Source organism: Vibrio sp. 10N, assembly GCF_036245475.1.
Taxonomy (GTDB): Bacteria; Pseudomonadota; Gammaproteobacteria; order Enterobacterales; family Vibrionaceae; genus Vibrio.
In genome coordinates this window covers 2,244,207-2,358,725 of the sequence record NZ_BTPM01000001.1, presented here as the reverse complement: position 1 = coordinate 2,358,725, position 114,519 = coordinate 2,244,207, and the positions used below count along the sequence as shown (strand labels likewise).

General features: G+C 46.7%; 114 protein-coding genes, 2 pseudogenes, 1 riboswitch and 1 other annotated feature (2 of these 118 running past the window's edge). Of the genes and pseudogenes, 82 read left to right on the top strand and 34 right to left on the bottom strand.

Annotated features, from left to right (window positions below):
- Positions 1 to 268, bottom strand: partial view of a methyl-accepting chemotaxis protein gene (locus AAA946_RS10975; protein WP_338164892.1) — the 5' portion only. Its footprint begins 1,724 nt before the window's first position; the window shows 268 of its 1,992 coding nt (coding positions 1-268); it begins with the start codon at positions 266 to 268; the stop codon falls past the left edge of the window.
- Positions 269 to 653: 385 nt separating this feature from the next.
- On the opposite strand from AAA946_RS10975, the gene hinT reads away from it, so the two are divergent.
- The 7 genes from hinT to AAA946_RS10940 all read left to right on the top strand — a co-directional run bounded on the left by hinT (position 654) and on the right by AAA946_RS10940 (position 6,735).
- On the top strand, positions 654 to 1,004 hold the full coding sequence (gene hinT, locus AAA946_RS10970) for a purine nucleoside phosphoramidase (protein WP_338164891.1): 351 nt from the start codon (positions 654 to 656) through the stop codon (positions 1,002 to 1,004).
- Between the two features lie 64 nt (positions 1,005 to 1,068).
- Positions 1,069 to 2,508: a COG3014 family protein gene (locus AAA946_RS10965; protein WP_445206076.1), complete on the top strand. Its 1,440-nt coding sequence runs from the start codon at positions 1,069 to 1,071 to the stop codon at positions 2,506 to 2,508.
- A complete protein-coding gene (locus AAA946_RS10960; protein WP_338164890.1) occupies positions 2,508 to 2,900 on the top strand; it encodes a YcfL family protein in 393 nt (130 codons plus the stop codon). Before AAA946_RS10965 ends, AAA946_RS10960 begins: the two co-directional genes overlap by 1 nt.
- A gap of 41 nt (positions 2,901 to 2,941) precedes the next feature.
- Positions 2,942 to 3,532, top strand: a complete 591-nt coding sequence (gene lpoB, locus AAA946_RS10955; RefSeq protein ID WP_042476725.1) for a penicillin-binding protein activator LpoB — start codon at positions 2,942 to 2,944, stop codon at positions 3,530 to 3,532.
- A 21-nt stretch (positions 3,533 to 3,553) separates the two neighbouring features.
- On the top strand, positions 3,554 to 4,396 hold the full coding sequence (locus tag AAA946_RS10950; RefSeq protein ID WP_338164889.1) for a phosphotransferase: 843 nt from the start codon (positions 3,554 to 3,556) through the stop codon (positions 4,394 to 4,396).
- 116 nt (positions 4,397 to 4,512) lie between these two features.
- Entirely contained in the window at positions 4,513 to 5,052 is a 540-nt protein-coding gene (gene ycfP, locus AAA946_RS10945) for an alpha/beta hydrolase YcfP (protein ID WP_338164888.1), read from the top strand.
- 393 nt (positions 5,053 to 5,445) lie between these two features.
- Positions 5,446 to 6,735, top strand: a complete 1,290-nt coding sequence (locus tag AAA946_RS10940; RefSeq protein WP_338164887.1) for an NAD(P)/FAD-dependent oxidoreductase — start codon at positions 5,446 to 5,448, stop codon at positions 6,733 to 6,735.
- An 82-nt stretch (positions 6,736 to 6,817) separates the two neighbouring features.
- Here the strand turns inward: AAA946_RS10940 and AAA946_RS10935 are convergent, their stop codons facing one another.
- On the bottom strand, positions 6,818 to 7,630 hold the full coding sequence (locus tag AAA946_RS10935; protein WP_338164886.1) for a DUF2989 domain-containing protein: 813 nt from the start codon (positions 7,628 to 7,630) through the stop codon (positions 6,818 to 6,820).
- Between the two features lie 141 nt (positions 7,631 to 7,771).
- Between AAA946_RS10935 and AAA946_RS10930 the strand changes: the two genes are divergently transcribed.
- Positions 7,772 to 8,053, top strand: a complete 282-nt coding sequence (locus AAA946_RS10930; protein WP_338164885.1) for a YeaC family protein — start codon at positions 7,772 to 7,774, stop codon at positions 8,051 to 8,053.
- A gap of 74 nt (positions 8,054 to 8,127) precedes the next feature.
- Here the strand turns inward: AAA946_RS10930 and AAA946_RS10925 are convergent, their stop codons facing one another.
- Together AAA946_RS10925 and rne are read right to left on the bottom strand one after the other, a co-directional pair.
- On the bottom strand, positions 8,128 to 9,687 hold the full coding sequence (locus AAA946_RS10925) for a SulP family inorganic anion transporter (RefSeq protein WP_338164884.1): 1,560 nt from the start codon (positions 9,685 to 9,687) through the stop codon (positions 8,128 to 8,130).
- Between the two features lie 383 nt (positions 9,688 to 10,070).
- Positions 10,071 to 13,019, bottom strand: a complete 2,949-nt coding sequence (rne, locus tag AAA946_RS10920; RefSeq protein ID WP_338164883.1) for a ribonuclease E — start codon at positions 13,017 to 13,019, stop codon at positions 10,071 to 10,073.
- A gap of 615 nt (positions 13,020 to 13,634) precedes the next feature.
- Here rne and rluC point away from each other — a divergent pair.
- Positions 13,635 to 14,582 (top strand): 23S rRNA pseudouridine(955/2504/2580) synthase RluC, encoded by a 948-nt coding sequence (rluC, locus tag AAA946_RS10915; protein ID WP_338164882.1) that lies wholly within the window; start codon positions 13,635 to 13,637, stop codon positions 14,580 to 14,582.
- A gap of 62 nt (positions 14,583 to 14,644) precedes the next feature.
- Here the strand turns inward: rluC and AAA946_RS10910 are convergent, their stop codons facing one another.
- A complete protein-coding gene (locus AAA946_RS10910; protein ID WP_338164881.1) occupies positions 14,645 to 15,229 on the bottom strand; it encodes a Maf family protein in 585 nt (194 codons plus the stop codon).
- A gap of 135 nt (positions 15,230 to 15,364) precedes the next feature.
- Between AAA946_RS10910 and yceD the strand changes: the two genes are divergently transcribed.
- From yceD to ptsG, 14 genes are all read left to right on the top strand, one after another.
- Complete coding sequence (gene yceD, locus AAA946_RS10905; protein WP_112460434.1) at positions 15,365 to 15,892, top strand: 23S rRNA accumulation protein YceD; 528 nt, start codon at positions 15,365 to 15,367, stop codon at positions 15,890 to 15,892.
- Positions 15,893 to 15,936: 44 nt separating this feature from the next.
- The gene (rpmF, locus tag AAA946_RS10900; RefSeq protein WP_031493499.1) at positions 15,937 to 16,107 is read left to right on the top strand and encodes a 50S ribosomal protein L32; all 171 of its coding nucleotides are present in this window, start codon (positions 15,937 to 15,939) and stop codon (positions 16,105 to 16,107) included.
- A 9-nt stretch (positions 16,108 to 16,116) separates the two neighbouring features.
- A complete protein-coding gene (plsX, locus tag AAA946_RS10895; protein ID WP_338164880.1) occupies positions 16,117 to 17,142 on the top strand; it encodes a phosphate acyltransferase PlsX in 1,026 nt (341 codons plus the stop codon).
- Between the two features lie 5 nt (positions 17,143 to 17,147).
- Positions 17,148 to 18,098, top strand: a complete 951-nt coding sequence (locus AAA946_RS10890; RefSeq protein ID WP_112478343.1) for a beta-ketoacyl-ACP synthase III — start codon at positions 17,148 to 17,150, stop codon at positions 18,096 to 18,098.
- Between the two features lie 57 nt (positions 18,099 to 18,155).
- Positions 18,156 to 19,079 carry an ACP S-malonyltransferase gene (fabD, locus tag AAA946_RS10885; RefSeq protein WP_338164879.1) on the top strand — a complete coding sequence of 308 codons (924 nt, stop codon included), beginning with the start codon at positions 18,156 to 18,158 and terminating at the stop codon, positions 19,077 to 19,079.
- A gap of 17 nt (positions 19,080 to 19,096) precedes the next feature.
- Complete coding sequence (fabG, locus tag AAA946_RS10880; RefSeq protein ID WP_338165821.1) at positions 19,097 to 19,831, top strand: 3-oxoacyl-ACP reductase FabG; 735 nt, start codon at positions 19,097 to 19,099, stop codon at positions 19,829 to 19,831.
- Positions 19,832 to 19,993: 162 nt separating this feature from the next.
- On the top strand, positions 19,994 to 20,227 hold the full coding sequence (gene acpP / locus AAA946_RS10875; RefSeq protein WP_004406112.1) for an acyl carrier protein: 234 nt from the start codon (positions 19,994 to 19,996) through the stop codon (positions 20,225 to 20,227).
- Between the two features lie 96 nt (positions 20,228 to 20,323).
- A complete protein-coding gene (gene fabF, locus AAA946_RS10870) occupies positions 20,324 to 21,565 on the top strand; it encodes a beta-ketoacyl-ACP synthase II (protein ID WP_112460437.1) in 1,242 nt (413 codons plus the stop codon).
- A gap of 83 nt (positions 21,566 to 21,648) precedes the next feature.
- Positions 21,649 to 22,455: an aminodeoxychorismate lyase gene (gene pabC / locus AAA946_RS10865; RefSeq protein ID WP_338164878.1), complete on the top strand. Its 807-nt coding sequence runs from the start codon at positions 21,649 to 21,651 to the stop codon at positions 22,453 to 22,455.
- Positions 22,449 to 23,465: an endolytic transglycosylase MltG gene (gene mltG / locus AAA946_RS10860; RefSeq protein ID WP_338164877.1), complete on the top strand. Its 1,017-nt coding sequence runs from the start codon at positions 22,449 to 22,451 to the stop codon at positions 23,463 to 23,465. Before pabC ends, mltG begins: the two co-directional genes overlap by 7 nt.
- A complete protein-coding gene (gene tmk / locus AAA946_RS10855) occupies positions 23,462 to 24,094 on the top strand; it encodes a dTMP kinase (protein WP_338164876.1) in 633 nt (210 codons plus the stop codon). Before mltG ends, tmk begins: the two co-directional genes overlap by 4 nt.
- Positions 24,095 to 24,102: 8 nt before the next feature.
- Positions 24,103 to 25,065 carry a DNA polymerase III subunit delta' gene (gene holB, locus AAA946_RS10850; RefSeq protein WP_338164875.1) on the top strand — a complete coding sequence of 321 codons (963 nt, stop codon included), beginning with the start codon at positions 24,103 to 24,105 and terminating at the stop codon, positions 25,063 to 25,065.
- A 109-nt stretch (positions 25,066 to 25,174) separates the two neighbouring features.
- Positions 25,175 to 25,942, top strand: coding sequence for a TatD family hydrolase (locus AAA946_RS10845; RefSeq protein WP_338164874.1), 768 nt, complete (start codon positions 25,175 to 25,177; stop codon positions 25,940 to 25,942).
- A 455-nt stretch (positions 25,943 to 26,397) separates the two neighbouring features.
- Positions 26,398 to 27,831 (top strand): PTS glucose transporter subunit IIBC, encoded by a 1,434-nt coding sequence (ptsG, locus tag AAA946_RS10840; protein ID WP_338164873.1) that lies wholly within the window; start codon positions 26,398 to 26,400, stop codon positions 27,829 to 27,831.
- A gap of 93 nt (positions 27,832 to 27,924) precedes the next feature.
- Here the strand turns inward: ptsG and AAA946_RS10835 are convergent, their stop codons facing one another.
- The 4 genes from AAA946_RS10835 to AAA946_RS10820 form a co-directional block, all read right to left on the bottom strand.
- Positions 27,925 to 28,476, bottom strand: a complete 552-nt coding sequence (locus tag AAA946_RS10835; protein ID WP_338164872.1) for a GNAT family N-acetyltransferase — start codon at positions 28,474 to 28,476, stop codon at positions 27,925 to 27,927.
- A gap of 119 nt (positions 28,477 to 28,595) precedes the next feature.
- A complete protein-coding gene (locus tag AAA946_RS10830; protein ID WP_338164871.1) occupies positions 28,596 to 29,414 on the bottom strand; it encodes a peptidoglycan binding protein CsiV in 819 nt (272 codons plus the stop codon).
- Between the two features lie 126 nt (positions 29,415 to 29,540).
- The gene (gene mfd, locus AAA946_RS10825; protein ID WP_338164870.1) at positions 29,541 to 32,996 is read right to left on the bottom strand and encodes a transcription-repair coupling factor; all 3,456 of its coding nucleotides are present in this window, start codon (positions 32,994 to 32,996) and stop codon (positions 29,541 to 29,543) included.
- Positions 32,997 to 33,002: 6 nt separating this feature from the next.
- Positions 33,003 to 33,572 carry a PilZ domain-containing protein gene (locus AAA946_RS10820; protein WP_338164869.1) on the bottom strand — a complete coding sequence of 190 codons (570 nt, stop codon included), beginning with the start codon at positions 33,570 to 33,572 and terminating at the stop codon, positions 33,003 to 33,005.
- A 176-nt stretch (positions 33,573 to 33,748) separates the two neighbouring features.
- On the opposite strand from AAA946_RS10820, the gene lolC reads away from it, so the two are divergent.
- From lolC to AAA946_RS10800, 4 genes and pseudogenes are all read left to right on the top strand, one after another.
- Positions 33,749 to 34,957 carry a lipoprotein-releasing ABC transporter permease subunit LolC gene (gene lolC, locus AAA946_RS10815; RefSeq protein WP_338164868.1) on the top strand — a complete coding sequence of 403 codons (1,209 nt, stop codon included), beginning with the start codon at positions 33,749 to 33,751 and terminating at the stop codon, positions 34,955 to 34,957.
- Entirely contained in the window at positions 34,950 to 35,645 is a 696-nt protein-coding gene (gene lolD, locus AAA946_RS10810; RefSeq protein ID WP_338164867.1) for a lipoprotein-releasing ABC transporter ATP-binding protein LolD, read from the top strand. Before lolC ends, lolD begins: the two co-directional genes overlap by 8 nt.
- Positions 35,646 to 35,658: 13 nt before the next feature.
- On the top strand, positions 35,659 to 36,897 hold the full coding sequence (gene lolE, locus AAA946_RS10805; protein ID WP_338164866.1) for a lipoprotein-releasing ABC transporter permease subunit LolE: 1,239 nt from the start codon (positions 35,659 to 35,661) through the stop codon (positions 36,895 to 36,897).
- A 149-nt stretch (positions 36,898 to 37,046) separates the two neighbouring features.
- A pseudogene (locus AAA946_RS10800) lies at positions 37,047 to 38,479 on the top strand (IS1182 family transposase).
- Between the two features lie 62 nt (positions 38,480 to 38,541).
- On the opposite strand, the gene AAA946_RS10795 reads toward AAA946_RS10800, so the two are convergent.
- Both AAA946_RS10795 and AAA946_RS10790 read right to left on the bottom strand, forming a co-directional pair.
- The gene (locus AAA946_RS10795) at positions 38,542 to 39,735 is read right to left on the bottom strand and encodes an ISL3 family transposase (protein ID WP_338164865.1); all 1,194 of its coding nucleotides are present in this window, start codon (positions 39,733 to 39,735) and stop codon (positions 38,542 to 38,544) included.
- Positions 39,736 to 39,972: 237 nt separating this feature from the next.
- On the bottom strand, positions 39,973 to 40,482 hold the full coding sequence (locus AAA946_RS10790; protein WP_338164864.1) for a DUF2062 domain-containing protein: 510 nt from the start codon (positions 40,480 to 40,482) through the stop codon (positions 39,973 to 39,975).
- Between the two features lie 8 nt (positions 40,483 to 40,490).
- Between AAA946_RS10790 and AAA946_RS10785 the strand changes: the two genes are divergently transcribed.
- Genes AAA946_RS10785 through kdsB form a run of 5 tightly spaced genes read left to right on the top strand, consistent with a single transcriptional unit; the run spans position 40,491 to position 46,496 of the window.
- Entirely contained in the window at positions 40,491 to 42,782 is a 2,292-nt protein-coding gene (locus tag AAA946_RS10785) for a DNA internalization-related competence protein ComEC/Rec2 (protein ID WP_338164863.1), read from the top strand.
- 30 nt (positions 42,783 to 42,812) lie between these two features.
- Positions 42,813 to 44,564, top strand: a complete 1,752-nt coding sequence (gene msbA, locus AAA946_RS10780; protein WP_338164862.1) for a lipid A ABC transporter ATP-binding protein/permease MsbA — start codon at positions 42,813 to 42,815, stop codon at positions 44,562 to 44,564.
- Positions 44,564 to 45,577: a tetraacyldisaccharide 4'-kinase gene (gene lpxK / locus AAA946_RS10775; RefSeq protein ID WP_338164861.1), complete on the top strand. Its 1,014-nt coding sequence runs from the start codon at positions 44,564 to 44,566 to the stop codon at positions 45,575 to 45,577. Before msbA ends, lpxK begins: the two co-directional genes overlap by 1 nt.
- A complete protein-coding gene (locus AAA946_RS10770; RefSeq protein ID WP_006075338.1) occupies positions 45,567 to 45,746 on the top strand; it encodes a Trm112 family protein in 180 nt (59 codons plus the stop codon). Before lpxK ends, AAA946_RS10770 begins: the two co-directional genes overlap by 11 nt.
- Positions 45,747 to 46,496 (top strand): 3-deoxy-manno-octulosonate cytidylyltransferase, encoded by a 750-nt coding sequence (kdsB, locus tag AAA946_RS10765; protein ID WP_338164860.1) that lies wholly within the window; start codon positions 45,747 to 45,749, stop codon positions 46,494 to 46,496.
- 61 nt (positions 46,497 to 46,557) lie between these two features.
- Here kdsB and AAA946_RS10760 read toward each other — a convergent pair whose 3' ends face one another.
- Complete coding sequence (locus tag AAA946_RS10760; protein WP_338164859.1) at positions 46,558 to 47,271, bottom strand: pseudouridine synthase; 714 nt, start codon at positions 47,269 to 47,271, stop codon at positions 46,558 to 46,560.
- A 314-nt stretch (positions 47,272 to 47,585) separates the two neighbouring features.
- Here AAA946_RS10760 and AAA946_RS10755 point away from each other — a divergent pair, with 314 nt between their 5' ends.
- A complete protein-coding gene (locus AAA946_RS10755) occupies positions 47,586 to 49,808 on the top strand; it encodes an NADP-dependent isocitrate dehydrogenase (protein ID WP_338164858.1) in 2,223 nt (740 codons plus the stop codon).
- A 141-nt stretch (positions 49,809 to 49,949) separates the two neighbouring features.
- On the opposite strand, the gene AAA946_RS10750 is transcribed toward AAA946_RS10755, so the two are convergent.
- Both AAA946_RS10750 and AAA946_RS10745 read right to left on the bottom strand, forming a co-directional pair.
- Entirely contained in the window at positions 49,950 to 50,933 is a 984-nt protein-coding gene (locus AAA946_RS10750) for a phage integrase (protein ID WP_338164857.1), read from the bottom strand.
- Positions 50,930 to 51,592, bottom strand: coding sequence for a helix-turn-helix domain-containing protein (locus tag AAA946_RS10745; RefSeq protein ID WP_338164856.1), 663 nt, complete (start codon positions 51,590 to 51,592; stop codon positions 50,930 to 50,932). The genes AAA946_RS10750 and AAA946_RS10745 overlap by 4 nt, the downstream gene beginning before the upstream one ends.
- 107 nt (positions 51,593 to 51,699) lie before the next feature.
- Between AAA946_RS10745 and AAA946_RS10740 the strand changes: the two genes are divergently transcribed.
- From AAA946_RS10740 to AAA946_RS10645, 19 genes are all read left to right on the top strand, one after another.
- Positions 51,700 to 51,951 (top strand): hypothetical protein, encoded by a 252-nt coding sequence (locus AAA946_RS10740; protein ID WP_338164855.1) that lies wholly within the window; start codon positions 51,700 to 51,702, stop codon positions 51,949 to 51,951.
- 205 nt (positions 51,952 to 52,156) lie between these two features.
- On the top strand, positions 52,157 to 52,375 hold the full coding sequence (locus AAA946_RS10730; protein WP_338164853.1) for a hypothetical protein: 219 nt from the start codon (positions 52,157 to 52,159) through the stop codon (positions 52,373 to 52,375).
- Positions 52,376 to 52,378: 3 nt separating this feature from the next.
- On the top strand, positions 52,379 to 54,271 hold the full coding sequence (locus AAA946_RS10725; protein WP_338164852.1) for a replication endonuclease: 1,893 nt from the start codon (positions 52,379 to 52,381) through the stop codon (positions 54,269 to 54,271).
- Positions 54,272 to 54,344: 73 nt separating this feature from the next.
- The gene (locus AAA946_RS10720; RefSeq protein WP_338164851.1) at positions 54,345 to 54,653 is read left to right on the top strand and encodes a hypothetical protein; all 309 of its coding nucleotides are present in this window, start codon (positions 54,345 to 54,347) and stop codon (positions 54,651 to 54,653) included.
- Positions 54,646 to 55,164 (top strand): hypothetical protein, encoded by a 519-nt coding sequence (locus tag AAA946_RS10715; protein ID WP_338164850.1) that lies wholly within the window; start codon positions 54,646 to 54,648, stop codon positions 55,162 to 55,164. The genes AAA946_RS10720 and AAA946_RS10715 overlap by 8 nt, the downstream gene beginning before the upstream one ends.
- A complete protein-coding gene (locus AAA946_RS10710; protein WP_338164849.1) occupies positions 55,157 to 55,594 on the top strand; it encodes a hypothetical protein in 438 nt (145 codons plus the stop codon). Before AAA946_RS10715 ends, AAA946_RS10710 begins: the two co-directional genes overlap by 8 nt.
- Complete coding sequence (locus AAA946_RS10705; protein ID WP_338163415.1) at positions 55,569 to 56,318, top strand: hypothetical protein; 750 nt, start codon at positions 55,569 to 55,571, stop codon at positions 56,316 to 56,318. The genes AAA946_RS10710 and AAA946_RS10705 overlap by 26 nt, the downstream gene beginning before the upstream one ends.
- A gap of 125 nt (positions 56,319 to 56,443) precedes the next feature.
- Positions 56,444 to 56,572: a hypothetical protein gene (locus AAA946_RS10700; RefSeq protein ID WP_275426429.1), complete on the top strand. Its 129-nt coding sequence runs from the start codon at positions 56,444 to 56,446 to the stop codon at positions 56,570 to 56,572.
- Between the two features lie 3 nt (positions 56,573 to 56,575).
- Positions 56,576 to 57,409 carry a major capsid protein P2 gene (locus AAA946_RS10695; RefSeq protein ID WP_338163416.1) on the top strand — a complete coding sequence of 278 codons (834 nt, stop codon included), beginning with the start codon at positions 56,576 to 56,578 and terminating at the stop codon, positions 57,407 to 57,409.
- A gap of 11 nt (positions 57,410 to 57,420) precedes the next feature.
- Positions 57,421 to 57,756 (top strand): hypothetical protein, encoded by a 336-nt coding sequence (locus AAA946_RS10690; protein WP_338164848.1) that lies wholly within the window; start codon positions 57,421 to 57,423, stop codon positions 57,754 to 57,756.
- Complete coding sequence (locus AAA946_RS10685) at positions 57,756 to 57,881, top strand: hypothetical protein (RefSeq protein ID WP_338164847.1); 126 nt, start codon at positions 57,756 to 57,758, stop codon at positions 57,879 to 57,881. Before AAA946_RS10690 ends, AAA946_RS10685 begins: the two co-directional genes overlap by 1 nt.
- A gap of 1 nt (position 57,882) precedes the next feature.
- Positions 57,883 to 58,074 (top strand): hypothetical protein, encoded by a 192-nt coding sequence (locus AAA946_RS10680; RefSeq protein WP_338163419.1) that lies wholly within the window; start codon positions 57,883 to 57,885, stop codon positions 58,072 to 58,074.
- Positions 58,071 to 58,445: a DNAase gene (locus AAA946_RS10675; RefSeq protein WP_338163420.1), complete on the top strand. Its 375-nt coding sequence runs from the start codon at positions 58,071 to 58,073 to the stop codon at positions 58,443 to 58,445. The genes AAA946_RS10680 and AAA946_RS10675 overlap by 4 nt, the downstream gene beginning before the upstream one ends.
- Positions 58,446 to 58,448: 3 nt before the next feature.
- Positions 58,449 to 58,967 (top strand): chemotaxis protein, encoded by a 519-nt coding sequence (locus AAA946_RS10670; RefSeq protein WP_338163421.1) that lies wholly within the window; start codon positions 58,449 to 58,451, stop codon positions 58,965 to 58,967.
- Positions 58,964 to 59,683: a hypothetical protein gene (locus AAA946_RS10665; RefSeq protein WP_338164846.1), complete on the top strand. Its 720-nt coding sequence runs from the start codon at positions 58,964 to 58,966 to the stop codon at positions 59,681 to 59,683. Before AAA946_RS10670 ends, AAA946_RS10665 begins: the two co-directional genes overlap by 4 nt.
- Positions 59,684 to 59,685: 2 nt before the next feature.
- Positions 59,686 to 60,417 (top strand): hypothetical protein, encoded by a 732-nt coding sequence (locus tag AAA946_RS10660; protein WP_338164845.1) that lies wholly within the window; start codon positions 59,686 to 59,688, stop codon positions 60,415 to 60,417.
- Positions 60,418 to 60,422: 5 nt separating this feature from the next.
- Positions 60,423 to 60,902 carry a structural protein gene (locus AAA946_RS10655; protein ID WP_420884605.1) on the top strand — a complete coding sequence of 160 codons (480 nt, stop codon included), beginning with the start codon at positions 60,423 to 60,425 and terminating at the stop codon, positions 60,900 to 60,902.
- A 97-nt stretch (positions 60,903 to 60,999) separates the two neighbouring features.
- Positions 61,000 to 61,200, top strand: coding sequence for a hypothetical protein (locus tag AAA946_RS10650; RefSeq protein ID WP_338164844.1), 201 nt, complete (start codon positions 61,000 to 61,002; stop codon positions 61,198 to 61,200).
- Entirely contained in the window at positions 61,193 to 61,351 is a 159-nt protein-coding gene (locus AAA946_RS10645; RefSeq protein WP_338164843.1) for a hypothetical protein, read from the top strand. Before AAA946_RS10650 ends, AAA946_RS10645 begins: the two co-directional genes overlap by 8 nt.
- Positions 61,352 to 61,381: 30 nt before the next feature.
- Here the strand turns inward: AAA946_RS10645 and AAA946_RS10640 are convergent, their stop codons facing one another.
- From AAA946_RS10640 to cspD, 3 genes and pseudogenes are all read right to left on the bottom strand, one after another.
- Positions 61,382 to 62,905 carry a hypothetical protein gene (locus tag AAA946_RS10640; protein ID WP_338164842.1) on the bottom strand — a complete coding sequence of 508 codons (1,524 nt, stop codon included), beginning with the start codon at positions 62,903 to 62,905 and terminating at the stop codon, positions 61,382 to 61,384.
- Between the two features lie 77 nt (positions 62,906 to 62,982).
- Positions 62,983 to 63,510: pseudogene (locus tag AAA946_RS10635) on the bottom strand (site-specific integrase); the annotation flags it as partial.
- A 205-nt stretch (positions 63,511 to 63,715) separates the two neighbouring features.
- Positions 63,716 to 63,937 (bottom strand): cold shock domain-containing protein CspD, encoded by a 222-nt coding sequence (cspD, locus tag AAA946_RS10630; protein ID WP_162631321.1) that lies wholly within the window; start codon positions 63,935 to 63,937, stop codon positions 63,716 to 63,718.
- 585 nt (positions 63,938 to 64,522) lie between these two features.
- On the opposite strand from cspD, the gene clpS reads away from it, so the two are divergent.
- Together clpS and clpA are read left to right on the top strand one after the other, a co-directional pair.
- Positions 64,523 to 64,843, top strand: a complete 321-nt coding sequence (gene clpS, locus AAA946_RS10625; RefSeq protein ID WP_338164841.1) for an ATP-dependent Clp protease adapter ClpS — start codon at positions 64,523 to 64,525, stop codon at positions 64,841 to 64,843.
- A 41-nt stretch (positions 64,844 to 64,884) separates the two neighbouring features.
- The gene (gene clpA, locus AAA946_RS10620) at positions 64,885 to 67,167 is read left to right on the top strand and encodes an ATP-dependent Clp protease ATP-binding subunit ClpA (protein ID WP_338164840.1); all 2,283 of its coding nucleotides are present in this window, start codon (positions 64,885 to 64,887) and stop codon (positions 67,165 to 67,167) included.
- Positions 67,168 to 67,290: 123 nt separating this feature from the next.
- Here the strand turns inward: clpA and infA are convergent, their stop codons facing one another.
- The 3 genes from infA to aat all read right to left on the bottom strand — a co-directional run bounded on the left by infA (position 67,291) and on the right by aat (position 69,014).
- Positions 67,291 to 67,509, bottom strand: coding sequence for a translation initiation factor IF-1 (infA, locus tag AAA946_RS10615; protein WP_001040192.1), 219 nt, complete (start codon positions 67,507 to 67,509; stop codon positions 67,291 to 67,293).
- 81 nt (positions 67,510 to 67,590) lie between these two features.
- Positions 67,591 to 68,289, bottom strand: a complete 699-nt coding sequence (locus tag AAA946_RS10610) for an arginyltransferase (RefSeq protein WP_338164839.1) — start codon at positions 68,287 to 68,289, stop codon at positions 67,591 to 67,593.
- Positions 68,289 to 69,014, bottom strand: a complete 726-nt coding sequence (aat, locus tag AAA946_RS10605) for a leucyl/phenylalanyl-tRNA--protein transferase (protein WP_338164838.1) — start codon at positions 69,012 to 69,014, stop codon at positions 68,289 to 68,291. The genes AAA946_RS10610 and aat overlap by 1 nt, the downstream gene beginning before the upstream one ends.
- A 193-nt stretch (positions 69,015 to 69,207) precedes the next feature.
- Here aat and aroA point away from each other — a divergent pair, with 193 nt between their 5' ends.
- Positions 69,208 to 70,488 (top strand): 3-phosphoshikimate 1-carboxyvinyltransferase, encoded by a 1,281-nt coding sequence (gene aroA / locus AAA946_RS10600; protein ID WP_338164837.1) that lies wholly within the window; start codon positions 69,208 to 69,210, stop codon positions 70,486 to 70,488.
- A 55-nt stretch (positions 70,489 to 70,543) separates the two neighbouring features.
- Here the strand turns inward: aroA and AAA946_RS10595 are convergent, their stop codons facing one another.
- Complete coding sequence (locus tag AAA946_RS10595) at positions 70,544 to 70,789, bottom strand: YciN family protein (RefSeq protein ID WP_338164836.1); 246 nt, start codon at positions 70,787 to 70,789, stop codon at positions 70,544 to 70,546.
- Positions 70,790 to 71,122: 333 nt separating this feature from the next.
- Here AAA946_RS10595 and topA point away from each other — a divergent pair, with 333 nt between their 5' ends.
- A complete protein-coding gene (topA, locus tag AAA946_RS10590) occupies positions 71,123 to 73,759 on the top strand; it encodes a type I DNA topoisomerase (RefSeq protein ID WP_338164835.1) in 2,637 nt (878 codons plus the stop codon).
- A 158-nt stretch (positions 73,760 to 73,917) separates the two neighbouring features.
- On the opposite strand, the gene AAA946_RS10585 is transcribed toward topA, so the two are convergent.
- Complete coding sequence (locus tag AAA946_RS10585; RefSeq protein ID WP_197059232.1) at positions 73,918 to 74,085, bottom strand: hypothetical protein; 168 nt, start codon at positions 74,083 to 74,085, stop codon at positions 73,918 to 73,920.
- A 402-nt stretch (positions 74,086 to 74,487) separates the two neighbouring features.
- On the opposite strand from AAA946_RS10585, the gene htpX reads away from it, so the two are divergent.
- From htpX to AAA946_RS10540, 9 genes are all read left to right on the top strand, one after another.
- Positions 74,488 to 75,363 carry a protease HtpX gene (gene htpX / locus AAA946_RS10580; RefSeq protein ID WP_112477852.1) on the top strand — a complete coding sequence of 292 codons (876 nt, stop codon included), beginning with the start codon at positions 74,488 to 74,490 and terminating at the stop codon, positions 75,361 to 75,363.
- Positions 75,364 to 75,549: 186 nt separating this feature from the next.
- On the top strand, positions 75,550 to 75,969 hold the full coding sequence (locus tag AAA946_RS10575) for a nuclear transport factor 2 family protein (RefSeq protein ID WP_042501824.1): 420 nt from the start codon (positions 75,550 to 75,552) through the stop codon (positions 75,967 to 75,969).
- Between the two features lie 4 nt (positions 75,970 to 75,973).
- Positions 75,974 to 76,699, top strand: a complete 726-nt coding sequence (locus AAA946_RS10570) for an SDR family NAD(P)-dependent oxidoreductase (RefSeq protein ID WP_338164834.1) — start codon at positions 75,974 to 75,976, stop codon at positions 76,697 to 76,699.
- A 21-nt stretch (positions 76,700 to 76,720) separates the two neighbouring features.
- Positions 76,721 to 78,019, top strand: a complete 1,299-nt coding sequence (locus AAA946_RS10565) for an NAD(P)/FAD-dependent oxidoreductase (protein WP_338164833.1) — start codon at positions 76,721 to 76,723, stop codon at positions 78,017 to 78,019.
- Entirely contained in the window at positions 78,019 to 78,792 is a 774-nt protein-coding gene (locus AAA946_RS10560) for a DUF1365 domain-containing protein (RefSeq protein WP_338164832.1), read from the top strand. The genes AAA946_RS10565 and AAA946_RS10560 overlap by 1 nt, the downstream gene beginning before the upstream one ends.
- A gap of 11 nt (positions 78,793 to 78,803) precedes the next feature.
- A complete protein-coding gene (locus tag AAA946_RS10555) occupies positions 78,804 to 80,060 on the top strand; it encodes a cyclopropane-fatty-acyl-phospholipid synthase family protein (RefSeq protein WP_338164831.1) in 1,257 nt (418 codons plus the stop codon).
- 26 nt (positions 80,061 to 80,086) lie between these two features.
- A complete protein-coding gene (locus tag AAA946_RS10550; RefSeq protein ID WP_338164830.1) occupies positions 80,087 to 80,602 on the top strand; it encodes a DUF2878 domain-containing protein in 516 nt (171 codons plus the stop codon).
- Positions 80,592 to 81,143 carry a chalcone isomerase family protein gene (locus AAA946_RS10545; RefSeq protein WP_338164829.1) on the top strand — a complete coding sequence of 184 codons (552 nt, stop codon included), beginning with the start codon at positions 80,592 to 80,594 and terminating at the stop codon, positions 81,141 to 81,143. The genes AAA946_RS10550 and AAA946_RS10545 overlap by 11 nt, the downstream gene beginning before the upstream one ends.
- Positions 81,144 to 81,155: 12 nt before the next feature.
- Positions 81,156 to 81,692 (top strand): DUF3833 domain-containing protein, encoded by a 537-nt coding sequence (locus tag AAA946_RS10540; protein WP_338164828.1) that lies wholly within the window; start codon positions 81,156 to 81,158, stop codon positions 81,690 to 81,692.
- Between the two features lie 132 nt (positions 81,693 to 81,824).
- Here the strand turns inward: AAA946_RS10540 and purB are convergent, their stop codons facing one another.
- From purB to mnmA, 3 genes are all read right to left on the bottom strand, one after another.
- The gene (gene purB, locus AAA946_RS10535; protein ID WP_338164827.1) at positions 81,825 to 83,195 is read right to left on the bottom strand and encodes an adenylosuccinate lyase; all 1,371 of its coding nucleotides are present in this window, start codon (positions 83,193 to 83,195) and stop codon (positions 81,825 to 81,827) included.
- Positions 83,196 to 83,381: 186 nt separating this feature from the next.
- Entirely contained in the window at positions 83,382 to 83,999 is a 618-nt protein-coding gene (gene hflD / locus AAA946_RS10530) for a high frequency lysogenization protein HflD (protein WP_338164826.1), read from the bottom strand.
- 35 nt (positions 84,000 to 84,034) lie between these two features.
- Positions 84,035 to 85,144 (bottom strand): tRNA 2-thiouridine(34) synthase MnmA, encoded by a 1,110-nt coding sequence (gene mnmA, locus AAA946_RS10525; RefSeq protein WP_338164825.1) that lies wholly within the window; start codon positions 85,142 to 85,144, stop codon positions 84,035 to 84,037.
- A gap of 250 nt (positions 85,145 to 85,394) precedes the next feature.
- Between mnmA and AAA946_RS10520 the strand changes: the two genes are divergently transcribed.
- Complete coding sequence (locus tag AAA946_RS10520; RefSeq protein WP_338164824.1) at positions 85,395 to 86,699, top strand: inosine/guanosine kinase; 1,305 nt, start codon at positions 85,395 to 85,397, stop codon at positions 86,697 to 86,699.
- Between the two features lie 51 nt (positions 86,700 to 86,750).
- On the opposite strand, the gene AAA946_RS10515 is transcribed toward AAA946_RS10520, so the two are convergent.
- Positions 86,751 to 87,158, bottom strand: coding sequence for an H-NS family histone-like protein (locus AAA946_RS10515; protein WP_338164823.1), 408 nt, complete (start codon positions 87,156 to 87,158; stop codon positions 86,751 to 86,753).
- A gap of 564 nt (positions 87,159 to 87,722) precedes the next feature.
- Positions 87,723 to 87,906, top strand: a riboswitch (Lysine riboswitch).
- A gap of 119 nt (positions 87,907 to 88,025) precedes the next feature.
- Between AAA946_RS10515 and AAA946_RS10510 the strand changes: the two genes are divergently transcribed.
- The 9 genes from AAA946_RS10510 (at position 88,026) to hisIE (ending at position 97,226) form a co-directional block, all read left to right on the top strand.
- Positions 88,026 to 89,627, top strand: coding sequence for a Na+/H+ antiporter NhaC family protein (locus tag AAA946_RS10510; protein WP_338164822.1), 1,602 nt, complete (start codon positions 88,026 to 88,028; stop codon positions 89,625 to 89,627).
- A 231-nt stretch (positions 89,628 to 89,858) separates the two neighbouring features.
- Positions 89,859 to 89,995 (top strand) — a sequence feature (His leader region).
- A 41-nt stretch (positions 89,996 to 90,036) separates the two neighbouring features.
- Positions 90,037 to 90,933 (top strand): ATP phosphoribosyltransferase, encoded by an 897-nt coding sequence (gene hisG / locus AAA946_RS10505; protein ID WP_112477863.1) that lies wholly within the window; start codon positions 90,037 to 90,039, stop codon positions 90,931 to 90,933.
- A gap of 3 nt (positions 90,934 to 90,936) precedes the next feature.
- Complete coding sequence (hisD, locus tag AAA946_RS10500; protein WP_338164821.1) at positions 90,937 to 92,235, top strand: histidinol dehydrogenase; 1,299 nt, start codon at positions 90,937 to 90,939, stop codon at positions 92,233 to 92,235.
- Between the two features lie 15 nt (positions 92,236 to 92,250).
- Positions 92,251 to 93,303, top strand: a complete 1,053-nt coding sequence (hisC, locus tag AAA946_RS10495) for a histidinol-phosphate transaminase (RefSeq protein ID WP_338165820.1) — start codon at positions 92,251 to 92,253, stop codon at positions 93,301 to 93,303.
- 31 nt (positions 93,304 to 93,334) lie between these two features.
- Positions 93,335 to 94,408 carry a bifunctional histidinol-phosphatase/imidazoleglycerol-phosphate dehydratase HisB gene (gene hisB, locus AAA946_RS10490; RefSeq protein WP_338164820.1) on the top strand — a complete coding sequence of 358 codons (1,074 nt, stop codon included), beginning with the start codon at positions 93,335 to 93,337 and terminating at the stop codon, positions 94,406 to 94,408.
- Entirely contained in the window at positions 94,408 to 95,025 is a 618-nt protein-coding gene (gene hisH / locus AAA946_RS10485) for an imidazole glycerol phosphate synthase subunit HisH (RefSeq protein ID WP_338164819.1), read from the top strand. The genes hisB and hisH overlap by 1 nt, the downstream gene beginning before the upstream one ends.
- An 85-nt stretch (positions 95,026 to 95,110) precedes the next feature.
- Entirely contained in the window at positions 95,111 to 95,848 is a 738-nt protein-coding gene (gene hisA, locus AAA946_RS10480) for a 1-(5-phosphoribosyl)-5-[(5-phosphoribosylamino)methylideneamino]imidazole-4-carboxamide isomerase (protein ID WP_112460470.1), read from the top strand.
- The gene (gene hisF, locus AAA946_RS10475; RefSeq protein ID WP_338164818.1) at positions 95,830 to 96,603 is read left to right on the top strand and encodes an imidazole glycerol phosphate synthase subunit HisF; all 774 of its coding nucleotides are present in this window, start codon (positions 95,830 to 95,832) and stop codon (positions 96,601 to 96,603) included. Before hisA ends, hisF begins: the two co-directional genes overlap by 19 nt.
- Complete coding sequence (gene hisIE / locus AAA946_RS10470) at positions 96,600 to 97,226, top strand: bifunctional phosphoribosyl-AMP cyclohydrolase/phosphoribosyl-ATP diphosphatase HisIE (RefSeq protein ID WP_338164817.1); 627 nt, start codon at positions 96,600 to 96,602, stop codon at positions 97,224 to 97,226. The genes hisF and hisIE overlap by 4 nt, the downstream gene beginning before the upstream one ends.
- A gap of 61 nt (positions 97,227 to 97,287) precedes the next feature.
- Here hisIE and AAA946_RS10465 read toward each other — a convergent pair whose 3' ends face one another.
- The 4 genes from AAA946_RS10465 to AAA946_RS10450 all read right to left on the bottom strand — a co-directional run bounded on the left by AAA946_RS10465 (position 97,288) and on the right by AAA946_RS10450 (position 100,888).
- On the bottom strand, positions 97,288 to 98,064 hold the full coding sequence (locus tag AAA946_RS10465; RefSeq protein WP_338164816.1) for a hypothetical protein: 777 nt from the start codon (positions 98,062 to 98,064) through the stop codon (positions 97,288 to 97,290).
- A 154-nt stretch (positions 98,065 to 98,218) separates the two neighbouring features.
- Entirely contained in the window at positions 98,219 to 98,314 is a 96-nt protein-coding gene (locus AAA946_RS10460) for a MetS family NSS transporter small subunit (RefSeq protein ID WP_338164815.1), read from the bottom strand.
- Positions 98,315 to 98,332: 18 nt separating this feature from the next.
- A complete protein-coding gene (locus AAA946_RS10455; protein ID WP_338164814.1) occupies positions 98,333 to 99,814 on the bottom strand; it encodes a sodium-dependent transporter in 1,482 nt (493 codons plus the stop codon).
- 471 nt (positions 99,815 to 100,285) lie between these two features.
- Positions 100,286 to 100,888: an outer membrane protein gene (locus tag AAA946_RS10450; protein ID WP_338164813.1), complete on the bottom strand. Its 603-nt coding sequence runs from the start codon at positions 100,886 to 100,888 to the stop codon at positions 100,286 to 100,288.
- Positions 100,889 to 101,012: 124 nt separating this feature from the next.
- On the opposite strand from AAA946_RS10450, the gene cydH reads away from it, so the two are divergent.
- The 4 genes from cydH (at position 101,013) to AAA946_RS10435 (ending at position 104,869) form a co-directional block, all read left to right on the top strand.
- On the top strand, positions 101,013 to 101,138 hold the full coding sequence (cydH, locus tag AAA946_RS24160) for a cytochrome bd-I oxidase subunit CydH (protein WP_445206075.1): 126 nt from the start codon (positions 101,013 to 101,015) through the stop codon (positions 101,136 to 101,138).
- An 8-nt stretch (positions 101,139 to 101,146) separates the two neighbouring features.
- Positions 101,147 to 102,334, top strand: a complete 1,188-nt coding sequence (locus tag AAA946_RS10445) for a patatin-like phospholipase family protein (RefSeq protein WP_338164812.1) — start codon at positions 101,147 to 101,149, stop codon at positions 102,332 to 102,334.
- Positions 102,335 to 102,594: 260 nt separating this feature from the next.
- Positions 102,595 to 103,812: a sugar metabolism global transcriptional regulator Mlc gene (gene mlc / locus AAA946_RS10440; protein WP_338164811.1), complete on the top strand. Its 1,218-nt coding sequence runs from the start codon at positions 102,595 to 102,597 to the stop codon at positions 103,810 to 103,812.
- Between the two features lie 118 nt (positions 103,813 to 103,930).
- Positions 103,931 to 104,869, top strand: coding sequence for a chemotaxis protein CheV (locus AAA946_RS10435; RefSeq protein ID WP_338164810.1), 939 nt, complete (start codon positions 103,931 to 103,933; stop codon positions 104,867 to 104,869).
- Between the two features lie 303 nt (positions 104,870 to 105,172).
- Here AAA946_RS10435 and AAA946_RS10430 read toward each other — a convergent pair whose 3' ends face one another.
- From AAA946_RS10430 to imuA, 3 genes are read right to left on the bottom strand one after another with little or no spacing between them, the layout of a single operon-like run.
- A complete protein-coding gene (locus AAA946_RS10430) occupies positions 105,173 to 108,250 on the bottom strand; it encodes an error-prone DNA polymerase (protein WP_338164809.1) in 3,078 nt (1,025 codons plus the stop codon).
- Positions 108,251 to 108,282: 32 nt separating this feature from the next.
- Positions 108,283 to 109,725, bottom strand: coding sequence for a Y-family DNA polymerase (locus AAA946_RS10425; protein ID WP_338165819.1), 1,443 nt, complete (start codon positions 109,723 to 109,725; stop codon positions 108,283 to 108,285).
- A 6-nt stretch (positions 109,726 to 109,731) separates the two neighbouring features.
- A complete protein-coding gene (gene imuA / locus AAA946_RS10420; RefSeq protein ID WP_338164808.1) occupies positions 109,732 to 110,427 on the bottom strand; it encodes a translesion DNA synthesis-associated protein ImuA in 696 nt (231 codons plus the stop codon).
- Positions 110,428 to 110,678: 251 nt separating this feature from the next.
- Between imuA and AAA946_RS10415 the strand changes: the two genes are divergently transcribed.
- On the top strand, positions 110,679 to 111,824 hold the full coding sequence (locus AAA946_RS10415) for a patatin-like phospholipase family protein (RefSeq protein WP_338164807.1): 1,146 nt from the start codon (positions 110,679 to 110,681) through the stop codon (positions 111,822 to 111,824).
- Positions 111,825 to 112,049: 225 nt separating this feature from the next.
- Positions 112,050 to 113,444, top strand: a complete 1,395-nt coding sequence (glpT, locus tag AAA946_RS10410; protein ID WP_338164806.1) for a glycerol-3-phosphate transporter — start codon at positions 112,050 to 112,052, stop codon at positions 113,442 to 113,444.
- Positions 113,445 to 113,658: 214 nt separating this feature from the next.
- Here glpT and AAA946_RS10405 read toward each other — a convergent pair whose 3' ends face one another.
- Complete coding sequence (locus AAA946_RS10405) at positions 113,659 to 114,402, bottom strand: YciK family oxidoreductase (protein WP_338164805.1); 744 nt, start codon at positions 114,400 to 114,402, stop codon at positions 113,659 to 113,661.
- A gap of 85 nt (positions 114,403 to 114,487) precedes the next feature.
- Between AAA946_RS10405 and sohB the strand changes: the two genes are divergently transcribed.
- Positions 114,488 to 114,519, top strand: the 5' end (the start) of a protein-coding gene (sohB, locus tag AAA946_RS10400) for a protease SohB (RefSeq protein WP_338164804.1). Its footprint extends 1,030 nt past the window's final position; 32 of the gene's 1,062 nt are visible here — the first part of the coding sequence; its start codon is at positions 114,488 to 114,490; its stop codon lies beyond the right edge, outside the window.

Here is a 114,519-nt window from a genome sequence, read left to right as displayed (position 1 = left end):
GCATCGATACCGTAAACTCATCACGGCGGATGGTCATGCGCTCTTCGTTCTGCGTGGTGAGAAAGTCTTTGAATGACTTATCAGCGGATAACAGCTGCACACTGGTTTGGTTGGACATGGACACCAGAGGCAACGATGTGTTCGAAACGGAACCAAAGTTTTGGTGAATCTGATTCATGCCGTTAAGCATGATGGCGATAGTGATGACGAATAGTACGACGATCAGCGTAAAGCCGGCATACATTCTTCTGATAACAGAACCCTGCATTTATCTCTCCCTATAAACTGCAGCAATACAAAAACGATACAAAAGTAGTCTGGACGTTTGCCACCAACCTGTCGCACAATCTGCGTGCGAACGAAATATCAGCTGGTGTTATGTCTCTTTATCGTTAGAAATAGCAAAAACTGAAATATATCTAATAAACAGTGCTACGTTTTATGACGCACTCATCAAAAACACAACAAAAGTGATAGTTTTGTGAAGAAGTGTTAGCTCTGTCTGTGAGAGAGAGAGTCGACACGTTGAAGAATTGAACAATAATAAAAACAAGTAGCTAGTAGGGTTTGCTTTCAATTGTGATCCCCATGCCCATGGTGCATACTTTCTTAGTAACCCACACACGTATCCTATTTGGTAATTGGAGAGCTTCATGGCTGAAGAAACCATTTTTAGCAAAATCATTCGTAAAGAAATTCCTGCCGATGTGCTGTATCAAGACGACTTGGTGACAGCGTTTCGCGATATTAATCCTCGGGCGCCAAGCCATGTGCTGATCATCCCAAATAAACTGATCCCAACGGTAAATGATGTTGAAGCCGATGATGAAGCTATGATGGGACGTATGTTTACGGTCGCAAAAAAGATTGCCCAAGAAGAGGGGATTGCTGAAGATGGCTATCGTCTCATAGTGAACTGCAACGCGTACGGCGGACAAGAGGTGTACCATATTCACATGCACCTTGTCGGTGGCCGCCCACTTGGTCCGTTATTGGTTGGCTAAGTCGGTCACTTTACTTATCAAGTCATGACTCTCCCTAGTGGCTCAGTTGCCACACGTGACAGTCATGGCTTTACAACTCAACGAGTCATGTTATTCAGAATTTATGTTAAGACGTTGCGTTAGATTTACGGCAACCGTTGCATTGAGTGCGACCTTGACCGCGTGTGCCGGGCTTACGGCCGGAAATCTTTTTAGTCACTATACTCAGCAAAATACGATTGTGTATCAATCGGTAAAGACTGGTCAGTATGATAAAGCGCTTGCGGCGCTGCCAGCCGAGCCGGTAGCCGGTGATATTTTGGATAATTTTGAACGCGGCAGAGTAGAGTTTCTTAATCGCGATTATCCGCAAAGTAAATCGGCACTTGAGTTAAGTGATAAAGCGATCCGTGTACAACAAGACAAAGCATTAATCTCGATCACTGATACTGCAACAAGTGTGGGCGCATTGGCGATTAATGACAATATCACAGAGTACGTTCCGCCTGATTATGAGTTGGGCTTTTTGCATCTTTATCTCGGGCTTAATTACGTTCAGAACAATGACCTTGAAGGGGCATTAGTTGAGGTAAGAAGGGCGAACCGAGTACAAGAGCGTGCTCGTCAAGCCAGAGAAAAAGATCTTCAATCGTCCGAAAACCAACTGAAGCAGCAAGGCCTGTCGCCAAACCTTGGTTCGGTATTATCACGCTATCCTGACGCAGGTAATAAGCTTAAAGCGATTCAAAACGGCTATTTGCTTTATCTATCAGGGCTACTGTACGAAGCATCTAATGATTTGAATGGCGCTTATATCGATTACACACGCGCTCTCGCGGTGGCTCCGGACAATGAAGCTGTGATTGATGCGGTAATTCGTGTCGCTAAGCGTTCGAGTCGTAACCAAGATTTAGCCAAATTGAAAAAGCAATACGGGGATCGCTCCGGCCCGAAGCAGGGCCAAGGACGTGTCGTCGTGTTGGAAGAGCAAGGTGTGGTCTCGGCGATGCAAGCGTGGAATCTGACTTTGCCTATCTATGACAGTCGAGGTAATACCGCCTTGTATACTGTGGCATTGCCGTATTATGTGCCAAATGTTTCGCCAAAACAGTCGCCTATCGTACTAGACGGTAAATCGATAATTGGCGATGAGTTGGTGGATGTTAACTTGATGGCGCAGCAGCAGCTGTCTGAAAATATGCCAGCTATTTTGTTGAGACAAGCGCTTCGAGTCTATGCGAAAGACCAAATCCGCAAGAGCTCCACTGGGGACGAAGATAACGTAGGTAATTTGCTATTTAATGTATGGAATACTTTAACTGAGCAACCCGATACACGCAGCTGGCAGACCTTGCCTAGCCAAGTCAACGCGGCCAGCGACATAGTGAAAGCGGGCGAGCACACACTCACCGTAGATGGTCAAGACTATACTTTTGAAGTGAGAGATCGCCAAACAGCCTTGGTTTGGATTTCGAGGCAAGGTGGCAACGCCACCATTTGGCATAAGCAACTAGGAAGATTGTAATGAAAAAGTGGTTAGTAGTAATCGGTGTACTGCTCTCAATTGTGGGCTGCGCATCCAATAAAACAGCGGGCATCAAAATTGAAGGACAGACTCAAACCGTCCTATATGGTGATGAAAAAATGGGGAATAAGTTCTCCATTGATGATATCTCTACCGTCGATACCAATGGTCATTCGAGAGCGGTTGTTAAGCTGTCCAATATGACCTCGGTCGATCAAACGATCCAATACCGTTTTTATTGGTATGACGAGCAGGGACTAGAAGTGAACACAAAACAGGCACCGTGGCGTACAGCTATTTTACGAGGTGATGAAACTATTACCCTATCTGAGGTGTCTGTTAATCCAAATGGTAAAGAATTCCGTGTGCAGGTACGCGGAGCTGATGATTAATTTCCACTGGTTGGAAACGTAAGCAAGACTAAGGAAACAAAATGAAAAAGAGTATTATTGCTTTGTTGGGTTTGGCTGTCATTTTAGGTGGCTGTTCAAATAAAGTCAGCTATGGCGATGCACAGGCAACTGAAACGACGACCATTGACTTCGGCTCTACCGACCTGCAAAAAATTGCTGGTGATATGGTTGATAGCATGTTGATGTCCGGCTCGGTTGCTGCTATCACTCGTGATAGTCGACCTATCGTGTTTGTAGAGCGCATTAAAAACAAGACCACAGAGCACATTGATACTGAGTCTATTACCGACACCATCAGCACCAAAATGCTTAACTCTGGTAAGTTCCGTTTTGTTGATATGGATCGTGTAGAGTCAGTACGTGAACAGCTTAACTTCCAAAACAACGATGAGCTGGTTAACCAAAGTACTGCCATTCAATTTGGTCAAATGGTTGGTGCTCAGTACATGCTTTACGGTAACTTGAGCAGTATCGTTAAAGAAGCGGGCAGTGACAAAGATGTGTATTACAAGATGACTATGCGTCTTATGGATCTGGAAACTGGCTTGATTGAGTGGGCTGATGAAACTGAGATCCGTAAGCAAGAGTCTCGCTCTGTACTCGGTCTTTAATGCTTGTTTGGCGACGATAAGATGCAGTCATGGAACAAGGCGCTGCAAGCAGCACCAGAACTCGCCGCCATCCCAACGTTAATTAATGAAGTGCCCCTAGGGGCACTTCCTCTTTCTGGCGGGCTCACCAATCGTTGTTGGCGGGTATTGACGCAAACGTACGGTTGGTTGGTATGGCGAGCCAATTCACCCCACTGCCAAGTGTTTGATATCGACAGGCACAATGAGGCAAATGTGCTGTTAAGTATCGATGGGCAGGTTATGGCCAATCGGCTCGTAGCGCATGATGAACATGGACTACTCGTTACTTGGTGTGAGGGAAGTTTGACGACAGACGAAGAACCTGTTGATTCGCTGCTGCATCAACTCGCGACAGTTCATGCGATTACACCTTCCTTACCCGTGCGAGAGTTTGATTTGTCTGCCAAGCTCGACCACTACTGGTTCCACATTCATGATAACGTCTTAAAAAAGCGTTATAAGTCTTTGTACGAAACCTATCGTGAGCCCCCAAAGCTGAACCATGAAGACAAGGTATTGTGCCATTTCGATTTTGGCCGTCACAATATCGTCAAGTCAGCGGGTAAGTTTGCGGTGATTGATTGGGAATACGCAGCGATGGCGACGCCAGCTTTAGATTTGGTGCTGACATTGGATATGTTAGGCGCTGATCATGAGGAAGGGCTAGATGTCTATCAGCAGTATGCGCCTGTTGAAAACAAGGAGTCTTTTCTTGTCGATATGCGCCGTTGGCAGCCGCACACCGAGATTATGGCGATGCTGTGGTACGTGCTGGCCGCTGAGCATTGGCAAGACTCGGCATTTTTGACCTCAGCGGAGCAAATTTATCAGCGAAATTGTTGATTAGATCACTGTTTATCAGTTCCGTCATTGGAAAAAGCGTTTAACCCCTTTGAAGTTATGGCTTTCATGTTAGATTTAAGGAAAGCGTACCATTATAGGAATGATCGAGAGGTACTATGATTATCTATCTTCACGGCTTTGACTCAACAAGCCCAGGCAACCATGAAAAGGTGCTTCAGTTGCAATTCATCGACGAAGACATTCGCTTCGTCAACTACAGCACGCTTCATCCTAAGCACGATATGCAGTACCTTCTGAAAGAAGTGAATAAACTGGTTCAGGAGTCTTCTGATACTAAACCATTGATTTGCGGTGTCGGCCTAGGAGGTTACTGGTCTGAGCGTATTGGTTTTTTGTGTGGCATTAAACAGGTGATCTTCAATCCGAATCTGCACCCAGAGGACAATATGCAGGGGCGTATCGATCGCCCTGAAGAATACGAAGATATTGCGACTAAGTGTGTGGAGAAGTTCCGTACTAAGAATGCGAAACAATGTATGGTTGTCCTGTCTCGTGAAGATGAGGTCCGTGACAATCAACAAACTGCCGACGCTTTGAGTGCGTACTATGATGTGGTTTGGGACGAGACGCAAACTCATAAGTTCAAGAAGATCTCTCAACACTTACAAGCGATGAAAGCATTTAAAGATGCATGATATCTAACTGATATCCAAGCTTTAAAGGTGAGAACGGCCCTCAACGTAGGGCCGTTTTTTTATATGGCAATAAATTGTTGTTTAAATCACCATTTAATTTATTCAGTAAAAATAATCCCACGGAATAGTTGCGGTCATTGATTTGCTCTATATAATAAAACCGCTCTACAAAATTTGATAAATATCAAAAAAAATTGAGAGCAAGAAGATAACTTGCCGAAAAGGGGCAAAATTAGACGATTTTGTGCCGAAATGTGAAGTGAAACGGGATCTGTAACGCGTTAGGGGCACTCTGTATTCGAGCGAGTTGACGCAGAATGACAAGAATTTTTGTGCTTGGACTTTGTCGGGGCATGTTCAATTTTTAAACTTTCACTTTTTAGGAGAGCTATTGTGACTAATATTGTCGTAGTAGGTGGTGGCGCAGGCGGATTAGAGCTTGCAACCAAATTAGGCCGTACACTGGGACGTAAAGGGCGCGCCAATATTACCCTAGTCGATCGTAAAGCCAGCCATTTATGGAAACCTTTGCTGCATGAGGTAGCGACAGGTTCACTGGATGAGGGCGTGGATGCATTGAGCTACCGAGCGCATGCTAAAAACCATCATTTCGATTTCCAGATGGGCAGTCTGCAAGAGATCGATCGTGAAAATAAGCACATCACGTTAAGTGAGCTTAAGGACGAGCAGGGCGAGTTGCTGATGCCGAGCCGCAATATCGATTATGACATTCTTGTGTTAGCAATCGGCTCGACGTCGAATGACTTCAACACACCAGGTGTGCGCGACAACTGTATCTTCCTAGATAGCCCTGAGCAGGCGCATCGATTCCGTACTGAGATGAACAATGAGTTCTTGAAGTTACACGCGAAAAACGGTCAAGGCACGGTCGACATCGCCATTGTAGGTGCCGGTGCGACAGGTGTTGAGCTTTCTGCTGAGCTTCATAATGCAGTGAAAGAGCTACGTACTTATGGCTTTGGTGATTTGGACTCGAGCAAGCTGAATGTAAACCTGGTCGAAGCAGGTGAGCGTATTTTGCCAGCACTACCGCCACGTATCTCCAGTGCAGCGCATTCTGAGTTGACTAAACTCGGCGTGACAGTACGTACCGCGACTATGGTGACGCAAGCGGACTCAACCGGTTTAACGACTAAAGATGGTGAACACATTCCAGCACAAATTATGGTGTGGGCTGCGGGTATCAAAGCACCGGACTTCATGAAAGACATTGCCGGCCTTGAAACTAACCGCATTAACCAGCTTGTGGTAAAAGACACACTGCAAACCACACGTGACGATGACATCTTCGTCATTGGTGATCTTGCTCAGTGCACGCAAGCGGATGGCAAATTTGTACCGCCTCGCGCTCAAGCTGCTCACCAGATGGCGAGCCGCGCTTTTGGCAATATTGTCGCTAAACTGAATAGCCGTGAACTGAAACCGTACGTTTACAACGATCATGGCTCTCTAGTGTCGCTGAGCCGCTTCTCTACGGTAGGTAGCTTGATGGGTAACCTGACGAAGGGCTCGATGATGGTTGAGGGCAGAATCGCACGTGTTGTGTATATTTCGTTGTACCGCATGCACCAAATGGCGCTGCATGGCATGTTAAAGACCGGTTTGATGATGTTAGTCGGCCGTATTAACCGCGTGCTGCGTCCGAATCTTAAGCTTCACTAATCCTGATTTGACTGGATGAATTAAAGCCCCAACCAAGGAAACTTGGCTGGGGCTTTTTAGTATCGAGAGTTAAGATCTGAGACTACAAGGCGAGAGCTGCTGAATAGTCGCCGCTTTTTATTGCTTTGGCGACGGTGTCGGCCTGTTTTTGTAGTCGTTGGTATGTGTCATCGCTTAGATTAAACATCAAGCGTAGCTCATTCTCAGAGGCGATTGGGATATCAAATTTAGTCGCCACCATGGCCCAAAGGTAAGATTGCTCAGGTTGATCGAGGCTTTGCGTTACGCTTGCGAGTGCTTTGATCACATCGTTATTTACACTGCTTTCCCCATTGGACAGCATCAGCGAACGATTGAGCAACTGGAAGGTCTTGGTCTTGTCGCGTGAAATGTAATAGGTTGCCAGCGCGTACTGCAGTTCAGCCGTGTCTAACTGTGGTAACCCCTCCATGGCGAGGAAACGTCGTCTTGCTGACTGATCGCCGGCCTCACTCCATAAAAAGTAGAGAGTGTCTGGGGAGGTCGTATTACTGAGCGACTGTGTGACTCGCTGTTGTTCATTAATAGCAAACATCAGCGCATCAAAGCGACGTGCTTTGAGATCGGCTTGCTCGATAGGTTGTATTTGCGAAGCAAGTTCTAAGCACTTACGGTACTCTTTGAGCAAGTAATAGTCTTTAATCGAATTGGCTTCGGTAGGGGCGCTGAGCATGTCATAGCGATGCCAAATAAGGTTGGTGCGGGGGATCCGACACTGGCCGTCAGACGTATTCATGACTGCACAGTTCAGCGCGGGCTCTTGCTCGCACAATTGGTCGGTGTTCTTGCGTGTTTCAAAGCAACCGGCCAAAAGGGACGTACTTAAAAGAACGAGCAAAATATGGGGTAAATTCATGTTACTACTTGTGATCGAATACACTGATTTATCTAGCTTAACTTGACTCAGTGTACCATCAGGTTATGGTTCGAGTAATGAATTAACCTCTCAGAACCGTAAAAATGCGGGGCTGTTATCTTTACCACAAGAAGGTTCATTATGGATGTAGAAAAATTATTAGCAGCAATGACACCAGATGTGTATGAAAGACTTCTTTACGCCACGGAAACTGGACGTTGGCCAGAGGGGAGTCGTCTGTCTGAGGAGCAGCGCTCTTCTTGTATGCAAGCGGTGATGCTGTATCAATCAAAGCACAATGTTGACCCTCAACACATGTCGGTGGCCGCAGGTGGGGACATTACTTTTAAAAGCAAAGCTGAATTGAAAAATCAGTTTGCTGACAATTCGAACGAAATTGCCCGCGTGAAAGTTGCTCAGTAACCATCACACTTGGTAATCGCAAATCACAGATAGCAAAAAGGGGTGTTACCACCCCTTCTTTTCGTACCTGCTGATTACCCAGCCAATACATCCGTTGCTACTTTGTAGCTAGGATCTTCTTTCACGTTAATCTCTACCAAGCTACCTGCTTTGTCGAGAAGTTTGCGACAGTCTGGGCTCAAGTGGCGAAGATGTAGAGTTTTGCCGACGGCGGTGTAACGCTCAGCAAGCGTTTCGATCGCTTCAATAGCTGAGTGATCGGTGACGCGTGAGTTAGCAAAATCCACAATGACATCTTGAGGATCGTTTGGTGCATCGAATAGCTCTAGGAAGTTCGCGGCAGAGCCAAAGAAAATCGGACCATTCACCATGTATTCTTTTGAGCCTTCTTCATTGATACGGCTGCTCGCATAAATGTGTTTTGCATGCTCCCAAGCAAACATAAGTGCCGAAACAACCACACCTACAGCAACGGCAACAGCAAGGTCTGTCATCACAGTAACCACCGTTACTAGAACGATAACAAAGAAGTCTTGCTTCGGTACGCGGCGTGCAAGCTTGAACGTCGCCCATTCGAAGGTGCCAATAACCACCATGAACATCACGCCAACCAGCGCGGCAAGTGGGATCATTTCAATCAATGCAGCGGCGAACAGAATGAACATCAGTAGGGCAACGGCAGCAACGATACCAGATAGACGACCACGACCACCTGAGTTAACGTTAATCATCGACTGACCGATCATCGCACAACCACCCATTGCCCCGAATACAGAACACGTGACGTTCGCTAGACCTTGGCCCACACACTCACGGTTTGATTGACCACGTGTGTTGGTCATCTCATCCAGCACGGTCAGCGTCAGTAGAGACTCGATAAGACCGATAGCAGCAAGGATGATCGCGTACGGAAGAATGATTTGTAGCGTTTCCCATGTTAGTGGTACGGCTGGGATTGAGAAGGTTGGCAGCGAACCAGCGAGCGTTGCTGCTTCGTCACCAGACATTGAGCGTAGGAAGTCGACAACGGTGCGCGTATCCAGACCTAAACCTTGTACCAGCAGAGTAACCGTCACAATCGCCACGAGAGAAGAAGGTACGGCTGTAGTGATCTTAGGTAGGAAGTGGATGATGCCCATTGTCAGTGCTACTAAGCCAAGCATTAGCAGCATTTGGTCTTGTGGTAACCACGTTAGCGCACCAGACAGGTCAGGTGCTTTAAACTGACCAAGCTGCGCAAGGAAGATGACAATTGCTAGGCCATTCACGAAACCAATCATCACTGGATGCGGCACCATGCGGATAAATTTACCCAACTTGAATAGGCCGGCACTGATTTGCAGTAAACCAGCAAGCATGATAGCAGCAAACAAGTATTGAACACCGTGAGTCGCGACTAAGCTAACCATGACCACAGCCATCGCGCCTGTTGCACCGGAAATCATACCAGGACGGCCACCAAAAATAGAGGTCACTAGGCCAACGATAAACGCAGCATAAAGGCCAACCATAGGGTCAACACCAGCTACGAAGGCAAATGCCACCGCTTCTGGTACCAGTGCAAGAGCAACTGTAAGGCCTGACAAAACGTCATTCTTTACAGAGTGTTTAGAAAACTGTGGGAATTCAAACATGAAATTAATCGTACTTATGTTGTTGGGTTAATATCCATTTCATCCAGCACACATTCGACATTTAAACTGTGTCATCTGTATTAACAGCGAGTAAAAAAGGCTAATCGAGCGTTACTGATTATGAGTATTGGCTCATAATTAAGGTGTATTGTAAATGAAACAATCAAAGTCGGGCATGCTACCTAATTGTCTCCAGAAGTTCAATATTGAAACAAATTGTTATGCCAAATACCTTAGGAATAGTTGTTAGACCACCAGACTTCTCGAGATATTTGCGGTGAGGGCTTTAGAGCGGTGAAGAGACGGCAACCATTGGGAAATAAAAAGGGCTGCCAATTGGCAGCCCTTGGTTTTCAGATTAACCGCTAATCACACCGTTGTGATCAGTAGTTTGGTTTGGTCATTGCCGCAGATGCTGAATTCGTCGCAACTTGACTACCCGCACCTTTAGGCTGGTAACGCTCGGCTTTTGCTGGCGCAGCGTTGATGATGATCTCACCTAGCTCTTGTTTACCTTCGGCTTTTGCCATTGGTGCACTAGCATGACCTTTAGCCGTTGCTTTAGCAGGAGCAGTTTCTTTAGGCTCAGGAACTTTAACTGGCGCTTCTGCAACTGGCGCAGCTTTGACTGCCGGTTCTGCAGCTACTTCAGCTTCAACAACCGGAGCTGTTTCTACTGCTTTCGGAGCTTCAGCAATGACTGGCGCTTCTACTACTGCTGTTTCAACGACAGGAGCTTCCACAACTTCAGCTACTGCAACGGGTTCTGGCGTAGCGACTGGCTCAGGCTTACGCATAACGATGACTTTCCCCATCGCCATTTCAGGCATCGCCATACCGGTTACTGCTACCGCAGGCGTTTCGATCACTTCCGCTTGTGGCTTCGCTTTTGGTTTTGGTTTCACAATACCGTAGCTTGGCATCACTTTACCCATTGCCATCTCTGGTGATGCAACACCACCTTTACGCAGGCGGAATGGGTTAGGACGACGATCACGACCGCGACGACGACGTTGACCACTTGCACGTAGGTGACGTGGTGAGCGACGGTTACGACGTTGCTTGCCTTCCTCTTTAGCACCCGCTTCAGTTGACGCTTCTGGTGTTTGCGGTTTCTCTGCTGGCACTTGAGCAGCTGCAGCAGCTTGTTGCTGTGCTTCTAACTCTTCTTGCTTCGCATTTTGGTCTTTCACGCGAACTTGTTTAGTCAGCTTGCGACGTTGACGACGCTCTTTAACTTTTGCGGTTTTTTCTTCAGAGCGTGGTGCTTTTTTCTCTGCTTGAACATCCGCAGCAATTTGCTTGCCTTGCTCTTCTACCTTCGACTTGTTAGCTGCTTCGTCGCGTTTCTTATTACGACGGTCTTGCTGCTTGTTACGACGGTTTTGAGGTTTGCGTGGCTCTTGAGCGTTGCTTTGCGTCTCTTTCTCTTCTTCGCGGTCACGGTTAGGTTTGTTACGACGATTTTTGTTGCGATCGTTGTCACGAGTCTCTTTGTTGTTGCGACGACGCTGATCGTTGTTGCGGTTACGGCGCGAACGATTGTGGCGATTCTTGTTTTCTTCTTTCTTCTCTGGCTCTTTCTTTTCAGGCTCTGGTGAAGCGAATAGTGAGCTAATTGCAGAAAGAATACGTGAGAACAGACCTGGTTTTTCAACCTTTGGCTCAGCTGCTGGTTTCTTCTTCTCCGGTGCTTTTGGCGCTGGTGTTGGCGCGCTTTGCGTTGGTGTTGCGAAACCTTGCAGTGCTGGTTGTTCAATCTTACGTGGTTTGATGTCTGACTCGCCCGCTTCTTTAGCTTCTGCTTCACGCAGTGCTTCGAGTTTCTTCGGAAGTAGGTAAGACAGAAGATCTTGCTCTTCACCTTCACGTACACGGATAACCTCAAAGTGCGGTGTTTCCATGTCTGAATCAGGTACGATAGTGATCTTCACTTCTTGAACGCGCTCGATGTGGTTAATTGAGCGGCGCTTCTCATTGAGTAGGTAAGAGGCGATAGGCACAGGCACAATCGCTAAAGCCTGCGATGTGTTGTCCTTAAGCGCTTCTTCTTCAATCAGACGCAATACAGAAAGTGCTAGAGATTCGTTGTCACGAACCACACCAGTACCGCTACAGCGAGGACAGATGTGGTGGCTAGCTTCAGCCAACGATGGGCTTAGGCGCTGGCGTGACATTTCTAGTAGACCAAAGCGAGAAATACGACCAATTTGAACGCGGGCACGATCGATACGAACAGCTTCGCGTAGGCGGTTCTCAACCTCACGTTGGTGACGTACTGGCGTCATATCGATGAAGTCGATAACAACGAGACCACCCAAGTCACGAAGGCGTAATTGACGTGCAATTTCGTCTGCCGCTTCCAAGTTGGTGTTGAGTGCTGTCTCTTCGATGTCACTACCTTTAGTCGCACGAGCTGAGTTGATATCGATTGAGGTAAGTGCCTCTGTCGGATCGATAACAATGGAACCACCAGATGGTAGGCGAACTTCACGCTGGAAAGCCGATTCGATTTGGCTCTCGATTTGGTAATGGCTAAATAGCGGTACTTCGTTGTCGTACTTTTTCACGCGGTTTACGAAGTCTGGGCGAACCAGTTGAATATGCTGGCGTGCACGTTCGTAAATCGTGTTGCTATCAATTAGGATTTCACCAATATCTCGACGTAGATAATCACGAAGCGCACGGACGATCACGTTACTTTCTTGGTGGATTAGGAACGGAGCAGGGTTTTGGTCTGCAGCGCCCTTAATGTTTTCCCAGTTGTTTAGAAGGAAGCGTAGATCCCACTCAAGCTCTTCGGCACTTTTACCAACGCCCGCAGTACGGACGATAAGGCCCATACCTTGCGGTAGCTCAAGAGTGCTAAGTGCAGCTTTTAGCTCAGTACGCTCTTCACCTTCGATGCGACGAGAAATACCGCCGGCACGTGGGTTATTAGGCATAAGAACTAAGTAACTACCTGCTAGAGAGATGTACGTTGTCAGAGCAGCACCTTTGCTGCCACGCTCTTCTTTTTCAACTTGCACGATCACTTCTTGGCCTTCGCTCAATACATCTTTGATGCTTGGGCGGCCTTGATAGGTGTAACCTTCAGGGAAGTATTCTTTGGCAATTTCTTTAAGAGGGAGGAAACCGTGGCGTTCGGCGCCGTAGTCAACGAATGCAGCCTCTAGGCTAGGCTCAACTCGAGTGATACGTCCTTTGTAGATATTTGCTTTCTTTGACTCGTGACCAGGACTTTCGATATCAAGATCGAACAGTTTTTGGCCGTCAACCAAAGCAACACGCAACTCTTCTTTTTGAGTTGCGTTGATTAACATTCTTTTCATTACAGAAATTCTCGTTGTATTTTCTTTGTTTTCATCATTGCTCTTGTCACAGGTTTCGTAACTCGCGGTGCCTGATCCCATGGCTTTATTTAATGCAGCCTCCCGGCTGGAAGGGATGCTCGTGGGCACTACAGTCATCACACAAGGCTGAGGCTGTGTGATCCGCATCTCTGGCGGTATTACTCAAACACGAGTACGTGAGTAGGTGACAAGGAAGACTTAGCTTTCAACGTCTTATGCCAGTTGCTGCGTTTCAATACTAAGCGGTCTACTCAAGATTTAGTTTCGCAAAGATATTAGCGATAAATGGTAAATCGAATCTAATTACCCATTGCAGCTGTGAACTATAGCAGCGCAACGAAATATCAGCAATCAGCTTTAGTGTAAACCACAGAAAAAAACCAAGCTTTTGTGCTGTCTGTATGGTTAATGTACTGATTTTAATAATCAAAATAACGCAGTTATGAATAAGGGGTAAGTGGTGGCTAAATTTTATCCACAACTTGTCCAGCCAACGCTCTCTCGCCAGTTTTGATGTCAGTCACAGGAATCCTTACCGAATACCGCAAAGAGAAAGCGTTCTTTTCTTCGCACTTTGGGTGTTATAATAGCGAAATGAGTGAAATTAGAACAAAAGTCCAGTTCGTCGACATTGATGACGATATGGCTGGTCAACGCATAGATAACTTCTTGCGTAACCAACTAAAGAATATCCCTAAAAGTGTTGTGTACCGCATCGTGCGCAAGGGGGAAGTGCGGGTCAATAAGAAGCGCGTTAAGGCTGAATATAAGCTGCAAGCGGGAGACTTAGTTCGTATTCCACCAGTGACATTGGAAGAGAAAGAGCAAGAAGCCCCGCTTAACACCAATCTAAATCGCGTCGCGGCACTGGAATCACAGATTATCTACGAAGATGATCATATGTTGATTCTTAATAAACCGTCAGGACTTGCGGTTCATGGCGGTAGTGGTCTCAAGTTTGGTGCGATTGAAGCGTTGCGAGCACTAAGGCCACAGGCGCGTTTTCTAGAGCTGGTTCACCGTATAGATCGAGATACATCGGGTATTTTGCTGGTTGCAAAAAAGCGTTCTGCTCTGCGTCACCTGCAAGCTCAGTTCCGAGAGAAAACGGTGCAGAAGTACTACTTCGCTCTGGTCATGGGTAAATGGAAGCCAAGTTGTAAGGTGGTCAAAGCGCCGCTGCTTAAAAACGAAGTGAACAGCATTGTGAGAGTGAACCCAAACGGTAAACCTTCGGAAACCCGATTTAAAGTTCTCGCTTCATATGAACAAGCGACCTTGATCCAGGCGAGCCCGATAACAGGTCGTACTCACCAGATACGTGTTCATACTCAGTATACTGGTCATCCTATTGCGTGGGACGACCGTTATGGTGACCGCCGTTTTGATGCGTATACGGCTAAAGTAGGTTTGGATCGTTTGTTCCTCCACGCTGCGAACATTATTTTCACCCATCCGGGTAAGGATGAGCGAATGGAAATTCACGCGGAGATGGAACCTAAGCTTCAAAAAGCACTCGATAAGCTTAAGTCGATGTCTTGAGGTTAGTGAGTTCTATTAATGAGCGAAGCCAAGTTGGCTTCGCTTTTTTAATGGGGCGTTAACTAGCTTAGAGGAGAGAGGCCGTGCTTATCGAGCATGGTCACCAAATCGATCAGAGGGAGGCCGACCAGTGTGTTTGGGTCTTTTCCCTCTAGGGCGCTGAACAGGCTAATACCAAGTCCTTCGCTTTTGAAGCTGCCGGCACAATAGTAGGGCTGCTCGAGATCAACGTAACGTTCAATCTGCGTTTGGTTCAGCACTCTAAAGGTAACATCAAAGGTGTCGACCGTGACATCACATTCGCCGGTGTTCGTATTGACGACCGCAAGACCAGTGTAGAAACGAATGGTTTTGCCACTTTGTTGACTGAGTTGGCGTATGGCCGTTTCGCGATCAAGAGGTTTGCCGATAATGTGCCCGTCAATCACACACACTTGATCGCTGCCAATAATAAGCGCATTGGTTTCGTTTTGTAGTGCGCGTGCTTTTTCCAACGCGAGGCGCTGGACCAATTGCGAGGCAGACTCGTCACAATGAGCGGTTTCGTCTGTTTGCGGAGCGATTGCCTCAAAGGAAAGGCCTAACTTCGCCAGTAGCTCGGCACGGTAAGGGGAGGTTGAGGCTAAAATGAGTCTTATGGATTTCATTTTCGGTTCAGTTTTTTTATCATAATTGCAGTTTCTAGACATATTGATAGATTCTTAATCTGTAGGCAAAAAAAGTACAACTTTTTCGCCTTTTTCTTTGACTAAATCCGTTTTGGAAGATAATATTCGCGCCCTATGCAAAAGGTAAAAATACCGCGAAGTGTTGACCCGGGTAAGACGGCACAAAAAAGACTCGACTATGATGGCATCATCCAAGTCAGCCTTTTTAAGCGTCTACACGAGTCAGTTAGTAGCGTAAAACGCGATGCTGAAGTGACATTGTCCTTTGGGCATGATGAACAGCGACTCGTTGTTATCTCTGGTAAAGCTAACATCGAAGTTGATTTGGAATGTCAGCGTTGTAATGAGATTTTCACACACTTGTGTGAAGTCCAATTCACTTATACTCCTTATTACAGTGAGAAAAGTGAAGAGGAAGCACCGGAAGATTATGATTTGGTAGATCTTAATGAGTACGGTGAGGTCGATCTCATACAATTAGTTGAAGACGAGTTCATCTTAAACCTGCCTCAAGTCGCAATGCACGATATAGCAGACTGTAGCGTTGACTCAAACAACATGGTTTTTGGAGATATTCCGGAAGAGGTTCCAGAAGAAAAGCCAAATCCATTTGATGTTTTAAAGAGCTTAAAGCGTGAGTAGCTAAAGTTACTGACGTTTAAATTACTAACATAGGAGTAGGGTCCATGGCCGTACAAAAAAGCAAGAAGTCACGTTCTATGCGTGGCATGCGTCGTTCACATGATGCGCTAACTTCAGCTGCACTATCTGTAGACGCAACTTCAGGTGAAACTCACCTACGTCACAATGTGACTGCTGACGGTTACTACCGTGGCAAAAAGGTTATCAACAAGTAAGGTTGACCTTTGCATAATATAACCGTTGCACTTGATGCAATGGGCGGGGACTTCGGTCCTTCCGTAACAGTGCCTGCCGCCGTGCAGGCACTGTCGCATTTCCCAGAGCTAAAAGTGGTGCTTGTTGGCGACGCGCCGTCAATAAACACGCAACTCAAACAGTTAGGTTACCAACGCAGCCCTCGCCTTGAGGTGATGCACAGTGACCGAGTCATTTCGAATTCCGAAAAGCCTTCCTTCGCCTTGAGAAACAGTCACGATACGTCGATGCGTATTGCCCTTGATCTGGTTGAATCAGAACACGCAGATGCGTGTGTCAGTGGCGGTAATACCGGTGCACTGATGGCATTGTCACGCTATCGCCTCAAGCTTCTTCCCGGAATTGATAGACCAGCGCTCGTTTCGGCATTACCAACAAAATCAGGCCATAAGACCTGGATGTTAGACTTAGGCGCTAATGCGTCGGTGGATGCGGATTCCTTATTTCAATTTGCCGTCATGGGCAGTGCGCTTGCTGAGCAGCATTTGGGACGCAGTCCACGTGTTGCCATTCTTAATATCGGTGCTGAAGAAATTAAAGGTAACGATCTTGTCAAACGTTGCTCAGAAATGCTGACACAATGCCCATCCATTAACTATATTGGATTCGTCGAAGGCAATGAGCTTCTGAGTGGCAGCGCAGATGTCATCGTCTGTGACGGGTTTGTGGGCAATACCACATTAAAAGCGTGTGAAGGTACAGCCCAGTTTGTTTTGGACAAACTCAAAGCTAAATTGGCCACGTCGACTCTTAAGGGGTGGCTTGCCAGATTGTTGTTTTCTGACATGTTAAGTGAAGTAAAAGCACTGAACCCCGACCAGTATAACGGGGCAAGTTTGTTAGGATTGCGCGGCATTGTCATAAAAAGCCACGGAAGCGCTGATATTTCGGCGCTTGTTAATGCGATAGGCGAAGCGGTTCACGAGGTCAAGCGCCAAGTGCCAAACCAAATTAGCGATCGTCTAGAAGCAGTGTTACTCGAGAGGCAGTATTAGTCTTCATGTATAGCAAAATTTTAGGTACGGGCAGCTACCTGCCGTCTCAGATCCGCACCAATGCCGATCTAGAGAAAATGGTAGACACGACAGATGAATGGATTGTCACTCGCACAGGTATTAAAGAACGACGCATTGCCGCCGAAGACGAAACCGTCGCGGATATGGGCTATGAAGCGTCGCTGAAAGCGATTGAAATGGCGGGTATCGATAAAAACGATATCGATCTGATTATTGTTGCAACAACGAGTAGTAGCCACGCATTTCCGTCGTCTGCGTGTCAAGTTCAGGCAAAACTTGGTATTCAAGGTTGTCCTGCATTTGATATGGCGGCAGCATGTACTGGCTTCGTCTACGCGCTGTCAGTCGCGGATCAACATATTCGCTCAGGCATGTGTAAAAACGTGTTGGTGATCGGTTCAGATTGTCTATCAAAAACTGTTGAAGAGATTGATCGCTCTACTATTATTTTGTTTGGCGATGCTGCAGGCGCTGTCGTACTTGGTGCGAGTGAAGAGCCTGGAATCATCTCGACGCATCTTTATGCGGATGGTCGATTTGGTGATTTGCTTAGCCTTGAAATGCCAGTACGTGGCGGTGAGCTGGACAAATGGCTCAACATGTCTGGTAACGAAGTATTTAAAGTAGCGGTTACTCAGTTGTCGAAGTTGGTAAAAGACACCCTTGCAGCCAATGGAATGAGCAAAGAAGATCTCGATTGGTTGGTGCCTCATCAAGCGAATTATCGCATTATCGCTGCGACAGCGAAGAAACTCGGCATGTCGATGGATCAGGTTGTACTGACACTTGACCGTCACGGCAACACGTCAGCCGCTACTGTTCCAACTGCGCTCGATGAAGCGGTTCGAGACGGTAGAATTAAGCGTGGGCAGAACCTTCTATTAGAAGCGTTTGGTGGTGGGTTTACTTGGGGTTCGGCGCTGGTTCGCTTCTAACTCCACTCATACCGAGCGATTTAAAAGTCACAGATTGCGTTGTTTAAGGAAATAACGATGAGTAATTTTGCAATCGTGTTCCCTGGTCAGGGTTCACAAACAGTTGGCATGCTAGCAGAGCTAGGTGAGCAACATGAGATCGTGAAAGCAACTTTTGCTGAAGCTTCAGAAGCACTGGGTTACGACCTTTGGGCATTGGTTCAAAACGGTCCAGCGGAAGATCTAAATCAAACACATCGCACGCAGCCTGCACTGTTAGCTTCTTCAGTAGCTATCTGGCGTGTATGGCAGGAGCAAGGTCTTGCTCAGCCAGCACTAGTAGCAGGTCACAGTCTAGGTGAGTATTCTGCACTTGTATGCGCAGGTGTGATTGACTTCAAAGAAGCGATCAAGCTTGTTGAGCTTCGTGGTCAATTGATGCAAGAAGCGGTACCTGCAGGTGTTGGTGCAATGTATGCGATCATCGGTTTAGATGACGAATCTATCGCTAAAGCGTGTGAAGAAGCAGCGCAAGGCGAAGTGGTTTCTCCTGTAAACTTCAACTCACCAGGTCAGGTCGTTATCGCGGGTAACAAAGCTGCTGTTGAGCGCGCTGGTGCATTGTGTAAAGAAGCGGGTGCGAAACGTGCACTGCCGCTACCTGTGTCGGTACCTTCTCACTGTGCGCTAATGAAACCAGCAGCTGAAAAGCTAGCAGTGGCACTAGAAGCGATTGAGTTCGCCGTACCATCTGTTCCTGTTATCAACAACGTTGATGTTGCGACAGAAACTGATCCTGCAAAAATTAAAGATGCGCTAGTACGCCAGCTACATAGCCCAGTTCGTTGGACTGAAGCTGTAGAGAAGATGAGCGAGCAAGGCGTTGAGAAACTGCTAGAGCTTGGCCCTGGTAAAGTTCTTACAGGTCTAACAAAACGTATTGTTAAGACATTAAGTGCTGCAGCGGTAAACGATGCTGCGTCACTTGAAGCTGCAAAATAAAAAGGAATCCAATAATGATGAACCTTGAAGGCAAAATTGCCTTAGTAACAGGTGCTAGCCGTGGTATCGGTCGCTCAATCGCCGAGCTACTCGTTGAGCGCGGTGCAACGGTAATTGGTACGGCTACGTCAGAGAACGGCGCAGCAGCAATCAGTGAATACCTAGGTGAGAATGGTAAAGGTCTGGCGTTGAACGTTACAGATACCGACTCAATCGAAGCAGTTCTAAAGCAAATTAACGAAGAATTTGGTGCAATCGATATTCTTGTTAACAATGCAGGTATTACTCGTGATAACCTTCTTATGCGTATGAAGGACGATGAGTGGACTGATATCATGGACACTAACCTAACGTCTATCTTCCGCCTATCAAAAGCTGTACTGCGTGGCATGATGAAGAAGCGTCAAGGCCGTATTATTAACGTCGGTTCTGTAGTAGGCACTATGGGTAATGCTGGCCAAACCAACTACGCCGCAGCAAAAGCGGGTGTCATTGGTTTTACTAAGTCTATGGCGCGTGAAGTGGCTTCTCGTGGTGTGACGGTGAACACAGTAGCCCCTGGTTTTATCGAAACAGACATGACAAAAGCACTGAATGATGAGCAACGAGCTGCTACACTAGCGAACGTGCCTGCAGGTCGTTTGGGTGACCCTCGTGAAATCGCTTCAGCTGTTGCATTTCTTGCATCGCCAGAAGCGGCATACATCACAGGTGAGACTCTTCATGTAAATGGTGGCATGTACATGGTTTGATCTGTGCAACATTTGTGCATGATTTAAGTCAAAAATGTGCTGAATTTCGGTTAAATTCGCTAAAATTGTGGTTTGACCAGCAAGGACCCCCTTGCAACTTTCAACAGTTCGAATAAACTACGGAAACATCGCATAGAGCGAAATCTGTAAAGGAAAATTAAAATGAGCAACATCGAAGAACGCGTAAAGAAAATCATTGTTGAACAGCTAGGTGTAGACGAAGCAGAAGTTAAAAACGAAGCTTCTTTCGTTGACGATCTAGGTGCTGACTCTCTAGACACAGTTGAGCTAGTAATGGCTCTAGAAGAGGAATTCGACACTGAGATTCCTGACGAAGAAGCTGAGAAGATCACTACTGTTCAAGCTGCTATCGACTACGTAAACAGCGCTCAGTAATATCTCTTTCTAGGCGGCCACCATGGCCGCCTGTGTTTTTTTAAAACGTCTTCTATCCTTTCAAAATAGAATCACAAATATCCCGGAGAAAAAATCGTGTCCAAGCGTCGTGTTGTTGTCACTGGCATGGGTATGTTGTCACCGGTAGGCAACACCGTAGAATCTTCATGGAAAGCCCTTCTTGAGGGCAAGAGTGGTATCGTAAATATTGAACATTTCGATACAACCGATTTCTCAACTCGTTTCGCAGGCTTAGTTAAAGACTTTGACGGCAGTGAGTACGTGTCTAAAAAAGATGCTAAGAAAATGGATTTGTTTATCCAGTACGGCATCGTGGCAGGTATGCACGCTCTTAAAGACTCTGGTCTAGAAGTCACACCAGAAAACCAGCACCGTATCGGTGTTGCGATTGGTTCTGGTATTGGCGGTCTTGACCTCATCGAAGCGGGACATCAAGCGTTGGTATCGAAAGGCCCTCGTCGCGTAAGTCCTTTCTTTGTTCCTTCGACTATTGTAAACATGGTTGCTGGCCAACTTTCTATTCTTGCTGGGTTACGTGGTCCTAACATCGCTATTTCAACAGCATGTACTACAGGTTTGCATAACATCGGCCATGCAGCGCGCATGATTGCATACGGCGATGCGGAAGCTATGGTTGCAGGCGGCTCTGAGAAGGCGTCTACACCACTAGGTATGGCTGGCTTTGGTGCGGCTAAGGCACTGTCAACTCGTAACGATGAGCCTCAGAAAGCATCTCGTCCGTGGGATGTGGATCGCGACGGTTTCGTACTAGGTGATGGCGCGGGCATGATCGTACTGGAAGAGTACGAGCACGCGAAAGCACGTGGTGCTAAGATCTACGCAGAGCTTGTTGGCTTTGGTATGAGCGGTGACGCTTACCACATGACCTCTCCAAGCGAAGATGGCTCTGGTGGCGCACTAGCAATGGAAGCCGCACTTCGTGATGCAGGTCTTACTGGCGAACAAATCGGTTATGTAAACGCACACGGTACATCAACACCTGCGGGTGACGTGGCTGAAATCAAAGGCATTAAACGTGCACTTGGTGAAGAAGGCTCGAAGAAAGTACTGGTATCGTCAACAAAATCAATGACAGGTCACCTTCTTGGTGCTGCGGGTTCTGCTGAGGCGATCATCACGATCATGTCTTTGGTTGACCAAATCGTGCCACCAACGATTAACCTAGATAATCCAGACCCAGAGATCGATGTGGACCTAGTCCCACATACTGCGCGCAAAGTGGAAATGGAATACGCACTGTGCAACTCGTTCGGTTTTGGCGGTACAAACGGCTCACTTATCTTTAAAAAGATGTAATATCTATTCATTGAGATAAGAGACTTGAATTTAAACGGCTTGATGCTTAGCATTGAGCCGTTTTGTTATTTTAAGGGAACAGTATGTACTGGCGAGATGGCCAACCCGTCGAAAGGATTTCGGTGAGTGACAGAAGTTTTCAATACGGTGACGGCTGCTTTACAACCATTCTAACCAAAGATGGCAAACTTCAGCTTTGGGCGCAGCACGTCAAGCGCATGGAGCACGCTCTGCGGCAATTAGCTATCGACCCTGTCGATTGGAACGCTTTGCGTGACGATATTGAAAACCGAGCGCTGCCCGATCCACAAGCAGGCATCAAGCTGCACGTCAGTCGCGGTGAAGGTGGTCGAGGGTACAGCGCGCAAGTGCATCGAGGACCTTTCGTTACGATAAGCTGTTTCGAATATCCGCAAAACTATGATGAACTTCGTGAAAATGGTATAGAAATGACAATTTCCGAAGTTAAGCTTGGTCATAGTCCAATCTTAGCGGGTTTAAAACACAATAACCGGCTTGAGCAGATCCTTGCAAAATCAGATGTTGAAAATGCCGGCTATCTTGATGGTATCGTCCTCGACTTTAAGGGTAACGTCATCGAAACTACGATGGCGAACCTGTTTTGGGTGAAAGGCAAGCAAGTGTTTACTCCCGAGCTGTCACTCGCGGGGGTTTCTGGTGTCATGCGTGAGCAAGTATTAGAACTATTGAACGCACTTGGGCAGTCCGTTACCGTCGATCACTTTACTGCTGAGACGCTCCTTGATGCCGATGAGGTTTTCGTTACCAATTGTATTCTAGGGGTTGCGCCCGTCACTAAAATTAGGGAAGTTGAGTTTTCTAAAGGCTCACTAACAAAACAGATCCAGGAGAAGTTAAGTCTGTGCTAAAGAAGTTTGTAGTATTCGTCATCTTGCTAGGTGCTATCGCCGCTGGTGGCTTTGTATATGTGAAAAATAGTGTCGCAAAATTTATCGCGCAACCACTCAACATTGAGCAGGCCGAATTAGTCACGGTTAAGCGTGGCAACAGCCTCAACACGCTCATCGCAACGTTTGTCGATAATCGATGGATAGCGCCGACGGATTTCGAGCAGCTCGTGCGCCGTTTTCATCCTGAGCTTACTCAAATTAAAGTCGGAACCTTTGAGCTCACTCCGGGGATGACATTTGAGCAGGCCATCAATGAGATCATTCACGGCAACGAATATCAACTAGCCATCACGTTTATCGAAGGCTCTACTTTTAAAGAGTGGCGTCAGCAATTTGCCACTGCGGAGCACCTTGAGCATGCAACCGAAGCCATGACGGAAGCGGAGATTGCTGCTTCTCTTGGGGTTGAACATGAACGACTTGAAGGTTTATTCCTTGCCGAAACGTATCACTATTCGGTAGGTGATAGCGATCTGGATATCTTAAAACGTGCTAACAGCAAGCTTGAAAAAATACTCAATGCGAGCTGGGAGCAGAAACAAGAGAAACTGCCGTTAAAAAATCAGTACGAAGTGCTAATTTTAGCCTCAATCATTGAAAAAGAGACCTCGGTTCCGTCTGAGCGTGAACGTGTTGCTGCGGTGTTTGTGAACCGACTCAACAAGGGTATGCGTCTGCAAACCGACCCTACCGTTATCTACGGTATGGGTGATAGATACGATGGTAACATTCGAAAGAAAGATCTTCGCGAGCGTACCCCTTATAACACTTACGTTATAAACGGTTTGCCGCCAACTCCAATTGCAATGCCAGGTAAAGCCTCTATCATGGCTGCAGTGAATCCAGAAGACAGCAACTATTTATATTTCGTTGCGAGCGGTACGGGTGGCCACGTCTTTTCTAAGAATTTGCGTGACCATAATCGAGCGGTCCAACAGTATTTAAAACAATTAAGAAGTCGAAAATGAACCAAGGTAAATTCATTGTTATCGAGGGCCTAGAGGGCGCTGGTAAAAGTTCAGCCATTAACGTTCTGCGCGAAGAACTTGAGCTAGCAGGCATACAACAGATAGAAAATACCCGAGAGCCAGGGGGAACCGTACTCGCTGAAAAAATGCGTGCCTTGGTAAAAGAAGAGCAGCCTGGCGAAGCACTCCAGGATCGTTCTGAGCTCCTATTGATGTATGCTGCGCGCATTCAGCTTGTAGAGACGGTAATCAAACCTGCTTTAGCCGAGGGAGCGTGGGTAATCGGCGATCGTCACGATCTGTCGTCGCAAGCTTATCAGGGTGGGGGCCGTGAAATTGATGCCCACATCATGTCGTCATTGAAACAGATTGCGCTGGGCAGCTTTAAGCCGGACTTCACCTTGTACTTGGACATTGAGCCACGCTTAGGTTTAGAACGTGCTCGTGGACGCGGTGAACTGGATCGAATTGAAAAAATGGATATCAGCTTTTTTGAGCGTACGCGTGAGCGATACTTAAACTTGGCGAGTGAAGACTCAAGCATTATCACCATTGACGCCAGCCAAGAGATCCAAGCAGTTCAAGCCGACATTCGTCAAGCTGTAAAAACTTGGCTAGCCCAGCAATAGGAAAAGTCATGCAAGCGTATCCATGGCATATCACGACTTGGCAGCAACTCAAGTCTAACTTGGAGCAAGATCATATCCCCGGAGCAATGCTATTGCAGGCTACGCCGGGCCTTGCTCCACAAGCTTTGATAGAGCGCTATGTAAGTGGCCTGATGTGCGAGAATGACGCATCAGAGCCCTGTGGCTTCTGTCATGCTTGCAGCTTGCTTAGTTCCGAGTCTCACCCGGACGTACACATCGTTTTACCGGAAAAAGACAAAAAGAACCTTTCGGTTGAACAGATCCGTCAGGCTAATAAGTGGGCGTTGGAGTCGTCGCAGTTTGCGGGTTATCGAGTGATTGTGATCCCTCATGCTGAACGTATGAACCTATCAGCGTCAAATGCTTTGCTAAAAACGTTGGAAGAGCCACCTAGAGCGTGTGTGTTTATTCTCTCTACAGACAATGCTCAGCGTTTGTTACCAACGATAAGAAGCCGCTGTGAAGTCTGGACGCTGCCTGCACCATCTCAGAAAAGTGCCTGTGAGTGGGTTGGTCAGCAGTTGAACAAAGACGTATCACCTCGGGTGGCTTACCTTTGTCAGAGTGAGCCTTTAGTGATGAAGGCGTTTATTGAGCAAGGGCATGAGAAAGTCTTTACCACGTTACTGGATTCATTTATCCAGTTGGCAACCAGCGCACAAGTCGATGTCTCGACGCTGTTGACGACTTTAACCAAGAGTGATGTGGCTGTGGATATCCAGCTTTCATGGCTTTGGTTAGTGTTAATGAGTGCCCAAAAGCAGGCGCTTGGCGTGGACGATGACACGACGATTTCAGAGGCAAAGCAATTAGCAGTGCATTTTGACTATCAAACCCTGTTTCAGCAAGCAGAAGCGCTAGCCGAGTTAAAACAACAGCTTTCAATGTCTAGTGGGCTGAACACGGACTTGCTGGTGACTAACTGGCTGTATAGTTTCCACTCTGCTTAACTCTCAATACGGTTTTGGTCTACTCTTGTTGGTAGGCCAAAATCGAATATCGCTTTGTATAGCCACTCATTTATCCCCTTTTTATTCTAAGTAAATCAAGTAAATTATTATGTTTGTAGATTCTCACTGCCATCTCGATAAGCTCAATTATGACGAGCTTCATGATGGCCTCCAAGATGTACTGAATAAAGCGAAAGCCGCCAATGTGGAACAGTTACTATCGGTAGGTGTTACGCTTGATTCGTTTCCTGCCATGATGGAACTTATCCAGCCTTATCCACAGATCATGGCCTCTTGTGGCGTTCATCCTCTTGATGTAGAGAGTGATTTCTCGCTCGATCAGTTTAAACGCTATGTAGCCGATGAACGCGTGGTGGCAGTCGGAGAAACGGGACTTGATTATCACTACAAGCCAGAGACCGCAGACTTACAGAAACTTCGCTTTGAGCAGCAAGTTGATGTGGCCGTGGAAGTGAACAAACCGCTGATTATACACACTCGAAACGCACGCCAAGACACGCTCGATATTCTTAAAAATGGCCGTGCTGAACGCTGCGGTGGGGTTATTCATTGCTTTACGGAAGATCTTCCTTTTGCTAAAGCAGCAATGGAGTTGGGCTTTTATATTTCCATTTCTGGCATTGTGACGTTTAGGCAGGCGAAAGAGCTCAAGGAAGTTGTCAAGCAGTTGCCGTTAGAGCGTCTATTAATAGAAACGGATTCGCCCTATTTAGCGCCAATTCCACACAGAGGAAAAGAGAACCAACCGGCTTATGTAGTGGAGGTTGCAGCCTATATTGCCCAGCTCAAAGGGGTATCATTGACTGAGGTTGCTGAAAAAACCAGCAAAAACTACCGCGATCTTTTTTTGAAGTAGGAAATAACAAATCGGATACATTTGGTCACTAAAGGCACAGATAGTGCCTTTTTTATTGAAAAAAATTGAAGAATTCAAAAAAAGTTAATGTTAACGATTTCTGTTGAGAAAAAAGAAGTGATTCTGCACAAACTGTAATTATGTTACGTAAAATAACTTAGTGGCCTATTTTATTCACCCAGTAAAATTAATTGATATAAATATAAAAACTATATATATCAATTGCTTATACCTACTGAAAACCATTACACAGGGCGATTTGAAACGTGATCCATGCAGAGTTTTGAAACTAAATTTCGTAAGTGTGTAGAAACCATGAGGGCCATCAAGATATATTTAGAGGCAGAAAATATAATTCGAATCGTGGTTACATTTTCTATGGGTGCTAACATTTAGGCTACGGGGGTGTGCCGTTAGAGCCCATAAATACTAATAACTTTATCAGGAGCATAAACATGTTTAAGAACCTTTTTGCTAACCTGCAAAAAGTTGGTAAGTCTCTGATGCTGCCAGTATCGGTACTACCAGTTGCAGGTATTCTTCTCGGGGTAGGTGCTGCCAACCTTGGCTTCATTCCAGATGTGGTTTCTAACCTTATGGAACAAGCTGGTGGTTCAGTGTTCGGCCAAATGGCGTTGCTATTCGCTGTAGGTGTAGCACTTGGCTTTACTAACAACGACGGTGTAGCTGGTCTTGCTGCTATCGTTGGTTACGGCATCATGACTGCAACGCTAAGCGTTATGGCTGGTGTTATGGGCGTTGACAAAATCGATACAGGTGTACTTGGTGGTATCCTTGTCGGTGGTGTTGCTGCATGGGCATTCAACCGTTTCTTCAAGATCCAACTTCCAGAGTATCTTGGCTTCTTCGCTGGTAAGCGTGCAGTGCCAATCATCACTGGTTTCTCTGCGATCGCTCTAGGTATCGTTCTATCTATCGTTTGGCCACCAATTGGTGCGGCAATCGGTTCATTCTCACACTGGGCTGCAGAGCAGAACCCACAACTAGCATTCGGTATCTACGGTGTTGTTGAGCGTTCTCTAATCCCATTCGGTCTACACCACGTTTGGAACGTACCATTCTTCTTCGAAGCAGGTACTTGTGTGAACGCTGCAGGCGAAACTCAAAACGGCGTACTAACTTGTTACCTAGTTGCAGACGAAGCGTCTCGTGCTGCTGGTAATGGCTTCGGTCAGCTAGCGGGTGGTTACATGTTCAAGATGTTCGGTCTACCAGCTGCTGCAATCGCTATTGCACACTGTGCTAAGCCTGAGAACCGCGCTAAAGTTATGGGTATCATGGCTTCTGCTGCTCTAACATCGTTCCTAACAGGTATCACTGAGCCAATCGAATTCTCATTCCTATTCGTAGCTCCAGTACTGTACGGAATCCACGCTCTACTAGCTGGTTCTGCATACGTTGTTGCAAACACAGTAGGCTTCGTACACGGTACATCATTCTCACACGGCCTAATCGACTTCCTAGTTCTATCTGGTAACTCTCAGAAGATCGGTCTAATGGTTGGTATCGGTCTAATCTACGCGGCTATCTACTACTTCGTATTCCGTACAGTTATCACAGCTATGGATCTTAAGACTCCAGGTCGTGAAGACGAAACTGAAGAAGCAGGTGCAGCAGTTTCTGGTAACGAAATGGCTGGTGAGCTAGTTGCAGCATTCGGCGGTAAAGCAAACATCACAGGTCTAGATGCATGTATCACACGTCTACGTGTTGCTGTAGCAGACACTGAAATCGTTGACCAAGACAAGCTTAAGCAACTTGGTGCTGCGGGTGTTGTTGTAGTATCTGGTGGTGTTCAAGCTATCTTCGGTACTAAGTCTGACAACCTGAAAACAGACATGGATGAGTGGATTCGTAACCACGGCTAATCAGCTCACTCCAAACTGAAATAAAAAAGGAAGCCTAGGCTTCCTTTTTTTTGATCTGAAATTGGTAAATGTCAAAAGTGTCGAAAGGTAAAGCTACGAATTACGCGTACTTGGTGTGAGTGAATACACCATCCCTGCTTTTGGTTGACCATTAAATATATAGCGATTCTCCGCAGTACATTCAAAAGTGGCACCTAAACGTTCCGCAAGCTGATGACTAGGGAGGTTTCTTGGGTCACAGACGATTTCTAGCCGTGTTAGAAGCAAGTGCACAAAGGCAAACTCGATAAGTGCGTCCATCGCTTCAAGCGCATAGCCTTGATGCTGAGCGACATCTTTTAGCCAGTAGCCTAAACTACCCATATTGAAGGTATGGTAAAACTCATTGAACGCAACCATGCCAAGAAACTCATTGCTATCACGAGTAAATAGTGCAAAGCCAAACGAGTTCGCTTTGACCCAATTCAGACGCGTCGCGCTGATAAAGTCTATTGCTTCACTTTCAGTGTAATCAGGGTGGCACCAGTCAATCCATTGGTGAAGTGACGGTGAGGTTTTGATGGCGTTAGCAAGCTGTGGCGCTTCTTCTGGCGTGAGCAGGCGTAAGCACAAACGTTTGGTGTAGATAGTGTAATTGATGTTCATAGCCAGAGTATAAACCGAAGTTCGACTCAGATCCCAGAGTGATGCGGCGCTTTGAATATTAACGAAGTGGAAAGCAAAAAAAGACCCGCATTGCGGGCCTTTTGATGTAAAGCGGGGGATTAATTCTCGACGCGTCTCACTTGAATAATCATGCCCATTAACGGGTGATCGAGATAATGCGTTTCACTGCTACGCATACGACGTTTTTGATCGAGGCGATAGTCTTTTAAGAACGTCAATGTTTCACGTTGAGGCTCAATGGCTTCTAGGTTACCAGCGATGACGTTACTGTCTTGTTGAGGCGCGTCTAAACCAGTTTCCGCAGTGGCATCATCTGATACGTCTACTACCGCTTCTGGTGCCTCGGTGAGTGGCGCTTCAATAATTACGTCTTTGGTGCTTGGTGATTTAAGGTCAAGCTGAGCTTCGGCGTAAAGATAGTGCTGAACGTAAATCTGCAGCTTTCCATCTAATTCATAAAGCGGCTTATCGATAGCTTGCTCTGTCACACCCTCAACTGGTGATGTTGTGTTACTTAGGCGACCTTTTTCTGTGCCATCAGAGTAGAACTCGGTAGAGTAGTCTTTACCAGCACGAAGGTGGAAGACAGGTGCAGAACCTTTGCCATTATCACCTTGGCGCCATGCTTTATGTAGTAGCACGGTATAACCGGCGTGGTTCTTAAGCTTGTTGGCTTCTTCGTTCAATTGAAAAGAGGCTGTCGGTAACACGGTGACATTTTTCGACGCACGGTAGCTGGCATCGTTAAGGGAGCCGGCGCGACTGAAATCAATTTCTGGCATCTCATTCGGCCATGATTCATTCACTTTTTCAGGATTGACGGCGCGCTTAAAAACGATCACTTCTATGTCAAATTGTCTCTGTGCCAAGCTTGGCATTGAGACCAATAGGAGTAGCAGTGGGATCAGCTTTTTCATTGTTTCTCCATTGATGGCCACTGTCGGTGAGTGGAACCCAGTATATCAATTAATACAAAGTGTTGCCGAAACAATTTGTGCCATTCATCAGCTTTATGTTTCGGCAAGCCTCAGCTTGGCTGTTACTTAGGCCGTTATTCGATTGGCCTCAAACTCGTCAAGCATGCTGTTCAAGTAATTCAAGCGTTTGCGGCGGTCGGTTAATGACTCCATAAACTTGAACTTAGTTGGCCCTTCCATCGCGAACTTAGTTGGCTGAGCTTGCAGTAGTTTAACCAAGAAGGCAGGGTTAATGTCAGCGTCTGGATAAAACTCAATATAGCCGCCTTTATCATGAGCTTCTACTTTCTTCACTTTTAGGTTACCACCACGAAGCTTCATTTTTGCGACTTCGAGTAAGTGTTTTGCTGCGTCTGGAAGTAGGCCAAAGCGATCAATGAGCTCGACTTTAAGTTCATTAAGCTCGTCGTTATGACTTACACTGGCGATGCGTTTATACATAGACAGGCGAGTATTGATGTCTGGAATGTAGTCGTCCGGCAGTAACGCAGGAATGCGCAGCTCAACTTCTGTTTGTTCACGAAGCAGGTCATCCAACGAGGGCTCTCGACCTTCTTTTAGCGCTTCCACAGCTTGCTCAAGCATTTCCATGTACAAAGAGAAGCCAACGGATTGAATTTGACCGCTTTGCTCATCACCCAGCAGTTCACCCGCTCCACGAATTTCGAGATCGTGGGTGGCCAGGGTAAAGCCTGCTCCAAGATCTTCGAGTGACGCAATGGCATCCAAACGCTTAATCGCATCCTTGGTCATGGCTTTAGGGTGCGGTGTAAGTAGGTACGCATAGGCTTGGTGGTGTGAGCGACCAACACGACCGCGAAGCTGGTGCAATTGCGCCAGACCTAAGTTGTCGGCTCTGTCCATAATAATGGTGTTGGCGGTGGGGACATCAATACCGGTTTCAATGATGGTCGTACATACCAGCAAATTGAACCGTTGGTGGTAGAAATCGTTCATCACACGCTCAAGTTCTCTTTCTCGCATTTGACCATGAGCGACGGTGACTCGCGCTTCAGGTACCAGCTTTTCAAGGTCGGCAGCGACTTTTTCAATCGTTTCGACTTGATTGTGCAGGAAGTAGACCTGACCACCACGCATGATCTCGCGCAGGATCGCTTCTCTTACCACACTGTCTTCGCTCTGGCGTACAAATGTTTTGATTGCAAGGCGTCTTGCTGGCGGTGTGGCGATGATTGATAAGTCACGCATACCACTCATGGCCATGTTTAATGTTCTTGGGATTGGTGTCGCCGTAAGCGTGAGAATGTCCACATCAGCGCGCATTGCTTTGACTTTCTCTTTTTGACGCACACCAAAGCGGTGCTCTTCATCTACGATCAGCAGACCTAAATCTTTGAATCGAATATCACTGGATAGTAGCTTATGGGTACCAACGACGATATCGACTTTGCCGTCGGCGACATCTTGTAAAATGGCTTTTTGCTCTTTTGCTGACTTAAAGCGTGACAGCACTTCTACTCGAATTGGGAGGTTGGCAAAGCGGTCGCGGAAGTTCTCAAAGTGTTGCTGGGCAAGTAGGGTGGTAGGGACTAAAACCGCCACCTGCTTGCCATTGTCAGTGGATACAAAGGCCGCTCGCATTGCGACTTCTGTTTTACCAAAACCTACATCACCACAAACGAGGCGATCCATCGCTTTCGGCTGACACATGTCAGACATGACGGCGTTGATAGCCTGAGCTTGATCGTCTGTTTCCTCAAACGGGAAACCAGCCTTGAAAGTCGCGTATTGGTCGCGGTCTAGTTTGAATTTATGCCCAGGTTTGAGTTCGCGTTTCGCATACACATCAAGCAGCTCTGCGGCGACATCGCGCACTTTCTCAGCAGCTTTACGGCGCGCTTTCGCCCACGCTTCACCGCCAAGTTTGTGGAGCGGCGCCGACTCCTCTGCGCCTCCTGAATATCGGCCAATAAGATTTAGCGAAGCAACAGGGACGTAAAGTTTAGCGTCATTTTGATATTCGAGCGTCACGTACTCTGTTGTCATGCCGCCCGCTTCAAGAGTCTGCAAGCCAACATAGCGGCCGATACCGTGGTCGATGTGAACAACAGGTTGTCCTGGCTTGAGTTCTGCCAGATTGCGTATAACGGTATCGCTGTTGATCGAGCGTTTTTCTTTTTTACGACGCTGAATAACGCGATCGCCAAGCATGTCACTTTCACAAATGAGCGCAAAGTTATCTTGATAGATAAAGCCGTGCTCACATTGGCCAATGATGAGCGTAAATCGGTCACCAGAATCCAATGCATCAGTAAGATTTGCTCGTTCTACTGGTCGAAGCTTGATGCGGTGTAACAGTTCAAGTAGCGCTTCACGGCGACCTTCTGACTCCACCGAAAACACGATTTTACCGTTAAATTGCTCAGTAAACTGACGAATTTGGGCCATTGGTTCTTTGAGCTGATGCTGAACGCTAATATCCGGCAGGGCCTCGATCGGCGTGTTGATACGGCCGGATTTTTCCTCGATGGCATCGCTGTGGTATTGCAGTTGCGGATATTGCTTTAAACGAGCAAAAAATTCGTCTTTTTCAAGCCACAGTTCTTTTGGCGTGAGCAATGGTCGAAGTGGGTCGACCTTGCGCTGCTCATAGCGGGTGTCCACATCGGCAAGGAAGCTATCGACGGCTGTTTCGACGTCGCCCACCATGATGATTTGTGAGTCATCACTAACATAATCGAATAGGGTTTCAGTGTGGTCGAAAAACAGCGGTTGCCAGTACTCGATACCTGCAGGCCAAGTCCCTTTACTCACTTGCATGTAGATCGACTCAGGCTCGCGTCTAGCATCAAATTGTTGACGCCAACGAGTTCGAAACTCTTCAATGGCGTCTTTAGTGGTAGGAAATTCGTGTGCAGGCAATAGACGAATTTCTGATATGTCTTCAATGGAGCGTTGATTCTCAGGATCAAAGGTACGAATAGTGTCTATCTCATCGTCAAAAAAGTCGATGCGATAAGGGGCTGAGCTGCCCATTGGATATAGGTCTAGAATGGAGCCTCGACTGGCATATTCGCCCGGGCCAAACACTTGGTCAACGTGGCGGTAGCCGGAGTGTTCTAGTTGAGACCTTAATTTATCTAGGGAAAACAGATCGCCAGTTTTCACCATTAAGGTGTGCTGCATCAGGTAGTCACGGGGACTTTGTCTTTGCAGCAAAGTGCTAACCGGTACTATGGTGATACCACTGGCTTGTTGCGGCAATGCGTATAGCCTAGCAATACGATCCGAAATAATATCTTGATGCGGTGAGAAGTTGTCGTAAGGCAACGTCTCCCAATCAGGGAACAGCGCGACACCACCAGAGTAGAACTGTTCCAGTTCACCATGCAGTTTCAAGGCCAGCTGTGGGTCGGGGACAACCAATAAGGTGTGCTGGTTGTGTGCTAAGGCGTGTTCACCAATCGACAGCGCCATTGCACCGCCAATCAGGTTACCGAGGTGTTTTTTGTCACCTTTGCCCTGTGGGGCATTCAGTGGAAGTAAGGGAGAATGACTCATAATGAATTAGTTGTTTTCTCTATCTAATGAGCGCTGACGAAGCAGTTTTTGTTGTTGATGCAAGGCTGCCTTAATAAGAAGGTCTTGGTGCTCTTCTAAAATACGAACGAATGAGAGCGTGGTGAGGTAACCGTCGTCTTGATGTTCAACATGAGTTACTTCGGCATAACAATAAACGCCAGAGGGTGGATGATCCAAAAACAGTTTCAGTTTGGCATATTGACCCACTTGAAGCGCCTCGCGGCTGACATAGCTTAATTGGCTCGCACCAAAGCTTTTGGTCGTATAGCGATACTCAGGATCGTCTTGCTGGGCAATCATGTAGTTGAGCAGTAAATTGAGTTTATTGTTTTGCTGCTCTATAAGCTCGGCAACATGCTTTAGGTTGTGCTGACTGAGTTCAAGCTGCGCCGCATCTGTCTTTTGGTCAAGCTGACTGAACTCGCTCGATGCGACAAATGACGCTGGAATTTCCGCGATGTAGTCCGTCAATTCAGGGAGCTGACAGCCAATCGAGAGTGGCTCAATGTTCGCTTTAAGCGGCCCGTTTACGGTAAAGAAGTCGTTGTGCTGCATAGTTTTTCCCTAAATCAACATCTGTTAATTATCTCTGTGTATCTATGAGTTATCAAGAAAACGGCGGATTAAATCGGCAAAAGTCAGTAATTTAAAAGGAAAATGACATCCAGGGCTACAACCTTGACAATTTTCTGGTTACATTAGCTGGTAGATTTCTTTCTATGGCGAACACTATGTTTCACCCCTTGCCAATATTTATTGGACTGCGTTATCTCAGAGGCCGCTCCGGCGACCGATTCAGCCGATTTGTGTCTTATATGTCTACGGCCGGTATCACGATTGGTGTGCTATCACTCGTCACGGTGCTGTCTGTAATGAATGGTTTTGAAGCCCAATTGAAGGGCCGGATATTAGGTGTGCTGCCACAGGCTGTCATTAGCCATGATTCGGGACGAGTACGCATTGACGAAGAGCCATTGGAACTGCTCGCACGTTATCCAAGCAGTCAAGCGGCCGTGCCGATTGTGCGCAGCGAAGCGGTACTTCAAAGCCATCAGGGCCTTGCTGCAGCGATGATGATTGGTATTGAACCAGAAGGTGATGATCCTATCCGTTCTAGATTGGTCAGCGGCAGCCTAGAGAGGCTTACAGCAGGTAAGTATCAAGTCTTGTTGGGGCACAGCTTAGCGCGTGAACTTGATGTCCGAGTCGGCGATAAAGTTCGATTAATGGTGACCAGCGCCAGTCAATACACGCCTCTTGGCAGAATTCCTAGCCAGCGTATGTTTACGGTGGCGGGGCTCTATAGCACAGGCTCTGATGTGGATAGCCAGCTTGTTGTTACCCATATTGCTGATGCCGCTAAGCTTATGCGCTACAAAGCCGGTGAAGCTAGCGGTTGGCGCCTATTCTTTGATGATCCTTTCGTTGTTTCAGAGCTGAGCAGTCAGCCGTTACCTGAAGAGTGGCGCTGGAGTGACTGGCGTGAACAAAGGGGCGAGCTGTTCCAAGCGGTGCGTATGGAAAAAAACATGATGGGTTTGATGCTTGGGCTGATCATTGGTGTTGCGGCGTTTAATATCATTTCTGCGTTGATCATGGTGGTCATGGAGAAGCAATCGGAAGTGGCCATCCTTAAAACGCAAGGGATGAGTGATAGACAAGTGCTGACGATATTTATGGTTCAGGGAGCCAGCAGCGGCGCTCTTGGGGCCGTAGTGGGTGGCGTGCTTGGTGTGTTACTTGCGAGCAACCTCAATAGCTTACTCGATGCCATGGGTGTGGCGTTGTTTAGTTTTGGTGGTCAGTTACCTGTGGTGATTAACCCATATCAAATTATTGTTGTTGTGGTTGGCGCCGTGTTGCTCAGCTTAGCCGCAACGTTATTTCCTTCTTATCGAGCATCGTCAGTGAAACCCGCAGAGGCCCTAAGATATGAGTAATCCATTAATCGCGTGTCGTAATATTCGCAAAACTTACCACGACGGCGCAGTTGATACGGAAGTGCTAAAAGGGGTGAGTTTTGACATTCAGAAGGGTGAGCTGGTTTCTATTATTGGCTCATCCGGTTCGGGCAAATCGACACTGTTGCACGTATTAGGCGCGCTGGATGAGGCAACCGAAGGAAGCGTTGAATTTCTTGGCCAATCTTTGCTTGATATGGGCAGTAATCAGCAGGCGAAGCTTCGCAATCAGCATTTAGGGTTTGTGTATCAATTTCATCACCTGTTGAGTGATTTTACCGCGGTAGAAAATGTCGCCATGCCACTGCTCATCGGTGGGGCGAAAGTCAGTCAGGCACAAAAAGAGGCCAGTGATCTTCTCGAGCGTGTTGGGCTGGGTCATCGACTTAAACATCGACCTTCTGAGCTGTCTGGGGGCGAGCGTCAACGAGTTGCTATCGCGAGAGCTTTAGTGAACAAACCGGACTTGGTGTTGGCTGATGAACCTACGGGTAACTTAGATCACACGACCGCGCTGGCGATTTACGATCTGATGCGTACTTTGAATCGTGAATATGGTACGGCTTTTTTGGTAGTAACACATGACAATGAACTTGCAGCGAAAATGGATAAGCAATTGCACATGCAAGATGGTCTTCTGGTGAATGCCACCCCTGTTGGCGCATAGGTAAGGAGCTGTCGTGTCATTATCGTTTTTTATTGGTAAGCGCTTTAGTAAAGCCAAGCAACGTAACAAAATGGTGTCGTTTATTTCCATGTCGTCAATCGTTGGGATTGCCGTGGGGGTTGCCGTCATTGTTATTGGTTTATCGGCGATGAACGGCTTTGAACGTGAACTCAAAAATCGAGTGCTGTCGGTCATTGCTCACGGTGAGTTTGAAGGGGTCAATGCGCCGATCAATCATTGGCAAAATGTGGTGGATGCCTCGCTCGCTCACTCGAGAGTTGAGGGCGCTGCCCCGTATGTGCGGTTGACGGCGCTGGTCGAAAAAGGTGCTCAACTTAAAGCTGTTGAGGTTCGAGGGGTGTCTCCGGAGCTTGAGCGCGAGGTGTCTACATTGCCAAGCTTTGTATCACAGTCCGCTTGGGCCAACTTTAAGGCGGGCGAGCAGCAAGTGATTTTAGGGCAGGGGGTGGCTGACCAAGTTGGTGTGAAGGTTGGGGACTATGTAACTTTGATGATCCCAACCAGTGGAGATACCAGCAAAGTGCAGTCACCAAGGCGTGTTCGAGTGAAAGTCACAGGATTACTTGAGCTCAATGGCCAAATTGATCACAGCCTCGCTATTGTGCCGCTGCAAGATGCACAAAGCTACGCGCGACTTGGCGACAAGGTAACCGGTGTTTCAATTAAAGTTGATAACGTGTTTGATGCTCCGTTGGTCGTGCGCGAAGTTGGCAATACGCTCACTGAGTATGTGTACCTGCGTAGTTGGAAGCAAAAGTATGGCTTTTTGTATCGTGATATCCAGCTAGTGAGAACCATCATGTACCTAGTCATGGTACTCGTTATTGGAGTGGCGTGTTTCAACATTGTTTCGACACTGATGATGGCAGTTAAAGATCGTGCATCAGAAATTGCGATCCTACGTACTATGGGCGCGACCGATGGCTTGATAAAGCGCATCTTTGTTTGGCAGGGGGTATTCTCCGGTGTGGTGGGCAGTGTCGTCGGTGGGGCTGTAGGCAGTCTTGTTGCGCTCAATTTAACCCCTATCATTTCTTCTTTGGAGAAGCTGCTAGGGCATAAGTTTTTGTCGGGAGATATCTATTTTGTCGACTTTTTGCCATCACAGCTGGTTTGGAATGATGTATTACTGGTTGCCGGGACGGCGACATTATTGAGTTTGATTGCGACTTGGTATCCAGCTATGAAAGCCAGCCAGCTTAATCCAGCGACGGTATTAAGTGCGAAATAGCCTTTGTGACTGAATGAGCCCGTTTATAATCATTCCTTCAGAATGAAAAAAGGACCACAGTATGTGGTCCTTTCAGACTGCTGACAAAGGTCTAGCTTTCGAGCTAGACCTTTGATCTAATAGGAGTATCGAAATATGGATACTCCGATATGCTTCAAGAACCTTCTCCTCAGCAATACGAACTCGAAATGGTCACGATGGAACAGCTTGTTCCACAAAATCATCTCGTTCGTAAAATTGATAATGCCATCGACTTCGAATTCATCCGAGACGAAGTGGCACATCTATATTGCAAAGATAACGCCCGCCCGTAGACCCTGTTCGCTTATTCAAAATCATTTTGCTTGGCTACCTATTCGGCATCAAAAGTGAGCGCCAACTGGTCAAAGAAATTGAAGTGAACGTCGCTTATCGTTGGTTCTTACGAATGTCACTGACCGAAAAAGTTATCCATGCTTCGACGTTAAGCCAGAACCGAATTCGACGCTTCAATGGTACTGACGTCTTTGAGCGCATCTTCAACAACATAGTGCTTCAAGCGATGGAGAAAGACTTAGTCGCAGGACAGGAGCTCTTCACTGACAGTACACACCTTAAAGCCAATGCTAACAAGAACAAGCACATGAATCGTCTGCGTCCAGTTAGTGCAGGCGCTTATCTTGATATGCTGAATGAAGATGTGGCTGCAGACCGAGAATCTGAAGGTAAAAATCCATTCAAAGAGACGCCACCAAAGACAGACGTCAAAAACACTAAAGTCAGCACCACCGACCCTGAAAGTGGCTTTATGACACGAGACAATAAGCCTCAAGGCTTCTTCTATCTTGACCACCGAACCGTGGATGGTAAGCACGGTATCATCGTAGACACATACGCAACACCGGGGAATGTGAATGACTCACAGCCCTATATCCGTCGTCTCGATCACACACTAGAGCAGTTCAACCTCAATCCTATCGCAGTTGGTATCGATGCAGGTTACTTCACTGCGCCTGTTGCTGAATCACTCGAGCGCCGCAGTATATTAGGTGTGTTCGGGTATCGCCGCCCATCAAGAACTAAGAACAAATTTAAGAAGAAAGACTTCAAATACCAAAAAGAGACCGATACCTATCGCTGTCCAGAAGGGCAAGAACTTATCTATAAAACCACAACACGCGCAGGCTATCGCTCATACGCTTCAGACCCGAAACAATGTGCGTTTTGCCCCGTTCGGGACGACTGTACTAAGAGTGAAAATATGCAGAAGGTCATAACGCGTCACCTTTATAGTGAGACGGTGGAGCGAGCCAATCAAATGCGACTCTCTAGCTACGGAAAGAAGACGTATCGGAGGCGAAGTGAAACAGTAGAACGAAGCTTCGCCGATGCAAAACAACACCATGGCCACCGTTACGCGCGCTACCGCGGTCTCGCAAAAGTGCAAATGCAATGTTGGTTAGCCGCTGCCGCTCAAAACATCAAGAAGATAGCGTTGGTGGTGAGCTATCTGCGAAAAATGGGCCTAAATAAGGCAGAAATAAGTCAAATACTAGTCTCTGTATGCCGATTTAAGCCTTACTCACTTCAGAACGCTATCTAACAAAAAATATCGCGATCGCGGCCTACGGCCGCTCCGAAAAAAGAACCCCGCTTGAAAAAGGTTCATCGCGGCTTTCCGGGGAAGGCCGCTTTAATCTTTAGAAAGAAGTAGTCCGTGTCTCGGTAACCATAACCCATTCGCTTGATGAGTTTTATCTTGTTATTGATACCTTCCAAGGTGCAAGTATTCAGATGGTATGAAGCTGATGCCACTATTCCGTGAAGGTAAGGTTTGAGCTTTCTAGCAAAATTAATAAGAGGTTGTATGCCACTTTCATTCACCTGCTGCCACCATACTTCCCATAAACCTTTAGCGTGCTCCTCTGAGTCACAATACCAAAGTTCCTTGAGTTGAGCTCCAAGCAGATGAGTGATCATGAGGTCTCGGTTGATTGAGAGTATTTCATCAAGATAACTCTGTTGTTTTACGTTCAAGTTCTCTCGGTTTTTCAGAAGCACCCAACGGGAACGTTTTATCCAACGACGTGCTTTCTTGTCCGTTTTTAATTGATTTGCTTGGTCTACACGAACCCTATCCATGACCTCTCGACCGAACTTGGCTACAACATGAAACATGTCATAGACAATACGAGCATTTGGGCAATGCGCCTGCACTTCAAGGTCAAAAGCTGTGTTCATATCCATTGCCACAACTTCAATGTTGACGGCATTGTCGCCGAGCTCTTCAAAGAATGGGCGAATGTCCTTTCGGCTTCGGCCTATGCCAATCCAAAGCACTTGGTGTGTTTGAGCATCAGCAATGACCGTCGCATATCTGTGCCCCTTGAAGATGGCGAACTCGTCCATAACAAGTTGACGCAAATCACTCCAAGGCACCGTTGGCACAACTCGCTTAAGACGTTGTTTATCAATTTCTTTAATCGTATGCCAATGCACTCCGGTCAGCTCGGAGATATGCTTGATAGGCAATAGGGGCAGTAACTTTTCAATATAGCCCTTCAAGCGATTTGTGATTCGAGCATATGGTGCAACCCATGGTATAGCTTCCGTTTTTACGCCACAGTCAGGACAGTTTATCCGTCGAGTTTGTACCAAAAGCTCAACAGGAATATCGAACATCATTGTTTCTTTTAGCACTCGCCATTGGTAGTCATGAATAGAGTCGGATGAGCGACCGCATTGGCAGTGAGCGGTAGAGTCAGGCTTCAAGGTGATTGTAATTAAGGAGTCAGTTTTGTGGGACTTTATGATTTCAAAGCCTTCCCAGAAGGAAGATAGGAAAGTATTATTCGACATGAAAACGGTAGTTTTTGGCAGGTTGTGTTTGGCGATGTAACCATACCATTAACTACCGTTTTTGTTTTCAGCTCCCGCTAATCCGCGATGAACCTTGAAAAAGCGGGGTTCGTCAGCAATCTGAAAGGACCACAGTATGTGGTCCTTTTTTCATTGCTATCAAACTTATCAGTTTCAGTGCTACTGTGTTTGTTTCGCAGAGTTTGCGAGTCACTTTGTGCGAGCTGAGTAATCCAATTACCGTGTGGAACGTTGCTGCCAACTGCGGACGACGGAATAGCGCCAAAGTCCGCGAATACCAAAATAGCCAGCCAGCGCGCTGACAATACCACATATCGTGCAGCCGAGTAGGAAAGGAGGACCAATGGTCGCCATCTGCTCAGAGAGATACTGCCATGACAGTTCAAAGTGGAATGGTTGCGGTGGTGTGTTCATACAAAACGCACCAACTTTGTAGGCAAAATAAAACAGTACAGGCATGGTGACAGGGTTACTGATCCAAACCAAAGCAACAGAGAGAGGTAAGTTAACACCAAATAAAATCGCCAGACCAGCCGCCATGATCATTTGGCTTGGTAGCGGCACAAACGCCATAAATAGACCAACCGCAAACGCGCCAGCCGCAGAGCGACGGTTTAGGCACCACAAGTTCGGGTTGTAAAGGACATTGCCGAACACTTTCAATGCCTTTTGTTTTTTGATCATCTCGTGATCAGGCATGAAACGTTTAATAAACTTTCTTGGCATAGGAAAACATGGCTCTGTTAACAAGCATCGCAGTTCCACTTAGCTATTCATTGATCTTGATTAGCGCCGTCTGGTGGCCTGTGATGCCAAGTAATCTCTGGTTGATCCCGACGTCCTTATTTAGCATCGCCTGCTTAATAACCCGTCGCTGGTTACTAGCAGCGGCGTGTATTGCAATGTCCTTGGCGTTGATACAAGGGAATCTATACAAGTACCAATCTAGGGTACTTTTTCAATTTGGCACAGATATTACCATAAAAGCGCGAGTTGACAGCTATTTTAAAAAAATAACTCATGGCTATGAAGTTAAGGCCACAGTCATTGCGGTTAATGGGCAACCAATGCCATTGTTTCTGCGACCTAAAGTGCAGTTAAGAGCCCCGTCAGCTCTGAGTGCTGGCGCTTTGGTGACAGCTCAGGTGTCAGTTGATGCGATATCCGGTGTACTTAATCGCGCTGGCTTTGACCGTGAAAAACATGCGTTTTCGCAAGGTATCGTTGCTTACGCGACGATGTCGTCCAAAAAACCGACTATTGTTGTCACTCACTCCCACTGGCGAGCGTTGTTACATCAAGCGGTTCGAACTGCCACGCAGGATAGTCGCTTCCAAGGTCTTTATCTTGCTTTGATATTTGGTGACCGCAGCGAGTTACCCAATGAATTACGGCGTCAGCTACAGTATAGCGGGCTCTCCCACTTAATCGCTATTTCTGGGCTGCATGTCGGTATTGTATTCGCATTAGGTTACGCCTTAGCGAGTGTACTCATTACTTTGAGCAAAATGAGCATGCGCTCGGCGGGTCGAGCTTGGTTAACGCAATATGGCTTCGCAATCAGTTTGCTTATCGGGTTTTGTTTTGCCTTGTGCTACTGCGCTTTGGGGTACTTCGCCATATCAACGGTACGCGCATTGATTATGTTAGCGGTAATTAGCTGCTTGTTGTTGGTACAAGCGAGAATCCATCGCTTAGTGGTCATTCTGTTGGCGTCGTCAGCGGTATTAACACTGGTGCCATTTTCTGCGGCCAGCCTCAGTTTTTGGCTGTCTTTTGCAGCGGTAACCATACTGCTTTTGAGCCACACCTTGCTGGGACAACGGCGACAAAGGCGTAATGCCTTTACGATGGCATTGTCACTACATCTATTGTTGTCGTTGTGCTTTATTCCCATCGCAGGTTACTTGTTTCACGGAATATCTTTGGTAAGTGCCTTCTATAACTTGTTGTTTGTGGCCTGGTTTAGTGTTTGTATTGTCCCACTTTCCTTATTAGCCGCTTTGTTCAGTATGCTATCGACGGAGCTGAGTTTGCTGTGGCGTCTCCTCGATGTTGCCTTATTGCCATTAGAGTTCGCACTTCGCTATGCATCTCAGTTTTGGTTTGACATCAGTGCTGCGGGTTTAGTGACGTTACTTCCAATGGTTGCCTTGGTATTCACCTATCGCTGGCTGTCAACGCCAGCGGTGTGCTCGGTTATCTTGTTGACGTTCTTAGCCGCGCTAAGTGCCAATCGAAAGCCTCAGATATCAGTGCAGTTTCTCGACGTCGGGCATGGACTCGCTGTTGCCATTATTCAGGGGGATGAAGCAGTAATTTACGATACAGGCAGTGCAAACGAGCATTTTTCAATGGTGGATTCGGTCGTGACACCAAACTTAATTGCTGTGGGCGTATCGCGCATTGAGGGGCTGATTCTCAGTCATGCCGACAATGATCATGCTGGTGGGGAGGAGGCACTGATACGCCGTTGGAGCCCAAGTTGGGTGCGCCGACCTGAGGGTAAAAGCGTTGATTCACAGTGTATTCGAGGTACTCAGTGGTACTGGAAAGCGATAAAATTTTCTGTGCTTTGGCCACCAAAGCGGGTTCAGCGCGCCTACAATCCTCACTCTTGCGTGGTGTTGGTCACTTATAGAGAACGTCAGCAAGCAAAGCGACTGTTATTGACTGGCGATATTGAAAAAGTCAGCGAAATATTGCTGTCTCGCCAACTCGCTCCGTTAGCGATAGATGTGATGAGTGTGCCGCACCATGGGAGCAAGACGTCTTCGTCGCCGTTTTTACATCGAACCATTCGAGCGAACTATGCAGTAGCGTCAACGCGGTTTCAGTCTCGATGGGCACTGCCCAACCCTGTGGTAAGAGAGAAATATCGAGGAAATGGCAGTGTGTGGTTTGAAACCGGTGTAAATGGACAAGTAAACTTTGACTTTTCTGGTCAAGAAATCATCGTTTCCACTGTGAGGTCCGAATACCTCGACCCTTGGTATAGGCAGATGTTACGAAGCAGAGTAGAATGAAGGGATAGTAAAAAGAAACGATAAAGAATTATGTCGCAAAATCAAGACGAAACTACGCTGCAAACGTTTAAGCGATTGTGGACGTATATCCGTGAATACAAGACAGGCCTTGTAGTGGCTGTGATCGCTCTGGTCATCAATGCTGCCGCCGATACCTACATGCTTTCGTTACTGAAACCCTTGTTGGATGAAGGGTTTGGCGATGTCGAATCCAACTTCCTGAAAATTCTGCCACTTATCATTATTGCTATGATGTTTATTCGTGGCTTGTCAGGGTTTGTTTCCACCTATTGTTTGAGCTGGGTGTCGGGCAAGGTGGTAATGCACCTTCGACGCGGTATCTTCAACCATTTCATGCATATGCCGGTCTCATTCTTTGATAAAGAATCGACAGGTGGCTTACTGTCTCGAATTACTTATGATTCAGAACAAGTGGCTGGAGCAACAAGTCGCTCATTGGTCAGCATTGTCCGTGAAGGCGCAAGTATTTTAGGCTTACTGTTCTTAATGTTCTGGAGTAGTTGGCAGTTGTCATTGGTTCTGCTGGTTGTTGCTCCGGTTGTCGCATGGGCAATTCGCTTCGTCTCTAAGCGTTTTCGCAAGATTTCTCATAACATGCAGACGTCCATGGGTCACATGACGACATCGGCAGAACAGATGCTGAAGGGCCATAAAGTGGTTTTGAGCTACGGCGGTCAGCAGGTTGAAAAGGCGCGTTTCGATGACATGAGCAACCAAATGCGTCAGCAGACCATGAAGATGGTTGCGGCATCTGCAATTGCGAACCCTGTGATTCAAATGATTGCTTCGCTTGCGCTTGTAGCGGTGCTGTATCTCGCGAGTTTTGATGAAATTCGCGAGCAGCTAACTGCGGGTACCTTCACGGTCATTTTCTCTGCGATGTTCTCATTGATGCGTCCACTTAAAGCACTGACCGGTGTGACGGCAGAGTTCCAGCGCGGTATGGCCGCGAGTCAAACCTTGTTTAGCTTAATGGATCTCGAAGTAGAGCGTGATAATGGCACGGTTGAAATTGAGAAAGCGAAAGGCGATCTGTCGGTGAAAGACATCACCTTCACATACGAAGGAACCGAGAAACCGGCGCTTCGCAATGTGAGCTTTGATTTGCCAGCCGGTAAAACTATTGCGCTAGTAGGGCGTTCTGGCTCCGGTAAAAGTACCATAGCAAACCTATTTACTCGTTTCTATGACATCGACAGTGGCAGCATTGAGCTTGATGGTCACAAGATCGACGACATTAAACTGACCAACTTACGCCAGCACTTTGCGCTGGTATCGCAAAATGTTCACCTGTTTAACGACACCATTGCTAACAACATCGCTTATGCGACCAATGGACAATACTCGCGAGAGCAGATTGAGCACGCAGCCAAATTGGCGCATGCGATGGAGTTCATTAGCAACCTTGATCAAGGGCTAGACACGGTTATTGGCGAAAATGGTGCGAGCCTATCGGGTGGCCAGCGTCAACGTATCGCCATTGCCCGAGCATTGCTGCGTGATGCGCCGATTTTGATCCTTGATGAGGCGACCTCCGCACTGGATACCGAATCTGAGCGAGCGATCCAGGCCGCCTTAGACGAGTTGCAAAAAGACAAGACTGTACTGGTGATTGCTCACCGTTTGTCGACCATTGAAGAAGCCGATGAGATTTTGGTGGTGGATGATGGTGAAATCATTGAGCGTGGTGACCACAAAACGTTGCTCAACCATCAAGGCGCTTATGCTCAACTGCACAAAATCCAATTTGGTGAGCACTAGTGATTGAGCAGCTTTGGTTTGGTAAGCACCCGCTAGGATTCGCACTGTGGCCGCTCTTGTGGCCACTGAGCAGGCTGTATCGCTATATTGCTGCCAGACGTCGTAAAGCTTATATGGACGGCGACAAGTCTCGTTATCAAGCCTCGGTGCCTGTTATTGTCGTGGGCAACATTACAGCTGGTGGTAATGGTAAGACGCCGATGGTTGTTTGGCTTGTAGAGCAGCTTCTACAACAGGGAAAAAAGCCTGGTGTTGTCTCACGCGGTTATGGCGGTAAAGCAGCCGCTTATCCACTGCTGGTCACTGCCGATACCCTGCCAAGTGAATGCGGGGATGAGCCCAAGCTGATTTTTGATAGAACTCAGGTACCAGTTTGTGTCGATCCGATTCGAGCCAACGCAACTCAGCATTTAGAGTCGCTCGGTGTGGATGTCATTATTACTGACGATGGTTTGCAACATTACGCGTTAGATCGTGCGTATGAAATCGTTGTTATTGATGGCGTGAGGCGATTTGGCAATCAGCAACCAATACCGCTTGGCCCCTTGAGAGAGCCATTATCTAGACTTGATGAAGTGGATCTTTTGGTGGTAAACGGTGGGTTGCAACAGCAGCATCAAGATTGTCGGCTAGAGAGACGATTCACCCTGTCACCAGACGTGGCGATTAATTTAAACACTGGCCAAACGGCTTCGGTGGAGGCGTTGGGAGCATTGGCGGCGTTTGCTGGCATTGGTCACCCACCGCGCTTTTTTGATACGTTAAATCAGCTCAGTGCCAATCTGGTAAAAACCCAAGGGTTTGCGGACCATCAAGATTTTGATGAGACTGAGTTAGCAGAATTTGGTCGTGGCGTTGAGAACGTCATTATGACCGAGAAAGACGCGGTAAAATGCCGTTCGTTTTCAAAGGACAATTGGTGGTATTTACCGGTGTCGGCGCAGTTTAGCGTCCAAGACAGCGAGCAAATACTTCAAGAAATCAATAAGGTAATAGAAAGTTATGGATCATAGACTGCTTGAGATCGTTGCATGCCCAGTATGCAAAGGGAAGCTAACATTCGATAAGGACAAACAAGAGCTTATTTGTAAGCTAGACCGCCTTGCTTACCCAATCAAGGAAGGTATCCCAGTGTTACTTGAGCCTGAAGCACGCCAAATGAGCATGGAAGAGGGACGCTAAATGGCATTCACGGTTATCATCCCTGCCCGATACAACTCATCACGTCTACCGGGTAAGCCTTTAGCGGATATCGCTGGCAAACCTATGGTGCAACATGTCTATGAGCGCTCTCAACAATCGGGTGCCGAGCGCGTTATCGTGGCAACGGACGATTCGCGCGTTGAAGCGGCAGTAAAGGCATTTGGCGGTGAAGTATGCATGACCTCACCAAACCATGAATCCGGTACTGAGCGCTTGGCTGAAGTGGTTGAGCTAATGGGTATTGAAGATGACCATACTATTGTCAACGTGCAAGGTGACGAACCGCTCATTCCAGCCAGTATCATTGCTCAGGTCGCGGAGAACCTTCAATCGAGCCAAGCGCCAATGGCCACACTTGGCGTCGCTATTGAGCACGAAGCAGAAGCGTTCAATCCTAATGCAGTGAAAGTGGTTACGGACAAAGAGGGTTACGCACTGTATTTTAGCCGTGCCACCATTCCTTGGGACCGTGATGCTTATGCAAGTGAACCTAAATCGGCGGCCAAGCAGCCTTTAATGCGTCATATTGGCATTTATGCTTACCGTGCTGGCTTTATCAACACCTATATTAATTGGGCGCCAAGTGCACTTGAGAAGATTGAGTCACTAGAGCAGCTCAGAGTGCTTTGGTATGGAGAGCGTATCCATGTTGCGCTTGCCAGCGAAGCCCCACCTGCTGGTGTTGACACCCCAGAGGACCTCGAACAAGTTCGAGCGTTACTTGCCTAATAAACAAAAACCACCGACGAACTTACGTCGGTGGTTTTATTTTGGGCTGATCATTTTTATTTTAAGTCAACGCCGTGGCCGGAACTTCGCGCCATTCCCCAGGCTGAAGCGAGTTCAAGGCAAACTTACCCATACTGGCTCGAATAAGGCGCAAGGTTGGGAAGCCAATATTGGCCGTCATTCGGCGTACTTGACGGTTTCTACCTTCGATAATAGTAATACTTAGCCAAGTTGTGGGAATGTTGGCTCTAAAGCGCACGGGCGGCTCTCTGTCCCATACATTTGGCTGTGCCATACGCTCAACTTTCGCCGGTAGAGTGGGGCCATCTTTAAGTTCGACGCCGTGTCTCAACTTATCCAAATCCGCTTCACTTGGATCACCATCCACTTGAACCCAGTACGTTTTTTCTGACTTAGATTGAGGTTGGGTGAGTCTCGCCTGCAGAACGCCATCGTTAGTAAGCACCATTAAGCCTTCGCTGTCGCGATCTAGCCTTCCTGCGGCATAAACATCTTTAACTGGGATGTAATCTGCCAGCGTTTTTCTTCCCTCTCCGTCGGTAAACTGACTGAGCGTATCATAGGGCTTATTAAACAAAATGACTTTACGCTCACTGGGGGCGGGGCGCTTTTTATCGGGGCGCGACACTGAGGCCGGTTTGCGTTTTCGACCCGGTCCAGATTGCTGGCGTTTTTGTTGGCTTTTCTGTTTGAATTTATCCGCGGATGAACGGTTAGGACGAGAGGAGCCTTTACGCGCTGTTTTAATTGTCATGTTAACTACCTTGCAAAAATGTAAACAAACTGTGTGGTTTAGTTTTGTCTACGAGTGTTTTGAGCTATCATGAGCGCGCTCAAAAACAGGAATAACGCACAAGATAATAGACTAATTGACCAATTTTGTTTAATTATAAGTGCTTAGGATTTCGTTCGACTGAATAAAATTACGCCAAAACCTTGGGTTTTCATCTGAAACTGTCTTAGATTTGCCCGTAGCTTGGCGTCCAGTCGTAACGTTTACGCCACCCAAAAGTGGGGGGCGTTAATTGATAAGGGTGCTCAGCCCGATTAGAACGATAGGGAAATTTCATGCCTACAGAAAAGCCGACAATCATCTATACCATTACTGATGAAGCGCCAGCGCTGGCAACATATTCATTGCTACCGATCATTCAGTCTTTCACCGCTTCTTCAGGTATTGATGTTGATACACGAGATATTTCACTAGCAGGGCGTATTATTGCTAACTTCCCTGACTACCTCAAAGAAGAGCAGCGCATTGGTGATGCACTGGCTGAACTTGGTGAACTGGCGAAAACGCCAGAAGCAAACATTATTAAACTTCCAAATATTTCTGCTTCAATCCCTCAGCTTCAAGCGGCAATTAAAGAGCTGCAAGCGAATGGTTACGATCTTCCAGACTACCCAGAAGAGCCTGCAAATGCAGAGCAAGAAGCAGTAAAAGCGACCTACGACAAAATCAAAGGCAGTGCGGTAAACCCAGTCTTGCGTGAAGGTAACTCAGATCGCCGCGCACCGCTGTCTGTTAAGAACTACGCGAAGAAAAACCCACACTCAATGGGTGCGTGGTCTAAAGATTCTAAGTCGCACGTTGCGAGCATGTCTGGCAATGACTTCTTCGGCAGCGAAAAGTCGGTGACAACAGAGAGCGCAACAGATGTGCAGATTCGATTCACCTCAGCGTCAGGCGAAACAAAAGTTCTCAAAGAAAAAGTTGCGCTTCAAGCAGGTGAAATCATTGATGCTTCAGTGATGAACAAAAATGCACTGGTTACTTTCTTCGAAGAGCAAATTGAAGAAGCGAAGAAACAAGATGTGTTGTTGTCGCTACACATGAAAGCGACCATGATGAAGGTCTCTGATCCGGTCATCTTTGGTCATGCAGTCAAAGTGTACTATAAAGCTGTCTTCGACAAGTACGCGGCACTATTTGATGAGCTAGGTGTTGACGTTAACAACGGTATTGGTGACGTTTACGCGAAAATTGCTTCGCTACCAGCAGCGCAAAAAGCTGAAATTGAGGCTGATCTAGCGGCAGTATACGAAACGCAACCACCACTAGCGATGGTTGACTCTGACCGCGGTATCACTAACCTGCATGTACCAAGCGACATCATTGTTGATGCGTCTATGCCAGCAATGCTGCGCTCTTCTGGTCAAATGTGGGGCCCAGATGGTAAGCAGAAAGATACTAAGGCAATGATCCCAGATCGCAGCTATGCAAGCATCTATCAAGCTGTGATTGATTTTTGTAAGCAGCACGGCGCATTTGATCCGACGACAATGGGTAGCGTGCCTAACGTTGGCTTGATGGCACAAAAAGCAGAAGAGTATGGTTCACACGATAAAACATTCATCTTGGATGCTGCAGGTACGGTCTCTGTTGTTGATGCAGAGGGCAATGTGCTTATTGAGCAATCGGTTGAAGAAGGTGATATCTTCCGCATGTGTCAGGTGAAAGATGCACCTATCCAAGACTGGGTGAAACTGGCTGTGACGCGTGCACGTGCTTCAAGCACGCCTGCGGTATTCTGGTTGGATGAAAACCGTGCACACGATGCTGAGCTTATCAAGAAGGTGAACCAGTACCTACCAGAGCACGACACAGCAGGTCTTGAAATCCACATCAAGTCGCCTTTAGACGCGACGCTATTCTCGCTAGAGCGCATTAAAGAAGGTCTAGATACCATTTCTGTCACAGGTAACGTACTTCGTGATTACCTGACGGATCTATTCCCGATTCTTGAGCTTGGTACTTCTGCGAAAATGCTGTCTATCGTACCGCTTATGAACGGTGGCGGCCTATTCGAAACTGGTGCTGGTGGTTCTGCTCCTAAGCACGTTCAACAGGTTCAAAAGGAAAACCACCTACGTTGGGATTCTTTAGGTGAGTTCTTAGCATTGGCTGCATCACTAGAGCACCTTGCGGTTGTCTCTGGTAAAGAGAAAGCGAACGTTCTGGCCAAAGCGTTGGATGCCGCGACAGGTAAATTCTTAGATGACAACAAGTCACCATCACGTAAAGTGGGTGAGCTTGATAACCGAGGCTCTCACTACTACCTGGCGCTGTACTGGGCCCAAGCACTGGCAGTACAAACGGAAGACGCAGAGCTTGCGGAAGAGTTTGCCCCAGTTGCGGAGCAGCTTGCATCGAACGAGAGCATCATTGTTTCTGAGCTTAATAATGCTCAAGGTGTGGCTGGCGACCTTGGCGGCTACTATCAGCCAAGTGACGCGAAAACTTCTACGCTGATGCGCCCAAGTGCAACGCTAAATAGCATCATTGGCTAATAGCGATTAGACATAAAAAAACCACCTTCGGGTGGTTTTTTTATGTCTTAAGGAAATGTAATTAGAAATTAAATCCTTATTTTACAGTGTATTGCAGCCCGCTTTGATGTGGTTAAAGGTCATAAGAAATTATATGTGTGGTCACAATGTGGACATTGATAGCGGGTTCATTCTAACTGCGTCCTGAAGAAAGTCGGGAGCAAGGTGGGCATAGCCTAGTGTTTGCTTTATATCGGAGTGCCCAAGGATTTTTTGTAGTGTGAGGATGTTGCCACCATTCATAATAAAGTGACTTGCAAAAGTGTGGCGTAGAATGTGCGTTTTCTGACTTTTTGGTAACTCAAACTCCAAGTCTATTAGTATCTGTCGCAGTTCTTTTTGAAAGTCGTAAGGGAATAGTGCCCCACCGCGTTTTGGGTAAATTCTCTCGTAGAGTTCTTCACTAATTGGAACTGTTCGAGGTTTATCAGTTTTAGTTTGCGTGAACCTTATGCGATGTGGAGATAGGTTACTTGATTTAAGCAGTATCATTTCACGCCAACGTGCGCCAGTTGAAAGACAAATATCAACGGCGTTTAGCATCATCTCATTACTTTGGATCTCTGTTCTTAGAATCTTGATTTGCTCCAACGTTAAAAAAGCCATTTCTTCTCTTTTTACTGTGGGGCGTTTGATGCCTTTTAGCGGGTTCTCATGGTGGTAGTTACCTGACTCAATGAGCACGGTAAAAACGTTACTCAAGCACTGCATTGAGCGTCGAATTGTGCTGTCTTTGAGATTTCTGCTTTGCATGTCTGTGACCCAATCAGAAATGAGCTTAGCATCAATCTTGTTAGCTGCGGGGTCATCTAGTTCCCGACAAAAACGCGCAAGGTCGCGCTTGTATGGCACGGCTGTTCGTTTAAATTGTCCTGAAATAGTCCACCAAACCTCAATGAGTTCGGATAGATTTCTAGTGTCTTTGGGCTTGCTTATCCATTCTTTGTTGTGCTCAGTGGCTAGTATGTGTTTTTCATACGCTAGCGCCTCAGATTTTTTATCAAATTTCTTGCGAAAACGTCTGCCTGTTCGCCCTGCTGGACGAACATCGACAAGCCATTTATCACCGTCTTTTTTGATTGTCATAGTGAGCGCATTACCATTGCAGCACGACCAATGATTTTTAGTCGGTTTAAGTCTTCGCCAAACATTGAGAAGTTTTCATAGTCGGGATTATCAGAGATGATTTCGTACCCTTGCTCTAAGATGTTCCACTTCAAGCGCTTCACATACACCATGTCATCTACTCGAATTACGTAGACGCCATCTTTCACAGGCTCTGTTAACTCGCGGGTATCAACCAAGATTCGGTCATTGTCGTTCATAGTAGGCAACATGCTTGAGCCTGAACAAAAAACAACGGCGGTCAATTGAGGCTGTAGCCCCAAATCTCGGATAAGTTGCGCTGAAACGGTGAAAGTACCTGTTTGATGTTCACCACTAACTAGCTTGCCAGCACCCGCAGCGGCATTGACGTTAAACTCAGGAATTGAAACGGAATCGTCGTTAGGTGCAGTATCGAAAACGTGCGAAACGTTACTTTCGCCAAGTGTGCCGTACTTCTCATTTAGCGCTTTTACTACATCATCATGAAAATTGGAGATATGGTACTCCAACGCCCTCCCGTTACCCGAAGCCTTTCTACTTAACCAATTGTTTCTACGGGCTTTTTGTCCTATTCCCGTTAAGGAGTTCGGCATTCCTTCTAGACCTAAAAGCTCATTGCTAAGAAACCATTCACGCATAATAAACCTTAATCAAACATTGACAGATGGACTCGTTGCATATTTAATGAACCTTAATAAAACATGATAAACCAGTAAGTTCACTATAAAACGAGAGATACTAAAACATGATAGACCATAATGAAGTGTTAAGAAAAGAACCAAAGCATCAATATGCTCCTTTTGTGACTCCTGAGAAGTATGCCGAGCTAGCAGGTTTTACGGTTGATGCGGTGAAGTGCCAAGTTCAAACGGGTAAGTTGCCAGTAATTCGCCGTGAAGGTGGTCGCCGAGGACGCACACTAATCAACATGAAAGCACTTGAAGAGTATGCGCAAGAGCAAGCTCAAGAGTTCACTGATTGGAAAGCTGCGATTTAAGGGGCGATTATGCAAACCACTACGACACCCATTCACTCAATTAGTATCGACTTTTCACATTCGAGCGAAGCGTTGGAGCTTTTCAAGATAGTCAAAGCGCGTTTGGATTGGCTTAGCCCTAGCTCTCCTGAGTTCGCTTTTTTGCATCCCGTATATTTGCAGCTCAAGCAAGACGTTGAACTGTTAGAAAGCTTGGAGGTTTAGTTTGGACGTTGACTATACCCCAGCAATCTCAATTGTTGACGCGCCAATCAGCGACCCAATACATGCACCCTGTGAAGATATGGCGGGGTGCGCCAACTTCGACCCTGACAAGAGTGAGAAGTCAGCGCGTATGGTTGAAAAGCTACGCTCTGAGCTTGGCTTGAACCGCCCACGCGCTCGCAAACTCAACGTTAACCCTCTGACTTGGACTAAGCGTTAATCAATGCAGAAAATCGGTAAAACCACCAATAATCCGTTGACTAAGCTCCCGACCAATCTGCGTCAGGAGCTTGCAACGTATGTCATGAAAAACCAAGCCACGGCGCCGCATTTAGCGATGGTAGCGGAAAAGCATCAACCGCTATGTGGTGCCACGCCCAAAGAGCGCGTGTTTGAGTTCGCTCACCAAGTCGCTAACAAGTTCAAGCTACCTAATGATATTCGCAACTACCTTGATAAAGCGTCAGCGGTTCGTTTTCGCAAGTACGGCTTTAAGCGCGCATTGCAGTTCATTGAGTCGCGCAGTGCGGCGGCATCGTCAGCGCTTGGCGTATTGCCAGAGCCATATTGGACTATCAACACAGAGTTAAAACGTGCTCGCCTTGCAACTGAGTTATCAGGGCGCGCAAGTTTTCACTTTGAACTCGTCGCCAAGACAGGCGGCACGGCGTTTGATGCGATTAAACGCATTCATGAGTTTGTTGGGGCTTGCCTTTGGATGCCTCAATTTGAAGTTGCCAACGATGAAGATGAGGCTTATTCCATCCTTGCCCGTTTGCTTGATGAGGGCGTATGGCGCCGAGCTATCGACAAACAGACCATTGCAGCGTTTGAGAATGCGCGCAGGGCGGCGGGAATGGTATCGCCGCACATTTCCCCTTATGCGTCGATTTCGGCGTGTGAGTGGCTCAAGATTCGCCAAGAGCGACAGCGTGAGTGGCTAGAACTCATGGCGATTGAATCCGTTGAGGGTGATGTGGTGGAAATGTCACAGGTGCATGAGTCGTCACAGTCCAATCCTGTTAATCGTCGTCATGAACTCATGACCCGTATTGCTGGCTGTCAGGAATATGCCGACTCAAACAACCACGCCGCTATTTTTATCACCATGACGGCACCTAGCCGTTTTCACCGACTGACCAAGCGCGGTGAATACTGGATTGAAAACGCCCATTGGGACGGTGGCACACCGAAAGGTGCTCACGCTTGGTTGTCTATGTCTTGGAATCGCTTTCGAGCATGGGCGGGGCGCCATGACTTGACCTATTACGGGATGCGAGTCGTGGAGCCACACCAAGACGGCACACCGCATTGGCACGGCGTGTTTTTCATGCCGCTTGAGCAAATGCCCGTGTTTATCAAAATGCTTCAGGAATACCAATTTCAGCGTGACAGCGATGAGCTTTATTTCAAGAACGGAGACCCTAAACACCGAGCTATGAAAGCGCGCTTTGAGGCTAAGATGTTGGACGGCACCGAAGGCGGCGCTGTGGCTTATCTTGCCAAGTACATTTCTAAGAACGTAGACGGCTTTGGGCTTGAGGATTTATCGGATCTCGACAACAAGAAAGCCAAGCTACAAGACACGGTGAAAAACGTCACCTCATGGTCGCGTACCTTCTGTTTTCGTCAGTTCCAGTTTCAAAAAACACCGTCAGTCACCGTTTGGCGCGAGCTAAGACGCATTAGCGACGAACAAGAATATTGCACCTTTGAGAAGGCGCGCCGTGCGGCTGATGCAGGTTTCTTTTCTGCCTTTTTCGATTACATGGGCGGTCACAGACTGCCTCAATCCATGCGCCCAATTACCACCAAGAAAGAAGCCAAAGAGAACAAATACGGTGAAATGACAGCGCGTGTTATTGGGCTACGTGGAAGCGGTCTAGAAGTGCTCACCCATGAGATAGAGTGGAAGCTCATCAAAAAGCCTTCCGACTTGTCGGAGGCTTCTTCAAGAAAGCGGGAGCTTGCGCCTTGGTCTAGTGGCAATAATTGTACGCAGAAAATTTCGCCACCAAGACAACAACAAATCATTGATAACTTTTTCCTGTTCAACGAGCTAGATAGGTTTGGCTCGCCAGAGTGGGAGGGGTTCGCCGCCAGAGGTGGCACCTAGCTTACTGCCAACGATGTGAATCAGGGGCAACCTTACCAACAAATTAACCAACGTCGAGAGACAGGGGAACACCATGAAAACCATGACCAAAGATGAGTGCCAAGCCGAGCTTGCGCGCCTTAACACCATTGACGCACTGGAAACCGAGTTAGAAACGGCGTTTGATACCGTCAAAGACCTGTCACCGAGTGAGCTTTTATCACTGGCGCCCAAAGTCCTCATGGGCGGCGCAGACCCGCTTTCCATGCTTGGCTTAGACCCCAAGCTCATCGACAAAGCAAAACTGGTCGCCAAGTCTAACCGAGTCATTCGAGCGCAGCGCAAACAAGCGCTTGAAAAGCAGTTGAATGCAGTGATTGAGGAGGCGACCACCGATGAGTAAAACGCCCAATCCAGTTCGCGGCTATGTGCCGTGTCCTGTTTGCAGCAGCACTGCCACCGTTCACATGGTGGGGGAAGGTCGCTTGATAGATAGCGGGGAAACGGTCAAGAACGGTCGTAACCTTGGTTTGCTCTATTACAAGTGCCCTAACTGCGGCAACAGTTCAATGAGCAAAACCGTGAGCGGCTATTGCTCTGACAACATGACCGAAACCGCCGATGCGCTCCAAGCCTTATCTGACAAGGTTGAGCCAACGGTGAGTGAGTCGGTTGAACCAACGGTTGAAAGCGTTGAGAGTATTTCGCCTACGGTAACCCCTCCCGCCGAAGTGCTGCCACCAACCGAGCCAAGTACCACTGAAACCACTGAGTCAACACCGCCAGAGACAAGCCTGAAACCTCAAATCTTCAAGGTTGCCGCCTGTCTTGGCGTCATTGTCGTGTTGCTGTTTGCCATCAAACGCATGTTAGCCAAGCCACAACCGAGTGAGGAGGGCGATAGTCATGAGTAACCCAACCGTTGAAACAAGCGCTGACAACCTTGATGAGTTGGATGCGTACATTGCCAACCTCAACAATGAGCCGTCAGCACAAGAAGGGGCGTTAGCCTCAGCAGGTGTTGAGCCAGAGGTCGATACAAGTGAGGCGTTTGATGCACTAGTCACAACGGGGCTTGTGGTGGTTGAGCAAGCTGTGTCGATTCTCAAAGATATTGATTTTGAGTTTGATGAGCGCGCCAAGCAAAGCGTAGTGAATGCGGCTCGCCCTGTTGCCAAGCAATACGGCGGGGCACTGCTCGACCAATGCGGCGACTACATGAATATCATGACCCTTGCCTTGGCCATCCTTGGTTTGTGGTGGGCATCGAAAAAGCAAATCACCGCCCTTGAACTGAAAAAGCAGCAGGAGGCCGAGCGTGACTCTCATCGTAAACCCGATTAACTCCAACCCTTCCCATGATGCCGAGCACACAGTGTACCTTGGCGGTACGGGCAGCGGCAAAACCAGTGCGGTGAAATACATGGGGCTAGTACCTAAAAAGTCACAAGCTCTGTTCTTTGACCCGTACCGCAACTATGCAGGTCAAAAGTTTCACGGGCAAATGTGCCACGGCTTTACTGACCCCGCCAAGTTTATCAAGGCGGCGGTACAAGGGCGCCGTGCGGGGTGTTCGTTTAAGCTCGCCTACATTCCCCCAAAGGGCGCGTGTATGTCCGAGCTTGAAACCTTCAGCGCGATTGCTTGGGCGCTGGGCGATGGTCATAAACCCAAACTGCATGTGGTGATTGAGGAGTTGGCAAGCTGTGCGGAAACTTCAGGCAAGCTTGAAGGCAAAACGGGTGAATTGCTTCGTGGTGGTCGCCAGTTTGGTCATGTGGTTCACACCATCTTTCAGCGTGGGCAAGAGGTACCCAAAACCGTGACCAACCAATCAAGTGTGTGGTGGCTCGGTGCGGTCAACTCTGGCGTTGATGCCGATTGGGTCGCCAAGCAAAAAGGGGTGCATTCTAACGAAGTTGCCGATCTCAAAAGTGCCAAGGTCAATAAGCAGTGTATCGGCAAAGCGATTGCTGAATACCTGATTATTCGTGACGGCATCGGCAACCTAGAGCGCGGCGCGCTGAACTGCGAAACGGGCAAAAGGCTCTCACGAAACTACCGCTAAACTCTCATTTCAACCTATAGGTTAAAAGTTATACCTATAGGTTGAACCTTAGTGACGAAATCCCCGCCACCTGATTTGATAATGACTCCTTTAACCGTTCCAACGCTGTGAAGCAGGGGAAACACATGAAAGCAACGCACAAAACAATGCTAATGACCATCGTGGTCATGTTGATTGCATTGGCAGTCATTAACAACGTAGGCGCGCTCAAGCCTATCAAAGAGCAAATCAATGGTAACTCAGGGTGGTTTTAAGCTATGGAACTACTAAACACGCCATTTAACCCGCGCCCACTCGATTTAGACCCTGTTGAGGGTGTGAATTGGGGCAACCAAGCCACACTGCGCTTGGTCAGTGGTCCAACTTACCAATCCATCGAACTGGTCACTGATATTACTGACCCTGCCGATGTTGAGCGTGTACGTATCACGCTGAACGGTAAGGAAGTGTATAACCTGACAGGTCAAGACTTGGTTGACCTTCAAGAACACCGTAAGCAATTTACTCAAGAAGGTCGCTACGTTATCCCATTTGCGGATTTAACCCTTCGCACCAAAGGCGGCGTTCGTACTGGTGAACTGGTCACGCTGCAAGGCGAAATCTGGTTTGTGTATATCCAGCTTGCCTCAAAAGCGGGTGGTACGCCTGCGCCAAGCATTCGTGCTCGCTCTCATACGACAGCCGCACAATCAAAGCGTGTTTACCTACCACGTATCTATTCACTGACTTGGTTCGCCAGCGCGACAGGTCGCACCCCGTTCGACTTTGCCGAGCGTTCACCCCTGTTTTCACTCAAACGTGTGCACTTCAAAGACTCGTCTATTGACCGTGTTCGTGTTCTGCGTGACAGCGTGGAAGAAATCAACGTCACTAAAGCGGATAACGCTTTTGACTTGGCGATTTCAGGTTTAGAGCAGAACGCAGGTTGGTTCAGCCTTGATTTTGTTCGTACTGGTTTCGGCGTTGAGGGTCGCTTGCCAACTAATGCAATGAAGCAATTGCAGTTCGAGCTTGATAAATCACAACACGGCAGTGTGCCCGTGCTGATTGAAGCGATTGAGCAAGTGGGCGTTATCGCACAACCAAAGTAAGGGGGTGACCGATGGAAAACCCTAGTGTGACGCAAACTGTCACAAGTGGTGGCGGTTGGTTCGATGGCATCTTAGAGGGTGCAGGTGAGCTTGTGGGTGGTGCCGTCGATGTGGTCGGTGGGTTTGGTGAGGATTGGCTTGGTATCAAGATGGATAACGAGTTAGACCGCGCGAAGTCTGCCAGCCCTGACGAGAACCGCGCCAATAACAACGACTATCAGCAACCCAACGGGCAACCCGTGCACACCACCTCTGGCGGCATGCAGTGGCAGACCGTGGCAATTATCGTGCTCATTGCGTTAGTGGTACTCGGTGGCTTTGCTTTTGCGCTCAAAGGGGGCAAGTGATGCCGATTCTTTACTTGGGTTTGGCGGGGGTAACCCTTGGGTTTCTCACCGCCAAGGAAATTAACAAATCGGCGTGGCTTATCGTGGTCATTTTAGCGCTGATTATCTGGATGAAGATGGGTTGATATGTTTGGAGCTATGACCAGCTTAACGGGTGGCGGTGGCTTAACGGGTGGCAGTGCTGGCCCGTCTACCGCAACCAGCAGTAACCAATCGGGGCAATCTATTGGCGGCATCAACATGGGCGGGGGTGTCAGTCCTTGGCTCATCGTCGCGGTTATCGTGCTGGCGGTAATTGGCTTAAAGGTTCTCAAATGATTCAAGTGGTAACGCATTCTGAAAGTGTGCAAGAGCGATTGCGTGAGGCATTTCGCGCTTGCCCTGACGATTTTGAATTGATGCAACGCGCCATCGCAAACGACACGGTAAGTCTTTATTTGATTAAAGGTGAAGATTATTACCTGACGGTAGCGGGTGAGGTCGTTGGTGACTCTTATTTCGTTTGGGCAGTGGTGGGTACTGGCGCAGTACAAGCGACGCGAGAACTCGCGACTTACGTGAAAGGCAGCGGATTAAAAGCGATTACCACAAAAACTTATTTTCCGTTGGTGGCTCGGCTTCTAAAACGGCTCGGAAAGGTGACAACCAATGAGCACGGCGACCACCAGTTTTTACGATGGGAGGTGTAGCGCATGGGCGGCAGTTCCAGTTCAAGCAATAGCACCAGTACAAAAAACACCAGTAGTCAAAATGCCATTAGCGGCGACAACCTTGGTATTGCACTAAGTGGGGTTGAAGGCTCAACGATTAACGCCACGGTCACCGACCACGGCAGTGTTGAAAAAGCATTTGATTTAGGTCAGCACTCGCTTGATTTTGCGGGTGACGCGCTTGATGAGTCATTTGAATTTGCCAGTGGTGCAATGAGCGAATCTTTGGCGCTGGTAGACCGAAACACAGAAAACAGTTTGCAGTTCGCTGCGGGCGCACTCAACGAGTTCAGCTCGACCAATAGCGAGAACCTGCAAATGATGGCAGGACTTGCGGGTAACCAAGCGGCTCAAAACACCGAGAACCTTGCCAAGCTCACCGAGCTTGCGAAGTTCAAACAAGACAACGGACAAAGCGCACTCAACAAACAGCAATTGATACTCATGGCAGTGATTGTGTTGGTACTGGGCTTTGTGCTGGTTAAGGCGGTAGGCAAATGAACCTAAATCTCACCAAGGGGCAAACCATTCCCCTGACCATTGATTCTACGTGGCTCTTTGTTGAGTCGATTTCAGGCAAGTTATCGGTGCAAATTGATGCGACAGGGGAAAGCTTCTCGCTACCCAATCGCTCGGTGTTTCGCTATGGCAAGCCATTAGGTCGAATCCTTCTTTCTGGTGAAGGGGCGCTGTCTCTTGAGCATGGTGTGGGTGATTTCACCCCGCCAGTGGAAGGGCAAAAACTCGATATTCAAACTATGCCGTCAGTCAGTTTCTTGCCAGGTCAAACGGTAGGGGTAACCGAGTTACCCAAAGTCGAAATTGAAGTAGGGCAAAGTGTTGGCGTGTCCTCTCTGCCAAAGGTGCAGATTGAAGATGGTCAGCAAGTTGAAGTTAAAACCCTGCCTGACGTTCAACTCAAAAGCGGTCAGTCGGTGAATGTTGGCACCATGCCAAGCGTTGAACTGGCAGCAGGGCAAACAATCAAGGTGCTCTCTGGTAGCGCACTTTCATCACTGAGCGGAGAAATGCCGTTAGAGGTACCCGCTAACCCCGCCCGTAAAGGCGTCATCATCAAAGCTAGTAGCGCTAATGCAGGGCTAATCAGTCTTAACGGCTTTGAGCTTACGGCAGGCGAAAAGCTTACGGTTGAAACTGCCGCCACATTCACATTAACAGGAACCGCGCCCGATAAAGCGCAGGTATTGGAGTATTAATCATGTCTAACTTTCCAGCGTTACCCACGGGCAGCAGCCGCAACAAAATAGAGTTTCTTTATGACCTGCTTAGTGGTTTGGGTGGCGGCGGTAGCACCGAGTTAATACAAACTATGGTTACCCCAATCCCCAGCACATCAATGAGCGCGGGCTTTAGCGAGAAGAAATTTGCGTTAAAAAAACTCATGCCGAGCACCAATACGGCGGGAGATAAAGCGTTTTACCAGTACCAGAATGACCCAGAAACAAAAGTGATGGTGAATGGCTTGGTTGAGCAGTTTAAAGATGAAGACCCCGCCGCGATGGTTGCACTCACGTTCAGCCTGAACATTCCATTTCGCATAGATTGGGCAAATGGCGGTACCGACTTAACAGACGCCGAAAAAGTGTCACTAAGTCGTTTTGTGCGTGGTTCGATGAGCTCTTACATCATGGAAGCAGAGACTTATATCTTTGATGAAAAAATCCATCTAGTTAGGACTGGTGAGGGCTCAACGGGTCAAAGCTTTTTCTCTTTTCTGGGTGAGTGTGTCGCGACGGTTTTTGTCCGTGACATAGTGGAAATATTCGACCGATATTTCGAAGGCTTTCCCATTGAAATTGGCATCAAAATGCACGGTGATTTGGACGGAGCTGACACCAAGTTCAACGCGGCGAATATCTTGTTTGAAGATTCGGGAACGTTGCGACTCGTCGGGTCTGAAGTTATTGCGCCACCACCAATGCCAGAGTAATCACCATGCGTCTAATCATCATTGTTCTGATAGTTGGTGCGCTGATGATTGGCGCACCCAAAGGGGTAAACATCGTGAAATCACAACTCAATCGCGGGATTCGTAACAACAACCCGCTCAACATTCGCATTAGTAACAATGCTTGGACGGGGAAAGTCACGCCTTCCAAAGACAAGGCGTTTGAAACCTTCTCGCACTCGAAGTACGGCTTTCGCGCGGCGACCAAGCTCATTCGCAACTACCAAAACCTTTATGGGCTAAACACCCTTCAAGGGATTATCAGCCGCTTTGCGCCAAAGAGTGACAACAACGACACCGATAACTATGTGCAGTTCGTGGCGGGTCGGCTCAATGTAGGCGCCAGTACGCCGCTCAACCTCTTTGATGATGAGTTTATGACTCGCCTTGTGCATTCCATGTCGATTATGGAAGTTGGGCGTTACTACTCATTAGAAGATGCGGCGCAAGGGGTAGCACTAGCATGACCCAAAAAGAAGTAATACAACGTCTAGCGGTTGGCATCCTGACCGCTTTAATCAGCGCTTATATCTGGAAGCGCATCAACGGTTAGGAGTAACAACAATGAAAATAGATTTGAAACAGGCATCGACAAAGAAGGGGCTTGCACTCATTGGCGCAGGTGTAGCACTGGCAACAGGGCACCCTGAACTATTAACCGCGAGTGTGACGCCTGAAGGTGTGCAAGTGGGTGGCTTGATTGGTGTGGCTGCGCCGACTTTGTTGGGTTTGTGGGAAGCGATCCGGGATGAGTTTAATGGCTGAGTATCAAACAATAATTGTTGCTGCTGTTAGTGCGCTATCAAGTGGTGTCGGTGTGGGAGTAGCGCTTAAAACAGATATTAAGTGGCTGAAGATTATGATGGAAAAGATGGAGCGGCGACTCACGCAATTAGAATTGAAAAGCCCAAATTAATTGGGCTTTAGTTGGATTGCTTCAAGAGAATTATTTACCGTGAGTGGATTTGAATAGCTCTGTAATGTCTTTTACTATGTTGTTATTGAGAGTGTTTGATACATGATGCTTGCTGTCAAAAACTTCGGTTATGAGCTTAATTTTTATGTCACGTTGCAGCTTGATTATTTCATCGTCAGACTTCTGTCCAAGATCTAATGAATCAGAAATTTGCCGTGCTAGAATGCCAGCTTTAAGCATCGTCATTTTTTCATTGTTGATGGAAACGATTTGTTTAATTAGAAAAAAGAGAGTGGCAGAGAGTGCCCCTATCGTTAGAGCGGTAGCTGTCATTAATGGAAGTCTACTTAGTAATATGTCCCAAGGGCTGGCATCTAATAGGACGAGCTTTGTGAGTAAGTTTTCAAGGGTTATTGCATTCTGATAAAGGTGATTAACGAAACCGCATAGAGCCACAAGAACTAATGTGGCAACGAAGTAATATCCAACTAACTGTATCTTGGCTTCATTCGTATGTGCTATCGACTCATAATTGGATAGAGATTTGTTTTTTCTTGCTTCACTAAGTTCGCTACGAATTGAATTCAGTTCTTTTTTATCATCTTTCAGCTGTTCTTGAACGAAAGAGTGGTCTTGTCTATCTCTAGTTAACAGCCCAGACAATTTTTGGTGGCTCTCTTCGAGCTCCTGTACTTTTTTATTTCCTACCTCAATGGAATCTTGGATTTCATTCTGTAGTTTAGTAGCCGAATCCATGCTTTCATTCAGGCTTAGTAGTCTTGTTTCAATGCTTTCTTTTTGGCGATCGAGTGATGATATTTCGACTTGCAAAGAGTTATATCGAGCACTTCCCTCACGGATCAAATCTCTAGCCTGAACAATAGTACTTTGCCATGCAAGTGTTGCTTCGGAGCCAGAGTTTCGTAGTTTTAGGTATGCCCCTTGGATTTTGATGATGAAGTCTTGGTCTTTAACAATACTTCGTATGGGCAAAGCGGTGAGAGACTTAAAATGGCAGTTATTAGGAAGTATTAACCCTGATACAAAATCATAAATTTCAAAGGTGGTTATGCTTGTTGTCATAGAACTTTTAGCATTCCCCAAAACATCACGACTAATGATTTTGTTCGCTACTTTTTTTTCTGTTGAACCGTAGGAGATTAGTCGAACAATCTTCGCAGAATCTGAAGCGAGAAGGTCACCTAACTTAAGTTCAGCAACAAGCATTGGTTCGTCAAATATGATGACGTGCTCTCCCAATAGGGCTGACGGCTCATAGTTAGATAAAGACAACGTTTCTTTTAGTTTACTTTGAGATTCGTTAGATTTTATGGATAGAGAGTCGCTATATAATAGGTTTTCTGAGTTTTGATGATATCTATGAAAGGCAGTATTGATAGCCTCCGTATATTCGTTGACGGCTTTTCTAACATCGCTGTCGTTTGGCTCAGGGAGGTGTACGTTAAAGAAATCATCGTCATGATCTGATTTGCTACTTTTCATTTTATAGTCTGCTTGTTGCAATAAATACGGTAATAATACAGAGGTTTGCATCCTCTTTCATTGCTTTGGCGCTAGTCTGTGATCAATAGTTCACACGCTAAAACCTATCGATGTTGAAATTGCAATAATTATCGATGAAGCTTGTGGGGGAATAGTTGTGTATATACCTGCCACAATATGTTTAGGTTACGGTGCCCTGTCACTTGAGCAACTTCCTCTATTGAGTAGCCTTTCTCAAACAAACGACTAGCCCCCTCACGACGTAAATCATGATAACGTAAATCTTCAATCCCTAGCTTATTCCTAACTCGCTGAAAACCTGCTGTCACACTTCGAGAGTTAAAAGGAAAAATCAATTCACTCTCTTTTGGTTGGCGCATAGCAATATCAAACGACTCAGCCAACAAAGGAACAATCATGTGATTCCCCTGTTTCTTGCGTGGGTCTTTACGGTCACGCACCACCACAGTTTTATGTTCTTCGTTGATATCTTCCCAACGCAGAGAGCAAACCTCACCAATCCTCATGCAAGTCAAAATGCTAAACTCAAGGATATCGACAAATGGGATGCGAGCTTGCCCATTGGCTCTGGCGTTTTGGCGCTCAATCTATCCTTGCGTGAGCGCTTCGAGTTCGTCACCAGTAGGGCGGCGAGTTCACTTATCACTTTTATGATTTAGTTTAGATGGCGTGGTCATTATGTGGACGTTGTTTTTGGGCTTTGTTTTTAACTGTATTTAAATGTCTGAATATATTGGCTTTTTTGGTGGTTCTGATGCATAAAAAAACCACCTTCGGGTGGTTTTTTTATGTCTTACGGTCAGTATGTTCGGGTAATTCGTATTGATTAGTAAATGACAACTACTTCGCTAGATCACCTTCTACCGGTGTGACTACGCTGGCGTGATAGCCCTTTGGACCTTCTTCTACTTCATAGTTCACTTGTTGGCCGGCCTTCAACGTGCGGTAGCCATCCATTTTGATTGTCGAATAGTGAGCGAAAATATCGCCGTCTTCACCTTCTGGACAAATAAAGCCAAATCCTTTGGCATTGTTAAACCATTTTACTGTACCTATCGCCATGCTATACATCCCTCATGCATTTTGTAACTGAAGTTGTGGTAGAAGATACTGACCGACGGTAAATCTACGTACTTCAATGAGACTATCTGTTTTGAATCTTCGTACCTAACCACAGGGCAGTTCTCTTACAACAGGCGTCACGATGGCGCGTTATGCTCAATTGGAGCCCTTTTGCTGTGAGAATTTTCCGATGGTTTGGGGCATAGTGATTCATAACTTGTTAAATTTTAGTCACTAGTTAACCACTCTAGTCAAACATTGAGCGTAGTCAATAGGAAATAGGCATAAATAACTACATATTCTATACATATGCGCTTTGGTTTTAACAAATGTGCAATAGAAAGCTTTTGTTTACATGCTCTTAATGTATGCTAGACAAAAGGAGGAATAACTTTTTTCAACGTGGCTCATATGTGACACACTCTAATAGCATTGTTTTGTTTGCAGCGATACAATTGGTGCATTAGTCTCTTTATAAGAGATGTTTTTCGAGTGACAGACACTGAGAGCACATTGGCGTTTGCTATAACTCCAGTTACTGACACAATGTTATGAATTTTAAAGAAAACTCTCAAACATTTGGCCATGAGTAAAAATTTTGAATGGGTGACTCCAGACTCAGATTTATTGGAGAAAGAAAAAACTAAGGTTGAGCCACCGGCGCTGTATAACGTTATTCTCAATAACGACGACTACACTCCGATGGACTTTGTTGTAGAAATCTTGGAACGCTTTTTTTCACTCAACGAAGATAAAGCAACGCAGGTGATGCTGGCTGTACACTACGAAGGCAAAGCCGTATGTGGTACGTTTACCGCTGAAGTTGCTGAAACGAAAGTTGCTCAAGTGACCATGTATTCAAGGGAAAATGAACACCCACTATTGTGTACCATGGAAAAAGCCTAATTTTCGCTTGAATGGCGTTTGCCATTCCCTAGGAGGTACTTATGCTGAACAAAGAACTAGAATCGAGTCTGAACGGTGCATTCGCTCGTGCCCGTGATAAAAGACATGAATTCATGACCGTAGAGCATCTCCTTTTAGCTTTGTTGGAAAATGACTCGGCTAAAGAGGCCCTTACTGCTTGTAACGCAAACCTAGAAACGCTGCGCAACGAACTCGATATTTTTATCGACCAAACGACGCCGCTTATCCCTGACTCTGATGATACCAGAGAGACACAACCAACTCTGAGTTTCCAGCGAGTACTTCAGCGTGCTGTTTTCCATGTTCAGTCTTCTGGCCGCAGTGAAGTCACTGGCGCTAACGTTTTGGTTGCGATTTTCAGCGAACAAGAATCACACGCCGCTTACCTCCTCAAAAAGAACGACATTAGCCGCCTAGATATTGTGAACTTTATCTCTCACGGCATTACTAAAAATGCCGGGCCTTCAGGTGACGAGCCGTCGAGCGGCTCACTGGGTGGCAGTAGTGAAAGCATTGAAGATGCAAACAGTGAAGATCGCCTGGAGAGCTTCGCGACTAACCTAAACCAAGTTGCGAAAGCGGGTAACATCGACCCATTGATTGGTCGAGACAAAGAACTCGAACGCACCGTACAGGTACTTTGCCGTCGTCGTAAGAACAACCCGTTACTCGTGGGTGAAGCTGGCGTAGGTAAAACTGCGATTGCTGAAGGTTTGGCGTGGAGAATTGTCGAAGGACAGGTGCCGGACGTGATCAGTAATAGCGTGATTTATTCGCTTGATATTGGTTCATTGCTGGCAGGTACTAAGTACCGTGGTGACTTCGAGAAGCGCTTTAAAGCAATTCTAAAGCAGCTAGAAAAAGAAGATGATGCAATCCTCTTCATTGATGAAATCCATACCATTATTGGTGCTGGTGCTGCATCTGGTGGTCAAGTTGACGCCGCGAACTTAATCAAGCCGCTTCTGAGTAGCGGTAAGCTTCGCTGCATTGGTTCAACGACTTACCAAGAGTACAGCAACATCTTCGATAAAGAGCGTGCGCTGTCTCGTCGATTCCAGAAAATCGACGTAGTGGAACCATCACTTGATGACACCACCAAGATCTTAATGGGTTTGAAACCGAAATACGAAGAACATCACGAAGTCCGTTATACCAACAAAGCGCTTCGTGCTGCGGTAGAGCTTTCGGCTAAATACATCAATGAGCGTCACTTGCCAGACAAGGCCATCGATGTGATTGATGAAGCCGGCGCTCGTAGTCGATTGGTACCTGCAAGTCGTCGTAAGAAGACGGTTAGCGTTGCAGATATCGAAGCTATGGTAGCGAAGATGGCTCGTATTCCAGAGAAATCCGTGTCATCGTCTGATAAAGATATTCTTCAGAACCTTGATGAGAAGATGAAGATGCTGGTGTTTGGTCAAGATCAAGCCATCGATGTGTTGTCTGAAGCCATCAAGATGACTCGTGCAGGTCTTGGTAATGATGACAAGCCAGTAGGTTCTTTCTTGTTTGCAGGTCCTACCGGTGTTGGTAAGACGGAAGTCACGGTGCAGCTATCAAAACTGCTTGGTATTGAGTTACTTCGTTTTGATATGTCTGAATACGGTGAGCGTCACTCTGTCAGCCGCCTAATTGGTGCCCCTCCAGGTTATGTTGGTTATGACCAAGGTGGTTTGCTTACTGATGCGGTCATCAAGCACCCTCATTCAGTGGTACTTCTTGATGAAATTGAGAAAGCACACCCGGATATCTTTAACTTACTCCTACAAGTGATGGATAACGGTACACTGACGGATAATAACGGTCGTAAAGCCGATTTCCGCAATGTTATTCTAGTCATGACCAGTAACGCTGGTGTGACAGAAACTGAGAAGAAATCGATCGGCCTGATCCAGCAAGATCACAAGCCGGATGCGATGGGCGCTATCAAGCGTGTGTTCACGCCGGAGTTCCGCAACCGCCTTGACGGTATTATCTGGTTCAATAGCCTAGATGATGTTGTTATCCATCAAGTGGTTGATAAGTTCATTGTCGAGCTTCAAGCTCAGCTTGATACGCGTGGTGTATCGCTTGAGGTTTCTGATGAAGCGCGTGATTGGCTTGCAGTTAAGGGTTACGATAAGACCATGGGCGCACGTCCAATGGGCCGCGTAATCCAAGATAAGCTTAAGAAGCCACTGGCTAACGAGCTTCTGTTTGGTAGTCTGGTTGACGGTGGTACGGTACGCGTATCGCTTAAAGATGATGACCTCGTGTTCGACTACGTTGGAGCGAAAGAAGAAGCTGAAGCTCATCACTGATAGGTTATGAACATCACAAAAAAACGTGCGAGTAATCGCACGTTTTTTTTATCTACTCAGAATGATACGCAATAAAAAACGGAGCGATTGGCTCCGTTTTTTATTGCATTCGGCAATCGTAGATTAACGAGCGCGGAAGACGATGCGGCCTTTAGACAGGTCGTATGGAGTCATCTCTACAGTTACTTTGTCACCAGTAAGGATACGGATGTAGTTTTTGCGCATCTTACCAGAGATGTGTGCAGTTACTACGTGACCGTTTTCTAGTTCAACACGGAACATTGTGTTTGGTAGAGTATCAAGGACAGTGCCTTGCATCTCAATTACGTCTTCTTTAGCCATTTAATCCTCTTTCGAAATGTGGCGCTTTTAACGGCGCGCATTGTGCCGTTAAAATCTCAATAAGTAAAGTTGCGGTGTATTCTACCCTTGCCAACGCTGATTTACTAGCCTTTGATGACGTTGGAAACGGGTTTTGTAGTTCATTGCTGCACAATCATCGATCTGATAACCCAAGTAGAGCCACTGCTTTTGATATTGCCGACAGTAATCAAGCTGACAAAGTACTGCATACGTCCCTAGAGAGAGCGCGTAGTCGGGATCAAAGAAGGTATAAAATGCACTGGCACTATTGTCGAGCACATCGGTAATGGCGATAGCGATTAGCTTGTCGTCGTCGAAGATGTGCAGATAGTGCATGCTGAGCCATTGGCACTGAGCAAATTCAAAAAACTCTTTTTCACGTGGTGGATACATAGAGCCTGTGGAATGACGCCCTTCGATGTACTTTGCATAGAGAGCAAACCAGTCTTCATCAAGCTCAGTACGTATTTCCCAGCGCAAATGTTTCCCTTTAGCAAGTAGACGCTTTTGACTCTGCGAAGGCTTAAAGTCCGGCACTGATACGCGCAGCGCTTGACATGCTTGGCATGCATCGCATTGTGGTTTGTACAGCGTATTGCCGCTGCGACGAAACCCGTTGGCAAGCAACATTTCAAAGTTGTCTTTATTGTGCATATCTTTTTCCAGCACAATAGCGACGCGCTCCTCTTTCGAGGTTATGTAGCTACAAGGCTGCTTTCGGCTTAGCCCTATCCGGATTTGTTGCACGGCCATAGTCATCAATTTTCACCTCTTTCTTTAGGCAATGATAGCGTTTGCGGTGAAAAACAGGAAAGTTCGATGGCAGATTGTTGATGTTGCTGCAAGCTGGCAAGAAAATCTTCGCGGCTCATTTCGATCGCGCCAAGAGACTCTAAGTGAGGGTTCATGACCTGACAGTCGATGAGCTTTCCCCCAGATTGCGTAAAGTGATGACAGAAATACCACAAGGCTATTTTTGATGCATTGGTGGCCAGTGAAAACATGGATTCGCCGCAGAAAACCTGACCGATAGACAGTCCATATAAGCCGCCGACCAGTTTGTCTTCTTGCCATACTTCTACCGAATGACAGTAGCCCCTCTGGGACAGCTCGATATAGGCGGCACGCATATCGTCGTTAAGCCAAGTTTCCTCCTGAGGTCGCGTACTTGAGCAATATCCTATGACTGCTGCTGTATCCTGATTAATCGTGACCCGGTATTGGTGTTTACGTTGGAACTTTTTGAGACTTTTTGAAGGCTTGTAAGTTTGAGGTATAAACACCGCCCGTGGAGATGGACTCCACCAAAGCAGCGGTTCGTTAGGGCCAAACCATGGAAAGACACCGCTTTGGTACGCGCGAATGAGGCGCTCGGGACGTAGGTCCCCCCCAAATGCAAGGAGTCCGTTAGGTTCTTCTAATGCCTCGAAGGGAGAGGGAAAGCTCAAGTCTTCAACATCCAGCTCTGGAAGATAAATGGTCATACGAAAGTGGCTCTGAATTCTGTTGTTTTTGCACTGTACTAGCTAGCTAGTATTTGTTCGGTTGTTTTTTAACCCGTAATGGCATGATTAGGGGTAGCGCTGGGTCACTATTTTCGATAGTCTGCCAGTACGAAGAATTATAGAGGATACTTCACGTTAGGATCGAAGTATCGACAAAGGATTAAACACCCCAATGGAAAGCTTAACATTACAACCAATTCAGAAAGTATCGGGAACCGTTAATCTTCCTGGTTCGAAAAGCGTTTCCAACCGTGCCTTACTTCTTGCAGCACTTGCTGAGGGCACGACAACACTGACTAACTTACTTGATAGTGATGATATCCGTCATATGCTTAACGCGCTCACCAAACTAGGCGTTGAGTATCAGTTATCTGACGACAAAACTCAATGTGTGGTCAAAGGTTTAGGTAAGGCGTTTACCGTAGACGCAGCAACTGAGCTGTTTTTGGGTAATGCGGGTACCGCTATGCGTCCACTCGCGGCAGCATTGTGCTTGGGACAAGGTGAGTTTGTACTCACTGGTGAGCCACGCATGAAAGAACGACCAATTGGTCATCTAGTTGATGCCCTTGTCGAAGCCGGTGCGGATATTACCTATCTTGAAAATGAGCACTATCCACCATTAAAAATCAATGGTACCGGCTTGAAAGGCGGCCACGTTAAAATTGATGGTTCTATCTCAAGTCAGTTTTTGACGGCCTTTTTGATGTCAGCGCCACTTGCGAAAGCAGATGTGACGATTGAGATTGTAGGTGATTTGGTTTCTAAGCCATACATCGACATTACACTGCACATCATGAAGCAGTTTGGTGTGGAAGTCGAAAACCAAAACTACCAGCAATTTGTCGTGAAAAGTGGCCAGCAGTACTGTTCGCCGGGTCAATTCTTGGTTGAAGGTGATGCGTCATCGGCATCGTACTTTCTCGCTGCAGCAGCGATAAAAGGCGGTGAAATCAAAGTCACGGGTATTGGTAAAAACAGTATTCAGGGTGACATTCACTTCGCTGATGCGCTGGAAAAAATGGGGGCCGATATCGAATGGGGTGATGACTACATTCTGTGTCGCAAAGGAGAGTTAGTTGGCATCGATATGGACTACAACCATATTCCTGATGCAGCAATGACCATCGCGACAACTGCGCTGTTTGCTAAAGGTACTACGGCGATTCGCAACGTCTACAACTGGCGCGTAAAAGAAACGGATCGACTGGCTGCGATGGCGACAGAGCTACGCAAAGTTGGAGCGAAGGTTGAAGAAGGGGAGGACTACATTATTGTCGAGCCTACTTCAGATCTTAAACATGCAGCGATTGATACCTATGATGATCACCGCATGGCGATGTGTTTTTCACTGGTTGCATTGAGCGATACACCGGTGACGATCAATGACCCTAAATGTACGTCAAAAACCTTCCCGGATTATTTTGACAAACTAGCCGGACTTAGCCAGTAATTTACACAGCGCCTTATCGAAAGATAGGGCGCTTTGTTTATAGGGATTGCCGAGATTATTCGAGTGTGAACTCTTTAGAAAGATGGTGAGCTAAGTATTTGAACATATTAAAAACGGCTGTCGTTTTTTCTGTCGGCAGACCATTGTCATCTAAAAAGTAGTTACCTTTAAAGACCAAAACACCGTCTTTTTCTTCCACGCTATCAGCGCGCATGCCATCTAGGTAGTCGTCATGCTCTTGGATGACTTGGTTAGCAATTAACAATAGGTCGAATGGTGAGATAGGCGTTTTTTGTGACATATTGATGTCCTCTATATATATGGCTTTGCCGTAGTGTATGAGCGACACCACATTTTGCAAGGGTAAATATCTCAGCTATAGTTAGCAGCAATTTGTGATTTGCGACAAACTTTGCTTAATGTTGCTGGTCAAGCTGGGTAAATGACGTTTAATATTGCGCCATTTTTCAAATAGCGAGCCGGTTTCGATCGGACATTTGTCGACCAATTAGCGTCTGATTGTAAAAAAACAGGTTGATCTTCTTTTGTTCTCGCTCAATAGTAAAAAAGAAGCATACATTTCGAACATCGTGCGATTAAATGTCGCAATGTGATATAGGACGTTAGTGTCATTATGGGAAAGTCACTAGTTATAGTGGAGTCACCTGCTAAAGCTAAAACCATTAATAAGTACCTCGGTAAGGACTTTATTGTTAAGTCGAGTGTGGGTCACGTGCGTGATTTGCCAACTGCCGGTCAGAGTACAGGTAAAAAAGCGGCAGCGGTATCTACCAAAGGCTTAAGTGCTGAAGAAAAAGCACGCATTAAAAAAGAAAAAGACCGTAAGGCACTCATCAAAAAGATGGGCATCAACCCATTCGACGACTGGGCGGCAAACTATCAAGTGCTGCCTGGCAAAGAAAAGGTAGTTGCAGAGCTGCAAAAGCTTGCCAAAGACGCTGACCACGTTTATCTCGCAACCGATTTGGACCGCGAAGGAGAAGCTATCGCATGGCACCTTCGTGAGATCATCGGTGGCGATGAAGAGCGATACAAGCGTGTGGTCTTTAATGAAATTACTAAAAATGCTATCCAACAAGCGTTCCAGGATCCTGGTGAGCTGAACATGGATGGTGTTAATGCTCAGCAAGCTCGTCGTTTCCTCGACCGAGTTGTCGGCTTTATGGTGTCTCCACTACTTTGGAAAAAAGTAGCCAGAGGCTTGTCTGCTGGCCGCGTACAGTCGGTGGCAGTAAAGCTGCTGGTTGAGCGTGAGCGTGAAATCAATGCCTTTATTCCAGAAGAGTTCTGGGATATTCATGCAGACACCAAAACAACAGACAAAACCGACTTCCGTTTACTTGTTGCTCAGAAACAAGGCAAGGCGTTTAAGCCTGTTAACGAGGCGGAAGCGAAAGCAGCGGTCGCAACACTCGATAAGGCTGTATACGAAGTTTGCAAACGTGAAGATAGACCGACACAGAGCAAACCATCGGCGCCATATATCACGTCAACACTGCAGCAAGCGGCAAGTACGCGTCTAGGCTATGGTGTGAAAAAGACCATGATGCTCGCTCAAAGGCTCTATGAGGCGGGTTACATCACTTACATGCGTACTGACTCGACTAACCTCAGTGCAGAAGCTGTGGATGCGGTACGTGGCTTCATTGACAGCGAGTTCGGTGACGCTTACCTACCGGCGAAGCCAAACTTCTACGGTAGCAAGGAAGGGGCGCAAGAAGCGCACGAAGCGATTCGTCCATCGGACGTGAATGTTAAAGTTGACGATCTGAAAGGGATGGAAGCGGACGCTCACAAACTGTATGCGTTGATTTGGAATCAATTTGTTGCGTGTCAAATGACGCCAGCGAAATACGACTCGACGACTATCAGCGTAAAAGCAGATGATTACACGCTAAAAGCGAAAGGCCGTATTCTTAAATTTGATGGTTGGACTCGCGTACAGCGTCCAATGGGCAAAAATGAAGATGCGATTCTTCCAGCAGTTCAGTTGGGCGATAAGCTCGACTTAGTCGCACTGGATCCAAAGCAGCACTTCACTAAGCCGCCAGCGCGCTTCACGGAAGCGGCATTGGTTAAAGAACTTGAGAAACGTGGCATTGGTCGTCCGTCGACTTACGCTTCTATCATCTCTACAATCCAAGATCGCGGTTACGTGAAAGTGGAACAGCGTCGTTTCTACGCAGAGAAGATGGGCGAAATCGTCACAGACCGTCTAGATGACAGCTTTACCGATTTGATGAACTACGACTTCACTGCCCGTATGGAGCAGAAGCTAGACCAAATCGCCGAAGGTGAGACCAACTGGAAGCAAGTTCTTAATGATTTCTTTGCCGAGTTCACCACCGATCTTGGAAAAGCGGAACTTGACGAAGACCATGGCGGTATGAAGCCAAATCACATCGTTGAAACTGACATCGAGTGTCCAACATGTGGTCGCCCAATGGGCATCCGCACTGCGTCAACAGGCGTATTCCTCGGTTGTTCTGGTTATGCGCTGCCACCAAAAGAGCGTTGCAAAACCACCATTAACCTTGGTGATGAAGAAGGCATTATCAACGTTCTAGAAGAAGACGTTGAAACCGCTGCACTTCGCGCTAAGAAGCGTTGTCCAATCTGTGAAACGGCGATGGACGCGTACTTGATTGACGACAAGCGTAAGCTGCACGTGTGTGGTAACAACCCGAACTGTGAAGGGTATGTGGTTGAGCACGGCGAGTTCAAGGTGAAAGGCTATGATGGCCCGACCGTTGAATGTGATAAATGTGGCTCTGAGATGGTGTTGAAAAACGGCCGTTTTGGTAAGTACATGGACTGCACCAGCGAAACCTGTAAGAACACGCGTAAGATCCTTAAAAACGGTGAAATCGCGCCGCCTAAAGAAGATCCTGTGCATTTCCCTGAGTTGCCGTGTGAAAACTCAGACGCTTACTTTGTATTGCGTGACGGTGCTTCTGGTCTGTTTATGGCGGCAAGTAACTTCCCGAAATCACGTGAAACACGTGCCCCGTTGGTGAGTGAACTTGCTCGCTTCAAAGAGCGCTTATCGCCTAAGTTTGTTTACTTAGCCGATGCGCCAACAGAGGACCCTGACGGTCGTCCAACGGTCGTTCGCTTCAGTCGTAAGACCAAAGAGAACTACATTCGTTCAGAGATTGATGGCAAGCCATCTGGCTGGACCGGTCTTTATGTCGATGGTAAGTGGGAAATCACTGACAAACGCAAGAAGCCAAAAGAGTCAAAAGCGTAACAGCGCTTAATGGCCTTAAAGTGATAATAAAGCCTGATGTGTCGTTAGATACATCAGGTTTTTATTGGGCTGAAAACACCCTGTTAGCTAAAAAACAAAGAGCTGCATTACTGCAGCTCTTCAATGTCTTTCGCTTGTCCTGTCTTACGACGGAGTTGTTACTTGTCTTCTGACAAACCTACAAGCGCCGACTGAGTTTCCATAATGTGAGCATCGATATCGCTAGTATCACTGATACCTAATTGCTCGCGAGCCTCATCTTCACTGATTCCCAAGTGGCAGCACAGCAAATCGATGGCCATCTGAAAGTTGTTGTTCTCTACCATGGTGGTTTCCTTTTCCTAAGGGCTTTGGACTGATTGGGACTTTATCTCGTCAGTGTTAGAGTCACAATAAGACTAAAGTCTAAGACCTATTCCCGCAATCTCCTCTTGCAACAAGCTATGCATCACATCACTTGTGAAGCACGTATGCGGTGTGCCGATAATAGCTTCACTAATTCAATACGTTATTCTTTATAAAGTAGTCAAAAGATTAATGCTTTGTTGCAATTTAAAGCTTAACCTTGAATTTCAAATCCACGACACTATGTATATATTGAATGTGAAAAATGCCACTTGGATCTCAAAGTAGTGTTGATACTGCGAGCAAGATAACAATCACAAAGGCATAATGCTCAAATATTGTTGAGCAGATAGAATATAGCTTCTTAATCTGGAGAAATGTAAATGAAGCGAGTAGCACTCTTTTTAGCGACTAACCTTGCAGTAGTTTTGGTGTTGAGTATTGTCCTCAATATCGTCTACGCGGTGACAGGTATGCAGCCTGGTAGCCTATCAGGGTTACTCATTATGGCTGCAGTATTTGGCTTTGGTGGCTCGTTTATCTCTTTGATGATGTCAAAGAGCATGGCGCTGCGCTCTGTAGGCGGAATGGTGATTGAAAGCCCACGCAACGAGACAGAGCATTGGCTATTAGAAACAGTGAGCCGTCAATCACAGCAAGCGGGTATCGGTATGCCAACCGTTGCTATCTACGATTCGCCTGACATTAACGCGTTCGCAACTGGTGCTAAACGTGATGACTCACTGGTCGCAGTATCATCGGGCTTGTTGCACAACATGACTCGTGATGAAGCTGAGGCAGTTCTCGCGCACGAGGTGAGCCATATTGCCAACGGTGATATGGTGACGATGACGCTAATGCAAGGTGTCGTTAACACCTTCGTTATCTTCCTGTCACGCTTCATTGCCAACATCGTTGCCTCGAACAACTCGGATGAAGAGGGCGAAGGTGGCAGCAATATGATGGTGTACTTTGGTGTTTCTTTCGTTCTTGAGATGGTATTCGGCTTCCTAGCGAGTTTTATTACCATGTGGTACAGCCGTCATCGTGAATTCCATGCGGATGCAGGGGCTGCAAGCCTAGTAGGTAAGCAAAAGATGATCGCGGCGTTAGAGCGTCTGAAAATGAGTCAAGAATCTCAGCTTGAGGGCTCAATGATGGCATTTGGTATCAATGGTAAGCGTTCTATCACAGAACTACTGATGAGCCATCCACCGCTAGAAAAACGTATCAACGCACTACGTAGCGAACAGTACTAGTACTGAACCCCAAACAACTCGAACCTATTAAAAAGCTTGGAAAATTTTCCAAGCTTTTTTTTGATCCTTTCAAAATTGCGACCCGTAATAGTTATACAAAAAATTGGAAACGCAAAAACTTGTATAAGTTTTAGGGTGTACTAACGTGTACAGTAGGAACAAATGTATAACTAACAAAGGGTTGTTATGAATATCGAAGCCGTTAGCGAAGTTTATGGAAAACTGAGCAAAGACAACCTCTATTTGCTCGAAGACATTTATCACAAGGACGTGGTGTTTGAGGATTCGGCTCACCGTTTTGAAGGCTGGGATCAACTCTCCGCGTATTTCGACTCTCTTTATACCAACGTCATTCAATGTGACTTTCATATTCGTCATCATCAGCAAGTTGAAGACACGGGTTTTCTGACTTGGACAATGAAGCTTAAGCATCCAAAACTCAACGGGGGGCAGCCTGTAGAGGTTAACGGGGTCAGCCAGATCCGCTTCAGCGGTGACCGTGTGATTTACCATCGCGATTATTTCGATTTAGGCGAAATGCTGTATGAGAACATACCGCTGCTTGGTGTGGTCATCAGAAATATTAAGCAAAGGCTAGGGAAGTAGCGCTATGGAGCATCAGTCGGTATTCATCACAGGCGCTTCGTCAGGCATAGGACGTCAATTGGCTGAAGACTATGCCGCGACGGGGATACATGTCTACGCATGTGGGCGCTCGGAAATGAAACTAGAAGAAGTGAAAGCAGGCCGAGATAACATTACGACCTTGAGTTTCGATGTGACTGACATAGAGCAGGTAAATCACGCCATCAGCGCGTTAACAGAGCCACCGACGCTCTGGATAGTGAACGCCGGGGACTGTGAGTACATTGATAATGGCGAGCTCGATGCTGCACTTATTGCGCGAGTGATGAACGTCAACGTCAACGGCAGCGTGAATGTGTTAGCAGCTATCCAAGACAGACTGGATGAGCGTCAACACGTTGTTGTCGTGAGCTCTATTGCAGGTGAACTGGCTCTGCCCCGCGCTGAAGCGTATGGCGCATCAAAAGCAGCGATCACTTATTTAACCAGAACATTACAGCTTGATTGGCAGCATAAGGGCGTATTGGTGAGTTGTGTGTTTCCTGGCTTTGTTAAAACACCGCTCACCGACAAAAATGATTTTGATATGCCAATGATAGTCTCTGCCGAAGAGGCTTCTGTGGCAATACGTGAAGGAATTGAGAAGCGCCGAGCGACGATTTATTTCCCGAAAAAGTTTACCTCTATTCTTAGGGCAATTGCAGCTTTGCCCTATCGTTGGCAAACCAAAATAGTGGCTAAACTTCTATAAAAGAGATTAAGGATAATAATAATGAAGATTGCAATTGTAGGAACCGGAATTTCAGGCTTAACGTGTGGTTATTATCTACATAAAGATCACGAGGTAACGTTATACGAGGCCAATGACTATATAGGGGGGCACACGGCGACCATCGATATTGAGCACAATGGTAAGCAGTACGCCGTCGATACTGGCTTTATCGTCTACAACGACCGTACTTATCCAAATTTCATCAAAATGATGAACGAAGTTGGGGTGAAAGGTAACCCAACTCAAATGAGCTTCAGTGTAAAGAATGCGGCGAATGGTCTCGAATATAACGGGCATACTATTCCTACTCTATTTGCCCAAAAACGCAATCTACTCAACCCAACCTTCTACCGCTTCATCTTCGAGATTTTAAGGTTTAACAAACTGGCTAAAGCGTCTGCCGATGACGATAGCTTAGTCGAGCAAACTCTGGGAGAGTTTTTACAATCGAACGGCTTTTCAGATTACTTCACTCAAAATTATATCTTGCCAATGGGCGCAGCGATTTGGTCGTCGACGTTGGCAGACATGCGTGCGTTCCCGTTACGCTTCTTCCTGCGCTTTTTCTTGAACCACGGCTTACTTGATGTGGTGGATCGCCCGCAATGGTATGTGATTGAGGGAGGCTCGCGCGCATATATTGAACCTCTAACTCGTGGTTTTTCGGAATGCATACGATTGAACTCACCAGTCAGTCGTGTTGAACGTCATGATAACGGCGTCAGTGTCACATCAAACGGCGAGACCGAACGTTTTGACAGAGTCATCTTTGCCTGTCATAGCGATCAGGCTTTGGCGATGATAGATGATGTTTCAGATGAAGAGCGCGAAATTCTGGGCGCAATGGCTTACCAAGATAATGAAGTGGTTCTGCATCGAGACACTAGCGTATTGCCGAAGCGCCAAGCTGCTTGGGCTTCATGGAATTACGCCTTGGATGGCGGAGAAGACGAGCAGCAACGCTTGCCAACGCTAACCTACAACATGAACATCTTGCAGCACATCGAATCAGAAACCACCTTCTGCGTGTCACTGAACTCAGCAGACAAGATCCAGCAAGACAAAATATTACGTACTTTCAACTACAGTCATCCTGTTTTTACTACCGAGAGTATTGCCGCTCAGCAGCGACGTGAAGAGCTATGGGGCAAGCGCAAGACTTGGTTCTGCGGTGCCTATTGGTACAACGGCTTCCATGAGGATGGCGTTCGCAGCGCACTAGATGTGGTGAAAGGAATCGAGCAAGAAACTTCGCAAACAGCGCCTGTTGCAGAAACGTTGGCACGAGGAGCGGCGTAATGTCTGTTTCAAGCCGCTTGATGATCGGTGAGGTCGGGCATCGGCGATTTGCACCGACCAAGCACCACCTCTCTTATCCGCTGTTTATGCCCGCTATCGATCTCGATGAGATCGATTCCCTTCAGCGACGGGTATGGGGCTTTGGACGTCGTTGGTGGCATTGGGCTCGGTTTAAGCGTGAGGATTATGTTGGTGAAGGGGATTTAAAGTTAGCGGTTCAAGACAAAGTGTTTGAACTGACTGGAGAGAGGTTTAACGGCAAAGTTATTGCGGTTTGTCACCTTCGCTATCTGGGTTTGTATTTCAGTCCGGTCAATTTTTACTATTTATATGATGAACAGAACCAGTGGCGCTATTTGTTGGCAGAGGTAAGTAATACACCTTGGAACGAAAGGCACTATTACGCCATTGCTGCCGAATCTGGCGATCAAAACGTCAATTGGCAGCATGACAAAGCGTTTCACGTCTCACCGTTTAATCCGGTAGACCAACGTTACCACTGGAAGCTTAAACCTTTGAGTGAAAGGTTATTTGTCCATTTGGAGTGTCACAACCCCCATAAAGTCTTCGACGCGACACTTCAAATGAAAGCGCAGCCGTTCACATCATCTTCTTTACTAAAACAATTGGTCAAAACACCAATAATGGCCGTAAAAGTTGTGGCTGGAATATATTGGCATGCCTTTAAGCTATGGCGAAAGGGGGTACCAATATACGACCATCCAGGAAAGAACAATAAAGAATTTTCGCAGCAATCGAATTCTAAGAATTAGGGAGAATTCCAATGTTACAAACTACGTCCCTAGACGTACCAAAGTCACTCACTGGCTTACAGAAAACCGCGAAAGGTGTTGCCTTTGGGTGTTTGCAGAAACTGGAAATTGGTACGTTAACCATCATTGAGAGCTTTTCTAGCGACGGTGCGAGTACACGTCAAGTGGAAGAACGCTTTGGCTCGCCGAGATCAAATGAGCCAGCGGCCGTAATCGAGGTGAAGCATCCTGAATTTTACCGTCGCTTGCTTCAAGGCGGAAGTATCGCCGCTGGTGAGGCGTATATGGATGATTGGTGGGATAGCCCAGATCTTTCTGCGTTAATGGAGTTGATGGCGCTCAATCTTGCTGCGTTAGACTCGATAGAAGATAAATCGAGCCTGCTGACCCGAATCATGTACAAACTGGGTCACTGGGTGAACCGAAATACGGTCTCTAAATCGAAAGAGAACATTGAGGCGCACTACGACTTAGGAAACAGCCTTTATGAAACCTTCCTTGACGAGCGCATGCTTTACTCTTCAGGGATCTACCAGCAAGACACAGACACCCTAGAGCAAGCGCAGATCAATAAGATGGATCGTTTGTGTCAGCAATTGAAACTGCAGCCCAGCGACCACGTCATTGAAATTGGCACTGGTTGGGGCGGTATGGCGATCCATATGGCGAAACATTATGGATGCCGTGTCACGACGACCACCATCTCGGAAGAGCAGTATGCGTATGCACAGCAGAGAGTGGCCGAAGAGGGGCTGACGGATAAAATTATCCTGCTTAAACAAGATTATCGCTTGCTTGAGGGGCAATTCGATAAGTTAGTGTCCATCGAAATGATTGAGGCGGTGGGTAAACAGTTTTTAGTTTCCTATCTCAAAAAGTGTCAATCGCTCCTGAAACCAAAAGGTTTGATGGCGATACAAGCGATTACCATCGCAGACCAGCGCTACGAATATTATTCTGACAACGTCGACTTTATCCAGAAATACATTTTCCCTGGTGGCTTCTTACCTTCCATTACCGCGCTAACATCAAACACCACCAAGCACACGGATTTGATCGTCCGCGACTTATTCGACATTGGTCAAGATTACGCGAAAACCTTAGTGGACTGGCGCCTTCGTTTCGAAGCGGCGTTAACACGGGTGCGTGAGCTCGGATACGATGAGCGCTTTATCCGTATGTGGCGTTACTACTTTTGCTACTGTGAAGGTGGCTTTAGAGCGAAGAGTATCAGTACTGTCCATATCACGTTTCAACGCGGCCAGTAGTAGCGGCTAAATGGAGTAGAGTGGTCATGAGTCGTGGATGGAAGCTATTAATAGTGAGTACTTGGTTCGAGCTGATGTGGGCGTTATCTGTATTGGGTCAGGAGCGTTTTCAGTGGCTCGCACTTGCCCTCGCTGCGATTACTGTTGTGACCACCTTTAACAAGCTCAACCTGTCACTGCCTATCTGGGGCGCCATTGTTGGACTTGGTTTAATCGTGGATAGCGTGAATGCACTGACCGGCGTGTTGGTCTTTGATTCGGCGCTGCTTCCAATTTGGCTAGTGGCTCTATGGCTTATTTTTGCTTGGTATGCATACTTTCTTGCTAGTTTTCTGACTTCTTATCCGATTTCCATCGTAGTAATAGTGGGTGGTGTGGCCGGAGCGCTCAGCTACTTCGCAGGGTTTAAACTCGGCGCTGTGGATACACACCTTTCTGTTTTTACGATGATGGCGCTACTTTTCTTGCAATGGGTTGCCATCGTGTTCGTTGTTCTTCGATTGAGCACATACTCGGAGCGAAAGGTGAGTCATGAAAGCTAAAGGATTACTTGGATTATGTTTAGCGTTGGCCGTAGGCAGCGCCTCTGCAACCAGCGATAGACCCGTAAGTTATGAAGGTTGGGGACAATGGAAAGTTGTCGGCGAGGCGCAGCTGTCATGGCTTTTCTTCGATATATACCGTTCACAGCTGCTTGCTCCCCAAGGCACGTATGCGTTGGGCAACGATGTCTCTCCTCATCCTATCGCGCTGCGCATTGAGTACCAGCGTGACATTAGCCGAGAGCAACTTTTAGAAGCGACTCTCGACCAATGGGAGAAAATGGACATCGACAAAGAGACGCGAAGCAGCTGGATTGCCAAGCTATATGACATTTTCCCTAGCGTCGCCGACGGACATCAGCTCATCTACGTGACCGACGGTGCTGCGGGTAACTTCTATTACTTAAACAGTGACAAACCGATTCAGAAAGTAGGGCGTATTGAGGACGAGTCACTCAATGATGGCTTTCTCTCTATTTGGCTAGGCAACAATACTCAATATCCTAAGCTGCGCGCTCAGCTGATAGGTATGAATCGTTAATAAGGAACAATAATGAAACGTATGCGGTGGTTGGCTTCATTCTTGGTGCTTCCTCTTATCTTACTGCTTAGTGCTTGCAGTGCGGATTTAAAGGACTACCAAGGTTCTAATCCTGAATTTAACTTGTTTGAGTACTTCGAAGGTGAAACCAAAGCTTGGGGGATGGTGCAAGATTACACCGACAAGCAAACTCGCCGCTTTGAAGTCGTGATTGTTGGAACCGTGCAGGGAGACCAAATCACACTGGTTGAGGACTTTGTGTTCGACGATGGAGAGCTGGATCAGCGTACTTGGACGATAGACAGACTGGCTGACGGAACCTATAAAGGCCGCGCGGATGACATCATCGGTGAGGCGACTGGAGAGGTAGTCGGTAACGCGCTGCGATGGCAATACGACTTTGAATTGGAAGTTGACGGTTCAACATACACGGTAGCGTTTGACGATTGGATGTACCGCCAAGACGACAAGCATTTATTCAACCTAACGAGTATCCGCAAGTTCGGTATGGAAGTGGGAACGATAACCCTGTTTTTTCAAAAGCAGTAGAGACTCTAAAAGCAGCAGCTCTGTCGCTTCAAGGACTTGGTGCACAGACGTAAAAACGGCGGCGATATTACTATCGCCGCCGTTCTATTTTGCACTCTAACTCGCGCTTTCGCCAAGCTGAGTCGTCAAGCCTTACAGCTTGTCAGTGAGCTCGATAGCTTGACCGATGTAGTTCGCTGGTGTCATCTGTTTTAGACGCTCTTTTTCATCTTCTGGAAGCTCTAGGCCGTCGATGAAGTTACGCATCGCTTCACCGTCAACACGCTTACCACGAGTCAGCTCTTTTAGCTTCTCGTATGGCTTCTCGATGCCGTAGCGACGCATCACTGTTTGTACAGGCTCTGCCAATACTTCCCAGTTTTTGTCTAGTTCAGCAAGAAGCGCTTCACGGTTTACTTCTAGCTTGCTGATACCTTTAAGCGTAGATGTGTAAGCGATGATCGCGTAGCCACAGCCAACACCTAGGTTACGCAGTACTGTTGAGTCAGTAAGGTCACGCTGCCAGCGAGAAACAGGCAGTTTTTGCGCTAGGTGAGCAAATACAGCGTTTGCTAGACCTAGGTTACCTTCTGAGTTTTCAAAGTCGATTGGGTTAACTTTGTGCGGCATAGTTGAAGAGCCGATTTCGCCAGCGATGGTCTTCTGCTTGAAGTGACCAAGTGCGATGTAACCCCAAACGTCACGGTCGAAGTCGATCAGAATCGTGTTGAAACGTGCAATCGCATCGAATAGCTCAGCGATGTAGTCGTGTGGTTCGATCTGAGTTGTGTATGGGTTCCAAGTTACGCCAAGAGATTCAGTGATAAACTCTTCGCTGAACTTGTGCCAATCTAGCTCTGGGTAAGCAGATAGGTGAGCGTTGTAGTTACCGACTGCGCCATTGATTTTACCTAGGATTTCTACAGACGCGATTTGCTTGTATTGACGTTCCATACGGTAAGCAACGTTTGCCATCTCTTTACCCATAGTAGTAGGTGAAGCTGGCTGGCCGTGCGTACGAGAAAGTAGTGGAATATCACGGTACTCTTCAGCAAGTTTGCTGATAGCGTCGATGATGTTACGGATTTCAGGAAGAACAACCGTGTCACGAGCTTCTTTAAGCATTAGCGCGTGAGAAGTGTTGTTGATGTCTTCAGAAGTACAAGCGAAGTGGATGAACTCGTTTACCGCGTGAAGCTCTGGTACACCCGCTACTTTTTCTTTTAGGAAGTACTCAACCGCTTTAACGTCGTGGTTAGTGGTACGCTCGATCTCTTTAATGCGTGCAGCGTCTTCTTCGCTGAAGTTAGCCGCTAGCTCATCAAGAAACTGGTTAGCTTCTGCACTGAATGCTGGAACTTCTTTGATTGCATCCGTCGCTGCAAGTTTTTGCAACCAACGAATTTCAACGATAGAGCGGTACTTTAGTAGGCCAAACTCACTAAAGATGCTGCGAAGTGCAGTTGTCTTACTACCGTAACGGCCGTCTACTGGTGAAACAGCAGTCAATGCTGACAGTTCCATGATGTTCTCCTGAATTGGGTTTCTAAATTTCGTGAGCTTTATACCAATAACTGCGGCATTTGTCACGAACATTGCGCAAACGTTTGCGCTAAATGTATTTTGGTAGAAAAAGTAAACTCGCACAGGGTGCGAGTTTACAGTGATTCGTATGAGTAATAGTGATTCGAGTTGCTATACCGATGTCTATTACATGCGAGCAAGCAGAATCTGTGCTTGTTCAATCATTTTTTTGCGTCCGAACACTAAGTGTCTGCGCTTACCACCTACTTGGCGCCATAAAACAGCACTACGAATACCAGACAGTAGCAGAGCGCGTACTTTCTGTTGAGTCGAGGTTTGCTGAAGTACCGCTGGAGTACCCGTCACTTGAATACGAGGTCCAATTGGGCTTATGACGTCTAAGTAAACGCTAGCGAGGTTGCTGATCATTTGCTCATCGAGTAGCTCATAGTGATCAAGTTGACGCTCAACCATTTGCAAGCGGTCGCCAAGCTGTGCCATCGCATCATTGCGGCTATTGAGCTTACGCTCCAACGCCATAAGGCTGATGATATAGCGAGTGATTTCACTGCCTGCTGGTGTGCTGTCGATCCCGTTCACCAAGCACTCGAGCCCGATTTTTAAGTCAGATTCTATGCCGAACACGTCGAGCGTGCTCGACGGGTTCATGTTAGTGATCGCTTTGATTGAGGTTTCAAACGCGTCTGAATCACAGTAACCGTCTTTAGCAACACGTTGAACGAGGGCAACGGCTTGGCAAATCCCTGCAAACGCTATAGTACGGTCATAAAGTGTATTAGCCACGTAGTTCTCCTAAGAAAATAATCTGCGAATTGTGTTTAGATGCGCTCTTCGATGATGCCGCCACCAAGACAAACATTGCCACTGTAGAATACCGCAGATTGACCTGGGGTTACTGCGACTTGTGGCTCATCAAAGATCACTTTAATGTTTTCATCGTCGATAGGAATGATAGTACAAGGGATATCCTGTTGACGATAACGGGTTTTCACTGTGCATTGTAACGGCTGCGTGATCGCTTGACGATCGACCCAGTGCAGTTGCGAAGCGCGAAGTCCATTAGATTTTAGCAGTGGGTGATCAGCACCTTGTACCGCGATAAGGACATTACGTTTAAGATCTTTCTCCGCAACGTACCAAGGCTCTTCGTTGCCACCGCCGCCTTTTTGACCACCAATATGCAGGCCTTTACGTTGACCAAGCGTGTGGTACATAAGACCTTGGTGTTCACCGATTTCTTTGCCTTCAGGCGTTTCGATTTTACCCGGTTGTGCTGGCAAATAGCGAGACAAGAAGTCTGTAAATTTGCGCTCACCGATAAAACAAATACCTGTAGAGTCTTTTTTCTTGGCGGTGATTAAACCTTGCTCTTCAGCAATGCGGCGTACTTCCGGCTTCTCAAGCTCACCCACAGGGAACAGGCTGCGCGCGATTTGTTCGTGGCTTAGCGTGTACAGGAAGTAGCTTTGATCTTTATTGCTGTCTAGGCCGCGCAACATTTGTGGTGCTTCACCGTTTTCCGGGAAAGTGCGGCTTACATAGTGACCCATGGCAATATAATCGGCATCTAGCACTTCATCTGCAAACTCTAAGAAGGCTTTGAACTTGATTTCTTTGTTACAAAGAATGTCAGGGTTTGGTGTGCGACCTGCTTTGTATTCCGCTAGGAAGTATTCGAATACGTTGTCCCAATACTCAGCAGCAAAGTTGATCGTATGCAGGTGGATACCTAGCTTGTCACAAACCGCTTGTGCGTCAGCAAGATCTTCCGCTGCCGTGCAGTATTCCTCGTTATCATCTTCTTCCCAGTTCTTCATGAACAGGCCTTCTACTTGGTAGCCTTGCTGTTTCAGAAGATAGGCAGAAACAGAGGAGTCTACACCGCCGGACATACCGACAATCACTTTCTTTTGGCTGTTATCAGACATGTATAAATACCACCTAATTAAATTGGACGCCGATTTTAGCAGAAACCAAACCAGCAATACAGTTCCGCGAACTGAATCACACTTTTATAAACAGATGAAGTATGTCCTGATTGAGAGAAAAACAAGGCTTTTAACAAAAAAATTGATACGTAAACGTTTGCTAAAATTGCGTATGTTGCCGAGGTAATCTATACAGAGGTAGAATCGCCGCCCTTAACCCTTCTTATTTACTTATGACGAAGACAACCGTATGAAATTCCCTGGCCAAAGAAAGTCAAAGCACTACTTCCCTGTTCACGAGAGAGATTTGCTTGTTAGCCAATCACAAAGCAGCAAGAAGATGTCACGCACGCACATTATTGGTATTGACCAAACCTTGGTCGATATCGAAGCAAAAGTCGACAGCAGTGTGATCGAAAAGTTTGGCCTAAGTAAAGGGCACTCGTTGGTTATTGATGACCAAGCGGCGGAAGCTTTATATAACGAGTTGAAGGATAAAGAACTGATCACCAATGAATACGCTGGCGGAACCATTGGTAATACCTTGCACAATTACTCTGTATTAGCAGACGATAAATCGGTGCTGCTTGGCGTTATGAGCGCTGATATTAAGATTGGTAGCTATGGTTACCGCTATCTATGTAATACGTCGAGTCGAATGGATCTTAATTACCTTCAAGGGGTGGAAGGGGCTATTGGTCGTTGCTTTACCTTGATCACTGAAGATGGCGAACGTACTTTCGCAATTAGTGAAGGACAGATGAACCAACTTCGCGCAGAGAGTATTCCTGAAAAAATCTTCAAAAAAGCGTCGGCTTTGGTTTTAACCGCGTACTTAGTGCGCTGTAAAGATGGCGACCCAATGCCAGAAGCAACAATGCAAGCAATTGAGTACGCCAAAAAATATAATGTCCCAGTTGTATTAACGCTTGGTACACGCTTTGTTATTCAAGACGATCCTGAATATTGGCGCGACTTCTTGAAACAGCATGTTTCTGTTGTTGCAATGAATGAAGATGAAGCGGAAGCGCTCACCGGTGAAAAAGATCCATTGGCAGCTTCAGATAAAGCGCTTGATTGGGTTGATTTGGTGCTTTGCACTGCGGGCCCTGTCGGTTTGTACATGGCGGGTTATACAGAAGATGCATCTAAACGTGAAACGAGTTTACCTTTATTACCTGGCTGTATTGCTGAATTCAATCGTTTTGAATTTAGTCGACCAGCGGTAAAAGATGCCTGCGATAATCCTATTAAAGTTTATTCACATATTGCGCCTTATATGGGCGGCCCAGAAAAGATTAAGAATACTAATGGTGCGGGTGATGCTGCGTTGTCTGCGTTGCTACATGATATGGCAGCGAATAAATACCATAAAGAAAATGTGCCTAACTCAAGTAAACACCAACATACTTTCTTGACTTATTCGTCGTTCTCACAAGTGTGCAAGTACTCGAACCGAGCAAGCTATGAGGTATTGGTTCAGCATTCACCTCGTCTTTCTAGAGGTTTACCTGAAAGAGAAGATAGCCTTGAAGAGGCTTATTGGGAAAGATAAAAAAAGCGCCAGTTATTGGCGCTTTTTTATAAATGACTAAAGGAGTTTGAATTAGATTTCAAAGTCTTCTAGTGATTTACCTGCATCTAGTGCTGCTTGGATAACTGACGGTGTACGACCTTGGCCAGTCCAAGTTTTTTCTGCGCCTGTACCGTCAACGTACTTGTATTTTGCTGGGCGAGGAGCACGTTTAGTTTTTGCTTTGCCTTTAGACTCACCAGACAGTGCCGCAATAAGATCTTCAACGTCAATGCCGTCTTGAGCGATCATTTGTGCATATTCACTTAGCTTAGCTTCACGTGCTTGTTTTGCTGCACGTTCTTCTGCTTCAGCTTCTTGTCTTTCACCCACAACGGTAGTTAGCTTTTCTAGTGCTTCTTCCAATTGCTCAAGAGTAAGTTCACGAGCAAATGCACGCAGGCTACGAATATTAAGTAGAGTTTTAGTTAATTCAGACATGACATTCCCATGAGTTATTTATTTGGTTTCGATTAATAATAAACATCAAATTTAAAATTGACAATATTTTCGTAGTATTCAGACAATAAAAATAGAAATTCTTACAGAAACTTGATAATTGATGCTTAAACATGGGATTCAAAATCTGAAAGCAAGGAGAAGTAACGATAATATTGATTCAATTGTGAATCTTTCTTCATAATTGTCATTCTCCGTCTGGATTTTGTTGCATATTGTACTAGCAGCTTGGTTAATCAAGTTAACCTGCAGTGGAAGAAAGTAAATTGTCAAAGCAATAGATGGCTTATTAATAAGCACATACACATTAAAAGTTTATAAAACTATATGTCTTGCGTCGCATAAATCGTGAGTAGTGTGACTAAGTGCGCTAATTCCATTCTCCGTAGTCGTGTGGCGTTAGGATTTACAATCAACCAAAAAACTTTACAACGATGCAACATCATTCATGTTGCAATTGACGGTTTGATAAGTACAATGGCTCGCACCTAATGCAAGAGAAAGCACATTCTTTCATCATAGTCAGTCTGACTAGTGAATGATTTCTCTTGATGTAGAGGCGCGATAGTGATCAGTAACCATCGTTGGGGTGATACCAATGAACGATGATGAAAGGCGCTATCGCCGAAGTGAGAAAAGACCATCAATCTTGCTCGCTGGGGTTGTCTTCGAAAGGAACAACACTGCCATAGTCTATTATATTGTTAAACTATGGAGCGCTACTGTAGGGTTGGGTGAAGTGTTCACTTCCCTTTCGCTTAGTTCAACGTTTGCGTCTGGACTTCTCGTCTCTATGACGCATGTCTGCAGTAGATCTCTGACCATAATAAAAACTGGTTTTTGAAGATCATGAATTTAATCGATTTTGCTACATCACCATTGTCACTGCTACCGCCGATCGTAGCATTGAGTTTGGCTATTATTACCCGTCGCGTTTTACTATCGTTGGGTGTGGGTATCGTTTTGGGTGCCTTCTTACTTAATGACTATTCTGCAGTAAACGCTGCAGGCTACGTGTTCGACACCGTTTCGGGTGTGGTTATTGAAGATGGCGGCCTAAATACTTGGAACATGAGTATTGTTGGCTTCTTGTTGCTATTGGGGATGATGACTGCGTTGCTGACGCTGTCTGGCGGCACGAAAGCGTTTGCTGAATGGGCACAGGCTCGTGTGAAAAGTAAACGTGGTTCCAAACTACTGGCTGCTTTCCTTGGCGTATTTATTTTCGTTGACGACTACTTTAACAGCCTTGCTGTAGGTGCGATCTCTCGTCCTGTTACTGACCGTTTCTATGTATCGCGCGCTAAGCTAGCCTATATTCTTGACTCGACTGCCGCGCCAATGTGTGTGCTTATGCCAGCATCTAGCTGGGGTGCATACATCATGACTATCGTTAGCGGTATTTTGGTTGCTCACGGTATTACAGAATACTCCGCAATTGGTGCTTACGTTCGCCTAATTCCAATGAACTTCTATGCTGTGTTTGCGCTCTTGATGGTATTTGCCGTTGCCTGGTTCCAACTTGATGTGGGTCCAATGCGCAAGCATGAACTGAATGCGAAACAAGGTCTAGGTTTTGATAAAGATAAAGAGAACGACGCAAAAGAAGCGCATGAACTGAATGAAGAGCTGGATATTAAAGAAAGCGAGTTTGGTTCTGTTTCTGATCTAGTACTGCCTATCTTAGTTCTAATTGGCGCAATGATTGCTGCGATGATCTACACCGGCGGTCAAGCTCTGGCGGCGGATGAGATTGCGTTTAACCTACTTGGCGCATTTGAAAATACAGATGTCGGCACTTCGCTTATTTATGGCGGCTCTGCAGGTCTTCTAACAGCGGTATTTACTGTTTTGAAACAGAAGCTGTCTGTTGCTGATATCGCAACGACGATGTGGATTGGTGCAAAATCGATGTTTGGTGCCATTCTTATTCTATTCTTCGCTTGGTCTATCGGCTCGGTTATCGGTGACATGAAGACGGGCGCGTACCTTTCTTCAACGGTTCAAGGCAACATCAATGTACATTGGCTGCCAGTCATTCTGTTCTTATTGTCTGGCCTAATGGCGTTCTCTACAGGTACATCTTGGGGTACGTTTGGCATCATGCTCCCAATCGCAGGTGATATGGCGGGTGCAACAGATATTGCCATGATGCTACCTATGCTAGGTGCGGTGCTTGCAGGTTCTGTGTTCGGTGACCACTGCTCGCCAATCTCTGACACGACGATCTTGTCGTCTACAGGCGCACGTTGTAACCACATTGACCACGTCTCTACGCAGCTTCCGTATGCTCTATCAGTGGCGTTGGTTTCTTGTGTTGGCTTTATTACTCTAGGTATGACTACCTCAGTGGCGATTTCTTTTGCAGCGGCATCAGTGACCTTTATTGGGGTATGTTTCGTGCTATCCGCTTTGTCGAAAGCGAAAATGGCGAAAGAAGCAAACGTATAATCACAGTAAAGTTATCTTTGAGGAGCTCATTAACAGGGCTCCTTTTTTTTATTTGTGGCTTTGCGACTCGGTATTAAATGCAGTCAATTCCATACTAATTGGCGAGTACGAAAAAAAAAACTCACGATCTGCTAAATAGGGGTTGAAAATCCGCATGAGCTTAGTTAGTGTGAGGGTACAGATACAAAGGAACCCAGTAATAAGTATGCAAAACTTTGATATGAAAATTCATCATCATTACCATCACCCAGCTTAGTCTTTCGGGAGATGTCTGCATACCCGAGAGCTAGGTAAAACTCTCGGAGGTTCGATTTAAGATTTAAAGAATGAAACCCTCGGGAGACCAAAACTCCCGAGGGTTTTTTCGTTTTATAAGTTTAAAATCAATAATTTGCACAGGGATACAGCAATGCAAACACAACGCCTAAGAATTGCGATTCAAAAAAAGGGTCGCCTAAGTAAAGAGAGCCAAGACCTACTGAAAAAGTGTGGTGTGAAGTTCAATGTAATGGGTGAGCGTCTTGTTGTGCACTCACTAAATATGCCAATCGATCTGCTACTAGTTCGAGATGATGACATCCCTGGCCTAATTATGGATGGTGTGGTTGATCTTGGCTTCATTGGTGAGAACGAACTGGAAGAAGTACGCCTTGACCGTAAAGCACTGGGTGAGGCTAACGAGTTCAAAACGCTTCGTCGTCTCGATTTTGGTGGTTGCCGTCTATCTATCGCTATTGATAAAGACGAAACATACAACGGCCCTCAAGATCTTGCTGGTAAACGTATCGCCACCACCTACCCACAACTTCTTAAAGCGTACATGGATGAGCAAGGCGTCGACTTTAGTGCATGTATGCTAACCGGCTCTGTTGAGGTTGCGCCGCGTGCAGGTCTTGCAGACGCAATTGCAGATTTAGTTTCAACAGGTGCGACGCTTGAAGCGAATGGCCTAAAAGAGGCTGAAGTTATCTTCCGCTCGAAGGCGACACTTATTCAGCGTATGGGCGAGTTTGATGCTGACAAACTTGCGCTTATCGACAAGCTGCTTACTCGTATGCAAGGTGTTCAGCAGGCGAAAGAGTCTAAATACATCATGCTGCACGCGCCAGTTGAGAAACTAGAGCAAATTAAATCACTGCTTCCTGGTGCAGAAGATCCAACTGTCTTGCCACTATCGACAGACAAAGAACGCGTAGCGGTTCACCTAGTGAGCACTGAGAATTTGTTTTGGGAAACCATGGAACAGCTTAAAGAACTGGGTGCAAGCTCTATTCTTGTCCTTCCAATTGAGAAGATGATGGGGTAATCGATGAGAACGGTAGTTTGGCAACACTTAAGTCAATCTCAGCAAGAGTCTGTGCTAGAGCGTCCAGCTATTGCTGAGGGCGCGAACATTACGGCTGCCGTCGCTGAAGTGATCGAGCAAGTTCGTCGTGAAGGTGACAAAGCGCTGCTTGATCTGACTGAAAAGTTTGATCGTGTTCGCCCGGACTCGATTCGAGTTTCGGCTGATGACATTGAAGCGGCATCCGAGCGTCTATCTGAAAAGATGAAGCAAGCACTAGAGCAAGCGTATTCTAATATCGCCAAGTTTCACAAAGCGCAGCGCCCAGAAGCGTTGCGTGTAGAGACCCAACCTGGCGTGGTATGTGAGCAGGTCACTCGTCCGATCAATAAAGTGGGCTTGTATATTCCAGGAGGCAGTGCGCCGCTACCGTCAACGGTTTTAATGCTTGGCGTGCCTGCACAAATTGCAGGCTGTCGTAAAGTGGTACTTTGTTCGCCTCCGCCAATTGCTGATGAGATTTTGTACGTTGCCAAGCTATGTAAAATCGACGAAGTGTACAATGTCGGTGGTGGCCAAGCTGTCGCAGCCATGGCGTATGGTACTGAGACTGTGTCTAAAGTGGATAAGATTTTTGGTCCTGGTAACGCATACGTTACGGAAGCCAAGCGCCAAGTGAGCAACGACTTCCGTGGTGCGGCGATTGATATGCCAGCAGGCCCTTCTGAAGTGCTAGTTATTGCCGATGAAACGGCGGATCCAGATTTCGTCGCATCGGATCTATTGAGTCAAGCTGAGCATGGTCCAGATTCTCAAGTTGTACTTGTGACACCATCACCAATCATTGCTGATCAAGTAACAGAAGCGGTGAAGCGACAATTAAAGCAATTATCTCGGGCAGATATCGCTGAAAAAGCATTGGGCTCTAGCTTAATTATTATTGCTGAATCGCTAACGCAATGTGTCTCGATTTCTAATTACTATGGCCCAGAGCACTTGATTGTTCAAACTGAGAGCCCACGCGAGCTTTTGCCTTTGCTGGACAATGCAGGTTCTATTTTCTTGGGTGACTGGTCACCTGAGTCGGCGGGTGACTACGCATCAGGCACTAACCACGTTTTGCCAACCTATGGCTACACTCGCACCTACTCAAGCCTTGGTTTGGCGGACTTTTCAAAACGCATGACGGTTCAAGAGTTAAGTTCAGATGGCTTACTAGGCTTAGCACCAACCGTTGTGACTATGGCGGAAGCCGAAGGTCTAGACGCCCACAAACGCGCCGTGACAATTCGTGTAGAGAAACTGAACGCACAAAAAGCGTAGACAGGAGAGTGAATGATGGAAAAATTAGCTCGTAAACAAGTTCAACAACTGACGCCTTATTTGTCTGCGCGTCGTATTGGTGGTAGCGGTGATATTTGGTTAAATGCCAACGAATCACCGTTCAACAATGAATACAAAACCGACTTTGCGCGTCTTAATCGCTACAGCGAATGTCAGCCAAAGCAGCTTATTGAAGCCTACGCTAATTATGCAGGTGTTAAGCCAGAACAAACGCTAACATCACGTGGCGCTGATGAAGGCATTGAACTGCTGATTCGCGCTTTCTGTGAGCCAGGTGAAGACAGCATTCTCTACTGTCCGCCGACTTATGGCATGTATGCCATCAGTGCAGAAACCATTGGTGTAGAGCGCAAAACTGTGCCGCTAACCGCAGATTGGCAGCTCAATCTACCAGAGATTGAAGCTAACCTAGATGGCGTTAAGTTGGTGTTCGTTTGTAGCCCAAATAACCCGACAGGCAACTTAGTTAACCGAGAAGATATTGTGTCTCTTCTTGAGATGACCAAAGACAAAGCTATCGTGGTTATGGACGAAGCGTATATCGATTTCTGTCCTGAAGCGTCAACGGTTGATCTTTTGGCTCAATACCCAAACCTCGCGATTCTGCGCACACTGTCAAAAGCGTTTGCACTAGCGGGTCTTCGCTGCGGTTTCACATTGGCGAATGAAGAGCTCATCAATGTACTACTTAAAGTAATTGCACCTTACCCAGTGCCTATTCCTGTTGCCGAAATTGCGCAGCAAGCACTCTCTGAGCAAGGCCTAGCCCGCGCTAAGTTCCAAGTGTTGGATCTCAATGCCAATCGCGCGTATTTGCAGGCCGGTCTATCAACGATTTCCGGCGTGACGGTATTTGAAGGCTGGGGCAACTATTTGCTGGTCAAATTTGAAAATGGTGATGCGCTATTTAAAGCAGCATGGGACACCGGCATTATTTTGCGTAATTCACCCATCGAAAATTGTGTGCGCATCAGTGTGGGGAATCGTGATGAGTGTGAAAAAACTTTGGCATTCATCCGCAACCAATTAGAACAAAGTGCCGCTTAAGCACTGGTGCAATAGAAAAAGGATTTATAGAGTGAGCAACCAACAGAAAATTTTATTTATTGACCGCGACGGCACGTTAATTGTCGAGCCGCCAGTGGACTTTCAAGTTGACCGTCTAGACAAGTTGAAACTTGAGCCATACGTCATTCCAAGTCTGTTAGCACTGCAAGATGCAGGCTACCGTCTAGTGATGGTGACTAACCAAGATGGACTCGGTACTGACAGCTACCCACAAGCCGACTTCGATGCCCCACATAATATGATGATGGAAATCTTTGAGTCTCAAGGTGTTAAGTTTGATGATGTGCTGATTTGCCCGCACTTCGACGAAGACAACTGCTCGTGCCGCAAGCCTAAGCTAGGACTGGTCAAAGAGTATCTACAAAGCGGCAAGGTGGACTTTAAAACTTCAGCTGTGATTGGCGATCGTCAAACGGATCTACAACTTGCGGAAAACATGGCGATCCGCGGTATCCAGTACAACCCTGAAACCATGGGTTGGAAGCAAATCCTAAAAGATCTCACCGTGAAAGCACGCACGGCTGAAGTGGTACGCACCACGAAAGAAACCGACATTAAAGTGTTCGTAAACCTTGATGAAGCTGGCGGCAACGAAATTTCAACTGGCATGGGTTTCTTCGACCACATGCTGGATCAAATTGCCACGCACGGCGGCTTCCAGATGAAGTGTCTTGTGAAAGGCGATTTGCACATTGATGATCACCACACCATTGAAGATACGGCATTGGCATTAGGCCAAGCGCTAAAAGAAGCGCTTGGTGACAAGCGTGGTATTGGCCGCTTTGGTTTCAGTCTGCCAATGGATGAGTGTTTGGCTCAGTGTGGTTTGGACCTTTCTGGCCGCCCATACCTTAAGTTTGACGCTGAATTCTCTCGGGAGCAGGTTGGTGATCTCTCAACGGAAATGGTGGTTCACTTTTTCCGCTCTCTCACAGATACCCTAGCGTGCACTCTGCACCTCTCATCATCTGGCGACAATGATCACCACATCATTGAGAGTCTATTTAAAGCGTTTGGCCGCACACTTCGTCAAGCGATTAAAGTGGAAGGCAATGAGCTACCAAGCAGTAAAGGAGTCTTGTAATGACCACCCAAAATGTTGTCATTATCGATACTGGCTGCGCTAACGTTTCTTCGGTTAAGTTCGCGATTGAGCGTCTGGGCTATCAAGTGGTTATCTCTAAAGAGCCAGACGTGGTTTTAGCTGCAGATAAACTGTTTTTGCCAGGCGTTGGCACGGCTAGTGAAGCGATGAAAAACCTCGAAGAGCGTAATCTCATAGAGCTAGTAAAACAGGTTGAAAAGCCCGTGCTTGGGATCTGCCTCGGTATGCAGCTGCTTGGTAAGCTTTCTCAAGAGAAAGGCCAAAAGGCAGATGAGCTTGTTGAGTGTTTAGGTTTATGTGAAGGCGAAGTAAGACGTCTAGAAACGGGTGACTTGCCACTACCGCACATGGGCTGGAATACCGTGAAAGCGGCTCCGGGTAACCCACTTTTTGCCGGTATTGAAGAGGGCGAGTACTTCTACTTTGTACACAGCTTTGGTATGCCAGTGGGCGACTACACCATTGCGGAGTGTGACTACGGAAACCCGTTTAGCGCAGCGATTCAAAGTGGTAACTACTTTGGTGTGCAGTTCCACCCAGAGCGCTCTTCGAAAGCGGGTTCAAGGCTGATTCAGAACTTCTTAGAACTGGTATAACGCCGTTTTTGCCAAGCAAGTGCTTTGCACTAAATAGAACAGACATATGACGCCTCACAAGGCCGTGAGGCTAAAGGATTGAAACGTGATTATTCCTGCATTAGACCTTATTGAAGGACAAGTAGTACGTCTTTATCAAGGCGACTATGGTCAAGTGACCGAGTACAAAGTGGATCCTGTTGAACAGTTCAACTTGTACCACCAAGCTGGTGCGAACTGGCTGCATCTTGTGGATCTGACAGGTGCGAAAGATACGACAGCACGCCAGCTTGATCTTATCGCGAAATTGCTCGCGGGTACGCCGGCGAACATTCAAATTGGCGGCGGCGTTCGTAGTGAACAAGATGTCGTTGACCTGCTCGAAGCAGGTGCACAGCGTGTCGTGGTTGGTTCTACGGCCGTTAAACAGCCTGAGTTAGTAAAAGGCTGGATGGAAAAATATGGCGCTGAGCGTATTGTGCTTGCGCTGGATATTAACATCGATGAGAACGGCACTCGAAAAGTGGCGATTTCTGGTTGGCAAGAAGACTCAGGCGTCACCATTGAAGCACTGATTGATGATTACCTAACAGTGGGTCTTAAGCACGTATTGTGTACAGATATTTCTCGTGACGGCACGCTAGCGGGCAGCAATGTTGAGCTATATGTCGACCTATGTAAGCAATACCCACAGGTTCAATTCCAGTCATCGGGCGGTATCGGCAGCCTAGCGGATATTGAAGCGCTGAAAGGCACTGGCGTATCTGGTGTGATTGTTGGTCGTGCATTATTGGACGGTAAGTTTACCGCAGAGGAGGCATTCCAATGCTGGCTAAGCGAATAATTCCTTGTTTGGATGTCCGTGACGGGCAAGTGGTTAAAGGCGTCCAGTTTCGCAATCACGAAGTCATTGGTGACATCGTACCGTTAGCTGCTCGCTACGCGGAAGAGGGTGCGGATGAGCTGGTCTTTTATGATATCACTGCATCCAGTGATGGCCGTGTTGTTGATAAAAGCTGGGTCGCGCGTGTTGCGGAAGTGATTGATATCCCTTTCTGTGTTGCTGGTGGTATTAAATCGGCTGAAGATGCGGCGCGCATTCTTGAGTTTGGTGCAGACAAAGTCTCTATTAACTCCCCAGCGCTTGCTAACCCTGAGCTTATTACCGATCTGGCTGACAAGTTTGGTGTTCAATGTATCGTGGTCGGCATCGATTCTTATTTTGATAAAGAAACGGGCAAATATCAGGTTTATCAGTTTACCGGTGATGAAGCGCGCACTAAAGCGACCAAATGGGAAACTCGTGATTGGGTTCAGGAAGTACAAAAGCGCGGTGCGGGTGAAATCGTTCTCAATATGATGAACCAAGATGGCGTTCGCAATGGCTACGATATTGAACAGCTCAATATGGTACGCGAAGTGTGTAACGTACCGCTTATCGCATCAGGTGGGGCGGGTGCTATGGAGCACTTTGCAGAAGCCTATCAGAAGACTAACGTTGATGGCGCACTCGCGGCATCGGTATTCCACAAGCAGATCATCAATATTGGTGAGCTAAAGCAGTATTTGAAACAACAAGGTGTGGAGATCAGATTATGAGCCAAACAGCGGCCGATTTAACACAGCGTATCGACTGGGAAAAAGTAGACGGCTTGGTTCCAGCGATCGTCCAAGACTTTCAATCCAGCCAAGTGCTTATGATGGGTTACATGAACCCAGCTGCGCTTGAAAAAACGCTAGATACCGAGCAAGTGACTTTCTTTTCACGCACCAAATCTCGCCTTTGGACTAAGGGTGAAACATCAGGAAATGTCCTTCAGTTAAAGAACATTTCTTTGGATTGTGATAATGACACCTTGCTAGTCAAGGTCGATCCAATCGGGCCTACTTGCCACACCGGAACAACAACGTGCTTTGATGGCGATCCTCAAGAGGAGTCGCAAATGGTGTGGCTTCATCAGCTTGAGCAACTTCTTGCCGCTCGAAAAGATGCGGATCCGGAATCTTCTTATACCGCGAGCCTCTATGCCCGTGGCACCAAGCGTATATCGCAAAAAGTGGGCGAAGAAGGCGTTGAAGTTGCGCTTGCGGCAACGTCGGGTGACAAGGATGAGCTAGTGTGTGAATCTGCCGATCTTATCTATCACTTGATGGTATTGTTGCAAGACCAAGGCTTGTCGATGAATGATGTGGTAAACAAGCTTAAAGAACGTCATAAGTAGCGTTCTTTCGGTATAAAAAGCCAGCTTGGTATGCTTACCAAGCTGGCTTTTTTACACCGGATTAATAGCCAAATGCGGGCGCTAGAACCTTGTACATAAGTCCCGGGAAATCATCTGGTAGATGTAGGGTGTTTCGATGGTTGTCTTCACTCTCTACACTGAAATCAAGGTGTATGTAAAATCGCTCAGACTTTCTATAAGTGTCGATATCGAAGTCGGAGAGCCCATAGTAGGGCGTGCCGTCAGAAGTGACATGGTTGCCATTAGATCGGATGTTCAGAGTGTGTTGAATACCATTGCAGTTCTCTTCAATACAATCATAGCCCACGCTGTACATGGCGCCATCTGGAGCAATGCTGACCGTTTCGCTGTCAAGACCTACAGCTTTGTGATTGATTCCAGGCCAAAGTTTTCCGTTGGCAATATGCTCATCACTGACAGCCCATGTAAATGCATGGTCAAAGAAATACTCGGGTTCGCTCAAGCTACGAGAAGCAAAATAAACGATGGTCAACTCGTCATTTTGCCAGTTACAGGAGACATGAATGTCCATTTGAGGATGTGTCCCTTGATAGCGGCAGACATGGTCAAGCGCCTCAGTTGTCATGCCAAAACGATTCGCCACTTCTTGATACCAAGTAATCGGTAGCCTGTCTGGAATAAGGTCGCCTGGAAGGTGTCCTGGCTCTCCAGCGTCTGGGTGAGGACGGTCTGGAACGGATCCTTCTGGTAAGTGTGCCGGAGGAGGAGTTTGAGGTACCGGGTTATCTTGATCGTTACTTGATGAATTACAACCAGTTAATATCGCAAATGCCGCAAGAGGAAGTAGATATTTCATACGCACCTTGGTTTATTTAAAGAACTTGGCGTACTTATATCAATTGGTGAGTCGTGCCACTATTTATGGTTTCTTATAACGATCATAAGAGTCACTAATCATGTTTCAATTTCAGAAAGACAAGAGCCAGCGAAATACGCTGGCTCCAATATGATTACTGTTTATTCATTGCCTTACGAATACAGTAAGACGCACCGCCCCAGGTAATTCCTAGGCCTAGAATCATCATAAAGATTGCACTTGTGGTCATCGTTACACTCCTTAACTGTTAAGCATCACTGGATGTAGAATTGCTGCTGGTGGCGTTAATGACAATGCCAATCACGACGAGTAATCCCATTAGCCCCCAGCCAAGGAGCATGAGATCAGATTGAGCATAGCCGCCATAGCCATCTGAAATTAGTGTTGCGAACTTAGTCGCCACGATAATGGCCAAAATTACCGGGGTAATGAAGCGCAGACAGACATCAAACCATGTACCAATAGTAAAGTCAGATATTTTATTGACGTAGTCGCGTACGTCGGCAATTTTTAGCAGCCATGCCATGAGGACTATTTCAATTAAGCAACTGGTGACGATACCAACGTTGTTTGCAAAGTGATCAACAAGATCCAGTAGCAGTAAGCCTCCATTAGTTGCAAACGCCATAGAGATCACAAACCCCGTACCACAGATAATGGTGGCAGCTTTACTGCGACGCCATTTCAGTTTGTCGATGACTGCCGATGTCACAGCTTCCATGATTGAAATGTGCGAGCTAAGTCCAGCGACTACCAATGCAAAGAAGAATAGGGGGCCGAGAATATAGGGAGCTGGCAGTAGGTTGATCGCGGCAGGTAGGGTAACAAAAGCCAAACCAACACCCGCAGTCACTACTTCAGTGAGTGGTTTGCCTTGCTCTTGTGCCATATAACCCAGTACAGAGAAAATCATAATACCGGCTAAGATCGAGAAGCCGCAGTTAATCAACACGGTCATAAACGCGTTGTTGGTAATATCAGACTTCTCAGGAAGGTAGCTAGAGTAGGCAAGCATAATGGCAAAGCCGATACTCAAGGTGAAGAAAATCTGTCCATACGCAGCAGCCCAAACCTTTACATCCCAAATCTTGCTAAAGTCGGGTTCAAACATGTAGTTGATGCCGTTGAGAGCACCTGGAAGAAAAGCCATACGAGCGATAAGCAGCAGTACCATGATGAACAGGATTGGCATCATAATTTTCGCTGCACGTTCAATACCAGACTTCACGCCACCGGCAATGGCGGCATAAGTAATAGCCCAAGCAATCGCCATGGAACCTGCGATCTTCCATTGAATAGAACCAAGGTTTGTTGGTGAATTGTCGCCTAGCTTTAAATACTCGCTAAAGAAGAAAGCGTTGGTATCGGTGCCCCAGCTTTGAGTAAATGACATGCCAAAGTAGGAAATGGCCCAGCCAATGACTGCAACATAATAAACCGCAATGGTTGCCGCTACACCGACTTGGAACCAGCCTAACCACTCAAACTTTGAATTAATTTTTGCGAGCGTTTTAGGTGCAGACCCACGATATTTTTGCCCCATACTAAATTCAAGGATCATAAACGGAATACCCGCAGTAATCATGGCAAAGAGGTAAGGAATAAAGAACGCTCCCCCACCATTTTCATAGGCCATGTAAGGGAAGCGCCAAATGTTCCCAAGACCAATCGCGGATCCAACCGCGGCAAGAATAAATCCCGCTCGGGATCCCCACTGTTCACGTTTCATAGTGAATTCCTTTGTGTCATCTGTGATGTTGTGTTTGTTAGTCTAGAATAATTCACCAAAACACGATGCTTGCATCAAGCGCCTGATGTTGTGGTCAATAATGTCGACATTAAATGCTTGGATGAAGTTATTGTTTGTTTTTCTTGGTATATTGGTTTTTTGTGTTTTTAATGGGCGATTGAATATTTAATTATTGAAATATAAATCTGCCTATTGAGAGTTAGATTAACGATGTGAAACCTTATTAGCAATACAACTAGTAAGGTTATTTTATGGGTGGCGTCAGTTTTAATATCTTTTGATGGGTTTATTTGTAGATGTTAATTCTGAAATGAAGGCTTTGGGCGATAATAGGCTACGGCCTAGCTTATAAAACTTGGTGCAATGGTCTTATTTTTACAAGCAGTGCTTTGTTTTAGGCATGTTGCTAACTTGTAGTTAAATTGTGTGGCTGGTCAGGTTGTGGCTGAGCTAAAATTTCATGCTCAAGCCGAGGTTGGTTTGTAGCTGATTCATCCAACTGGTTTTAAAAGCAATAAAACAGCTTTGGTCATCGGTTGGGAGATTGCAGATCGAGACCGATTCATTACTCACCACTGTTCCCTGCCAGCGAAGTTGGCCATTGAAAGCGAGGTTTTCGGTAAAATAATATTCAACACCCCCGAAAATACTTGCTGCGAAACCTGTGTGCGACTTTGTCCATTGCCCTGAGGTGTGCGATGCGCCTAATCCTGCCCCAATATACGCTTGAGTGCGGTCGTTTGCTTGATAGAGAGCACTGCTCTGAAACTGCAAGTACTGGATAGTCGTGTCGAGGTTAAGAGTATCGAGAGAGGAATCTTGCCTTGAATAAAAAGCGCCCATTCTGCCGTTTCGGAACGGAAACTCGATAGCCAAGGCCAAGTTGGCGGAAGGTGAAATGTCATAGTTGGCGCCGTCGGCACTTTCTGCCGCTCCTCCAAACGAGTAGCCGATAAACGGTGTGACCGTTACGTCGGCCAGAGTATGAGTGCTAAAAAGTGCGGCGGTGGTGAGTATAGCTTTGATCGTCATTGCGGTGGAACACGAACGCATTTTCTCTCTCCTAAACAGAATCTCTGTTTTTCAAATCACATTTCTTCTACTAGTTTTAAACATAGTGTGACGCTAACGCCATAATTTTTGGGTGGTTATTTAATGGTTGTAAATACATGTCACAATGATAGATGAAATGTTACAGAAAGGAGAGGTTATGGAGTACGATCTAAAATTAGCATTCACAATTACAGCTATTGCGTTTAGCACGATTATTGCCTTCGGTGCCATCGCGATTTTCTCAGCTTAGACACTGATATGGCGAACGCTGGCTTAGTAACCAATGCCCGCACCGTCATCGACTATCAACAATTTGGTAAATATTTAGACGGAAAAACGGCGTTAGTGGCACAAGGTGGAGGTCAACGAGGGATCTTCACCTCGGGTGTGCTCGACGCCTTTTTGTTGTCAAACTTTGACCCTTTCGATGAGTTTTATGGCACCTCGGCAGGCGCGTTGAATATCTGTGCATTTCTTTCTCGTCAAGCTGAGCTAGGCAAGTCTTTCATTCTCGACTTAACCACAGATCCTCAGTTTTTTCATTTATTTAGCTTTATGCGTCGCAAGCAGTATCTCAACCTAAAATGGGCGCTAGATAAAATTTGCGATTACCCTTACAAACTAGACATCGATATGGGGCGACGGGTGATAGGTCATCGACGCGCGTTTGCAGCAACCACCGACGTCAATACGCTCAAAGATCACTACCTACCTATGTTACAAGATGACTGGTATCAGGTTCTTATGGCGACCAGTGCTATTCCAACCTTATTTGATGGAACCGTTGCTCATCAGGGAAATGAATTTATTGATGGCGGCGTTTCAGCCTCTATTCCAGTGCAGCAAGCGTGGCGGCAAGAGTGTCGGAGTATTATCGTCATTCGCACTGAACAGTATGTGACGGATGAAGCTAAGCTTGTTGAGGATCAGCCCGTCGCGACAGAATCACCAACTTGGCTCAGAGATTCGTTAAATAACCTGCAACTGCAATGGCAAGATAAAGTAGAGCAATGGTCAAGTGATTGGGGGGCGTTCTTTGAAAATCGTAAGTTGAAAGCTGATGCATTGAAGCACGCGGAGCATCTCAAGCTTATTAATGGCGGACGTTGGTTATTTGGTGCAGGGGATATCTACCGCCTTAGTCACTTGTTTGGAGAGCGTTTCGACTCAGGGCTTGCAGACATGTTGATGGTGCATTATCAAACCTATTCACTGACAAGCGAGTTTCTAAAGACTCCACCAGATGATTGTTTTATTTGGCAAATAGCCCCCGATCAGCCGTTAAAAACCTCGTCATTACTCAGTGATATCGACGATATACTCCATGACTATCAAGTGGGTTTAGACGCCGGATTCCGTTTTGTGGATAGTTACAACCTCGCTAAGCGGCACAAAGCCCTCACAAGTACCAACAATGACTTATGGCAACCCTACCAAGCCAGCTAACCCTAATGGGTATTGACAAATTGAATGGTTATTAATAGGTGCTAAATAAGTACCAATGTGCGCAACAAACTTTTAAAAACAACTGGATATTATTTGAACGTTCAAGCGGCAAACTGTGACAGGCTCTTCAGGTGTAACTTGATACGTGCCCCAATCTTCCACCTATATGCGTGATATTTGTCACGGCAATCCTATAAACTGCTTCACAATTACTTCGCAAAGTAAAAAAATTAACAGGTTGTTGTTTTCTGGAGTTCAAAATGTACATGGCTCAACCCGGGCACATTGATCATATCAAGCAGATCAATGCTGGTCGTGTGTATAAACTGATAGACCAATTTGGGCCTATTTCGCGTATCGACCTATCTAAATTAAGCAGTTTAGCACCCGCGAGTATCACCAAAATTACGCGAGAACTCATCGAAGCACACCTGATCCACGAAACAGCGGTGCAAGAAGCGACCAGTCGAGGTCGACCAGCCGTCGGTTTGCAGACCAATAATCAAGGCTGGCAATTCTTATCTATGCGTCTGGGTCGTGGTTACCTATCCATTGCGCTGCACGAGCTTGGCGGCGATGTTCTTATTGATACCAAAATTGAAATTCATGAAGTCGATCAAGAGGATGTGCTTGCTCGATTACTGTATGAAATCGATGATTTTTTTGAAAGCTACAGTGAACAGCTGGATCGTGTCACCAGCATTGCATTAACCCTTCCTGGTCTTGTGAATTCTGACAAAGGCATCGTGTTACAGATGCCACATTACAACGTAAAAAACCTGAATGTCGCTGAAGAGATATTCAAAGTGACGGGTTTACCAGTATTTGTTGCTAACGATACGCGTGCATGGGCGTTGGCAGAGAATCTATTTGGCCACTCCCAAGACTGTGATAATTCGGTCTTGATCTCTATTCACCATGGTCTCGGTGCCGGTATCATCCTAGATGGTCGCGTGCTGCAAGGGCGTCACGGTAATATTGGTGAGTTGGGACATATTCAGATTAACCGTCAAGGTAAGGATTGCCACTGTGGTAATACGGGGTGCCTTGAAACCGTCGCTAGTTCCCAAGCTATTCGTGATGAAGTGACTCAACGCTTAGCTCGAGGTGAGGCGTCGATACTCGCCGATTATGAAGAGATTTCCGTTGAAGCGATCTGTGAGGCCGCCGTTAAAGGTGATGCACTTGCCGTCAATGTGGTTGAGAAGTTAGGCGAGCATCTCGGTAGTGCGATCGCCATTGTTATCAATTTATTCAACCCTGAGAAAGTTTTGATTGGCGGCGTCATCAACCAAGCTAAAGAGATTCTCTATCCAGCGATTGAGCGCTGTATCGCCAATCAAAGTTTGCCAGTTTATACCGAAGATTTGAAACTGGTTGAATCGCGTTTTTATAAGCAAGCGACCATGCCTGGTGCCGCCTTGGTAAAACAAGCTTTATACGATGGCCTGTTATTAATGAAAGTTATTGAAGGATAACGCTTTTCACACTCTTTGCTGACGGTCATATTTTTGTTTGTTAAGTCAGTAAACTTCTTGTGCTTCCTGCCGATATCATGAGATAAGAAATTGTTAATGTTTTTGCCAAGGAAGCCTCATGTCGAGCGTATTGAGTTCTGTCGACCAGCGTACCCAGCTAGTGGGTGAAAATAGACTTGAGCTGTTGATGTTCACGCTGAACAGTCGTCAGACTTTTGCTATCAATGTTTTTAAAGTCAAAGAGGTACTCAAGCTACCTCCGCTAACCCAACTTCCTGGCTCACATCCAAGTATTCGTGGTGTTGCTTCTCTTCGTGGGGAGTCACTGCCAGTGATTGACTTGCGTCGGGCAATTGGCTTTCCTGCGCTGCAGAATGAAGCGGTGCAAAACCTGATTATTACCGAATACAATCGTACGGTTCAGGGCTTTCTTGTCGGGGAAGTGAAAAATATCGTCAATACTGCGTGGACAGAGATCCAGCCGCCGCCTCGCACAGTCGGTCGTTCCAACTACCTGACTGCTATCACCAAAGTTGAAGAAGCTGACGGCGTAAGCTTGGTGGAAATCATCGACGTAGAGAAGGTGCTGGCTGAGATCATTGACTATGACATTGCTATCTCGGAAGAAACACTCGATCGCGCCTTATTACCGCATCTTGCTGGAAAGAAAATCTTGATTGTTGATGATTCATCGACCGCTCGTCACCAAGTTAAAGCGACGCTTGCTCAGCTTGGTGTAGAAATCATTGAATGTTTCGATGGTGCGATGGCACTGAAACTGCTTAAGCAGTGGTGTGATGAAGGGGTTGATGTGTGCAGTGAGCTTCTGATGATGATCACCGACGCGGAGATGCCCGAGATGGATGGCTATAAGTTAACTCACGAAGTGCGAAGCGATCCGAGAATGAAAGATCTGTTTATCACCTTGAATACCTCGCTTAGTGGTAGCTTTAACGATGCGATGGTCGAGAAGGTAGGGTGCGACCGATTTATTTCTAAGTTCCAACCAGACTTGTTAGTGGATGTGGTTCAACAGCGTATTCGTCGTGATCTTTGATTTTTCGCGTTGCGAATTAAATTACGACATACGGTAAAGTTTGTTCTATAATAAAACAGTATCTATGGGGTAGTACTCTTAGATCAGCGCAAGATATTTTACTACCAGCTAAAGGTTGTTCCATCAGAATGATTTGGTTAACTTCTAAGGTCTTAATGACTTTGAGTTTACTCATCTACAAGGAATGGAAGAAAAGACGTACGGAAGCGGCAGTAAAAGTGGATGTTTAATCCATGCGATTTAAAAAAAGCGGGAACGTCGGTTCCCGCTTTTGTATTTTTTCTTTCGGTAAAAAGCACTGGATTAGTGAAACTCACGAGACTGTACTTTCAGCTCACTTAACTGCGCTGTCATGTCAATAAGCCGGCCTGCAATGACATGTGTTACCTCACCTTCACGTTCTAATATGCCTTTCACCTTGAGGATCTTTGAGGTGAGATAGGCTTGCTTTTGTGCCCTAGCGGTGGCTTGCCATACTACGACGTTAATGTTGCCAGTGTCGTCTTCTAATGTGAAAAAGGTGACGCCAGCTGCCGTTCCCGGAGACTGCTTACCTGTGACCATACCGACTACCGTGACCAGAGTTTGATGGTCTTTATTCACTAATTCAGTCATTCGGGTGAAGCGTCCAAGCTTGCCTGCTTCATCGAGTAAGGTGATAGGGTGCTTGCTCAGTGATACATTCATCGATGAAAAATCTTCAAGCATATCTTCAATGGCTGAAGGCTTGTAAGGTAACGGATCTGCTGATAGCGATTGAGCACCGTGCTGGAATAGGGGTAAATCATCTAAGCTGTCCATCATTGCCCAGCGTGTGGCGTAGCGATCCCCCGAAATACACTGCAGAGCATTGGCTGAGGCGAGAGTTTCCAGTTCACGTCGATTGAGCCCGAGTTGCTTTATCTGCGTTGGAGTTCGAAAGCCCTCTGGTGGCCTATGTTGTAGAAGTTTTTGAATGCTCTGCTCACTTAATCCATTGACCTGCCTAAATCCCAGTTGCAGTGTCAGCCCTTTGGCACTCTGTCTCAGATAGTGATGGTACGTCGAGCGATTGACACAGACAGGCGCGATATCGACCTGATGTCGCTTAGCATCTTGAATTAATTGTGAAGCACTATAGAAGCCCATAGGAAGGCTATTTAGCAATGAGGTGTAAAAGGCCTCAGGATAGTAATACTTCAGCCAAGCACTGCAATAGGCCAGTACTGCAAATGACGCAGAGTGACTTTCTGGAAAGCCATACTCACCAAAGCCACAGATCTGATCAAACAACCGCTCGGCAAAGTCGATTTGATAGCCGTTTTGCTGCATGCCGTCGATCAATTTATGGCGAAACTTGGCCAAGTTGCCATTTTTCTTCCAAGCTGCCATCGCGCGGCGCAGCTTATCAGCCTCACCACCGGTAAACCCTGCTGCGACCATCGCCAGTTTGATCACTTGCTCTTGGAAAATGGGCACGCCTAATGTGCGTGAGAGTACGGCTTTCACTTCCTCAGAGGGATAAGAGACAGGCTCTTCACCATTGCGACGTTTAAGAAACGGATGCACCATATCCCCCTGAATGGGCCCTGGTCTGACGATGGCAATTTGAATCACGAGATCGTAATAGGTTGCTGGCTTTAGGCGAGGCAACATGCTCATTTGCGCGCGAGATTCAATCTGAAACACGCCCACAGTATCGGCACGTTGTAGCATGCCGTAGACATTGGGGTCATCTTGAAGCCTCGTAATATCCGCGATGCTCAGCTTGCGGCCGTAATGCTTGTCAACCAATTGGAAGCATTTACGAATGGCGGTGAGCATACCTAAAGCAAGCACATCGACTTTAAGGAGTCCTAAGCTCTCTAGGTCATCTTTATCCCATTGAATAACGGTGCGATCAGCCATTGCGGCGTTCTCTACCGGTACGAGTTCGTATAAAGGGCCGGATGCAATCACAAAGCCACCAACATGTTGAGATAAGTGTCTAGGGAAGCCGGTGATGTCGTTAACGAGCTCAATAAATTGTTGTCCTTTGAGAGAGTCTGGTTTTAGCCCAAGCTCGACCAATTGCGCCTGCCACCCTTGTGAGCGATCGCGGCGGTTGATGTTTTTAATAAAGTAATCAAGCTGGGTTTCGCTAACGCCTAGCGCTTTGCCCACATCGCGTACCGCACTTTTAAATCGGTAAGAGATCACCGTAGCTGCAAGCGCTGCCCGCTCACGGCCATATTTTTGATAGATGTATTGAATCACCTCTTCACGGCGTTCGTGCTCAAAGTCGACATCAATATCAGGCGGCTCATTACGCTCTTTACTGATAAAACGCTCAAACAGTACCGAGATCTGTCTTGGGTCGACGGAGGTAATTTCGAGGCAGTAACAGACCACCGAGTTAGCCGCAGAGCCACGGCCTTGATAAAGGATCCCTTGCCGCTTAGCGAACATGACGATGTCATGAATGGTCAAAAAATAGAAAGGGTACTTAAGATCCTCAATAAGAAATAACTCTTTTTCAATCGTTTGCTCAACTTCCGCAGGCACCCCTTCAGGAAAGCGCAGCCGTTTACCGTGTTCGACCAACTCCCTTAAATAGCTCATAGGTGTTTTACCATTGGGGATAAGCTCGCTCGGGTACTCATATTGGAGCTCTTTTAACTTGAACTTACATAGGCTGGCAATGTAGATACTTTCTTCTAGCCACTCTTCACGATACAGCTTAGTTAGCTTGGCCTTAGGGCGTAAGCTGCGCTCAGTATTTGCCAGTAAGTGACCACACACTTTATCGATAGACGTATTGAGTTTAATCGCGGTTAAGGTGTGCTGCAGTGGCAAGCGTGTCGCGGTGTGCATTAGTACACCACCACAAGCAGTAATAGGGCGCTGCAGCTCTACGGCTAATGATTCACAGTGGGCAAGGTATTTATGCTCATGAGAATTAAGGTGACGCTGCACACCAATCCAAAGTCTATGGGCGTGGTATTGTTCGAGCCAGCGTCCCCACTTGAGATCACGCTCATCGCCACAAGGCAGCCAAATGACTAGACAGTGACGCAGTGACATCACGTCCCATTCAGAAAGTTGATACTCGCCTTTCTCACAGCGACGCCTCGCGTTAGTAATGATGCGGCACAGCTCAGCGTACGCCTCACGACTTGGACATAGCAATAGAAATTGGCACTCACTATTGAGCCAAAACATGCTGCCGACAATCTGCTTAATCGATAAGTCGTGCTGCTTAATGGCTGTGTGGGCGCGTACCACACCCGCAACTGAGCATTCATCGGTTATCGCAATGGCGCTGTATTGTAAAAAATCGGCCTGCAGCACCAGCTCCTCCGCATGGGAGGCGCCAGTAAGGAAGGAAAAATTGCTCTGACAAAAAAGCTCAGCGTACTTCATGGTTAACGGTCTACTGATTGACGAATTAAAGGTTAACTAAATTGCCCGTGGATAAACCACTGCTTGTCTTCGGTGCGAAACACCCAAAGCCATTGGCCTTGATCGCTGCGTGCCACATAGTAATCACGCTTTACTGGGTTACCATCCCACCAGCCGCTGACAATACGCTCGGGACCAACGACTACACTGACTTTTTGCTCCAGTGGCATTGGCGCGCTAAACAGCAGGCTTGGACGCAGCTTAATCGGTAAGTGAGCATTTACCTTGGGTGATTCTGTCGCGGCTGGGGCGCTCGGTTGGGTTGCGTATTCCGGTCTTGGATCGTCGGTGAGTGTTAATGAGGTAACACTTTGTTGCCCAAGCTTTGCTTGCAGCGTGGAGATAAGCTCTAGCGCCGTTTGACGACCTTTCACCCCACTAAACAGATCGTGTTCATGCACTTGCACTTCATCGGCACGTACTATGCTCAGAGTCAAACCACTCACCGCGCCGTCTAGTTGAATGCTCTCTAAGGTGAGGGCGGATAAGGCTTGCCATTTTTCAGCCAGATAATCCCCTTGCGCCGAGTGAAAGCTCACTGATTTATCACTGTGATCACGTTGATGTAGCGTCAGTGACAGTTCAAACGCGACTTTGTCCCTCAGCTTAAGAAACACTTCCAGTTGTCGGAACAAGCGCGTTAAGGGCTTCTGCAACCAATCGATGTTCTCGATATCAAACAGCAGCTCTAAGTACTGGCGAAAATGTTCTGGTGGATGATAGAAATCAACCGGGTGTTTAAATTGCCCAGTAAGCCGGCCGGTATAATTGACTAAGTCGATATCAAAGCGTTTGGCAATGTCAGGAAGTGGCAGCCCGAGTAAATCTTGGATGGTTTGGATCCCCACGCGCTGCAATTTTTCGACTTGCTTGGTTGGTAGCTCAGAGCAGGTTAGTGGATAGCGTGCGAGCGCCTTATTAAGTTTGTCTCGGTTGGATTCTATCCAGTTACGCCCTTGTTTTGCCATGAGCATCGCCGCATAAGGCGATACGCCGGTTGAGTAGTGCGTTTGTACCTCTAAATGCGCGAGGTGCGTCTGTAAAGCGTGCCAATAGTTTTCGATGCCGTCGTAAAGTGACAGCATATTGGTGACTTTAAGCAGTAGGCCATTGGGAGGGCACAGACAGATATCCGAGGTGATCATATAGAGCCACTGCGCAATGTCTTGCAGGCGGCGAGTTTCAACATCACTGTCATAAGGGTGCACTTGTAGATCTTGGCAAAGCGCAGCGGCGCTGCCAAGCCCCATGCCTAATGTCACGCCTTGCTCTAGTGCGCGTGTATTGACTTGCACAACGGTATGCCGGCGACCATCGACAATAGCGACGGCGAGCGATTCTTGTTGTTTATCCGCCGCGTTAGGTTGCGCCTGCTTAACAGACGCAAATAAGGTGTCGAGCTGTAAGGTCGGAAAATGTAGATATAACCACAACAACATCGACTATCCTTGCTGGCGCATTGGAAACGCAACCACGGTTGAAGGGCTAGTTTGGTGAGTGCGAGTAAGCTCTGGCCAGCGGTCGTGCATATTAATCACGAACTGATCGCGTACAAATCCGCCTTTACGTTTAGTAATGGAGACCGACAGCCCCATATCGTGAGGTGCTAGAGTCAGACTGAGTGAGACAGGCAAAGAAAAGACCTGTGAATCACCTTGGCTGAGTTCAGGCTTAAACAGAAACTGTAGGCAGTGGCCTATGTCACTTGCCACTTGAAGGCGCTTCGCTTGATGGATCTCAATCCCACTATGCCATAGACAGACACCGCAACATGCACCACTTTTTAAGCATTGCTCTGCGGCCCAAAGTGCGTGTTGAGGAGAGTCTGGATAGATCAAAAGTACTTGCGACGGAGCGATGCCTTGAGCGTAGAGATACTCGGCACACAAATAGCCCGGTGGATTAATCAGTACGAACAGTCGTTGTGCCGCGTGTTTTTGTACGTAAGGCATCAATAATCTAAGCTCGCCAATACCTTGCTGTGATTGGATATCAATAACGCCGGAAGTAGGAAAGCCCCCACCAAGGCGTTGGTCGAGTTCGGGAAAACCAGTCGCTTTATACTCGCCAGGAGAGTCGATTCGATTTCCTTTCCAAATCAGTTGCTTGCTTTGTAAATCACTAATTAATTCATGCATAATAAAATACCTGTATATATATACAGTATATAAGAATTCATCGCCACCGCAAGCCTTGATGAAGACACAATGATGCTGTTTGATTACAGAGCGAGCAGAAACAAAAGGTTAGTGGAAACAATCTTGAAACACTGCGGAATCAGAGCTAACAAAAAAACAGTGTAAACAGTAGAGCAAATATTTTAATCTCAACTTATGACTATCGTTTATGGCCGAATGTAGCGGAGAAACAGGACGTGGAGAAAGCTGGCGTGTTCAATCAACAACAAAAATACTCGCTGATAGTACAGGGTGGCGGGCAAAAAGGGGCATTTGCCTCTGGCGTGCTAGATAAGTTTATCGATGCCGATTTCGATCCATTCTCACTCTATATTGGCACCTCGGCAGGGGCATTGAATGTCTCTTCGTTTGTTGCGAAACAGCGCGGAATAGGGCTGGATTTTATTCTTAACTACACCACCCGTGAGCGCTTTTTCGATATGAACAAGTTCTTGCAAAAGCAGCAGCCAATGGACTTGGATTGGGCGTTTGATTTCGTCAATAGTGGTGAGTTTCCGCTCGATCTGGAAAGAGGAAAGCAGAATCTTGGTGATGAGCGTGTGGCACTTGCTTGTATTACCGATGTGGAAGAGCTCAAAGATTACTACTATCCCATTTTTGCGGACAATTGGTTTGATGTGCTGCGAGCAACCTGTGCGATTCCAATGCTTTATTATCATGATATTGAATTTGATGGTAAAAAGTGGGTAGATGGCGGCGTATCGGCGACGATTCCAGTAGAAGAGTCCTATCGTCGTGGCATCAATAACATGGTTGTGATTAGCACCATTCCAGAGCCAAAACAACCCGTTACATCCATGTCACCAGTGCGCGAATCAGTGGAAAAGTGGAAGAAAGAACTGGAAGCAGGTCTAGAGACGCACATTCGCCACCTTAAAGTGTCTGGCACTAAGGAGAAGTTGACTGAGTTCCAAAAGCAGTTTCAGGAAAAGGTCGCCAATATGAAGGCTGATTATCAGCGTCTAACCGAATCTCGCCTTGCGTCTTACCGAGAGCAATATCAGTTGATGGCAGGAGAGAAACTGAACCTAAAGCAATGGATCCAAGACAACGAAAAGCTGGCTAAGTTGATCGATATTCAGAACAAACGCACCCCGTTTAGTCGCAGTAGTACCAGTCATCTTGATATGTTGGTTTCTCACTATGCTAACCATGCTGAAGTTGAGCAGTTTCTATTGTCGCCTCCGGAAGATGTCAATCTTTGGCACATTCAACCCAAACACGAACTCTCCTCAAAAGGGCTATTGAGCCAAAAAGACCAAATATTGGAAGACTACGAACATGGCTGTGCTGTCGCTGCCGATTTTCTCGCACAGCATCATTTCACTCGCTCATAATGAACTTAGGCCGCCGTTGAATTGGATAGTAACCAAAACTAGTGAAAATTGAACGGCGATCCAAATACTTAACGTTACTCATATGGTTTTAGTTGAGTATTTGTTTGCTGCGGCTTGGGTCACAGATATTCTTTTTCGCTTCTCATACACTCGCGATAAATTTCGAACGAGCATTAATTTGCTCGTTCGAGCGTTGTTGTTATATCGCTCAATAATGAGGTAGCTATGTTCGGAATATTTAAGCCCAAGGCACATATCGAACGTTTAGCGGGCGACCAAGTCGACCGCACCTATTCACGTTTAAGATGGCAGTTGTTTATCGGCATATTTGTTGGTTACGCCGGTTACTACCTAGTCCGTAAAAACTTTAGCTTGGCGATGCCATACTTGATCGACCAAGGATATAGCCGTGGTGATCTTGGTGTGGCGCTGGCGGCCGTATCGATTGCCTACGGACTTTCCAAGTTTCTGATGGGCAGCGTGTCAGATCGCTCAAATCCGAGATATTTTTTGAGTGCTGGCCTGTTAATGTCGGCGACTGTGATGTTCTGCTTCGGCTTTATGCCTTGGGCGACGGGCAGCATTACCGCCATGTTTATTCTGTTGTTCCTCAACGGCTGGTTTCAAGGGATGGGGTGGCCTGCTTGCGGACGTACTATGGTGCACTGGTGGTCACGCAAAGAGCGGGGCGAAATCGTCTCGGTGTGGAATGTGGCACACAATGTGGGCGGTGGATTAATTGGTCCGCTGTTTATTCTTGGCCTATGGGCGTTTAACGATGATTGGCGCACCGCTTTTTATGTTCCTGCTTTCTTTGCCACTCTCGTTGCTATCTTTATTTGGTTTACCTTGCGTGATACACCCCAGTCATGTGGTTTGCCGCCTATTGAAGAGTACAAGCAAGACTACCCAGATGACTATGACAACTCACACGAGAAGGAGATGACGGCAAAAGAAATCTTCTTCAAATATGTGTTTTCTAACAAGCTTCTATGGTCGATTGCAATTGCTAACGCCTTTGTCTATTTGATCCGCTACGGAGTGCTCGACTGGGCTCCGGTTTACTTGAAAGAAGCCAAAGACTTCTCGGTAGATAAATCATCTTGGGCGTATTTTCTGTATGAGTGGGCGGGTATCCCAGGAACACTTTTGTGTGGTTGGATATCGGACAAACTATTTAAAGGCCGACGCGCACCAGCGGGCATCTTGTTCATGGCACTCGTCACCGTTGCAGTCATGGTTTATTGGTTTAACCCAGCAGGAAACCCAGCAGTCGATATGATGGCACTTGTCGCGATTGGGTTCTTGATTTACGGCCCAGTAATGCTCATTGGTCTTTATGCTCTAGAGCTGGCCCCTAAAAAAGCCGCAGGTACGGCAGCAGGTCTGACAGGGTTATTCGGTTATCTAGGCGGCGCCGTAGCGGCCAATGCCGTGCTTGGTTATACCGTGGATCACTTCGGGTGGGATGGTGGTTTCATCTTGCTAGTGGGTTCGTGCATTGTTTCCATCATCTGCTTAACGTACGCATTATTAGGCGAAAAAGCGCACCATGAGGCTAAGCTTAAGGCGTCTCAGCAACAAGAAACAAAACTGGAAGAAAAACAGGCGCTGTCATAGAACCAAAAGGAAAATATTGATGAAAACCAATACATTTATTGTCTCTGCCGCTGTGCTTTGTTTACAGACTTTCCTGACAAAGCCGTAGAGTTTTTAAACCAGTATTAAGTTAGGATTAATGACGACAAAAAAGCGGTGCACCCTATGTTTCTTACTAGAGATAACTATGAGGTACACCGCTTTTTCAGTTTTTATTGGTCTTGGTTATTAAGCGTTAGCGCTTAGGCTGCGCGTCAATACACTGACCGTTGACATCCGTTACGCTTGGATCCATAAGGTGTAGATAAAGCGGCATGATATCCAGTGGCGTTTTTAGCGTGTTGGCATCTTCACCTGGGTAGGCTTTTTCACGCATACGAGTACGTGTCGCGCCAGGGTTAATTGCATTGACGCGAATAGCGGTATCGCTTAGTTCATCAGCCAGAATTTGCATCATGCCTTCGACAGCGAACTTGGAGATTGCGTAAGTGCCCCAGAACGCGCGGCCTGAGTGGCCAACAGTTGAAGAGGTAAAGACAATGCGAGCTGCGTCTGCTTTTTTTAAGATTGGCAGCAAAGCTTGCGTCATCAAAAATTCCGCTTTGACGTTAATCTGCATTACGTCATCAAATGTCTCTTCATCGATTTGGTCGAATGGGCTTAGCGTGCCAAGTACGCCAGCATTGTGCAGAACGCCATCGAGTTGACCGAATTGGCTTTCAATCGTTTCTGCCATATCGACATAGTTTTGTTTGGTTGCGCCTTTTAAATCAAGAGGAATGATAGCTGGTTGAGGACAGCCGCGCTTCTCGATCTCATCGTACACCAACTCTAGGTTGTTAACGTTTCGGCCTAGTAAAATAACCGTGGCACCATGTTCGGCATAACTTAATGCGGCTTGGCGACCAATACCGGCACCCGCGCCGGTGACCAAAATCACTTTGCCTTGCAAAGCGTTAGGAGCGGTTGAATATTCCACGTGACACTTCCTTGGGTATAATTCTTGTTGGTAATCGTGACAAGTTAGTTACAATACACTAATTCGTCGTACAGGGGATAAGACATTGGAATTTTTATTAGACTACGGATTATTTTT

Excerpts from the sequence above, each read along its gene's own strand:
- hinT (WP_338164891.1), top strand. The coding sequence starts at position 654 with ATGGCTGAAGAAACCATTTTTAGCAAAATCATTCGTAAAGAAATTCCT.
- AAA946_RS10965 (WP_445206076.1), top strand. The coding sequence starts at position 1,069 with ATGGCTTTACAACTCAACGAGTCATGTTATTCAGAATTTATGTTAAGA.
- AAA946_RS10960 (WP_338164890.1), top strand. The coding sequence starts at position 2,508 with ATGAAAAAGTGGTTAGTAGTAATCGGTGTACTGCTCTCAATTGTGGGC.
- lpoB (WP_042476725.1), top strand. The coding sequence starts at position 2,942 with ATGAAAAAGAGTATTATTGCTTTGTTGGGTTTGGCTGTCATTTTAGGT.
- AAA946_RS10950 (WP_338164889.1), top strand. The coding sequence starts at position 3,554 with ATGCAGTCATGGAACAAGGCGCTGCAAGCAGCACCAGAACTCGCCGCC.
- ycfP (WP_338164888.1), top strand. The coding sequence starts at position 4,513 with ATGATTATCTATCTTCACGGCTTTGACTCAACAAGCCCAGGCAACCAT.
- AAA946_RS10935 (WP_338164886.1), bottom strand. The coding sequence starts at position 7,630 with ATGAATTTACCCCATATTTTGCTCGTTCTTTTAAGTACGTCCCTTTTG.
- AAA946_RS10930 (WP_338164885.1), top strand. The coding sequence starts at position 7,772 with ATGGATGTAGAAAAATTATTAGCAGCAATGACACCAGATGTGTATGAA.
- AAA946_RS10925 (WP_338164884.1), bottom strand. The coding sequence starts at position 9,687 with ATGTTTGAATTCCCACAGTTTTCTAAACACTCTGTAAAGAATGACGTT.
- rne (WP_338164883.1), bottom strand. The coding sequence starts at position 13,019 with ATGAAAAGAATGTTAATCAACGCAACTCAAAAAGAAGAGTTGCGTGTT.
- rluC (WP_338164882.1), top strand. The coding sequence starts at position 13,635 with ATGAGTGAAATTAGAACAAAAGTCCAGTTCGTCGACATTGATGACGAT.
- AAA946_RS10910 (WP_338164881.1), bottom strand. The coding sequence starts at position 15,229 with ATGAAATCCATAAGACTCATTTTAGCCTCAACCTCCCCTTACCGTGCC.
- yceD (WP_112460434.1), top strand. The coding sequence starts at position 15,365 with ATGCAAAAGGTAAAAATACCGCGAAGTGTTGACCCGGGTAAGACGGCA.
- rpmF (WP_031493499.1), top strand. The coding sequence starts at position 15,937 with ATGGCCGTACAAAAAAGCAAGAAGTCACGTTCTATGCGTGGCATGCGT.
- AAA946_RS10890 (WP_112478343.1), top strand. The coding sequence starts at position 17,148 with ATGTATAGCAAAATTTTAGGTACGGGCAGCTACCTGCCGTCTCAGATC.
- fabD (WP_338164879.1), top strand. The coding sequence starts at position 18,156 with ATGAGTAATTTTGCAATCGTGTTCCCTGGTCAGGGTTCACAAACAGTT.
- fabG (WP_338165821.1), top strand. The coding sequence starts at position 19,097 with ATGAACCTTGAAGGCAAAATTGCCTTAGTAACAGGTGCTAGCCGTGGT.
- acpP (WP_004406112.1), top strand. The coding sequence starts at position 19,994 with ATGAGCAACATCGAAGAACGCGTAAAGAAAATCATTGTTGAACAGCTA.
- pabC (WP_338164878.1), top strand. The coding sequence starts at position 21,649 with ATGTACTGGCGAGATGGCCAACCCGTCGAAAGGATTTCGGTGAGTGAC.
- tmk (WP_338164876.1), top strand. The coding sequence starts at position 23,462 with ATGAACCAAGGTAAATTCATTGTTATCGAGGGCCTAGAGGGCGCTGGT.
- holB (WP_338164875.1), top strand. The coding sequence starts at position 24,103 with ATGCAAGCGTATCCATGGCATATCACGACTTGGCAGCAACTCAAGTCT.
- AAA946_RS10845 (WP_338164874.1), top strand. The coding sequence starts at position 25,175 with ATGTTTGTAGATTCTCACTGCCATCTCGATAAGCTCAATTATGACGAG.
- ptsG (WP_338164873.1), top strand. The coding sequence starts at position 26,398 with ATGTTTAAGAACCTTTTTGCTAACCTGCAAAAAGTTGGTAAGTCTCTG.
- AAA946_RS10835 (WP_338164872.1), bottom strand. The coding sequence starts at position 28,476 with ATGAACATCAATTACACTATCTACACCAAACGTTTGTGCTTACGCCTG.
- AAA946_RS10830 (WP_338164871.1), bottom strand. The coding sequence starts at position 29,414 with ATGAAAAAGCTGATCCCACTGCTACTCCTATTGGTCTCAATGCCAAGC.
- mfd (WP_338164870.1), bottom strand. The coding sequence starts at position 32,996 with ATGAGTCATTCTCCCTTACTTCCACTGAATGCCCCACAGGGCAAAGGT.
- AAA946_RS10820 (WP_338164869.1), bottom strand. The coding sequence starts at position 33,572 with ATGCAGCACAACGACTTCTTTACCGTAAACGGGCCGCTTAAAGCGAAC.
- lolC (WP_338164868.1), top strand. The coding sequence starts at position 33,749 with ATGTTTCACCCCTTGCCAATATTTATTGGACTGCGTTATCTCAGAGGC.
- lolD (WP_338164867.1), top strand. The coding sequence starts at position 34,950 with ATGAGTAATCCATTAATCGCGTGTCGTAATATTCGCAAAACTTACCAC.
- AAA946_RS10795 (WP_338164865.1), bottom strand. The coding sequence starts at position 39,735 with ATGTCGAATAATACTTTCCTATCTTCCTTCTGGGAAGGCTTTGAAATC.
- AAA946_RS10790 (WP_338164864.1), bottom strand. The coding sequence starts at position 40,482 with ATGCCAAGAAAGTTTATTAAACGTTTCATGCCTGATCACGAGATGATC.
- AAA946_RS10785 (WP_338164863.1), top strand. The coding sequence starts at position 40,491 with ATGGCTCTGTTAACAAGCATCGCAGTTCCACTTAGCTATTCATTGATC.
- msbA (WP_338164862.1), top strand. The coding sequence starts at position 42,813 with ATGTCGCAAAATCAAGACGAAACTACGCTGCAAACGTTTAAGCGATTG.
- AAA946_RS10770 (WP_006075338.1), top strand. The coding sequence starts at position 45,567 with ATGGATCATAGACTGCTTGAGATCGTTGCATGCCCAGTATGCAAAGGG.
- kdsB (WP_338164860.1), top strand. The coding sequence starts at position 45,747 with ATGGCATTCACGGTTATCATCCCTGCCCGATACAACTCATCACGTCTA.
- AAA946_RS10760 (WP_338164859.1), bottom strand. The coding sequence starts at position 47,271 with ATGACAATTAAAACAGCGCGTAAAGGCTCCTCTCGTCCTAACCGTTCA.
- AAA946_RS10755 (WP_338164858.1), top strand. The coding sequence starts at position 47,586 with ATGCCTACAGAAAAGCCGACAATCATCTATACCATTACTGATGAAGCG.
- AAA946_RS10750 (WP_338164857.1), bottom strand. The coding sequence starts at position 50,933 with ATGACAATCAAAAAAGACGGTGATAAATGGCTTGTCGATGTTCGTCCA.
- AAA946_RS10745 (WP_338164856.1), bottom strand. The coding sequence starts at position 51,592 with ATGCGTGAATGGTTTCTTAGCAATGAGCTTTTAGGTCTAGAAGGAATG.
- AAA946_RS10740 (WP_338164855.1), top strand. The coding sequence starts at position 51,700 with ATGATAGACCATAATGAAGTGTTAAGAAAAGAACCAAAGCATCAATAT.
- AAA946_RS10725 (WP_338164852.1), top strand. The coding sequence starts at position 52,379 with ATGCAGAAAATCGGTAAAACCACCAATAATCCGTTGACTAAGCTCCCG.
- AAA946_RS10720 (WP_338164851.1), top strand. The coding sequence starts at position 54,345 with ATGAAAACCATGACCAAAGATGAGTGCCAAGCCGAGCTTGCGCGCCTT.
- AAA946_RS10715 (WP_338164850.1), top strand. The coding sequence starts at position 54,646 with ATGAGTAAAACGCCCAATCCAGTTCGCGGCTATGTGCCGTGTCCTGTT.
- AAA946_RS10710 (WP_338164849.1), top strand. The coding sequence starts at position 55,157 with ATGAGTAACCCAACCGTTGAAACAAGCGCTGACAACCTTGATGAGTTG.
- AAA946_RS10700 (WP_275426429.1), top strand. The coding sequence starts at position 56,444 with ATGAAAGCAACGCACAAAACAATGCTAATGACCATCGTGGTCATGTTG.
- AAA946_RS10695 (WP_338163416.1), top strand. The coding sequence starts at position 56,576 with ATGGAACTACTAAACACGCCATTTAACCCGCGCCCACTCGATTTAGAC.
- AAA946_RS10690 (WP_338164848.1), top strand. The coding sequence starts at position 57,421 with ATGGAAAACCCTAGTGTGACGCAAACTGTCACAAGTGGTGGCGGTTGG.
- AAA946_RS10685 (WP_338164847.1), top strand. The coding sequence starts at position 57,756 with ATGCCGATTCTTTACTTGGGTTTGGCGGGGGTAACCCTTGGGTTTCTC.
- AAA946_RS10680 (WP_338163419.1), top strand. The coding sequence starts at position 57,883 with ATGTTTGGAGCTATGACCAGCTTAACGGGTGGCGGTGGCTTAACGGGT.
- AAA946_RS10675 (WP_338163420.1), top strand. The coding sequence starts at position 58,071 with ATGATTCAAGTGGTAACGCATTCTGAAAGTGTGCAAGAGCGATTGCGT.
- AAA946_RS10670 (WP_338163421.1), top strand. The coding sequence starts at position 58,449 with ATGGGCGGCAGTTCCAGTTCAAGCAATAGCACCAGTACAAAAAACACC.
- AAA946_RS10665 (WP_338164846.1), top strand. The coding sequence starts at position 58,964 with ATGAACCTAAATCTCACCAAGGGGCAAACCATTCCCCTGACCATTGAT.
- AAA946_RS10660 (WP_338164845.1), top strand. The coding sequence starts at position 59,686 with ATGTCTAACTTTCCAGCGTTACCCACGGGCAGCAGCCGCAACAAAATA.
- AAA946_RS10655 (WP_420884605.1), top strand. The coding sequence starts at position 60,423 with ATGCGTCTAATCATCATTGTTCTGATAGTTGGTGCGCTGATGATTGGC.
- AAA946_RS10650 (WP_338164844.1), top strand. The coding sequence starts at position 61,000 with ATGAAAATAGATTTGAAACAGGCATCGACAAAGAAGGGGCTTGCACTC.
- AAA946_RS10645 (WP_338164843.1), top strand. The coding sequence starts at position 61,193 with ATGGCTGAGTATCAAACAATAATTGTTGCTGCTGTTAGTGCGCTATCA.
- AAA946_RS10640 (WP_338164842.1), bottom strand. The coding sequence starts at position 62,905 with ATGCAAACCTCTGTATTATTACCGTATTTATTGCAACAAGCAGACTAT.
- cspD (WP_162631321.1), bottom strand. The coding sequence starts at position 63,937 with ATGGCGATAGGTACAGTAAAATGGTTTAACAATGCCAAAGGATTTGGC.
- clpS (WP_338164841.1), top strand. The coding sequence starts at position 64,523 with ATGAGTAAAAATTTTGAATGGGTGACTCCAGACTCAGATTTATTGGAG.
- clpA (WP_338164840.1), top strand. The coding sequence starts at position 64,885 with ATGCTGAACAAAGAACTAGAATCGAGTCTGAACGGTGCATTCGCTCGT.
- infA (WP_001040192.1), bottom strand. The coding sequence starts at position 67,509 with ATGGCTAAAGAAGACGTAATTGAGATGCAAGGCACTGTCCTTGATACT.
- AAA946_RS10610 (WP_338164839.1), bottom strand. The coding sequence starts at position 68,289 with ATGACTATGGCCGTGCAACAAATCCGGATAGGGCTAAGCCGAAAGCAG.
- aat (WP_338164838.1), bottom strand. The coding sequence starts at position 69,014 with ATGACCATTTATCTTCCAGAGCTGGATGTTGAAGACTTGAGCTTTCCC.
- aroA (WP_338164837.1), top strand. The coding sequence starts at position 69,208 with ATGGAAAGCTTAACATTACAACCAATTCAGAAAGTATCGGGAACCGTT.
- AAA946_RS10595 (WP_338164836.1), bottom strand. The coding sequence starts at position 70,789 with ATGTCACAAAAAACGCCTATCTCACCATTCGACCTATTGTTAATTGCT.
- topA (WP_338164835.1), top strand. The coding sequence starts at position 71,123 with ATGGGAAAGTCACTAGTTATAGTGGAGTCACCTGCTAAAGCTAAAACC.
- AAA946_RS10585 (WP_197059232.1), bottom strand. The coding sequence starts at position 74,085 with ATGGTAGAGAACAACAACTTTCAGATGGCCATCGATTTGCTGTGCTGC.
- htpX (WP_112477852.1), top strand. The coding sequence starts at position 74,488 with ATGAAGCGAGTAGCACTCTTTTTAGCGACTAACCTTGCAGTAGTTTTG.
- AAA946_RS10575 (WP_042501824.1), top strand. The coding sequence starts at position 75,550 with ATGAATATCGAAGCCGTTAGCGAAGTTTATGGAAAACTGAGCAAAGAC.
- AAA946_RS10570 (WP_338164834.1), top strand. The coding sequence starts at position 75,974 with ATGGAGCATCAGTCGGTATTCATCACAGGCGCTTCGTCAGGCATAGGA.
- AAA946_RS10565 (WP_338164833.1), top strand. The coding sequence starts at position 76,721 with ATGAAGATTGCAATTGTAGGAACCGGAATTTCAGGCTTAACGTGTGGT.
- AAA946_RS10560 (WP_338164832.1), top strand. The coding sequence starts at position 78,019 with ATGTCTGTTTCAAGCCGCTTGATGATCGGTGAGGTCGGGCATCGGCGA.
- AAA946_RS10555 (WP_338164831.1), top strand. The coding sequence starts at position 78,804 with ATGTTACAAACTACGTCCCTAGACGTACCAAAGTCACTCACTGGCTTA.
- AAA946_RS10550 (WP_338164830.1), top strand. The coding sequence starts at position 80,087 with ATGAGTCGTGGATGGAAGCTATTAATAGTGAGTACTTGGTTCGAGCTG.
- AAA946_RS10545 (WP_338164829.1), top strand. The coding sequence starts at position 80,592 with ATGAAAGCTAAAGGATTACTTGGATTATGTTTAGCGTTGGCCGTAGGC.
- AAA946_RS10540 (WP_338164828.1), top strand. The coding sequence starts at position 81,156 with ATGAAACGTATGCGGTGGTTGGCTTCATTCTTGGTGCTTCCTCTTATC.
- purB (WP_338164827.1), bottom strand. The coding sequence starts at position 83,195 with ATGGAACTGTCAGCATTGACTGCTGTTTCACCAGTAGACGGCCGTTAC.
- mnmA (WP_338164825.1), bottom strand. The coding sequence starts at position 85,144 with ATGTCTGATAACAGCCAAAAGAAAGTGATTGTCGGTATGTCCGGCGGT.
- AAA946_RS10520 (WP_338164824.1), top strand. The coding sequence starts at position 85,395 with ATGAAATTCCCTGGCCAAAGAAAGTCAAAGCACTACTTCCCTGTTCAC.
- AAA946_RS10515 (WP_338164823.1), bottom strand. The coding sequence starts at position 87,158 with ATGTCTGAATTAACTAAAACTCTACTTAATATTCGTAGCCTGCGTGCA.
- AAA946_RS10510 (WP_338164822.1), top strand. The coding sequence starts at position 88,026 with ATGAATTTAATCGATTTTGCTACATCACCATTGTCACTGCTACCGCCG.
- hisG (WP_112477863.1), top strand. The coding sequence starts at position 90,037 with ATGCAAACACAACGCCTAAGAATTGCGATTCAAAAAAAGGGTCGCCTA.
- hisD (WP_338164821.1), top strand. The coding sequence starts at position 90,937 with ATGAGAACGGTAGTTTGGCAACACTTAAGTCAATCTCAGCAAGAGTCT.
- hisC (WP_338165820.1), top strand. The coding sequence starts at position 92,251 with ATGGAAAAATTAGCTCGTAAACAAGTTCAACAACTGACGCCTTATTTG.
- hisH (WP_338164819.1), top strand. The coding sequence starts at position 94,408 with ATGACCACCCAAAATGTTGTCATTATCGATACTGGCTGCGCTAACGTT.
- hisF (WP_338164818.1), top strand. The coding sequence starts at position 95,830 with ATGCTGGCTAAGCGAATAATTCCTTGTTTGGATGTCCGTGACGGGCAA.
- hisIE (WP_338164817.1), top strand. The coding sequence starts at position 96,600 with ATGAGCCAAACAGCGGCCGATTTAACACAGCGTATCGACTGGGAAAAA.
- AAA946_RS10465 (WP_338164816.1), bottom strand. The coding sequence starts at position 98,064 with ATGAAATATCTACTTCCTCTTGCGGCATTTGCGATATTAACTGGTTGT.
- AAA946_RS10460 (WP_338164815.1), bottom strand. The coding sequence starts at position 98,314 with ATGACCACAAGTGCAATCTTTATGATGATTCTAGGCCTAGGAATTACC.
- AAA946_RS10455 (WP_338164814.1), bottom strand. The coding sequence starts at position 99,814 with ATGAAACGTGAACAGTGGGGATCCCGAGCGGGATTTATTCTTGCCGCG.
- AAA946_RS10450 (WP_338164813.1), bottom strand. The coding sequence starts at position 100,888 with ATGCGTTCGTGTTCCACCGCAATGACGATCAAAGCTATACTCACCACC.
- cydH (WP_445206075.1), top strand. The coding sequence starts at position 101,013 with ATGATAGATGAAATGTTACAGAAAGGAGAGGTTATGGAGTACGATCTA.
- AAA946_RS10445 (WP_338164812.1), top strand. The coding sequence starts at position 101,147 with ATGGCGAACGCTGGCTTAGTAACCAATGCCCGCACCGTCATCGACTAT.
- mlc (WP_338164811.1), top strand. The coding sequence starts at position 102,595 with ATGTACATGGCTCAACCCGGGCACATTGATCATATCAAGCAGATCAAT.
- AAA946_RS10435 (WP_338164810.1), top strand. The coding sequence starts at position 103,931 with ATGTCGAGCGTATTGAGTTCTGTCGACCAGCGTACCCAGCTAGTGGGT.
- AAA946_RS10430 (WP_338164809.1), bottom strand. The coding sequence starts at position 108,250 with ATGAAGTACGCTGAGCTTTTTTGTCAGAGCAATTTTTCCTTCCTTACT.
- imuA (WP_338164808.1), bottom strand. The coding sequence starts at position 110,427 with ATGCATGAATTAATTAGTGATTTACAAAGCAAGCAACTGATTTGGAAA.
- glpT (WP_338164806.1), top strand. The coding sequence starts at position 112,050 with ATGTTCGGAATATTTAAGCCCAAGGCACATATCGAACGTTTAGCGGGC.